Origin of the sequence: Accumulibacter sp. (assembly GCF_023806625.1) — a bacterium.
Classification (GTDB): Bacteria; Pseudomonadota; Gammaproteobacteria; order Burkholderiales; family Rhodocyclaceae; genus Accumulibacter.
The window spans coordinates 1-112,048 of sequence record NZ_JAMTDX010000027.1; the positions used below are offsets into that span (position 1 = coordinate 1).

The window sequence follows — 112,048 nt, forward strand, 5'->3', positions numbered from 1 at the left end:
ACCTCGGCCAGAGCGCGTGATCAGGTTTGCTGAACATTGTGGCTAATCATGTGAGAGTAAAAGCTATGAACAAATGGGCTGCGGCAGCGGGAGTGCTCGCTCTGGCCATCAGCAACCTGGGCGCGGAGGAAGCCGCGTCCGGCAAGGGGCCGGTGGAGCAGCGGATGCAGGTCGGTGGGCCGTCGCCGGTCGGCAGCGCCGAGATGATGCAGACGCTGAATCCCAAGTCGCCACCGATGACCAAGGCTGAGTTCGAGGTCGGCAAGAAGATCTACTTCGAGCGCTGCGCCGGCTGCCACGGCGTGCTGCGCAAGGGTGCGACAGGCAAGCCGCTGACCACGGACATCACCATCGACCGCGGCTCGGAGTACCTGCGGACCTTCATCCACTACGGATCGCCGGCCGGAATGCCGAACTGGGGGACATCCGGAACCCTGTCCGAACAGGAAGTGGACGTGATGACCCGCTACATCCAGCATGAGCCGCCGTTGCCGCCGGAGTTCGGGCTCAAGGAAATGAACGCGACGTGGAAGGTCATCGTTCCGCCCGAGCAGCGTCCGAAGAGCCAGATGAACAAGCTCGACCTCGCCAACTTGTTCTCGGTGACGCTGCGCGACTCCGGCAAGGTGGCACTGATCGACGGCGCGAGCAAGAAGATCGTCGAGGTCCTCGACACCGGTTATGCGGTGCATATCTCGCGCCTCTCGAAGTCCGGCCGCTATCTCTACGTGATCGGCCGTGACGGGAAGATCGTGCTCATCGACCTGTGGATGGCCAAGCCGGCTCCGGTCGCCGAAATCCGCATCGGCCTCGAGGCGCGCTCGGTCGAGACCTCGAAGTACAAGGGCTACGAAGACCGCTACGCGATCGCCGGTAGCTACTGGCCGCCGCAGTACGTGCTGATGGACGGGGACACGCTCAAGCCGCTGAAGATCGTCGCCACCCGCGGCATGACCTCCGACGAAAACGAGTACCACCCCGAGCCGCGCGTCGCGGCGATCGTCGCCTCGCACTACCACCCCGAGTTCCTGGTCAATGCCAAGGAGACCGGTGTCGTGCACATGGTCAACTACAGCGACCTGAACAATCTCAAGGTGACGATGATCAAGACGCCGCGCTTCCTGCACGACGGAGGCTTCGAGTCGACCGGTCGCTACTTCATGGACGCGGCCAACGCCTCGGACAAGATCGCGGTGATCGACACCAAGGAAGACAAGCTCGCCGCGGTCGTCTCGGTCGGCAAGACGCCGCACCCGGGCCGCGGTGCGAACTTCGTCCATCCGAAGTACGGGCCGGTCTGGGCGACCAGCCACCTCGGCGACGACAGCATCACGCTGATCGGCACCGATCCGGTCAAGCACCCGCAATACGCCTGGAAGGTCGTCGAGACGATCGCCCATTCGGGCGGCGGCTCGCTGTTCATCAAGGCGCATCCGAAGTCGAAGAACCTGTGGGTCGACGCGCCGCTGAACCCCGACCCGGCCGTTTCGCAGTCGGTCGCCGTGTTCGACATCAACAACCTCGGGAAGGGCTACGAGCGTCTGCCGATCGGCGAGTGGGCCGGAGTCAAGCCGGGCAGCAAGCGCGTCGTCCAGCCCGAGTACAACCGCGCCGGCGACGAGGTCTGGTTCTCGGTGTGGAGCGGTGCCGGCGAGGAGTCGGCGGTCGTCGTCGTCGATGACAAGACGCGCAAGCTCAAGGCAGTGATCAAGGATCCGCGGCTGATCACGCCGACCGGCAAGTTCAACGTCTATAACACGCAGAACGACGTCTATTGATCCTTCCCCCGCGGGCCCGGTGTCGCCGGGCCCACCCCCCGAGCCCGCTCACTCGGCTCGGGGGACCCTGCCGCTGCGGGCGCGCCGAGCAGTTCGCGTTTGCCGCAGGCACGAGTCTGTCATTGTCAACCAGGGACGGCGGTCAACCCGGGAGGGTCGATTCGCCTCCGGTCAAAGGAGCCATCAAATGAAGCCGCTTTCCGTCTGCCTGCTGGCCGCAGCAGGCCTCGTCTCGACCGGCCTGGCCCACGCCGACGAAGCGCTGGCCAAGTCGAAGAACTGCCTGGCCTGTCACGCCGTCGACAAGAAGCTCGTCGGTCCGGCCTACAAGGACGTGGCCAAGAAGTACACGGCCAAGGACGAGGCGATGCTCGCCGAGAAGGTGATCAAGGGCGGAAAGGGCAACTGGGGACAGGTTCCGATGCCGCCGAACCCCTCGGTGACCCCCGAGGAGGCGAACAAGCTGGTCAAGTGGATCCTCAGCCTGAAGTGATCGGTCGCTCTGCAGGCAGGCCGAAAGGAGGGTGATCAGCGGTTTCGCGGAGCACCGTACCGCCCGGCGGTGCTCCCGGTGGCCAGCCGGGTACCCGGGCAGGGCGTTCGGCGCCGCGCGGCGAGTGCGCCGCCGGGCGGAGACTGGGGAGGCTCGGGCGAGCGATGCACCGGCCTGAAAACCCGATCGACACCGGCGGCCTGCTGGTCAACGTGCCGCTGTTCAACGGCCTCGACCACAGAGAGGTCGCCCGCATCGCCGCCGGTACGCAGCCTGTGGCGGTGGCGCGAGGCGAAGTCATCTACCGCGAGGGAGAGACGCCGACCGGCCTGCATCTGATCGTCTATGGTCAGGTCAAGCTGGCGCTGCACTCGTTGCAGGGGAGCGAGAAGGTCCTCGAGATTCTCGAGGCCGGTGAAACCTTCGGCGAGGCCGAACTGTTCCTCGACGACCATTACACGCTCACCGCCCAGGCGCTGAAGGAGTCGCTGCTCCTGCACATCAGTCGCGCGACGCTGCTCGACGAACTTGACCGGGATCCGCTGCTCGTGCGCAAGATGATCACCGGGCTTTGCCAGCGCGTTCACCAGGTGATCAGCGACGTCGAGGCCTGCTCGCTCTATTCCGGCTGCCGGCGGGTCGTCGACTATCTGCTGCGCAGCCAGCCGGACGGTAGTCGGGCGCTCACCGTGACGCTGCCGGCGACCAAGTACGTCATCGCCTCGCGCCTCAGTCTGACCCAGGAAGCCTTCTCGAGGATCCTCAACGAGCTCTCGGTCAGGGGGCTGATCGCCGTCGAAGCGCGTCGGATCCACATCCCCGACGTCGCCCGCCTGCGCGCCTACGCGGCCTGACGCGCGGCGCCGAGCGCAGCGCGCGGCTCGCTGGCCGGCGTCCCGGTAGCCGGGATCGACACCCGAAAGCGGTGTAGACTCTGCGCTGGCGGCACAGCCGCTGGCCGCCACGTGCCCCGCGGCGGCTGGCCGCAAAGACCGGCCGTTCCGCGTCGCCACCGCCGTGCCCATCCTCGAGGAGTCCATGATGCTTGCCAGCAGACTGCTTACCCCCGTTCGCGTCGGGGCCGTGACCGCACCCAACCGCATCTTCATGGCCCCGCTGACCCGCCAGCGCGCCGGCCAACCGGGCAACGTGCCGACCGCACTGAACGCGACCTACTATGCGCAGCGCGCGTCGGCCGGGCTGATCGTCAGCGAGGCGGCGCAGGTGATGCCCGAAGGGCAGGGCTACGCATGGACGCCGGGAATCCACAGCGATGCCCAGCAGGCCGGCTGGCGACTGGTCAGCGAAGCGGTGCATGCCGCCGGCGGGCGGATCGCTCTGCAGTTGTGGCACGTCGGCCGAATCTCGCATCGCACCCTCCAGCCCGAGGGCAGACAGCCGGTCGCTCCGTCGGCCGTGAAGGCGAAGGCGCAGACCTTCGCCGTCCGTCCCGACGGCAGCATGGGCCTGGTCTCGACCGACCTGCCGCGCGCCCTCGACACGGCCGAGCTGCCCGGGGTCGTCGCCGCCTACCGGGCTGCCGGCCGTCGGGCGATGGCTGCAGGCTTCGATCTCGTCGAGATCCACGCGGCGAACGGCTATCTGCTCGACCAGTTCCAGAGTACCGGGACGAACCAGCGCAGTGACGCCTACGGCGGCAGCGTCGCCAACCGTGCCCGGCTGACGCTCGAGGTCGTCGACGCGCTGATCGCCGAAGTCGGCGCCGAACGCACCGGAATCCGCATTTCGCCGTTCGGCACGTTCAACGACATCAGCGACAGCGAGGCCGAAGCGATGGCCCATCACCTGGCGACGCAGTTCGACGCGCGCGGGCTCGCCTACCTGCACATCGCCGAGCCCGACTGGATCGGCGGCCCGAAGCTGACTGAGGCTTTTCGCGCCGGACTGCGCGAGCGCTATCACGGCGTTCTGGTGTTCGCCGGCGGCTACACCGTCGACCGCGCCGAGGCGCTGCTCGCTGCCGGAATTGCTGATGCAATCGCCTTCGGGCGACCATTCCTGGCCAACCCCGATCTGCCCGAGCGCTTCGCGTGCGGGGCTCCGCTCAACGAGCCGGACGCCAAGACCTTCTACGGCGGCGCCGAAAAGGGCTACACCGACTACCCGACGCTGGCCATGTCGGCGGGTGCGGTCGGCGGAAGCGCGACGACCGGCTGACCGCTTGCCGCTTTTCGAGCGCTCCTACCGGTGGCGCCCGCTTGATCTGCGCGAGGCGGCGCTCGCCGATCGCGCAGCGTCTGGCGGCTTCGGCTATAATTCGTCGCGCTGCCGCTCTGCCCCCGTAGCATGAAGGTCGTGCAGTTGATTTGTAATCATCAGGTCTTGGTTCGATTCCGAGTGGGGGCACCAACACAATCCAGCACCTAGGCCATCGCCAACGGGTGGCCTCGCTGTTTTCCGGGTTCGATGTAGCCCCCATGTAACCTGATTCGATCAGCCCGGATCAACTCCGCCGAGTCAGAGCCCGCTGCGGTGGCAAACGCCAGGCGACTGGCAGCACCGGATCGGCGGCCAGGCCCCGTCGCGCGCCATCAGTGCGGCCCGGAACTGCTCGAGGACCTGCCCGACGCTGAAGGGAAGCGATCGCGACATCGGCGCCCGACGGTCTGATCGACCTGGCGCAACCCCGCGAGCCCCGGGGCGCCGCTCACGCGGCAGGGGCTCGATCGGTGGGCCGACTCGCCACAGCGAGCGCCACCGAGGCCAAGGCCGTGCCGGGCAGGCCAGGAAGCAGGAAGGCGGCACAACAGCGGGAGTGGTGTCCCGCGTCCACGAGGGTTCCCGATTGCTCAGGCAATCGGGACGGACAGAAACACTGATCTGAAGCGAACACACCCCTTGCTCGGTGGCAGCAGGCCGGCGGCCGTGCGACCCGGCCGCCAGTATGGGTGGGTCAAGGCAAGGGCCTCAGCCCGCCGCCCAGTCCCCGGACAGCAGCGCGGCCTGTTCGAGCACGGTCTCGGTCGCCTTCTCCTGCTTGTCCGGCGGGTAGCCGTACTTGCGCAGGATGCGCTTGACCAGCACGCGCAGCTGGGCGCGGACGTTCTCGCGCAGCGTCCAGTCGATGGTCACATTGGCTCTGACGATCCGCACCAACTCCTGCGCGATGGTCCGCAGGGTCTGGTCGCCCAGCACCTTCACGGCACTGTCGCTGGTCTCCAGCGCGTCGTAGAAGGCGAGTTCGTCCTCTGACAGATTCAGCGCGTCGCCGCGTGCCTGCGCCTGGCGCATGTCCTCCGCGAGCGCGATCAGCTCCTCGATCACCTGCGCCGCTTCGATCGCCCGGTTCTGGTAACGGCGGATGGTCTGCTCGAGCATCTCGGCGAAGGACCGGGCCTGCACCACGTTCTTGCGCCGGCGGGTGGCCAGTTCGCCCTTGAGCAGCTTCTCCAGCAACTCCACCGCGAGGTTGCGCTCCGGCATGCGGCGGACCTCGGCGAGAAACTCCTCCGACAGGATCGACATGTCGGGCTTGGCGAGCCCTGCGGCGGCGAAGATGTCGATCACCCCCTCGGGCGCCACGGCGCGGGAGATGATCTGCCGCACCGCATGCTCGATGTCCTCCTCGGGTCGGGCATCGCCCGGCGCGCGCTTGGCGAGCACGGCCTGCACCGCCTGGAAGAAGGCCACGTCGTCGCGGATGCGCAGGGCCTTGCTGTGCGGCACGGCCAGCGCGAAGGCCTGGGACAGCGCGCGCACTGCGGCCACGCAGCGGTCCTTGCCCCGCTCCTGGGCGAGGATGTGCTCCTGGGCGGCGGGCAGCAGGCCGAGCCGCTCCGGGGGTGTGCCGGTGGTCCACTTCGACCAGTCGAAGCCATGGAAGAGGCCGGCGCAGACCTCGTACTTCTCCACCATCACGGCCACCGCCTCGTCCTGGTCGAGCGCCGTCCGGCCGGTGCCCCCGCTGTCGGTGTAGGTGGCAAGCGCCTGCTTGAGCTCCTGAGCCAGACCCAGGTAGTCCACCACCAGCCCGCCCGGCTTGTCCCTGAACACGCGGTTCACACGGGCAATGGCCTGCATCAGGCCGTGGCCGCGCATCGGCTTGTCGAGGTACATGGTGTGCAGGCACGGCGCATCGAACCCGGTGAGCCACATGTCGCGCACGAGCACGAGCCGGAAGGGGTCGTTCGGCTCGCGGAAGCGGTTGGCCAGCGCCTCCCGCCGCGGCTTGTTGCGGATGTGCCGCTGCCAGTCGGCCGGATCCGAGGCCGACCCGGTCATCACCACCTCGAGCGCGCCGTGCTCGTCGTCCTCCGAGCCCCAGTCGGGGCGCAGCGCGACGATGGCTTCGTAGAGGTCCACACAGATCCGCCGGCTCATGCACACGACCATCGCCCTGCCGTCCATCGCCTCGCAGCGCTTCTCGAAGTGTTCGACGATGTCCCGGGCCAGCAGCGCGATGCGTTTCTCGGCGCCGACCACCGCTTCCAGCTGCGCCCACTTGCTCTTGAGCTTCTCCTTGCGCTCGACCTCCTCGCCCTCGGTGGCTTCCTCGAAGCCCGGGTCGATCGACGGCCGCTCGGACTCGTCCAGCGCGAGCCGCGCGAGGCGGCTCTCGTAGTAGATCGGCACCGTGGCGCCGTCCTGCACGGCGCGCTGGATGTCGTAGACGCTGATGTAGTCGCCGAACACCGCGCGCGTGTTGGCGTCCTGCAGCTCGATGGGGGTGCCGGTGAAGCCGATGAACGAGGCGTGTGGCAGCGCGTCGCGCATGTGGCGGGCGTAGCCGTCGATGAAGTCGTACTGGCTGCGGTGGGCCTCGTCGGCGATCACCACGATGTTGCGCCGGTCGGAGAGGGTGGGGTGGCGGTCACCCTTTTCCTCCGGGAAGAACTTGTGGATGGTGGTGAACACCACCCCGCCCGCCGCCCGGCTGAGCAGTTCGCGCAGTTGCGCGCGGCTCTCCGCCTGCACCGGCGGCTGGCGCAGCAGGTCGCGGCAGCGGGCGAAGGTGGCGAAGAGCTGATCGTCGAGATCGTTCCGGTCGGTGAGCACGACCAGCGTCGGGTTCTCCATGGCCGGCTCGCGGATGATGCGGCCGGCATAGAAGGCCATGGTCAGGCTCTTGCCCGACCCTTGCGTGTGCCACACCACCCCCACGCGCCGGTCGCCGGGCTGGCCGCCGGGTTGGCGCCCCGCCTCGTAGCGGCCCTCGGGCTCGGCAACGCCAACGGCCGCGCGTTGCAGCTCCGCGGCGCGTAGTGTCTCGCCCACCGCCACCTGCACCGCATGGAACTGGTGGTAGCCGGCCATCTTCTTGACGATGCGGCTGCCGTCGTCCTCGAAGACGATGAAGTCGCGCAGCAGGTCGAGGAGGCGTCGCGGCGCGCACAGGCCTTCGATCAGCACCTGCAGTTCGGGCATGTGGGCACCCGCCACCGTGTCGCCCGCGACGGTGCGCCAGGGCTTGAACCACTCGCGGCCCGCGCCGAGCGTGCCCACCCGCGCCTCGACGCCGTCGGACACCGCCAGGAGCGCGTTGCACCCGAACAGGGTCGGCACCTCCGCCTGGTAGGTCTGGAGCTGCTGGAAGGCGCTCCAGAGGGTGGCGTTCCCGGTGGCCGCGTTCTTGAGCTCCAGCACGCCCAGCGGCAGACCATTGACGAACAGCACCACATCCGGCCGGCGGGCGTGCTTGTTCTCCACCACGCTGAACTGGTTCACCGCCAGCCAGTCGTTCGCGGCGGGGTCGTCGAAGTCGATCACCCGCGCCTGCGCGCCACGGATGCTGCCGTCGGCGTCGCGGTACTCCACCGTCACGCCGTCCACGATCAGCCGATGCAGGCTGCGATTGCGCGTCAGCAGATCGGCGCCCTCGGGCCGCGTCAGTTTGCGGAAGGCGTCGTCCAGCGCCTCGGCGGGCAGCGTCGGGTTGATGCGCACGAGAGCATCGTGAAGACGCCCGGGCAAGACGGTCTGCGCGTAATCGTCGCGCTCGGCGGCCGGTTCGCCCGGGGCGATCTCGGCGCCGCTTCGGACCTGCCAGCCAGCGCTCGCCAGCTAGGCCAGCCCAGCTCGTTCGACGATGGATTCGTTGGAGCCGCTCACCTGATCACCCGCCAGTGGCCGCCCTTGTCAGGGCCGATGCGCTGCAGGCGGCCGGACTCGCGCAGTTGGCGAATGGCGCGGTTGATCGCGCTCTCGGAGCGGTCCAGCCGCCTCGCCAGCTCGGCCACCGTCAGATGCGGGCCGTCCCGCAGCAACTCCAGAATCGCCGCCTGGGTCGTCCGGGGCGTTTTCTCTGGCGTTTTCTCCGGCGTTTTCTCTGGCGTTTTCACCAGCGCCGGCAGCGCGAACGTGACCACCACCGCCCCCTCGCGCACCGCGACGGTGGGCGGTTCCAGCCCGCGTTCCTGCATCAGCCGGGCGATCTTCAGCGTTCCCCGGCCCCAGGTTTCGATGATGCCGCGCCGGTAGAAGGTGCGGGCGATCATCGGATTCCACGGTTTGGACTCATGCTCCCGGAACAGCGCCTCGGGGGTCAACCCGAAGTGCAGTTCGCCGATGGAGATGATCTCCAGCCGGTCGTCGTACCGCGCCACGCTCACCGAGCCGCCGCCGATCGCGTAGTCGCGGTGGACGAAGGCGTTGGCCAGCGCCTCGCGCGAGGCTCCTAGAGGAAGACCCACCTGCTCGTAGTCGCAGCGATGTGCAACAGATCCCCGGGGTCGTTCTCGGCGCCGTCCCGGGCCTGCCAGCCCGCGCCCTCCATCCAAGTCAGCGTAGCGTCTTCGACGACGGACTCGGAAAAACTGCCCATCGCGGTCATCCGTGTGCCGCCTGCGGCACTAGGACGCCGGTCTTCGGATCGACGACCACCGCGTGGGCTAAACCCCGCGTCACCAAGTGCCCAAAGTCCCTGTCAGTTGAAAGCACCGTCAGTCCGGTCACGCTGGCCGTGGCAGCGATCCAGAGGTCATTCTGGCCCACCGTCACGCCTGCAGCCTGCAACGCCGACTGCATATCCGCCCAGCACTGATGTACCCCAGGATGCGAGATCGGGATGATCAAGGTCGTCCTCAGTTTCCCCATCAGGGCAGCTTTGCGCTTATCCCTCCAGTGGTTGGCGTTGGCGAAGGCCAGCAGTTCTCCGACGGATACTTCGCAGAGCGCCGGACGGAAACTCGACGCGCTCAGCGCGAACTGCGCGTCAATGACCTTGGAAGCATGGCTGTCGCGCGTCGCCAGCAGCACGATCCCGGTATCGAGCAGATACGCAGGTGCCGACACGGGTTCAGCTCATGATCTCGATAGCCGATGCGAAGTCCTCGTCGGATTCCTCGGCTGGAATCGAGCCCATCAAGTCGCGGTAGGCTGACGCCTCGCCGGACTTCAGCAGGATTTGCCGCTTGATATCCCCGACCCTCGGTGCACGCGGCACTACCGCGAAGCCAGCATCGCCCGGCCCGGCAGCCGCCACAGCGTCGGCATCGATGCGAAGCAACGCACCGGAGGGGCGGAACACGCCCATGCCTTCGCAGACGACATCGCGGTTCAGCAGCGAACGCAGCTCAGCAATCGGCTCTTCGCTGTCCCAGAGCGCGGTCACGACAGCACCCCCGGCGACATGGATCTTGATCACCCCTTGGCTCACGCCCATCAGATCCAAGCGACCGTTGACACGAACGCGGCGCGGCAGCGGCGTGGCACTGGAGAGCGCATGGGCCGAATCGACGACTGCCGCATCGAACTGGCTCGGGCGCGGCGCCGCCACGTCCGGCAGTACGATCCTCGACAAACCTTGCCGGAAGATGGCCTTGTAGCGCGCTATCCGGCGAAGCAATGCGGGATCGAAGCGGTTGCTCTCCTCGCGTCGTGTTCCGATGTCGTCGAGTGCCGCGCCCAGCAGCTCGAAGGCCGTTTGGTCGGGGGTGGGCATGTCGTCCCAGAGTCGGGCCTGCATGAACAGGTCGGCCGCCACATCTCCGAACGGCGCGACCTCGAAGCGAAGTAGCGTCGCGTTGTCGTCAGCCTGCGAATGACTTATGTAGCGCACGTCTGCCGCCGCCTTGATGCCGCGCGGGATACGTCCGCGCGGGTGACTGGAGTGCATGAAGCCCATCCGCACGGCGTCTAGGAGAGTGTCATGCAGACGCGTCAAAACGGGCCCGATCAACTCGGGGCGCGGTTTGGCTCCAAGCCCGGACGGGCCTTCAAGACGGAAGCTGCGTTCGACGACGTTCACGGTAGCCTCGATCCGATGTCAGGGGACCAGGGATCTTACCCGCGGCGATTATGCCGCAACGGGGCAAGAAGTGGCGAGTTGCGTATCCAGAGAATCGACTCTCTCGGCAGTGCAGTCGCCGACGCGCAACTCGCCGGAGATGAGCTTGGGCAGCAGGGCGTCGCGCAGGTCAGCGAGGGTGCGGGATTTGCGCTCGTTGTGCGCCATCTCCGCAAGTAGAGGACCCGCAGCAAGCGAGAACCGTCCGAGTACCGCATGATCCGGACGCACAACTGGGGTGGCAGCGACGACCTCCGGGCGGACCGCAGGATAAGCACCGCCGTCGGCAAGATGTGCGAGTGCATCGATGTTCTCGGCTGCCGTAGCTGCGAGGTACACGAACTGCTCGTACTGGGGTTTCTTCGGACGAAGCACGGCAAACCCCGTGCTGCCGGTCAGCCCCGCTTCCGAAATGAAAGCGTACGAGCCGTTTCCTGGGCGCACAGTGCCGACAATCGTATCTCCCGGCCGAAGCACCCGTTGTGCTCGGCTAGGCGCGTCGGCCGCGTCATGCACCGTGACCGCCTCGATCCGTCCCCACTTCGTGCTGGCGAGATCGACGTAGTTGATCTCGGGCGGGCGTGTCTGCTTGGACCACACCTCCGGATTCAGGGCCGACAGATCCGCGAGGGTCACCACCTCCCAGCCCTCCGGAATCTCGCCGAGTTCGGAGTCGACAAGGCGGGCGGGGAAAAGGTCGGCGAGGGGCTTGGGGCATTCCCTTATACACAACTCTGCGCGCCTAAGAGAATCAGACACTTGCACACGTCCGTTTCCACATCTTCGCTCGAACACCCTTACGGAGAATCAAGCACTTAGAAGAGGCTGGACGTCTGGCGGCCGCTGAAACCCAGACTTGTGTATAAGGGTATGGGCTTGGGGAGACCGGGGTCGCGGCCTCCGGCCTTGGCGCGGACGGGGTCGAAGTCCACGAACCACGACTTGAAAAGCGCGCGGGCCATCGCCTCCAAGGTCTCGCTCATCCGCCGGTTCAGCTCGATCTTGTCGTCCAGCGTGCCGAGGATGTGGGCGATGGCGCGTTGTTCTGGGAGCGGCGGGAGGCAGACGTGGAACGCCTTAACCTCGGGGAAGTAGATAGTCTGGTGTGTCGTACCGCTCGCAAACCGGAGAAACGCAGATCGCTCTGCCAAGAGAACGTACTTCAGGAACTGATGATCGATCGCCTCTGAGCAAACCCAATTCACGAAGTCTTGGCTCGTCGCCATCGGTTTGCCCATAACGACGACGTAACCAACTGAGGCCGTGCGAGAAAGGCAGACAGTGTTCGCGGGCAAGATGCGCGCCGACGAGTTCGCGATTCCAAGCTTGTTGGTATGCTGCATTGTGTCGCTTAGTACTCGGCCGTGATTCTCTGTCGCGTCCTTGATGCCGATCCAAGGCACGTCACCGCCCCAGTATTCCGGGTGTCGCCTGCTCGGTGTGTGCCCTGTTTCCAATCGGGCTACATCGGACAGCGCGGTCCACCGCCATCCTGATGGAGTTTCTTTATCGGGTCTGCCGACACTCAACGCGAAGTCGCCGGGAATCACGCCGGTACTCGCCGCGCGTCCCCCAGTTCGCGTTTCAGCTCGACTACCCGCCATACCCAAGCTCCCTCAGGTTGGCGGCAATCGCGGCATCCAGCTTCGCCGGCTCGACCTGCTGCTCGAGCAGCGTCGCAGTCAGCCGCCGCATCTTCTCCTCGAACGGCTCGCCGTCGTCCTCCTGCGCTTCGGCGCCGACATAGCGTCCGGGTGTGAGCACGTGGCCGTGCTTGCGCACCTCGTCCAGCGCGGCGCTCCTGCAGAAACCGGGAACGTCCGAGTACTCCCCCGCCTCCTTCTCGCCGCGCCAGGCGTGATAGGTGTTCGCGATGCGCGCGATGTCCTCGTCGGTCAGTTCGCGGTGCGTGCGATCGGCCATGCGACCGAGCTTGCGGGCATCGATGAACAGCACCCGGCCTCGGCGGTCCCGGGTCTGGACTGGATTCCCGCTTTCGCGGGAATGACGGCCTGAGCGGTCGCGCGCCAGGAACCACAGGCAGACGGGGATCTGCGTCGAGTAGAAAAGCTGGCCCGGCAGCGCCACCATGCAGTCCACCAGATCGCCCTCGACGAGCTGCTTGCGGATCTCGCCCTCGCCCGACTGGTTGGACGACATCGAGCCGTTGGCCAGCACGAAGCCCGCCACGCCCGCGGGCGCGAGGTGGTGCACGATGTGCTGCACCCAGGCGAAGTTGGCGTTGCCGGCGGGCGGCACGCCATAGCGCCAGCGCTTGTCCTCGCGCAGGCGCTCGCCGCCCCAGTCGGAGATGTTGAAGGGCGGGTTGGCGAGGATGAAGTCGGCCTTGAGGTCCGGGTGGCGGTCGTTGTGGAAGGTGTCGCCCTGCGCGATCTGGCCGCCGTCGATGCCGCGGATGGCGAGGTTCATGCGCGCCAGCCGCCAGGTGGTGTAGTTGGATTCCTGCCCGTAGATGGAGATGTCCGCTTTCGCCTTGCCGCCGATGCCGGCATTTCCATTCCCGGTCGCATGCGCGCGGATGAACTCCACCGACGGCACGAACATGCCCGACGAGCCGCAGCACGGGTCGTACACGCGGCCGCGGTAGGGTTCGAGCATTTCCACCAGCAGCTTGACCACGCAACGCGGGGTGTAGAACTCGCCGCCCTTCTTGCCCTCGGCGCTGGCGAACTGCGAGAGGAAGTATTCGTAGACCCGACCGAGGACGTCCTTGGCGCGGCTGGCCTCGTCGCCCACCTTGATGTTGCTGATCATGTCGATCAGCTGACCGAGGCGTTGCTTGTCGAGCGCGGGGCGGGCGTAGTCCTTCGGCAGCACGCCCTTCAACGCCGGGTTGTCGCGCTCGATGCCGACCATCGCGTCGTCGACCAGCTGGCCGATGCTGCTCTGGCGTGCCTGCGCCTTCAGATGCGGCCACCGGGCCTCGGGCGGCACCCAGAAGATGCTTTCGGCCCGGTACTCGTCGGGATCTTCCGGGTCGGCGCCCTGGGCCTGTTCGGTCAGCAGGGCGGCATGCTTCTCTTCGAAGGCATCCGAGATGTACTTCAGGAACAGCAGGCCCAGGCAGACATGCTTGTATTCGGCGGCATCCATGCTGCCGCGCAGGGCGTCGGCCATCTGCCAGAGCTGGGCTTCGTAGCCCACCGTGGCGCCGCTGGTCTTGTCTCCGGTCTTCCTGCCTGCTGTTCTTGGCATCACATTCCCTCGGTTCTCATCCGCGCGCGGATACGTTCGCGCGCGGGGTCGGTACGCGATCGGACAGTGTCGGCAGCTTGCGCAAGGCCGCGCCGAGCTTTCGCTTTGCCAGGCCTGCAGCAGATCGGCGACGCGGTCGCCCCCCCGTGTTGCGGATGCGCTTCATCTCACAGCACGCTCCACCACGGCACCGCGAGCACGTCGGGCGTGAGCCACTCGACCGCGCGACCCGTGTGCGGCAGGAGCCCTGCGCGCGTACTCCTGCCGGGAGGTGCGCAGGTGCGCGCAGTCGGCCAGCCGCGGCTTCGTAGTCGCTTTCACTTCGATCGGCATCAGCTTGCCGCCGGCCTCGATGACGAAGTCCACTTCCTCGCCGATCGTGGTGCGCCAGTAGGCGAGTTCCACGCGGTCTACCCGCGCATCGCGCCAGGCGAGCAGGTCGTGCAACACCAGGTTCTCGAGGTGGGCGCCCGCGGGCGCTGATGCGCCAAGGTGCAGCGCCACACCGGTGTCGCCCCAGAAGATCCTGGGCGGCCTGATGAGCCGCTTGTTGCAGCTCACCGCGTAGGCCGGCAGGCGCACGAGCAGATACGAGGTTTCCAGCAGGTTGAGCCAGCGGTGCAGCGTGGGCTGCGGCAGGCCGACGTCGCGGCCGAGCTCGGTCTGGTTGAGCAACTGCCCCACGCGCAGGCACGCAGCCTGCATCAGGCGGCGGAAGTCGGGCAGCGCGCTGATCGAGGCGAGGTTCTGCAGGTCGCGCTCGAGATAGGTGCGCACGTAGCCGTCGAACCAGATGGCGCGTTCGGCCGGCGTCGCGAGTTCCAGCGCCGGCGTGGGAAATCCCCCGCGCAGCGCGAGCGCCTGCCAGTCTTCCTCGGGGTCGTCGCCGGCCGCGAGCAGATCACGCCACTGATCGTCGGGCGTGGCCAGCAGCTCGTCCCAGCGCCCCGCGCGTCCGAGCCCGAGCTGCTCGCGCCGCATCGCGCACGTCGAAGCCGTCGAGCGAGCGGTCGGCGTTCGCCCGGCAACAGCTTCTCGACCAGGGTGCTCTTGCCGGTCTGGCGTGCACCGGTGAGGACGACGGCCGGCATGACGCGCAGGCGCGCGGCGAGCGCGTCATCGACCAGGCGGGGAACGGTCTTCACCGTATGGATGACATTCATTCACGGCAAGGATTGGCAAGCCTTGCGTGGCGTCGTGGCGAACCGCTGCCACCTGTCGTGCAGTGTGCCTACCTATATGGAGCGAAGCGCGAGCCACCCATCAGGCGGCGGTGGTCTCCCCGGCTTTCCGAGCCGCCGTCTCCCACTCATCCGGCAGATCCGCCCGGCGCTGCATCATCACTGCGCGGTCGGCCAGGTGCTCGGCATGGTTGTCGGTGCGCCGCACCGCGTTGGGCTCCACGTGCGCGAGCCGGCGCTCGATCCAGTCGGGCCGGTAGCCCATCTCGTTGAGCCGGGTGCTGCCGGTGGTGCGGGTGGCGTGCGGGCTGTACTGGCCGCTCCAGCCGAGCACAAGCGCCTGCCGGAACGAGGCGATGGCCATCGGCTTGCCGCGGTCATCACGTCCGGCGAACAGGTGCTCGCAGCGGCCGATCCTGCCGAACACCACCCGCTGCAGCATGTTGAGCCGGCGCGCCTTGGTGATCTGCGGCCAGTCCTTCAAGGCCAGCCACTCGCGGGTCACCGACTCGAAGGCGGTAGCGCCAGGCCTTCACGCCGTTGGGCCTGACCTCCAGCCCCAGGCCGCCGCCGCCGTCGGTGAGTATTCCGACAAGGTCCCGGAAAGACCGCCGAAATCCACCCCGGCCGTCAGACGTTGAACAGGAAGTTCATCACGTCGCCGTCGCGGACGACGTAGTCCTTGCCCTCCGAGCGCATCTTCCCGGCGTCGCGCGCGCCGTGTTCGCCCTTGCAGGCCACGTAGTCGGCGAAGGCGATCGTCTGCGCGCGGATGAAGCCGCGCTCGAAGTCGCTGTGGATCACTCCGGCGGCCTGTGGCGCGGTGTCACCGACGTGGATCGTCCACGCGCGGACTTCCTTGGGTCCGGCGGTGAAGTAGGTGTGCAGGCCGAGCAGTTCGTAGGCCGCGCGGATCAGGCGGTTGAGCCCCGGCTCGGCGAAGCCGAGGTCGGCGAGGAAGATGCGCTTGTCGTCTTCGTCGAGGTCGGCGAGTTCGGCCTCGATCTTTGCGCAGAGCGGAACGACCGGCGATCCTTCGCCGGCCGCCCAGGCGCAGAGGCGGTCGAGGTACGGATTGCCGGTGAAACCGTCTTCGAGGACGTTGCCGACGTACATCGTCGGCTTGATGGTCAGCAGGCAGAGCGGTTTGAGCAGCGCACGCTCTTCGGCGCTCATCGGTAGCGTCCGTGCCGGCTTGCCCTCGTCGAGCTGGGGTTGCACACGCTCGAGCAGCGCGACGATCCGTTGCGCGTCCTTGTCGCCGGCGCGGGCCTTCTTGATCTCGCGGGCGTGGGCGCGCTCGACGGTGACCAGGTCGGCGAGTGCGAGTTCGGTGAGGATCGTCTCGACGTCGGCGAGCGGATCGACTCGGCCGGAGACGTGGACGACGTTCGGGTCGTCGAAGCAGCGGACGACGTTGACGATCGCGTCGGTTTCGCGGATGTTGGCCAGGAACTGGTTGCCGAGCCCTTCACCCTTCGATGCTCCGGCGACGAGGCCGGCGATGTCGACGAACTCGACGATTGCCGGCTGCACGCGCTGCGGCCGGACGAGTTCGGCGAGCTGGGCGAGCCTTGGATCGGGAACCTCGACGATGCCTACGTTCGGCTCGATGGTGCAGAAAGGATAGTTCTCGGCCGAGATGCCGGCGCTGGTCAGCGCGTTGAACAGGGTGGACTTGCCGACGTTGGGCAGGCCGACGATACCGCACTTGAGGCTCATGCTCGGGTTCCTAGGATGGGACGATCTTGACGTGGAGCTGGCGCTGCGCGGCGGCGTAGTCCCCGGCGGCGAGCGCCGGCCAGGCGAGCAGGCAGCGGTCGAGCGCGCGCTCGATCAGTTCGCGCTCGTCGCGCCGCGGCGCCTGCAGGACGTGGCGGATCACCGCTTCGCGGTCGCCCGGGTGGCCGATGCCCAGGCGCAGGCGCCAGAAGTCGGGCGTCGCCAGGCGCGCCTGGATGTCCCTGAGGCCGTTGTGTCCGCCGTTGCCGCCGCCCTGCTTGAGGCGGATGCCTCCCGGCGGCAGGTCGAGGTCGTCGTGGACGACCAGCGTCTCGTCGGGGCCGATCCGGTAGAAGCGGGCGAGCGCAGCGACCGCCTGGCCGGAGAGGTTCATGTACGTCGTCGGCTGCAGCAGCCAGAGGTCGCCGGCGCGCGCGAGGCGACCGAAGAACTTCCCTTGCGCGGTCAGCGTCACGCGGAGCTGCTGGGCGAGCTGGTCGACAAACCAGTAGCCGACGTTGTGCCGGTGGTCTTCGTAGTCGCGGCCGGGATTGCCCAGACCGACGATCAGGCGGGGCGCAGGCATGGCGTCGATCGGCACCGAAAAGCGAAGGCCGCCGTGGGCGGTGCCGCACGGCGGCCTGCGGGATGTTCCGCGGCGGTCAGCTGGCTGACGCTTCGCCCGCGCCTTCCTCGGCCTCGGTGGCTCCCTTCCTGGCCGGGATCGAGGCGACGACCGGATCGTCGTCGCCGTGCAGGACCGGCTTGACGCCGGCGGGGTAGGCGAGTTCGGAGACGTGGATCGCGTGGCCGGCGCTCAGGCCGCCGAGGTCGACCTCGATGTATTCGGGCAGATCCTGCGGGAGACAGGTCACGTCGACCTCGTTGAGCGCGTGCGAGACCTTGCCGCCGGCGAGCTTGACTCCGGGCGCGACGTCCTCGTTGATGAAATGCAGCGGCACCTTCTGGTGGATCGCATGTGCGGTGTCGACGCGCTGGAAGTCGCAGTGCAGGACCAGCGGCTTCCACGGGTGCATCTGCGAATCACGCAAGACGACGCTCTCGGGGCGACCGTCGATCTCCAGCGTCAGGATCGAAGAATGGAAGGCCTCCTTGCGCAGGTTGATGAGCAGATCGTTGTGATCGAGGTCGATCATCTGCGGCTCGGCGGGGCCTCCGTAGACGATCGCCGGCACGCGGTCTTCGCGACGCAGGCGGCGGCTCGCTCCGGACCCCTGGACGCTGCGCTTGCGCGCTTCAAGTTCAAACTTCATGTATGACTCCCGGTGGATACGAATCCCGCCCGCGACCAGGCGGGGAGTTGAAGAAATCCGGAAAGAGGTCCGAAACGCCGTTCGGTCATTCGATGAACAGCGAGGAGACCGAATCCTCGTTGCTGATCCGGCGAATCGTTTCGGCCATCACCTCGGCGACCGACAGTTGGCGGATTCGCGGCGAATTCTGTGCATCTTCGCGCAAGGGGATGGTGTCGGTGACCACCAGTTCGTCGAGGTCCGAGGTGTCGATCCGTGCGACCGCGTTGCCCGAGAGCACCGGGTGCACGCAATACGACAGGACCTGCTTCGCGCCGTGCTGCTTGAGCGCCGTCGCCGCCTTGCACAGCGTGCCGGCGGTGTCGACCATGTCGTCCATGATCACGCAGGTGCGCCCGTCGACTTCGCCGATGATGTTCATCACTTCGGCGACGTTGGCTTTCGGGCGGCGCTTGTCGATGATCGCCAGGTCGCATTCGAGGCGCTTGGCCAGCGCACGCGCGCGGACGACGCCGCCGACGTCGGGCGAGACGACCATCAGGTTTTCGAAGTCTTTCTTCCAGACGTCGCCGAGCATGATCGGCAGCGAATAGATGTTGTCCACCGGGATGTTGAAGAAGCCCTGGATCTGCTCGGTATGCAGATCCATGGTCAGCATCCGGTGGACGCCGGCGGCCGTCAACAGGTCGGCGACCAGTTTTGCGGCGATCGGCACGCGCGCCGAGCGGACCCGTCGGTCCTGGCGCGCATACCCGAAATACGGAATCGCCGCGGTGATTCTCGCCGCCGAGGCCCGCTTCAGCGCATCGACCATGACCAGCAGTTCCATCAGGTTCTCGTTGGCCGGAGCACAGGTCGACTGGAGGATGAACACGTCCATGCCGCGGACGTGCTCCTGGATCTCGACGCTGATCTCGCCGTCGGAGAATCGGCCGACGTGGGCGCGGCCGAGCGAGATGTTCAGGCGTTTGACGACTTCGGCAGCCAGCGCGGGGTTGGCGTTGCCGGTGAATACCATCAGGCTGTCGTAGGCCATGCAGTGCTTCCCGGGGCGCCCGCACCACCGGCGCCGTAAAAGCAAGACGGGCAGGTCAGGCGGCCTGCCCGCGTCGCGGAAATCGGGTGGCTGGGGAAGAAGGATTCGAACCTTCGAATGCCGGAATCAAAATCCGGTGCCTTGACCAGCTTGGCGACTCCCCAGCGCTACAGCTCACGTTGGCCCGAAGACCAGCGAGGCGGGCATTATAGACGGCTTTCGCGCGGAAAAAAAGCGTCCGGCCGGCTGCTGGCCAGGGCCATGAATCAGCGGCACGGCGCTGCCGCTCGCGCCGGCTGTCTGGTAGACTGCGCGCGCTGCGGCCAGGCGCGCGGGGGGTCGGGTTGCCGGCGAAGTCTCGGAAGGGGTGACGATGCGCGAATCGGTGCAGGAAAGCAGGCTGCCGGAGCCGGCGGGGTTGCCGGACGAGGCCGCACGTCTGCTGCGCGTCGTTTCGGAAATGGTCCGCGAAACGAGGCCCGGGCGAGCCGAGCGCGTGAGCCTGGCGAGTCATCTCGAACGCGACCTCGGGCTCGACAGCCTGGCGCGAGTCGAACTGCTGCTGCGCATCGGCAACGAGTTTGGCCGATCGCTTCCCGAAAGCGCGCTCGCTGACGCCGAGACGCCCAACGACCTGTTGCGCCTGATCGGCCGGGCCAGCGCCGAGAGCTTCGTCAGCGGGCCGGCCGACCTCGCCGTCGGCGCCGGGTCGGCCGGTATGCCGGTGCACGCCACGACGCTCGTCGAGGTGCTCGAGTGGTACGCCGGGCGGACGCCCGATCGGGTGCATGTACGCCTCTATGGTGAAGACGAGCACGGCGAGTTCCGCGCCCGGACGCTGACTTGCGGCGAACTGCTCGCCGAGGCCAGACGCGTTGCCAGCGCACTGGTCACGCGCGGCCTGCAACCGCGGCAGGCGGTGGCGCTGATGCTGCCGACCGGGCGTGACTACCTCTCGTCGTTCTTCGGCGTGATGCTGGCCGGCGGCATTCCGGTGCCGATCTATCCGCCGGCGAGGCTCGGGCAGATCGAGGATCACCTCAAGAGGCATGCGCGAATCCTGGCCAACGCCGAAGCCGTGTTCATGATCACCGTGCCGCAGGCCAAGGGCGTCGCCGCGCTATTGCGTGCCGAAGCGCCGGCGCTGAGCGAGATCCTGACTCCCGACGAACTCGACGGCCAGGCGATCGGCCTGCTCTACCGCGCGACCGCCGCCGACATCGCGTTCCTGCAGTACACCTCGGGCAGCACCGGCGATCCCAAGGGGGTCGTGCTCAGCCACGCGAACCTGCTCGCCAATCTGCGGGCGATGGGCGAAGCGGTCGACGTGTCGAGCAACGACGTGTTCGTCTCGTGGCTGCCGCTCTATCACGACATGGGCCTGATCGGCGCCTGGTTCGGCTCGCTCTATTTCGGCATGCCGCTCGTCCTGATGTCGCCGCTGGCCTTTCTCTCGCGACCGGTGCGCTGGCTGCGCGCGATCGCCGAGCATCGCGGCACCGTTTCGGCGGCACCGAATTTCGCCTACGACCTCTGCGCGCGCAAGCTCGCCGACGCCGATCTCGAAGGGCTCGACCTGTCTTCGTGGCGGTTGGCGCTCAACGGTGCGGAACCGGTGAGCCCGGCGACGGTCGCCGCCTTCGCCGACCGCTTCGCTCCCCACGGGCTGCATCGCGAAGCGATCACGCCGGTCTACGGCCTCGCCGAATGCTCGGTCGGTCTGGCCTTTCCAGCGCTTGGACGCGGCCCGCGGATCGACCGGATCGACCGCCAGGCGCTGGTCGCCGACAGGCAGGCGCTGCCCGCGGGCGCGGCCGACCCAGCGCCGATGGAAGTGCCGGCCTGCGGCCGGGTGATCCCCGGGCACGAGATTCGCATCGTCGATGAGCAGGGCAGCGAGCTGCCCGACCGCCACGTCGGGCGATTGCAGTTTCGCGGGCCGTCGGCGACTTCGGGCTACTACCGGAACCCGACGGCGACGCAGGCGCTGTTCCGCAACGGCTGGCTCGATTCGGGCGATTTCGCGTACGTCGTCGATGGCGAGATCTTCCTCACCGGCCGGGTCAAGGACCTGATCATCCGCGGCGGCCGCAACCTCTATCCGTACGAACTCGAGCAGGCCGTCGGCAACCTCGCCGGAATCCGCCGGGGATGCGTCGCAGTGTTCGCGAGCAGCGACCCGGCCAATGCCACCGAGAGGCTGATCGTCCTCGCCGAGACGCGCGAGGACGACCCGGCGCGGCGCGAGGCGCTTCGCCGGCAGATCGACGAGGTGGCCGTCGAGGTCGCCGGCCTGCCGGCCGACGAGGTCGTTCTCGCGCCGCCGAACTCGGTGCTCAAGACTTCGAGCGGGAAAATCCGGCGCGCCGCTTCGCGTGAAGCCTTCGAGCGCGGGCTGATCGGCGTTCCGGGGCCTTCGCCGCGGCGGCAGATGCTGCGCCTGGCCGCGGTGGCGCTGCGTGCGCGCGCCGGCGAACTCGGCCGGCGAGTGGCGCGGCGGGTCTACGGTCTCTGGGCCTGGCTGGTCTTCGTCGTGCTGGCGATTCCCGTCGCGCTGCTGGTCACCGGCCTGCAGGCGCCGGCCGTCGGGCGGCGCGTCGTTCATTTCGCCGGGCGGGTCTTCCTCGCGCTCTGCGGAATCGAGATCAGGGCCGACCAGGCGATCGAGCCGCCGGCCGGGCCGCACCTGCTGCTCGTCAACCACTGCAGTTATCTCGATTCGCTGGTGCTCTTCGCGCTCGTGCCGCCGGGCGCGGACTACCGTTTCGTGGCCAAGCGGGAGTTCGTCAGCCAGCGGCTGATCCACGCCTTCCTGCGCGGTCTCGGAACGCTGTTCGTCGAGCGCTTCGAGGCCGCGAAGAGCGTCGAGGACGTCGACGCGCTGGTCGACGCACTGCGCGATGGCCAGCGGCTGGTGATCTTTCCCGAAGGGACGTTCTCGCGCGAAGCCGGCCTCAAGCCGTTCCGCATGGGCGCCTTCGTCGCCGCCGTGCGTGCCGCGGTGCCGGTGTGGGTCGGCGGGCTGCGCGGGACGCGCGCCGTGCTTCGCGATCGCACGTGGGTACCGCGGCGAGGTTCGGTGGACTTCGCCTGCGGGCCGCTGCTCGCACCGTCCGGTGACGACTGGGCGGCGGCGGTGCGCCTGCGCGACGCGACGCGGCGGGCGATGCTCGAACTCTGCGGCGAGCACGACCTCGACCGCTGACTGCAGCGGGGGAGGGTGAGCCGGATGGCGAACGCGGGGCACGCGCCGCGTCCGACAGGCCGCGGGTCACCGCCGCGGCGGCCGGCTTCCACGCCGGAGCGGGTGTGCGACGGCGGCCGGACGATCGTCGATCAGAGCCGTTCGCGGGTCGAGGGAAGAGATCTAGCGCGTTTCGGCGCCTCGAGATGGGTCTCGGGGAACCGGGCGCGTCAGGCGGACGGCCCGGAAGGCGGTTCATCCTGCTCGCAGGATCTGGGCTTGCCCGGACGGTGTCACGGAATCTCGATCTCGATCAACCTGGATCGTCTGGCGCTCTCGACAGCGGCGACGACCATGTGCTCGCAGGCGCGTATGCGCGACCAGCTCGTGGTGCTCAGGACGATCATTCCGATCGCTCTGGCGCTGAGGTTCTGCTGATGCTGGAGCCGGCGATCCGTGGTGATCAGAAGATTGAACTCTTCTCTGTCCGCCGCCCAGAGCGGTTCGCCGTTGCGCAGCGTTGACCAGCCCTGCTCAAAGGCGGTTACTACGAGGTGATCGGGCAAGGCAAAGGCGGAGTGGCACGGGCGTACCCTGATCGAACAGGAGACGCATCTACGCTGCCGCAAGTGAGCTCCGCGCTGCGTGCTCGATAACGCGCTTCGCCTGGTCAAGGCTGACGCCCGGAAACCATTCAATGAACTCGGCCAGCGTTGCACCCGCCTCGAGATTTTCGAAGAGGGCCGCGACCGGCACACGCGTGCCCCGAAAGACCCAGACCCCGCTCACCAGGTCAGGATGGGACTCTACGGCTGGACAGGGTGACCAATCAATCATCGCTGGATTCTAACACTCTCTCCGAGTTCGATCCGCTCAGATTCCGGGGCAGCGTTGGCATCGTGGGTGCGTAGCCAGAGTGCTCTCCTTCGCTCGATCGACGCTTTGCCAAGGTCATCTTGTCGTGGCAAGGCAGTGCTTCACCAGCCAGCCGATCTGGCACGGTTTACGAACCTGATCCGCTGTTGCTGCCGATCGGGCTGGCTCGAGGTCAATGGCCCGCGTGGCTGGTCGTCCTGGCTTCCTTGATGGCGGTCATGATCTGGTCCAGGTTGTAGCTCGCCGGGGCCTGGAGCGGCGGGAACGCCCTGAACGTTTCCAGCTCCTTCAGCCACAGCATTTGGCCGATCGGCAGCAGGTTCCAGTCATAGATGTAGGCGGTGCTCGGCGCGGCCAGCGCACCGCCGTATCCCAGCAGTGTCTTCTGGTCATCGGCCACCGCCTGCTCGAACGGGTCGCGCCTGATGTTGTTGACCTGCGTCCAGTGATAGTTGACGACCCCGGTCAGGCCGCCCGTCGCCGAAGAAGGCGCCATCGTGTAGTAGAACTTCCAGTTCTTGTAGCGCACCGCCGACGGATGCGTTCCGGTCCAGTAGTACAGCGTGTCGCGTGCGGACGGTCCCTGTCCCTCGAGGTAGGCGCGCTGGTTCACGCCGTCGAGCGTGGTCTTGACGATGCCCGGATAATGGCCCGCCTCGATCTGTTTCTTCAGCGCGTCGCCTTTCGGACCGCCGGCGATGTCCACCAGCGTCGGCATCCAGTCGAGCGCCGACATCATCTCCGTCTTCACAGTCCCGGGCTTGATGTGGCCCGGCCAGCGAACCACCAATGGTACCCTCATCCCGCCTTCCCAGGTCGTCAGCTTGCCGCCGCGGAACGGCGTGACCCCGCCATCCGGATACGTGATGGCCTCGGCGCCGTTGTCGGTGGTGAACACGACGATCGTGTTGTCGAGCTGGCCCATGTCCTCGAGCTTCTTCAGCACGTAGCCGATGTTGTCATCGAGCTGTTTCATCCCGGCCTCGTTGATGCCCCAGTCCTTGCCGCCCTTCTCGCCGAGCATCGCCTCGTACTTGGGCGAGAGCATCGTGGTGATGTGCATGCGGGCCGGGTTGTACCAGACGAAGAACGGCTTGCCCGTCTTCTTCGGGTCGTTGCGGTCGAGGTAATCGATGACCTTGGACGAGATCTCCTCGTCGACGGTCCTCGACCGATCCAGTGTGAGCGGACCTTCGTCCTTGCAGGTCTGGTTCCTGGCGGTGCCGTCGGAGGACGTGCAGGCGATGATCGGGCGCGGAGGCGTCATGCACAGCGTCGTGCGCGGGTCGACAGCGCCCGGCGGGTCCGAGAGTCCGCGAATCGGCGTGTTCCTGCACGGCGGAACGACGGTTTGCTCGAGCGGCGACTTGTTGATGTCCGGGAAGCTCACGCCCTGCATCGCGTCGAGGTGATACAGGTAGCCCCAGAACTCCTGGAAACCGTGTGCCGTCGGCAGCGAGTCGGTCTTGTCGCCGAGGTGATTCTTCCCGAACTCCCCGGTGTTGTAGCCGAGGTCGCGGAGGAACCGTGCGAGCGACGGCGTCCCGGGCAGCAGCGAGCTGGTCGCCCCTGGCAGCTGCGGCATGATCATGCCGGCACGGATTGGATGCATCCCGGTGAAGAAGGCGGTCCGGCCCGCCGTGCAGCTCTGCTCGGCGTAATAGGTCATGAACAGCGCGCCTTCCTGCGCGATGCGGTCGATGTTCGGCGTCTCGCCGACCATCAGTCCCCGGTGATAGACCGACGGCTGCATGATGCCGATGTCGTCGCCCATGATGAAAAGGATGTTCGGCTTGCTCGCCTGCGCGGCGGCCGTTGCGCTGGTCGCCGCGAAGAGCGCTGACCAGAGCAGCTTGTGTGTGGTCTTCATCGATTGCTCCTGTGAATGCCCTGTCCAATCGTCACGACTCTCGGTTCCGCCCGGGCTCGGCGCGGGATGCCGTTCATTCCTGGTGCCAATCCATCCTGGCCAGAGGCCGGCCGGGAGTGGCCTTGATGCCGGCAGCCAACCTATCGGCCGCGGGCCCCGCGTGTGCGAAAAACTTCTTCAGCCCCGGGCACAAGTAGTTGAGGCCGGGCTCGCCATCGGGCGTACGCACTATCCGGTTCTTCGGGCACTCGCCCCAGCAATCGTTGAGGAACGCACAGGCCCGGCAGTACTGCGGGAGCGTCTCGGACTTGGCGTAGCCGAACTTAACCTGCGCCGGATCGAACACCATCTCGCCCAGCGACCGGTCGCGTATGTTGCCGAGTCGGTACTCGGGATAGACGTAGTGGTCACAAGCGTAGACGCTCCCATCGTGCTCGATGGCCACGCCCTTGCCGCAATTTTCGGAATGGATGCAGATCTGCGACGGCCGTCCCATGCGTTGCACGACCAGCGTCTCGCAGAAGTTGACCAGCACCTTGCCGAGGTCGCGGGCCATCCACTCGTCCCAGACCCTGCAGAGAAAATAGCCGTATTCGTCAGGGTCGACTGACCACGGGGTGACGATCGACAGCGGGTGGTCGGGCTTCGCGCGCGGTGTTCCGACTTGCGGGGCCCGCGAGGCATCGCCGTGCCCCGGCGCCGTCGTCTCGAAACCGCGCGGCTCGACAATCGGAATGAACTGCAGGTAGGTCGAGTCGAGCTCGCGCCGCAGGAAGCGGTAGACATCGAGGGGGCGCTTCGCGTTGTAGCGGTGGACGCAGGTCAGCGTGTTGAACGGAACGCCGGACCGCTTGAGCCACTCCCAGCCGCGCATTACGTCGTCGAAGGACGGCTGCCCGCGCTTCGTCGGCCGCATCGCGTCGTGGACATCCCTCGGGCCGTCGACAGACAGCCCGACCAGGAACCGATTGCCCTTCAGGAACTTCGCCCAGTCCTCATCGAGCAGCGTGCCGTTGGTCTGCAGGTCGTTGTCGATCCGTTGACCGGGCTTCGCGTACTTGCGCTGCAGGGCGACGACCTTCTCGAAGAAAGCGAGGCCAAGCAGCGTCGGCTCGCCACCCTGCCATGAGAAGACGATCTCGTTGGCGGTCACGCTGCGGATGTAGTTGCAGATGAACGCCTCGAGGACATCGTCACCCATATGCCCGGGACCTGGTCCGCCCGCGAGATTCTCCTTGCTCAGGTAGAAGCAGTACGAACACCCCAGGTTGCACGCCGACCCGGCGGGCTTGGCCATGACGTGGAAACGGCGCGTCGCGCGGTCGCCCAGCCACTGGGGGGCGTGGTACTTGTCGATGGCAGTGTCCGGCATCGGTGTAGTTGGACGGGGCTCCCAGTGGCCTGCTCACGGGCCCGATGATGCGGGCCAGGGTCGCCTGCCGAGTTGACCTAGCGCAAGAGAGTGCGGGAAATCGAAGCGCACCCTGGCGAGCGCAGCAGTGCCCACCAGGCGGAGTCAGGATCGAGGTCTGCTTCAGCAGTCCCTGAAAAGTGCTCTGAATCCCGGTCGCAGGGACGAGTTCTCGCACGACGGGCCAGGGCAGCTCGTCGGGCTGCGCGCCTGGCGCCTGTGCGCTGGCGCGCTGCGGGCACCTGCCGGGCGATGCGCCGATCGAATTCGTAGTCAGGCGGCGAATGAGCCTGCGGATCGTTCTCGTCCGCTTTGGCGTCGTGCATCTCCCGGAGCGGCGGCGAACGGGCGGGAATGAGGCGTGGCGGCGAGGTCGGTTCGCCCAGATCGGTCAGGCTCTTGCGCGCGGCGCCGGCGTCGGCGATCAAGGCTGTGATTCGCATCTCGCCGCAGCGGCGTCGGTAGACGAGCGACAAGACCTCAGCGAACCGGGCGGGCAGCAGCGCCCAGAGGGCGCGGGCGGCCCGACGGTGGATGGCTTCGCTTCCCCGCGGTGCGTCTGCGCGACACGGCGGGCGATGCTCGATTTCTGCGGCGAGCACGACCTCGACCGCCGATTGCAGCGGGGGAGGGCGCGGCGACCCGGTGAGGGCGAGGGCTGCAGGCCGCGCGCGGCGTCCGGCGGCGGCGAGCCGTCGGTGAAACGACCAGTCGGGCTCCTTGCCAAACACATTTTTTCCAGGAGGCTCGGTCGGCTCCCCGGGCTCGTCCAACAGACGGTTCAGATCGTGGCTTCGCTTCGCTCACACGCTCCAACCTCTTTCGTCAGCGCCATAGAATTCGATCATGCCCGAGATAATGACGCCACGCTGCGAAGGACTGTCCAGCGGATCCGCCCGGAGCAATCATGAGTCCGCGGGACTGCGCGCGAAACGATGCCGTTTGAAATAGGCCTCGTGTCAGATCGCCTTGAGGTCGTTCAGATAGCGTTGCCAGTTGTGCACGTAGTGTTCGGCGCTCAAGCGCAGCCGGGCGACTTCGTCGTCGCCGAGCTGGCGGATGATCTTGCCCGGCGAACCCATGACCAGCGAGTGGTCGGGGATCAGCTTGCCTTCGGGGATCAGCGTGTTCGCGCCGATCAGGCAGCCGCGGCCGATGACCGCCTTGTTGAGTATGACCGAGCCGATGCCGATCAGCGCACCGTCGCCGATCGTGCAGCCGTGGAGCATGACCAGGTGGCCGACGGTGACCTCACGTCCGATGGTCAGCGGCACGCCCTCGTCGGTGTGCAGGACGCAGTGATCCTGGATGTTGCTGCCCTCGCCGATGACGATCGGGTCGTTGTCGCCGCGCACGGTGGTTCCCCACCAGATCGACGCGTGGCGTTCGAGACGCACGTCGCCGATGACGATCGCGTTGGCGGCGACCCAGCTCTGCGGGTCGATCTGCGGGTGGCGGGTGCCGAGGGCGTAAAGGGTCATCGCTGGAGCCTCTTGGGACTGTCGGAAGCCCGATTGTAGCCCTACTGGTGGCGCAACGCCTCGATCGGGTCGAGTGCTGCGGCGCGGTGCGCCGGGTAATAGCCGAAGAAGATGCCGACCCCCGCGGCCACGGCGAAGGCGACGAGCACCGACCCGCCGGAAATGACGATCGCCATGTCGGTCAGCGCGTTGGTCAGCAATGCTCCGCCGACGCCGAGAGCGAGCCCGAGCAGGCTGCCGGCGATCGAGATCATCAGCGCCTCGAGCAGGAATTGCGCGAGGATGTCGCGCTCGCGCGCGCCGATCGCCATGCGGATGCCGATCTCGCGTGTCCTCTCGGTCACCGAGACGAGCATGATGTTCATGATCCCGATTCCGCCGACGAGCAGCGACACCGATGCGATCGCTCCGAGCAGCACGGACATCACGCGTGTCGTCTCGGCCGCCGAGTCGGCCGCGGCGGCCAGATTGCGGATGAAGAAGTCGTTGTCCTGTCCTTCGCGCAGGCGGTGGCGCTGGCGCAACAGCGCGGTCATGTCCCTTTCGACGGCCGGCATCGCCTCGGCGGAAGTGGCCTGGACCATGATCATGCGCACCGAGCCGACGAAGGGCGTGCCGAATACCTTGCGCTGCGCGGTGCTCAGCGGGATGATCACCGTGTCGTCCTGATCGCGGCCGTCGAGGTTCTGTCCCTTCGGCCCGAGCACACCGATGATCACGAACGGGCTCTGGCGGATGCGGATCGTCTGGCCGAGCGGGTCGTCGGTGCCGAAGAGGTTCTCGGCGGCGGTGCGGCCGATCAGCGCGACCCGGGTCGCCGAGCGCACATCGGAATCGCCGAACGGGTAGCCGGCGACGATCGTCCACGCGCGGGCGTCGAGGTAAGGTGGCGTGGTTCCGACGACCGTCGAGCTCCAGTTGTTCGCCCCATGGACGAGCTGCTGGGTGCCCTGATGCACCGGTGCGACGTTAACCACGCCCTCGAGTTCGGCGATCGCCTCGGCGTCGGCGACGGTCAGCGTCGGGCCACCGCCGCCCCCGCTGCGCAGTCCGGCGGCGCTCGTCGATCCCGAGATGACGATGTACAGGTTGCTGCCCATCGTGCTGATCGTCTGCGCGACCGCGTACTGGGCGCCCTGACCGATGGCCATCATCAGGACCACCGAGCCGACGCCGATGACCATGCCGAGCATGGTCAGCGCCGTGCGCAGGCGGTTCGCGCCCATCGCCTGCCAGGCCTCGCCGAGCATCGCCCTCAGCATGTCGCCGGGGCTTTCGGCGTGGGCTGGTCGCTGACCATCCGCCCGTCACGGAAGCGCACCTGCCGTGCCGCGTGCGCGGCGATGTCCGATTCGTGGGTGACCAGCACGAGGGTGATCCCGTCGCGGTTCAGCGCACCGAACAGGGCCATGATTTCCTCGCTCGTCTGGCTGTCGAGGTTGCCGGTCGGTTCGTCGGCGAGGATCAGCGACGGCGAATGGATCAGCGCGCGGGCGATCGCCACGCGTTGCTGCTGGCCGCCGGAGATCCGGCTCGGCAGCGAGCCGGCGTATTCGCCGAGGCCGACGCGGTCGAGTTCGCTCCGCGCGCGCCGGCGTCGCTCTCGACGGTCGATGCCCGCATAGACCAGGGGCAGCGAAACGTTGTCCTCGAGGTTCATCCGCGGGAGCAGGTTGAAGCCCTGGAAAACGAAGCCGAGCGTACGGTTGCGCAGGCGGGCGAGTTCGTCCCGGGACAGATGAGCGACGTTGCGTCCGACGAGAAAGTAGTCGCCGCTGCTCGGCGTGTCGAGACAGCCGAGCAGGTTCATGAACGTCGACTTGCCCGAACCCGAGGGACCCATGATGGCCACGAACTCGCCGGCTTCGATCGTCAGGTCGACGTCGCGCAGCGCCGGGAAGTCGCCGACGGCGGTCGGGTAGGTCTTGCCAAGCGCGACGACGCGAATCACCGGCTCGCTCATCGCCGTTCTCCGGTCCGCTGACGCGGCGTGTCGGCCGGCCGGCGGTCGGCGAGGGCAGTCGGGGTGGCGCGACGGCCGCGCAGTCCGGGAAAGCGGACAGCGGCGAGGATGACTGCGGGGACGGTGCCAGGGGACATTTTTCGCTAGTATAGCGAGCCTCGCGGACTTGCCGTACGCCCGGCTGCCTGCGTCGCACAGGGGAAAGGGCGGAACGGTTTCATGGGAGATGCGGCGTTGCCCTGGATGGAGTTGCTCACTCTCGGCGTCCTGCTCGGCGCTGCGGGCTTCTGGTACGACAGCTTCCAGGCGCGCGCGGCGGGAATGGACGCGGCGCGGGCGGCCTGCCGGGCCGAGCACCTGCTGCTCCTCGACGACACCGTGGCCCTCGTCGCCCTGCGCCTGGCGCGCGACGACGATGGCCGGTTGCGCCTGAAGCGCGTCTATGCCTTCGAATACAGCGATACCGGCGACAACCGGCGGGCAGGGCAGGTGACGTTGCTCGGCCAGGCGTTGCTCAGCGTGCATCTGGCGGCCGAGGCGCGGGCGCGCCCGACGCTGTCGCTCGTCTCGGGCCTGCCCGCGGAAAGTGCTGCGCCGCGGGTAGGCGATGGCGAGGCGGGCGAGTGTCCGGCGAGGCGCCCGAAGCAGTGAATTACCTCGCGCACGCTTTGCTCGCCGGGGCCGACGACGACTGCCGCTTCGGTGGGATCATCGGCGACTTCGTCAAGGGGCCGTTGGCCCCGGCCGGACTCGCCGAGGGCGTGCTGCGCGGCGTCGTGCTGCACCGGAAGATCGACGGCTTTGCCGATGGCCATCCGGCGTTCAGGCGCAGCCGGCAGCGGATCAGCGGCGCGCGCCGGCGCTACGCCGGGGTGATCGTCGACCTCTTCTACGATCACTTCCTCGCGGTGTTCTGGTCGAGGTACTGCGCGACACCGCTCGAAGCCTTTGCCGCCGAGGTCTATGCGCTGCTCGAGCGGCGACCGCTGCCCGGGCGGCTGGCGACGATCTTTCCGCGAATGCGCGAAGAAGACTGGCTGACCGGCTACCGCCGTCCCGAGGCGGTCGCGCTCGCGCTCGAGCGGATCGCCGAACACCGCGCTCGGCCGGGCAATCCGCTCGCCGCGGCGGGAGAGGAACTCGCCCGGGAGTACCAGGGCCTGGCCAGCGACTTCCTCGAGTTCTTCCCCGCCGTCGAAGAGTTCGCCGGGGCTTTCATCGGACAAGCGCCAAAGACTTCGCCGGGCGGCAGCGGCCGGGTCGCCTGCGCCGGTCCATGGCCGGCCGCTGCGTCGCGAGTCACCTAGAAACCGGTGACGAACTTGAAGAAGAACTTGTTGCCCTGGAAGCCGTTGTCGACTCCGGTCTCGTGGTTCCAGCTGGCGACGAAGCTCATTCCCTGGTAGTTGTACTGGAGCGCCGGGCCGTAGGCGAAGACGCGGGTGCGGTTGCCGACGTTCTGGCCGTTCCGCTTGTCGTCGGTGGTCTGCGTCAGGTAGTAGCCGGCGAGGCCGATGCCCCACGGGCCGAAGTGCTGCCCGACGAGGTAGTCCATGTGGAAATCGTCGCCCGACTGATAGTTGGTGTCGCGGTTCTCGGCCTTGATGTTGTACATCAGTTTCGCCGAGACCTCGAAACCGCTCTGGTTCAGGTAGGTGAAGGCGAAGATCGGCTCGAAGCTGAAATAGTTCGCGCCCAGAGTCTCCGTTGGATTGTTGGCGTTGTACTTGCCGGTCGGCAGGTAGATGTCGAGGCCGACGGTCAGGTGCCAGTCGGGCGGGAAGTGCCAGCCGATGATCAGCGGGTCGATGACGATGTCGCCGAAGCCGAAGGTGCTGCCGCTGCCGATTCCCGGGAAAGGCGTCTTCATCCGCTGGTAGGCCAGCGGAACGATCGCATGCACGGCCCAGTCTCCGCCGAGAATCTTGTAGCCGGAGACGTGGATGAAGCGCAGCGCGTCGAAGGTCGCGTTGACCTCGAGGCCGGGGACCTTGTTGCCGGCGTTGTCGCGGTAGTCGCCCTCGTAGTAGCCGAGATAGTTGATGAAGTAGTTGCCGGGTGGCGGCAGCGCCCCAGCCATGAAATTCTCCGAGCCGTTCGGGTACTGCCCGGGGCCTTCGCGGGCCAGCACCGTCGAGTCGGAGAGCAGCGCGGCCAGCGCCAGGGGCAGCAGCCTGTACTTCGCCTTCATGAATCCTCCCTCGTGAGTTCCCTGGGCATCGGCCACCGGACGGTCGTCCGACCTTCAGGTCATCCGCCATCGTACCCGAGCGGGGCGCCGCCGTTGCCGATCGCACTGGCCTTCGAGCAACTGCTGTGGCGAAGAAACCACGCTGGCGGTCCGGGCGCGCTGGCCGGCCGCCGACCGGTCGATCAGGAACGCCCGGCCTTGCCCGGTACCGGCACCATGATCGCCTGTCCCGGCGCCGAACAGCCGGCGTCGCAGCAGCGACCCGGTTGTCGGTTGCGAGTGATCGGTCGCGACTCGTCGTGCAGGACGCCGCGCTCGAGCAGCCTTTCGACGAGTTCGACCTTGTTGCCGACCGGGTAATTGCGCCAGATCTCCTGCTTCATCGCCGCCGGCGACCCGCCGCCGTGCAGGCTGATCACTGAGTACCAGCCGCCCTGGTACGACGCGGTGAGGTCCTCGATGAAGCGCGCGACCTCGATTCGCTTGTCGTAGGGCACGTCGGGGTTTGCGCGCAGGAGTTCGGCCAGCGTCGCTGCAGTTTCCGGATTGTGGTCCTCGTCAGGCCCCGGAAGCGCGACGATCAGCCCGCCCGAGACCTCGTGCGCGAGCCGGTGCATGTCGTAGATCTGCGTGGCGAGGAGCAGCTTGCCGATGTTCGCGAAGACCGGGTCGGGCATGAAGCTGCCGCTGTACTCGTCGCGTGTGGCATAGACGCTGGCCGCGACACCGCAGGCGTAGAATCCCTCGATGATGCTGATCAGTTCGACCATCGGGTCGCGCAGGCTCGCCTTGCGCTGCGGATCGAGCCCGTTGGCCTCGCAGATCAGCGCACCGGCGCCGATCAGCAGGTCGCCGAAACCGGCCCGGGCGGCGATGCAGCTGTGCCGATGGTGGGTTGCGTAGTCGTAGGTCAGAGACGCCGAGTGTTCCCATTCGCCGGCAAAGAAGACGCGTTCCCAGGGCACGAAAACCTCGTCGAAGACGACCACACCGGTCGACTGACCGTAGCGCCGCGAGAACAGCGCCGCGCCGTGTTCGGGCTTCTCGCCGGGGCGCCCCGCGGGGCGCGCGACGATCGTCACCCCGGGAGCGTCGACGGGTACTGCGCAGCAGACTGCGAAATCGGCGTCGGCGGCGCCCATGTTGCGCCCCGGCATGACCAGGAACTCGTGCATGTACGGCGCGCCGGTGACGATCGCCTTGCAGCCCGAAATGACGATCCCGCCGGCTCTTCTGCCGGAAACATGGACGTAGGCGTCGGGGTTGTCCTGTTCGTGCGGACGGCGCGAGCGGTCGCCCCTGGCGTCGGTCATCGCGATGCCCAGCGCCAGATCGCCGGCCTGCACCGCGTCGAGATAGGCAGCAAAGCGCGCGCGGTGCTCGCTGTTGCCGCGCGCGTCGTCGATCCGCGCGCAGACCTGGTGGATCGCGTTCAGCGCGTCGTGCGCCAGATAGCGCTGGGCGCAGCCCGTTTCCTGGCAGAGCAGGCGAACGGCTTCGAGCTTGTCGAGCAGGTCGCCGGCCGATTCGTCGATGTGCAGCATGCGGTTGACGGTCCGGCCGGTCGCCGTTTGCACGGCAGTCATCAGCTTCGACTTCGCTGGATCGAGTGCGAAGTCGTAGGTCAGCGCGAGTGCGTTGATTCCCGGTTGCAGCGCCGGGGAGTCGGCGACCGAGGCGATCGACTGGCCATCGACATAAACCCTCGGCGAGCAGCGGCGCAGCGAGTCGCGGTAATCCGCGCCGCTCATCAGTCTGGACGTGGGTGGGACCGCGGGCGGTGTCGAATTCATGATTGCTCCTGATGGAGATGGCCAAAGTTGGCGAGTGGGTCGAGCACCGCTCGCCGGCCAAAGGCTTCGCCCGAGTATACGCGATCCGGTTGTGCGGCGATCGGCGGACCGATGCGCCTCTGCCCGGGCCTGGCGCAGCGCTTGGGCGTCGGTCGAAATCCGCGGCCAGGCCTTCATTTGCCCGATGCTCAGCCGTAGACTGTCTTCGCCGGGTTGCTTCACTGGCTGAGGACATCAAACGGGGGGGGGGGCGATGAAAGTCTCGTTCAAGGGGAAGATCATCCTCGCGCTGGCAGCCACTTTCGTGGCCATGCTGGTCACCGCTGCGGCGCTGATCTATCTGACCCAGGTCAGGCAGATGAAGGGAGCACTCGAAGCCCGGATGCGCGGCGACGAGCGCGTCTTCCTGACCCAGATGGCCAGCGACGCCGACGGTCTCGGGCGGGCACTGGCGGCGACGACGCGGATCGACGCGCTGCTCGACGCTTTCGAGGCGCGCAACCGCGACGAACTGCAAAGGCGAGCGAAGCCGCTGTTCGACGACCTCAAGGCACAGTTCGGGATCACCCACTTCTATTTCTTCGAGCCGGACGGAACGACGTTCCTGCGCGTGCACAAGCCCGAACAGCACGGCGACCGGAACGCCCGCAACAGCTTCCGGATGGCCGTCGAGCGGGATCAGCTCGCGGCGAGCCTGGATATGGGCAAGAACTTCTTCTCGTTGCGGGCGGTTCGTCCGGTCGTCCGCGACGGGCGGAAGATCGGCTACTGGGAACTCGCCCAGGAGATCGACCACCTGCTGCCGGCGACCAGGGCGATCACCGGCGACGAGGTGGCGGTCCTGCTCGCCGACGGCTATATCCGCAAGAAGGGGACCGAGATCCGGGGCGAGCAGGTCGGCGGGCTGACGCTGCTCGAGGCGACCAACCGCGAACTCGTCGTCAAGCTCGTTCGCGAGTTCGCGCTCCCGGCCGATTCAGCGGAGGCGGTCCTGCATGTCGGCCAAAGCCACGCGCTGATGGGCTTCCCGTTTCGCGACGGCGCCGGCGAGCTTGCCGGAGTACTCGTTTTCGCGCGCGACATCGCGGCCGAACGCGGCGCCGTACGGGCGGCGATTCTGCGCAACCTGCTGTTCATCACGGTGATCCTCGTGTTCGGCGGAGCGCTCATCGTCGGCGTCGTCCATCACGCGGTCGCCCAACTCGGCGGGGATCCCGCCTACGCGGTCCGCGTGGCCCGCGAAATCGCCGCCGGCAACCTCGCCGTCGAGGTGCGCAGCGATACGCAGCATCCGGACACGCTGCTCGCCGCGGTTCGGGAAATGCAGTCGGCGCTGCGCGACATGGTCGGCGCGATCCAGCGCAGTGCGTCGAATCTCGATCAGGATGCGTCGACGCTGGCCAGTCTGGTCGGCGACGCCTCGCGCGCGCTGAGCGGAGAGTCGGATTCGGCGCGCTCGATCGCTGCGACGCTGGCCGAGGTCACCAGCCGGATTGGCCGGCTCAGCGCGAGCGCGGTCGCCGCCCGGACGGCGGCGCTCGAGTCGGGCGAGCTGTCGAGGCAGGGCGGGCAGGTGATCGACGGGTCGGTGACCGAGGTCTCGCGAATCGCCGACACGGTGCAGCGCTCGGCAGCGATGATCGACGAGCTCGTGCGCCAGTCGGACCGCATTTCAGCGGTCACCGCGGTGATCAGGGAAATCGCCGACCAGACGAATCTGCTGGCCCTCAACGCGGCGATCGAGGCGGCGCGTGCGGGCGAGGCCGGGCGCGGCTTTGCGGTCGTCGCCGACGAAGTGCGCAAGCTTGCCGAGCGTACCGGAAAGTCGACGCAGGAGATCAGCGGGATCATCGCGCTGGTTCAGCAGAGCACCCACGCGGCGCTCGAATCGATGCACGGCGAGGTCGAGCAGGTCGGTCAGGGCGTCGAGCTGGCCCACCGGGCGAGCGCTTCGATCCGCCAGATCGAGGCCGGGACCGAGAGGGTCGCGCAGGCGATCGCGGGCATCTCCGATCTGCTCCGCGAACAGGCCGCGGCGAGCGAGCAGATCGCCATCGCGGTCAAGGGTGTCGCCGGAGCGACCGAACGCAACGGAGACGCGCTCCTCCGGGTCAGGGAAGCGGCCACCCAGGTCGAGGCCGTCGCCGGCCGGCTGCAGGAAGCCGTGCGCCGCTTCAGAATCTGACGCGGCTGCACGGGCCGGCGCTGGCCCGTGCGCGTCGACTGGTCGTCTGCCTATGGCGGCGCGGGCGGCTGGGCCTCACGCGCCGCACGGCGCCGTTCGTTGTCGGTGAGCAGGCGCTTGCGGATGCGGATCGTCTTCGGGGTGATCTCGACGAGTTCGTCGTCGGCGATGAACTCGACCGCCGACTCGAGGGTCAGCGTGACCGGCGGCGTCAGGCGCACCGCCTCGTCCGATCCTGAGGCACGGAAGTTGGTCAACTGTTTGCCCTTGACCGGGTTGACCACGAGGTCGTTCTCGCGGCTGTGGATGCCGATGACCATCCCTTCGTAGAGCCGGTCGCCGGGGACCGCGAACATCCGGCCGCGCTCCTGGAGTTTCCATAGCGCGTAGGCCACCGCTTCGCCCTTCTCGCCGGAGATCAGGACGCCGTTTCGTCGGCCGGGGATCTCGCCGCGTAACGGCGCGTACTCGTCGAAGACGTGACTCATCAGGCCGGTGCCGCGGGTCATGTTCATGAACTCGCCCTGGAATCCGATCAGGCCGCGGGCCGGGATGCGGTACTCGAGCCGGACCCGGCCGCGTCCGTCGGACGACATGTCCTGGAGTTCGCCGCGCCGATAACCGAGCGCCTCCATGACCGGTCCCTGGTGTCCGTCCTCGACGTCCAGGGTGAGCAGTTCGTAGGGCTCGCAGAGCTCGCCGTCGATTTCCTTGACGATCACCCGCGGGCGTCCGACGGCGAGCTCGTAGCCCTCGCGGCGCATCGTTTCGAGGAGGATCGTCAGGTGCAGCTCGCCACGACCGGAAACCAGGAAAGTGTCGCTGTCGGACGTCTCCTCGACGCGCAGCGCCATGTTGGTGAGCAGTTCCTTGCGCAGGCGTTCGCCGATCTGACGGCTGGTCACGAAGCGGCCTTCGCTCCCCGCCAGCGGCGAGTTGTTGACCATGAAGCTCATGTTCAGCGTCGGCTCGTCGATCTTGAGCATCGGCAGCGCTTCGGGTTGCTCGACGTCGGTCAGCGTGCAGCCGATCGCCAGGTCGTCGATCCCGGTGACCAGGACGATGTCGCCGGCGACGGCTTCGTTCATCGGCACGCGCTCGAGACCGCGGAACCCGAAGACCTGCGACAGCTTGGCGTTCCTCGGCAAGCCGTGCTCGAAGCGGCCTTCGCCGTCGGGCTGCCCGTACATGACGACGACTTGCTGCCCGGGCCTGATCCGCCCGCGCTGCAGCCGCCCGATGCCGATCCGGCCGACGTAGCTTGAGTAGTCGAGGGCCGAGATCTGCAGTTGCAGTGGCCCGTCGATGTCGCCGGCGTGCGGCGGCGGGACGTGGCTCAAGATCGTCTCGAACATCGGCCGCATGTCCGGCGACGGTCGCGACAGGTCGAGCGTCGCGTAGCCATTGATCGCCGAGGCGTAGACGACCGGGAAGTCGAGTTGTTCGTCGTTCGCACCGAGCTTGTCGAAGAGGTCGAAGGTGTGGTCGACGACCCAGTCGGGTCGGGCGCCGTCGCGGTCGATCTTGTTGACCACGACGATCGGCCGGAGCCCCAGCGCCAGCGCCTTGCGGGTCACGAAGCGCGTCTGCGGCATCGGCCCCTCGACGGCATCGACGAGGAGCAGGACGCCGTCGACCATCGACAGCACCCTTTCGACCTCGCCGCCGAAGTCGGCGTGCCCCGGCGTGTCCACGATGTTGATATGCACGCCCGCGTAATCGACGGCCAGGTTCTTGGCCAGGATGGTGATGCCGCGCTCCTTCTCGAGTTCGTTCGAGTCCATCATCCGCTCGCCGATATGCTGGTGCGCGGCGAAGGTGCCTGCCTGAACCAGCAGCTTGTCGACCAGCGTCGTCTTGCCGTGATCGACGTGGGCGATGATCGCGATGTTGCGGACGGCGCGGGACATTCTTTCTGGGGGGCTCGGCGGAACGGGCGCCCATTCTAGCACAGCAGCAAGCGGCGCCTGCTGCGGCGCAGCAGGCGAGCGCCGATTACCCGGGCCGGTTGCGCATGAAATCGGCGGTGTCGAAGAAGGACTCGAGGAGCCGTTGGCGCAGCGCGGGTTCGATTCCGACCTCTTCCATGGCCAGGAACATGCAGGCCACCCACTCGTCCCTTTCGCGGACGCCGATGGCGAAGGGCAGGTGCCGGCGCCGCAGCATCGGCGGACCGACGTTCTGAACGTAGAGGTCCGGTCCGCCGAGCCAGCCCGAAAGAAACATGAACAGCTTGTCGCGCGACGACTGCAGATCGACCGGGTGCAGCGCGCGCAGCGCGGCGAACTGCGGCACCGTGTCCATCAACTCGTAGAAGCGGTCGCAGAGCGCGCCGAGCGTGGCTTGGCCACCGATCAGCTGATACGCCGTCTGGTCCGCCATGATTCGTCCTGATCAAGATTACCCGGGGGCCATTCTAGCCGCTTGGGAGAAGTCCTGCTGGGGGCGCGTTGCCGTGGTCCGGTCGGCTGGCATGGTGGCTCGCGAGCCTGTTCCGCTTGGGCCATGACCAGGGTCCGGATGTGCCTGGCCAACCCGTTCACCGGATCCTGGACTGTCCGCCACGAACCTCTTCCCGGCTCGTCGGGCAATGCTTGATGCGCCGCAGCAGGGCGGTTGACAGAAGCCCCCGCCGCTATAGAATTCTTCCGCGCTGCAATGCAGCATGATCGGGCCGGAACGGCGTCGGAATCGGGCGGTGGCGTCGCCGTGGAGGCTGGCCGGGGTGGCGCTTTCGCTTGCCGATCGATGCGTTCGGGCGACCCGGGAATTGTCAGAACGCCCGATAGCGGGCAAACTGGGAACCTTTCTCGACTTGGCGGGGAAACTTTGAGGGCAATCAGATGACCGAAGCGATAGTGGCTTTCCTGAGGAGCAATGGTGAGCAGCTCGACGTCGACATGGCCGAAGTGCTCAACATTCCGATCGCCGAGCTGCGAGAGCAAGTCGCCCGGCTGGCCGCCTCGGGAGACGTGATCTGCTGTCGGGTGACGCGTTTCATCGAAGGACGCAAGATCGAAGGAATCAGCTGTCGCCTGTCGTGCGACCCGCCGACGCCGGCGCGCGGGCGGAAGCCGGGCGGGGCCAAGCGCGAAGACGACAGCGAAGCGGGCGTCTTCTGAGCAGCCCGACCGTCACCAGCGGAAGGTGTTCGGCAGGAAGACGACGGCCTGCACAGCGGCTCGACGGCCCGCAGGGCGTTCTCTCGAGATCTGCGCGTCGAAGAAGCATCGGCCCCGGTCGCGCAATGATCGCCGGTTAGCGACCCGATCCGCCGGTCTGACCGCTGTGCAGGGCGACGTGAAGCGGCAGCCGCATTCCTTCCGAGTAGAACCAGGCGGTGAATTTGTCGGCCTGCTTGATGCGGTCGCCGGATGGCGTGACCTTGTCCGACGGGGCGAAGATCCTGGCCATCAGCTTCGCGTCTGTTGCGCTGACGCGCAGCGCCAGGCAATTGGCCATCGCGGGAACAACGACGAGTCGAAATCCTTCGCCCCCTGCGACGCGACGACGAACGACAGGCCGTGCTTGCGGCACTCCTTGGCCATCGTCGGAAGCAGCTTGAGGCGAGCGGCGCGGTGCGCCTCGTCGAAGACCACCGCGTGCGTGATCCGCGCCTGCGTGCCGCGACGAAACATCGACTGGTTCGGGTGACGACTTCGCTGGTCGCCGAGACGAAGTCCGCTTCGTCCTCGGGGTCCGCAGCCCGTCGGGCCGACGAGGATGTGCAGGCGTCGCTGGGCCCCGGGCAATCAAGCGTGGCGAAACCGCCGGAGCGCTCGTGCAGCTGGCGGCAGCGGGCCACTTGCGTGGCGTCAGCCCGAGCGGCAAGACGCCGTTTCACCAGGCGGCGGTGATCTTCTCTGTCGATCCGGCTCTGGCCGGCGCACTGCTGCGCGCGGGCGCGTCGTCTCCTGTCCGTCTGCCAGAGCGCCGCTCAGTTCAGGTCGACGGCGTGGTGCTTGAGGTCGTCGAGGCCGACGATCAGCAGGCAGGCTTCGTTGGTCGCATTGAGCACGACGCGCGGTGCCTTGCCGGCGTGCAGCGCCTCGCGCCAGCGGGCGGCACACAGGCACCAGCGGTCACCCGGTTTGAGCCCGGGAAAGCGGAACTCGGGCCTGGGTGTCGAAAGATCGTTGCCGCGAGCTTTGGAGAAGTCGAGGAATTCCGCGGTGACGACGACGCAGACCGTGTGACTGCCGAGGTCGTCGTCGCTGGTGTTGCAGCAGCCGTCGCGGAAGAAGCCGGTCAGCGGCCGTTCGCTGCAGCTGCCGAGGATGCCGCCGAGGATGTTGCGCTGGCGCCCTCCGGAATCATCGGGTTTCACGAGCGCTCGTCGATCCAGGCCTGCTGGATCGCCTCGAGGATCTTCTCCCCACAGTGCCGCGAGTCCTCTTCGAAGCCCGGCAGGGCGAGCACCCAGTTCATCAGGTCGACGAAGTTCACGCGCAGCGGATCGACGTCCGGGTGCGCTTCCGAGAGTTCGACGGCGATCTCGTCGATCTCGGTCCATCTCATCGCTTGCCCTCCTTGACCATGTTGATCGAGTAGCGGGGAATCTCGACGACCAGCGGCGTGTCGGCGACGAGCGCCTGACACGAGAGGCGCGAATTCGGTTCGAGTCCCCAGGCCTTGTCGAGCATGTCGTCCTCGAGTTCATCCGATGGTTCGAGCGACGCGAAGCCCTCGCGGACGATCACGTGGCAGGTCGTGCACGCGCAGGACATCTCGCAGGCGTGCTCGATGGCGATGCCGTTCTCGAGCAGGTTCTGGCAGATCGACTCGCCCGCACGGGCCTCGAAAACGGCGCCTTCGGGGCAGAGCTCGACGTGCGGCAGGACGACGATCTGGGTCACACGGCTTCTCCGGTCTTCTCGGCAGTCAGCTGGCTGTCGAGTTCGCCGATCTTGCGCCCGGCAAACGCGCGGCGGATCGACTTGTCCATCCGTCGGGAGGCGAAGGCTTTGGTCTCGGCCTCGAGGTCGTCCATGGCCAGCACGATCTGTCGCCGGCTGTCGCTCAGCGAAAGCGCCTGCAGCCGCGTCAGCTCGTTCTGGATCCGGGAGAGTTCGTCGGCCGACAGCAGTTCGGCGTCGGCGTCGATCGCCGAGCGGACGGCTTCGATCAGCCGCTGTGCCTCGACCTGCGCTTCCTTGAGCGCACGACGCTGGGCATCGTCACGGACATGCAGTAGCGAGTCCTTGAGCATGCCGGCGATTTCGTCGTCGGAGAGACCGTACGAGGGCTTGACGACAGTGCTCGCTTCGACCCCCGAGGTCTGCTCGCGGGCGGTGACCGAGAGCAGACCGTCGGCGTCAACCTGGAAGGTCACGCGGATTCGCGCGGCTCCGGCGACCATCGGCGGAATCCCGCGGAGTTCGAAGCGCGCCAGCGAGCGGCAGTCGCTGACCAGTTCGCGCTCGCCCTGCACGACATGAATCGCCAGTGCCGTCTGCCCGTCGCGGAAGGTCGTGAATTCCTGTGCGCGGGCTGCCGGGATCGTCGAGTTGCGCGGGATGATCTTTTCGACGAGGCCGCCCATCGTCTCGATACCCAGCGAGAGCGGGATGACGTCGAGCAGCAGCCAGTCGTCACCGCTGACGCGATTGCCGGCGAGCAGGTTGGCCTGGGTCGCCGCGCCGATCGCCACGACCTTCTCCGGGTCGAGGTTGTTCAGCGGCTGCTGTCGGAAGAACTCGCCGACCGCTCGCTGGATTTGCGGCATTCGCGTGGCGCCGCCGACCATCACCACCCCCTTGACATCGGCGACCGACAACCCGGCGTCGCGCAGCGCCTTCTTGACCGGCTGTATCGTCTTGGCGACCAGGGTCCGGGTGATTTCGGTGAACACTTCGGTGCTCAGCGTCAGGTCCACGGCTTCACCGCTGTCGAGGCGCGCGCAGATCGGCGCCGAGCCATGGAAGGTCAGATACTCCTTGGCCTCGCGAGCCCGGGTGAGCAACATCCGCGCGTCTTCGACCGACAGCGGTTTGAGCCGCGCGGCCTCGATGATCCAGCAGAAGATCCGCTGGTCGAAATCGTCGCCGCCGAGTGCCGAGTCGCCTCCGGTGGCGAGAACCTCGAAGATGCCGCGGGAGAGCCGCAGGATCGAAATGTCGAAAGTGCCGCCGCCGAGGTCGTAAACCGCGTAGACGCCTTCGGCGGCGTTATCGAGCCCATAGGCAATCGCCGCCGCAGTCGGCTCGTTGAGCAGGCGCAGGACCGGCAGCCCGGCGAGACGGGCGGCGTCCTTGGTCGCCTGCCGCTGCGCATCGTCGAAATACGCCGGGACGGTGATCACCGCCCCGAGCAGTGGCCCTGCCAGCGCAGCTTCGGCGCGCAGGCGAAGCACGCGGAGGATTTCGGCGGACACTTCGACCGGGCTCTTCCTGCCCGCGGCGGTCAGCAGACGGACCATTCCCGGAGCGTCGTCGAAATGGTAGGGGAGGCTTTCGCGATGGGCGATGTCTCCGAGGCCCCGGCCCATGAAGCGCTTGACCGAGACGATCGTGTTGCGCGGGTCGAGCGCTTGCCTGGCCTGCGCTTCGTAGCCGACCTCCGCAGACCCGTCGGTCAGATAGCGGACCACCGAGGGAAGCAGCGGACGCCCGAGTTCGTCACTGAGCACGACGGCCAGACCGCTGCGCACCGTGGCGACCAGCGAGTTGGTCGTCCCGAGATCGATGCCGACGGCGAGACGGTGCTCGTGCGGGGCTGATGACTCGCCGGGCTCGGCGATCTGGAGCAGGGCCATGGAGAACGCGTTCGTCGATCTTGCTGTGGTTGATGGGGACCCGTCGCCGGCTGCTTCATCCGCTCGCCTGCTCTTCGCTGACGACGATCGCCTCGTCGATCTCGAAGAGCAGCTTTTCGAGGAACATCAGTCGCCGGACACGGTCGGCTGCCTCTGCGAAGTCGTGCCGGTCGTCGAGCAGCGCTGCGACTTCGCCGTAACGCTCCTGCAGGTCGTGGTGCAACCGGTGATGCAGATGTTCGAGACCATGATGATCCGCCGCCGCACGCGCCTCGGCAATGGCCTCGCGCCACTCCATCTGTTCGACGAGGAAGTCCGTGGGCATGGCCAGGTTGCTCTCGCTGGCGATGTCGTGCTGCGCGAGTTGCAGCAGGTACTTCGCCCGGGACAGGGGTCTGCGCAGTGTCTGATAGGCTTCGTTGATCCTCGTTGCCCACTGCAGAGAAAGACGGCGCTCCGTGTCGCCAGCACTCGCGAAACGGTCCGGGTGGACCTGAGCCTGCCGCTCGTGGTAGCGACGCTCGAGTTCGGACGGATCGATCCGGAAGGCTCGGGGCATCTCGAACAGCGCGAAGAAGTCGTCCGTCAGTTGCATGGTCTCGCCCAGGATCCGTCGGGATGGCTCAGGGGACATCGCGGTAGACATCGTCGCTCGCTCGCCAAGCTTGCGTCACGGCCTCAGACGCTGAAGCTTTCGCCGCAGCCGCAGGCGTCCTTGACGTTCGGATTATTGAAACGAAACCCTTCGTTGAGACCCTCGCGCGCGTAGTCGAGTTCGGTTCCGTCGAGATACGGCAGGCTCTTCGCGTCGATCAGCACCTTCACGCCGTGCGACTCGAACTCGACGTCGTCCGGGTGTGCGACGTCGGCGAATTCGAGGCGGTAGGCCATTCCCGAGCAGCCGCTCGTGCGCACGCCGAGCCGCAACCCGATCCCTTTGCCGCGCTTGACCATGTAGCTGGCGACGTGTTTCGCCGCACGTTCGGAAAGCGTTACTGCCATTTCCAGAATCCCTTTGCCGTAACCGTTCTCTGTGAAGTGGTTGTAGATGGATGGCCGTGGCGACCTGTCGCCGTGGTCGTCCCTTCGCTGCCGCCTTTCTTCGCGACAGATTCGCCGTCTGGCGGCACTCGGACAGCCTGACCGGCCGTGCGTTCCCGGACGCGTCAGCCGGGGTCGCCGTGCTTCTTCCGGTAGTCGGCAACCGCGGCTTTGATCGCGTCCTCGGCGAGGATCGAGCAGTGGATCTTGACGGGCGGCAGGGCCAGCTCCTCGGCGATCTGCGTATTGCGAATCTCCAGCGCCTGATCGACCGTCTTGCCCTTGACCCACTCGGTGACCAGCGACGAGGAAGCGATCGCCGATCCGCAGCCGTAAGTCTTGAACTTGGCGTCTTCGATGATCCCCCCCTTGCCGACCTTGATCTGCAGCTTCATCACGTCGCCGCAGGCCGGGGCACCGACCATCCCGGTGGCCACCCCTTCTTCGTCCTTGGCGAACGAACCGACGTTGCGCGGGTGTTCATAATGATCGAGAACCTTCACACTGTATGTCATCGTCTTTCTCCCGGGGCTCTTGCCGCTTGTCGGTCAGTGGGCCGCCCACTGGACCGTGTTGAGATCAATCCCTTCCTGGACCATTTCCCAGAGAGGCGACAGTTCGCGCAGCCTGCCGATCTTTTCGTGGAGCAGCCGGATCGCGAAATCGATTTCCTCTTCGGTCGTGAAGCGGCCGAGCGTGAAGCGGATCGAACTGTGCGCCAGTTCATCGTCGCGCCCCAGCGCGCGCAGCACGTACGACGGCTCGAGCGACGCCGACGTGCAGGCCGAACCCGACGACACGGCAAGGTCCTTGACGGCCATCAGCAGCGATTCGCCTTCGATGTACGCAAAACTCACGTTCAGGTTGTGCGGCACGCGGTGTTCGAGGTCACCATTGACGTACAGGTGTTCGATGTCCGACAGCCCTTTCAGCAGGCGGTCGCGGAGCATCCGGATGCGCTCGTTGTCCGAACCCATCTCCATGCGCGCCAGACGGAAGGCTTCACCCATGCCGACGATCTGATGGGTCGCCAGCGTGCCCGAGCGAAAGCCGCGCTCGTGCCCGCCGCCGTGCATCTGCGCGTTGAGGCGGACCCGTGGCTTGCGCCGGACGTACAGCGCGCCAATACCCTTGGGGCCGTAGGTCTTGTGCGCCGAAAAGCTCATCAGATCGACCTTCAGTGTCGCCAGATCGATGGCCACCTTGCCCGTTGCCTGGGCCGCATCGACGTGGAAGATGATTCCCTTTTCGCGGCAGATCTCGCCGAGCTCGGCGATCGGCTGGATCACGCCGATTTCATTGTTGACCATCATCACCGAGACGAGGATCGTCTCCGGGCGTAGCGCCGCCCTGAAGCTGTCGATATCGAGCAGCCCGTTGGGCAGCACGTCGAGATAGGTCACCGCAAAGCCCTGCCGTTCGAGCTCGCGGCAGGTGTCCAGGACCGCCTTGTGCTCGGTCTTCACGGTGACGACGTGCTTGCCCTTGCTGGCGTAGAACTGGGCGGCCCCCTTGAGCGCCAGGTTGTTCGACTCGGTGGCTCCCGAGGTCCAGACGATTTCCTTCGCGTCGGCGTTGACCAGTCGGGCGACCTCCTCACGAGCCTCCTCGCAGGCTGCTTCCGCCTCCCAGCCAAAGGAGTGCGAGCGCGACGCCGGATTGCCGAATTTCTCGACCAGGAAGGGGATCATCTTCTCGGCGACACGCGGATCGACCGGGGTCGTCGCCGAATAGTCGAGGTAGATGGGCAGCTTCAGCATCCTTGTGGCTCCGGGTTGTTGAACAGTTTCAGTTGCATCCTGCGCTCTCTTCTGGCGCGTGACTCAGACGGCGACCGCAGCCAGCCCCTTGAGCCTGGCTACCGTTCGCCATACGGCAGCGAGCAGGCCATCGACGTCTCCGGGCCGGCTCTCGGGACCGAGGCTCGCGCGCACCGCTCCCCGTGCCAGCTCGGCCGGGACGCCCATCGCCCTGAGGACATGCGAAGGCTCGGGGTTGGCGCTCGAGCAGGCCGCTCCGCTGGCAACCGCGTAACCGGCACGGTCGAGTTGTCCGACCAGCGTCTCGCCGTCGATCTCCGGGAAAGCGAAGAAGACCGTGTTCGGCAGGCGCTCGGCACCCTGACCGAAGAGCACGGCGCCGAGGCTCCGCAGACCGGTCTCGATCCTCGAACGCAATTCGAGAAGCTTTCGAGACGCTTCGACACGCCGCTGCACGGCAAGTTCGCAGGCGACACCGAAGCCGACGATCGCGGCGACGTTCTCGGTTCCCGAGCGCAGACCGCGCTCATGACCACCTCCCGCGATCAGCGGCTCGAGGTCGACGCGTTTGTCGAGGATCAGCGCTGCCGCACCCTTGGGTCCGCCGATCTTGTGGGCTGAAAGCGTCATCGCATGCACGCCTGCGGCATTCAGACGGCGAAAGTCGACGGCGATCTTGCCGACCGCCTGGACCGCATCGGTGTGGAACCACGCGCCCGACCTGCGCGCGGCTCCGGCGAGCCATTCGACGTCCTGGACGACCCCGGTCTCGTTGTTGGCCATCATCACCGAGACGATTTTCGGCTTGCGGGCGATGATCTCCTGAAAAGCGCCGACCTCGACGCGCCCGAGCGCGTCGACGGCGATTTGCTCGACGGTCCAGCCTCTTCTGGCGAGCTGCTCGGCCGGCCTGAGCACGCACGGATGCTCGATCGCGCTGATCGCGATCAGGCCGGGTCTGAGGCACGCAGCAGCGCCCTTGATCAGCAGGTTGTTGGCTTCCGAACCACCACTGGTGAACACGACCTCGGTCGGGTGCGCGCCCAGCGCAGCGGCGACCTGGCGGCGTGCTTCATCGATCGCCTGGCGCGCTGTGCGCCCGTACTCGTGGCGGCTCGACGGATTTCCGAACCGGGCAGTGAGGTAAGGCAGCATCGCCTCGACGACGAGCGGATCTGCCGGTGTCGTCGCGTTGTGGTCGAGATAGACGGGCGAGTGCATGGCCGTCGAGTCTCCTCCGAGGCCGTTCACCGGTCCGCTGCTCGGCCCGTCGGTGGTCCTGCTAACCAGCTCGGTTCCCCCCTCTCTCTCGTCTATCTGTCGCGTCGCGATTCTGCCCGCAGCGCACATCCCGGGCTGGCGGGAACCGCTTCATACCGGCCGGTCGCTCAGCCTCCGAGCGCAGCCGCCTTGCTGCGCTGCCGAGCGCGGCTGCGCCGCGTATCGTGGAGGATGGCAACCTGTCCACCGCTGCGCCGAATCTGCTGGTCGACGAGTTGGGCGAGGGTGACCGAACTCAGGTACTCGTACATCTTGTCGTTGAGCGTGGCCCAGAGCTCGTGGGTCATGCAGCGCTCGTCGTCGCGGCAGTTCTCGAGGCCGCCGCACTGCGTTGCGTCGAGCGGTTCGTCGACCGCCCGGATGATGTCGGTGACCGTCATCTCGCCCGTCGGACGCGCGAGGCAGTAGCCCCCACCAGGACCGCGCACGCTGTCGACGAGGCCGTAGCGGCGCAGCTTGCCGAAAAGTTGCTCGAGGTAGGAAAGGGAAATCCTCTGGCGCTCGCTGATGCCGGCCAGTGATACCGGGCCCTCGCTGCAGCGCAGGGCGAGGTCGATCATCGCGGTGACCGCAAAGCGGCCCTTGGTCGTGAGTCTCATGCGTCCTCCTTCTTCTTGATGGGTGAAAAACCTGATAAAGGATAAGCCGTCGCTGGCTATTAGTCAACAATTTTACTCAAGTATTGCGGATCGAAGCAATCGGCGGCCTGCAGGTCCGCATCGACCTCGACGCCGGCCGACTGGAGCTTGCCGAGCAGGCGGGAAAGACGCCGGTCGACCTCGACCGCGTGGTCGAGCAGGCCATGGATCGCCTTGGCCAGCGGATCATCGTGATCGCTACCCAGCGCATAGGCCGAAAAGCCGAGTTGCCCGGCTTTCTCCTCGCGTTTCTGGGCCTGCTCGCCGTCGATGATCCGCGCGGGATTGCCCACCGCAGTCGCTCCGCGGGGCACGTCCTTGACGACCACGGCGTTCGATCCGACCTTCGCAGACGCGCCGACGGTGATCGGCCCGAGCACCTTGGCTCCCGCCCCGATGACCACTCCATTCTCGACGGTCGGATGGCGTCTGCCCTTGTTCCACGAGGTGCCGCCGAGGGTCACGCCGTGGTACAGGGTCACGTCATCGCCGATGACCGCTGTCTCACCGATGACCACCCCCATGCCGTGGTCGATGAACAGACGTCGCCCGATGCACGCTCCGGGATGAATCTCGATGCCCGTGAAGAATCGCCCGAGGTGCGAGACGAGGCGTCCCAGCCAGCGCAGGCGATGCGTCCACAGCCAGTGGGCGAGGCGATGCGAGACCATCGCATGGACTCCCGGGTAGCAGGTCAGCACTTCCCAGAAGGTGCGGGCAGCAGGGTCACGATCGAATACCGACTGGATGTCTTCGCGCAGGCGAGCGAACATGAATCGAGCGTTCCTTGGAACAGGGGCGGCAATTATACGATGCGCGGTCGCTCTGCCTGGCTGTCGACCGGTTGCCGGTCACTCTCGTCGTCGGTCGCCGGCGACGGTGTTGTCCGTCGCTCGACCGCGTCGAATACACCGCGCAGGATGTTGACCTCGTCTCGTTCGAGACCGGCCCGCGCGAACAGGCGGCGCAGCTTGGGCAGCAACTGTCCGGGGCGCCGCGGATCGAGGAAACCGCTGCCGATCATCACGCGCTCGAGATGCTCATGGAAACCCTCGACTTCCTGGGCGGTCGCCCGCGGCGAAGCGAACGGAACGGTGCGCTCGGCCCGTGGCGGGTGACCGGCGAAGGCGGCCAGGCGTAGCTCGTAGCACAGCAACTGCACCGCCGACGCCAGGTTCAGCGAGCTGTATTCGGGGTTGGCCGGAATGAATGCCATCCTGGCGCAACGCTGCACTTCGACGTTCGACAGCCCGGAGGTCTCGTTGCCGAAGAGCAGGGCAACTTCCCCGTCGCCGGTCATCTCCAGGATCTCGCTGGCTGCGGCACGGGCATCGATCGCTGGCGGCCCGAGATGGCGGATCCTCGCCGAGACGGCGCAGGCGAATACGGTGTTTGCAAGGGCGTCGTCGAGGGTCTGGCAGACCCGGGCGCTGGCCAGGATATCGTCGGCTCCTGCTGCGCGGGCGGTCGCTTCGTCGTCGGGGAAGCTTCGCGGGTCGACCAGCACGAGGCGTGAAAGCCCCATCGTCTTCATCGCCCGTGCCGCTGCCCCGATGTTTCCCGGGTGGCTCGTCCGCGAGAGAACGATGCGCACCCGGGAGTGCAGAAGGTCTGCGCCGTCGGCCGCCAATCGGCGCTTCATATTAGAATGGCGAATCCAGCCAACGACGCGGGTGGCGATTGCTGCCCGGCCAATTTCCCGAGGCCATGCATCCAGCTCTCAACATCATCGTCAAGGCGGCGCGGCGCGCCAGCCAGATCATCAACCGCGCTTCGCTGGATCTCGAACACCTGCAGATCACCACCAAGCGGCAGAGCGATTTCGTGACCGAAGTCGACAAGGCAGCCGAGGCGGCGATCATCGAAGTGCTGCGCGAGGCCTACCCGGAGTACGGGATTCTAGCAGAGGAGTCGGGGCAAAGGGCCGGTCGCGCGGGCGGCAGCGATTACCAGTGGATCATCGACCCGCTCGACGGGACGACCAACTTCATCCACGGTTTTCCGCAGTACGCGATCTCGATCGCCCTGGCCTGTCGCGGCCAGATCACTCAGGCAGTGGTCTACGACACCGTGCGCAACGAGATGTTCACCGCCAGCAAGGGCGGCGGAGCGTTCCTCAACGAGCGGCGGATTCGCGTCAGTCGCTGCCTGAGGCTCGAGGACGCGCTGATCGGCACCGGTTTTCCCTATCGTGTGTATGAGCACATCGACGCGTATCTGGCGATTTTCAGGGAACTGGCGCGCAAGACTGCCGGCATCCGCCGGCCGGGCGCCGCGTCGCTCGATCTGGCGTACGTGGCTTGCGGGCGTTTCGACGGCTTCTGGGAGTTGGGATTGTCGCCCTGGGACATCGCCGGTGGCGCGCTGCTGATCTCGGAAGCCGGTGGGTTGATCGGCGATCTGGCCGGCAACGACGGCTATCTGCAGAGCGGGAACGTCGTCGCCGGTACGCCGAAGGTCTTCGCGCAGTTGCTGCAGGTGATCGACAGCCACCGTACTCCCGGCCTGCAGAGCTGAGCGGCCGTGTTGCAGGACTCGGCTGCAGCGGCCCGACGCCCCCCGCGCTGGCGCGTACAGCGATTGTCGTCGCACCCCTGCCGCACTTATAATGAAAAGCTTTTTCCACCTTGCTCCACCGTTCGCATGGCGGGGGGCTCAACCCACAAGGAGTGTTCATGCGTCATTACGAAATCGTGCTCATCGTCCATCCGGACCAGAGCGAGCAGGTTCCGGCGATGGTCGAACGATACCGTTCGCTGATCGCCTCGCGCGCCGGCCAGGTTCACCGCCTCGAAGACTGGGGACGTCGGCAGCTGGCCTATCCGATCCAGAAGCTGCACAAGGCGCACTATCTGTTGATGAACATCGAGTGCGACGGCGCGACGCTCGCCGAACTCGAACACGGCTTCAAGTTCAACGATGCGATCCTTCGTCACCTGACGATCCGGGCCAAACGCGCGGTGACGACGCCGTCGCCAATGATGAAGGACGAGAAATCGAAGTCCCTACTCGAGGCTCGTGAGCAGCCACCGGCGCAGGCGGTCGCGCCGCCGGCAGCCTGACTGCCGGCGCACTGCTGAACCGGGTCGAACTCCATGGGGTGCTGGTCGAGCGCAAGGCCCTGCGGTTCACGCCGGCCGGCCTGCCGGTGACCGAATGCGTGATCCGGCACGAATCGGAGCAGATCGAAGCCGATCGTCCGAGGCGCGTCGAGTTCGAGATCCAGGCGATTGCCCTCGGCCCGCTGGCGCAGTGGCTTCAGGCTGCTGCTCCGGGCGCGGAACTCCAGCTTGCCGGCTTTCTCGCCGCGCGCAGCCGGAACGGCAGGCAGCCCAGATTGCATCTCACCATGATCGAATTTGTCGAAGGAAACCAGGATGGCACGATTTTTCAAGAAGAAGGATGACAAGGGCGTCAAGAAGCGCGGCAGCGGGCTGTTCAAGCGGCGGAAGTTCTGTCGCTTCACTGCCGAGAAGATGGAGGAGATCGACTACAAGGACGTCGATCTCTTCAAGGAGTACATTGCCGAGAACGCGAAGATCATGCCGGCTCGTCTGACCGGGACGAAGGCAGGCTACCAGCGGATGCTCTCGGTGGCCATCAAGCGCGCGCGTTTTCTGGCTTTGCTGCCATACACCGACAACCATCGCTGAACGGGGACAGGACGATGCAGATCATTCTGATGGAAAAGGTTGCCCATCTCGGGAATCTCGGCGACCTCCTCAAGGTGAAGGATGGCTACGCCCGTAACTATCTGATCCCGAAAGGCAAGGCCAAGCGGGCGACGCCGGCTGCGCTGCAGGAGTTCGAGGCCAGGCGGGCGGATCTCGAGCGCGCCGCGGCCGACAGGCTGACGGCCGCCCAGGAGTACGCCGAGAAACTCGGTGGCGTGGTGGTCACCATTGCCCGGAAGGCGGGGGTCGATGGCCGGCTGTTCGGATCGGTGACCAACCAGGACATCGCCGAAGGGCTCCGCGCTCAGGGTTTCGAGGTCGAGAAGGCGGCCGTGCGCATGCCGGGCGGTCCGCTGAAGACGATCGGCGAGGCGCAGGTCGACGTCTCGCTGCACAGCGACGTCGTCGCGACGATCACCGTCAGCGTGGTTGTCGAGCAGCCGAAACTGTAGCCAGACCGCCTCGGCGCAGTGATCCTGCGCCGGCTGGAGGAGCGCGGCCTGCCGGGCCGGGCTCCTGCCTCCAGGGCGGGGGCGACTCGCGTCGGCGCGACGCACCAGGGGGCGTGTTGGCCAGATCTTTCGAACCACCCGATTCCGGGAAGACCTTGCGTCCGGCGGGCGGCTCGGTCCGCCAGGAGAGGGGCCGGGCAGCCGATCCCGCGCTCGCGGCGTTGCGCGTCCCGCCGCATTCAATCGAGGCCGAGCAGTCGCTGCTCGGCGGTCTGCTGCTCGACAACGCGGCTTTCGACCGGATCGCCGATCTGATTGCCGAGGCCGACTTCTATCGCGACGAGCACAAGCGCATCTATCGCCAGATCTCGCGGCTCCTCGAACGGGGCAAGCCTGCCGACGCCGTGACCGTTGCCGAAAGTCTTGACGTCGCCGGCGAAAGCCAGGCAACCGGTGGACTCGCGTATCTCGGCGAGTTGGCTGCGAATACGCCTTCGGCGGCCAATATCCGGCGCTACGCCGAGATCGTCCGCGAGCGCGCGATTCTGCGGCAACTGGTCGCTGCCGGTGACCAGATCGCCGACAGCGCACTGAATCCTCTCGGTCGCGACGCCAAGGCGCTGCTCGACGAGGCCGAGGCGAGGGTTTTCGCGATTGCCGAAGGGGGACTTCGCCACCAGACGGGCTTCGTGCACATCAACCCCTTGCTCACCCAGGTGGTCGAGAGAATCCAGGAACTGCACGACCGTGACAATCCATCGGACATCACCGGTGTGCCGAGCGGCTATCACGATCTCGACGCGAAGACTTCGGGTCTGCAGGGCGGCGACCTGGTGATCGTCGCCGGCCGCCCATCGATGGGCAAGACCTCGTTTGCGCTGAACATCGCCGAGCACGTGGCGATCGACGTCGGTCTGCCGGTGGCGATCTTCTCGATGGAAATGGGCGGCAGTCAGCTGGCCATGCGCATGCTCTCCTCGGTCGGCCGGCTCGACGCGCATCGCGTGCGCACCGGCCGGCTGACCGACGACGAGTGGTCGCGCCTGTCCTACGCCCTGGGCAAGATGCACGAAGCGCCGATCTACATCGACGAGACGCCGGCGCTCAACCCGATCGACCTGCGCGCCCGGGCGCGCCGCCTGCATCGCCAGTGCGGGCGTCTCGGGCTGGTGGTCATCGACTACATTCAGCTGATGAGCGCGACTTCCCAGGGCGAGAACCGGGCCACCGAGATCTCCGAGATCTCGCGCTCGCTGAAGGGTCTGGCCAAGGAACTCGGGGTGCCGCTGATGGCTCTCTCGCAGCTCAACCGGTCGCTCGAACAGCGGCCGAACAAGCGCCCGGTGATGTCGGATCTGCGCGAATCGGGAGCCATCGAGCAGGACGCGGATGTGATCATGTTCATCTATCGCGACGAGGTTTACAACCCGGACACGCCGGACAAGGGGATCGCCGAAATCATCATCGGAAAGCAGCGCAACGGGCCGATCGGCACGGTCAGGCTGACCTTTCTCGGCGAATTCACGCGTTTCGAGAGCTTCGCCAGCGCTGGACCGTACTGAGCGCAGTTCGTCCGGGAAGGCCGCATTCCTTGGGCGCAGCGGGGAAGCGCAAGGGTCGCTGGCCGATCGGCGACGGTGCTGCTCCGGGTCAGATCTCGACGCGGCTCGCGGAAACCGTGTAGCTGAAGCGCTGCACGTCGGAGCTGTCGAAGCGTTGTCCTCCCGCCTCGGCCTGCGGCTGGACGAAGAAGGGCAGGGTGCCACCCGTTGCCCCGAAGAGGCGGACGTCCTGGGCGCTGTTGTAGGCGATCCAGTTCATCTCCCAGAAGCCGAAGAGCAGCTTGCGCAGGACGACCAGCTTGGGGTCGCCGGGGCTCAGGCGCTCGTCATGGATCGCCTTGCGCACGTCTCCGGGGTCGACTGGAATCCAGCCGTAGCCTGGCGTGTAGAATTCCGCGCGACAATGCTGCACGGCGCGCAGGTTGCCGGTCGCGCCGAGTCCGGCAAAAAGACGCGAAGAATCGATGCGCAGCCCGAAGACCGGACGTGCCGGGATACCGATCGAGCGGCAGAGGGCGACGAAGAGCAGGGCGATGTCGGCGCTCTTCCCGCTCAACTGGCCGCTGTCGAGCATCGCCTCGATGTCGCCCCGACCGATGCCGCTCTGTGTCGGATCATAGGTCGTGTTGTCCACCACCCAGTCGTAGATCGCCTTGCCCTGGGCAACCGGATCCTTGATCCGGCCGATCGCCCGTTCGGCGGTCCGCCGGACGAGCCCGTCGGTCGGCACGAGGTTGCTCGACTGCAGGCAGCGCCGCAAAACCTCGCCCTTCTCGGCGGCTGCGTTGCGGCGGGTGATGTCGAAATGCCGGTCGTGCTTGGCCACCTGGCTGAGCAACTGCAGTCGCGGAGTCTGCGAGCCGTCCTTCCAGTCCGCATAGAACACTTCGAGGTCGGCGGTCGGGTCGCGGTAGATGCCGGCGCTGTCGAAATTTCCCTGCCAGCTGTGGCCCAGCGAGCGCTGCCCGACGGCATCCCTCGGCTGGGCGAGAGGCAGCCAGAGACGCACCTTGCCGCGGACGTCGTGCAGCGTGATCAGCGAACTGACATCGTAGTTGCGCCATTGCGGCAACGGCTCGTCGGGCAGGCTGATGGCGTTGCGCTGCTCGACCGAGGGGGTGATCGCTTCGGCGGGAGCCCCGCTCGCCGGCGCCTGGACGGGCCTGTAGCTGCGTGCCCCGCGGCCCTTCCGGGTACCTGATGAGGAACTACCTCCTCGAGAGCCGGATCGGCCACCGCTCCTCTCGCCGCTGCGGCCGCCCGACCGGGCGTCTCCCCTGCCGCTCGTCGCGCCAGCTTTCTTTCTGTTTGCGGCCAGCGTTGCCGAGGATGGCGCGAGCAGCGAGAGCAGTGCAGAAACGGCAAGAAAATCACGTCGTTTCAATCGATTCTCCGGAAGGCACCGGGTCCGTTGCGGGTCCGGCGCAGAGCACGAATCGGGGGCCCAAAAAAACTGAGCCGTGTCAGCAGACACGGCCCCCTCATGGAGCTGGATTATAGCACTGCGGCGGCATGCTCGGCGAGGCGGGAGCGCTCGCCGCGCTGCAGCGTGACATGGCCGGCATGCGGCCAGCCCTTGAAGCGGTCGACGACGTAGGTCAGGCCGGAACTGCCTTCGGTGAGGTACGGCGTGTCGATCTGGGCGATGTTGCCGAGGCAGACGACCTTCGTACCTGGTCCGGCGCGCGTGATCAGCGTCCTCATCTGCTTGGGCGTCAGGTTCTGGGCCTCGTCGATGATCAGGAACTTGTTGAGGAAGGTGCGGCCGCGCATGAAATTGAGCGACTTGATCCGGATCCGGTTGCGCACCAGGTCACGCGTCGCTGCCCGACCCCAGTCTCCAGCATCGTCGTCGCCTCTCGTCAGCACCTCGAGATTGTCCTCGAGGGCGCCCATCCACGGGCTCATCTTTTCCTCTTCGGTTCCCGGCAGGAAGCCGATGTCCTCGCCGACCGGGACGGTCACCCGGGTGACGATGATCTCGCCGTAGCGCTTGCTGTCGAGCACCTGAGTCAGGCCGGACGCCAGGGTCAGCAGCGTCTTGCCCGTGCCGGCCTGGCCGAGCAGGGTGACGAAATCGACGTCCGGATTCATCAGCAGGTTGAGCGCGAAGTTCTGCTCGCGGTTGCGTGCAGTGATGCCCCAGACCCCGTTCTTGGGATGTGTGTAATCGACCAGCGTCTCGATCTCTGCCGTTCTGCCGGTCGTCTGCCGGACGATCGCCTGCAGCGCACCTTCTTCCTGCTGGAAGACGAACTGATTGACCAGCAGGTCGGCGCAGAACGGTCCGCTGATCCGGTAGAGCGTGCGTCCGTCCTTTTTCCTCGCCTCGACGTCCTGACCACAACGGTCCCAGAAGTCGCTCGGCAGTTCGCGCATGCCGGTATACAGCAGGTCGCTGTCCTCGAGAACCTTGTCGTTGTAGTAATCCTGTGCCAGGAGCCCGAGTGCGCGTGCCTTGATGCGCATGTTGATGTCCTTGGACACGAGGATCACCGGGCGCTCCGGATGGCGTCGCTGGAGGTGGATGATCACCGCCAGGATCTGGTTGTCGGCCCTCGCCGTCGGCAGGCCGGCCGGGAGGTCGCCGGGGATGGCCTCGGTCTGCAGGAAGAGGCGACCGCTGGCCAGCCCGTGCGACGGGCCGTGGAGAGGGATTCCCGGGTCGATGGGTCCGGGGACGCTGCTGACGATTTCGTCGAGCGTGCGCGTCACCTGGCGCGCGTTGCGAGCGATCTCCGACAGGCCCTTCTTGTGGTTGTCGAGTTCCTCGAGGGTCATGATCGGCAGAAAGACGTCGTGTTCCTCGAAGCGGTAGACGCTGGTCGGATCGTGCATCAGCACGTTGGTGTCGAGGACGAAGAGCTTGCCAGGCCGCTCGTCGGCCTGCTCGGTTTCGCTCCGGATGGGTGGGGTGTGCGGCATGTGGGGAAGCTGCAGAAGGGATCGGTCCGGGACGATCAGAGGCTGGTCACGAAGTCGAGAAAGAACTTCCTGCGCGTGGCCGGAGACCTTCACGCCGCGCCATTCGCGGCGCAGGACGCCGTTGCCGTCGATGACGAAAGTGCTGCGTTCGATGCCCCGGACCTGTTTGCCGTACATCGACTTCATCCGGATGACCGAGAATCGCGTACACAGCGATTCGTCGCTGTCCGAGAGCAGCACGAACGGCAGCGCTTCCTTGGTCCGGAAGTTCTCGTGAGCCCGGAGGCTGTCGCGCGAGACGCCAGCGATGATCGCGCCGGCCTCGACGAACTGCGGATGAAGGTCGCGGAATTCTTTAGCCTCGCTGGTGCAACCGGGCGTACTGTCCTTGGGGTAAAAATAGAGGACGACGATGCTGCCCCGGCAGGCCGAGAGGCTGAAGGTCTGACCGCCGGTTGCGGGAAGGCTGAAATCATCTACGGGCTGATCGATCATGGCGGGCTTTCGCACGGGAGAGGGAAGATTGTTGTAACAAACGCCGGTGCTGGTCAAGCCGGTCGAGCCCGGATTCCGCTCGCGGGATCCGGGTGGGGTGCGCTCTCCCGTTCGCCCGGGACACTTGCTTTTTTCCGGTGACTGTACAAAAATACAGTATCTGAAAAAGGGAACCGGCCGATGCTCAGGATCACGCCGCGACAACAGGAAATACTCGACTTCATCCGCAACGCGCTGGAAACGTTTGGCGCACCGCCGACGCGGGCCGAGATTGCCAGTGCCTTCGGTTTCGCCTCGCACAATGCCGCAGAAGAGCACCTCAAGGCGCTGGCCAGGAAGGGCTTCATCATTCTCGAACCGGGCTCGGCGCGCGGCATCAGGCTGGCCGAACAGATCGGCCTGCCGTTGATCGGCAGCGTCGCTGCCGGCAGCCCCATCCTGGCGACGGAGAACATTCTGCGGCGCTACGCGCTCGATGCAAACCTGTTCACTCCGCGCGCCGATTTCCTGTTGCGCGTGCGCGGCCTGTCGATGATCGATGCCGGCATTCTCGACGGCGACCTGCTCGCCGTCCACCGGAGCAGCGATGCGCGCAATGGCCAGATCGTCGTCGCCCGCCTCGACGACGAAGTGACGGTCAAGCGTTTCCGTCAGCGGGGCGGTGTGGTCGAACTGATCGCCGAGAATCCCGATTTCCAGCCGATCGTCGTCGATACGCGCAGGCGCGCCCTGTTCATCGAGGGGCTTGCCGTCGGGCTGATTCGCGGCAGCGAGGCGATGTGAACGCGTCCGGTTCCGTCAGATGTCCTTGCCACCGACCTTGGCGAAGATTCTCGAGCGTTCCGATGTCTGGCGTGGGAACACGCTGGCCAGCGCACTGTTGCCGGGGGTACCAACGGGGTTCTCCGGACTCGACCGGGAGTTGCCCGGTGGCGGCTGGCCGCGTGGTGCACTGACCGAACTGCTGCCGGCGCGGCGTGGCGTGGGTGAATTGAGCCTGCTCCTGCCGGCTCTGGTGCGTCTTTCGAAGGATGAACTGGCCTGGATCGTCTGCGTTGCTCCCCCCTATCCGCTCTACGCTCCCGCACTCGACGAGAGCGGGGTCGATCTGTCCCGTCTGCTGATCGCCAGCGCTCCCGGTCGTGATGCGGCCTGGGCCTGTGAGCGTTCGCTGCGCGCCGAGGGTGTCGGGGCGGTGATTGCCTGGTTGCCCGAAGTTTCAGCAGACTCGCTCCGCCGTCTGCAGCTGGCCGCTGAAGCGAGTGCTTCGCTGCTCTTCGTCTTCCGCCCGCCGACTTGTGCGCTCCAGCCCTCACCGGCGCCGCTGCGCCTGGCGCTTGAAGGAGGGGGCGGGGGGCTGATCGTCCATCTGCTCAAACGCCGTGGTGGCACGCAGCCGCTGCCTTTGCCGATTGTCATCCCGCGTCCGGCAGTGCTGAAGTCCTCTGCGGAGACGGTCGCCAACAGGGCAGCATTTCCGGCCTGACCGCGTAGCGAGCAGGCCGAGATTCCGGTCGCCCTCGGCTCCGGCGAGCCGACCTCCTTCACGGAGGGCGCTGCGAACTGGTGGCGGCCCCGTGCTTTGCCTGACAGTCATGCTCTGGCTCGTTCTCTATCTGCCACGTCTGCCACTCGAAGTCTTCCCCCGCCTGTCTTCGCCTGGAGCGATCATCAGCCGCGAGCGGGTCGTGGTTGCCGATGAGGCCGCGACATCGGCTGGTGTCGTGCCGGGTTTGCGGTTGGCCGAGGCGTGGGCCTTTGTGCCGCACCTGGCCGTTCAGGAACGCGATCCGGTACGCGAGCAACTGGCTCTCGATCGGCTCGCCTGCTGGGCTGGCAGCTTCACTTCCGAAGTCTGCTGTCGGCCGCCAGCAACGCTGCTCCTCGAGGTGGCCGGATCGCTGAACCTCTTTGGCGGTGCCGAAGCCCTGTTCAGGCGCGTCGTTTTCGGCTGTTCCGGACAGGGTTTCACACCGCAGGCAGCGCTGGCGCCTACTCCTCTCGCCGCCCAGTGGCTGGCCCTTGCCGGAGACGATCGGCCATGTCTCGACAAAGGTGAACTGGCGGGTCGCCTCGGCTGCCTGCCATTGACCGTGCTGGGTCTGTCGGTTCAGGATCACCTGCGTCTCGGCCGTTTCGGGGTGCGTTCGCTGGCCGGTCTGTTCGAGTTGCCACGAGCCGGACTGGCACGCCGGCTCGGTTCCGTTCTGGCCGCCGATCTGGGGCGGGCACTGGGCGACCTGCCTGACCCACGGCCACGTTTTGCTTTCCCGGAGCGTTTCGTCGAGCGGCTCGAACTGCCTGCACGGGTGGACAGCGCGCCCGCTCTCGGCTTCACCGGCCGTCGCCTGGTGGCGAGCCTGTGCGGCTGGCTGGCTGCGCGTGGGGCGGCAATCCGCGAATGCTCTTTTGTCCTCGACCACCCGCGAGGAGCAGGGCAGTGGCCAGTAACGACGCTGAAGCTCGGTTTCTCGGGTGCGACCCGCGATGCCGAGCGGATCGGTCGCGTGTTCATCGAGCGACTGCAGCGCCTCGAACTGGTGGCTCCTGTCGAGCAGATCGGTTTGCAGGCCGGAGAGATCGAAGCTCTTTCGGGTCATACGGCAGGACTGTTTGGCGACCGGGGCGAGGAGGCGGGTGGCGAGTCGCTGGCCGTACTCGTCGAGCGCCTGCAGGCGCGGCTTGGGCAGGACAGAGTGCATGCGTTATCGGTGGCCACCGAGCACCGCCCCGAGAATGCCTCGAGGCAGGTTGCGCCGCAGATCGTCGCCGGCCGAGCGAGCGGATTGCGCGCGTCAGGCATGCGGCGGACTCCTTGCGGCCCGCGTCCGTTATGGCTCTTGGCCAGGCCGCAGCCCTTGTCCGAAGCGGCTGGAAGACCTGTGTGCGGCGGCCCGTTGCAGCTCCTGGCCGGGCCGGAACGGATCGAGAGCGGCTGGTGGGACGCTGCCGAGCCGGCAGCCATCGGCGACGTGCGTCGCGACTATTTTGTGGCTGTCTCGGTACGTTCGGAATGGCTATGGATCTTTCGCAGTCGTGCCGGATGGTTCCTGCACGGCGTATTCGCCTGAGCGACCGTCGGCAGTCGCCGTGACCGGGTGACGACGTCGGGCGTCAGCGAACGACAAGGGAACCACGTGCGACACTGGAGAAAGACGCGGCCGACTGCGCACGCGCCCCTCGAGGCCACCCAGGCCGTTGTCTTCCCTGATTTTGCTGGAATTATCCGGGTCCTGTTCCTATACTGTGACCGTGTCAACCAGAAAAGTCAGCCGTTTCGTGGAGAGTCGCGCAATGGAGATCAACCTGCTCGGTGTGTTGCCGGAGGCCCTGCTGATCGATCTGCCGGAGATCGATGTGCAGCACGAAGAGATCTTCCGACGCATCGAGCAGCTCAAGGCCGACTGTTACGGCAGTGGTCCGGTCTCCTTCGACGAGTTCGACGGCCTGCTCGATTACCTGAAGTATCACTTCTCGACCGAAGAGAGCGTCGCTGCCGAGGCCGGCGCCAGTTTTGGCGAGCACGCCAAGATTCACCGCCAGAATTTGCGCAAGCTGAGAAAGGCTTTCGATGAAGTCCGCCAGGGCACACGCGACGTGCATTCCTTCCTGCGCTACGTGGAGTACTGGTTCGAGCGTCACATCAACGAGGAAGACAAGCCTTTCGCCAGCAGTGTCCGGGAATGTCGGCTGAAGTCGCCGGTCGCGATCTTGCCTGAAAGCGGTCCCTGAACGCGCGCGCAAGGAGACCCGCCATCCCGTGAATTCACTCGTGCCGACCGCCGGCACGTCGCGCGGCCGAATCGCTTCCGTTTGCCTCCCTTGTCGATCGAAGACCTTCCTGTTCAGCGCCCGGATCCGGCCCCCCACCTGGCTGCCGCCGATTCTTTTTTTGCGTTCTTTCGAGCATTCTGGCAAGCTGACAGGCACAGCTGCCAGAGGTCCCGCACTCGCCAGTACACCCCTCCTCAGGAGCCGTCAGCCGACGGTTCGACCATCCATCCATGAGCATCGACCGAACATGAACATCACCGCCTCCGCTCCCTGGAAGGCTGTTGAAGCGCACCGGCAGTCGCTCTCGTCCGTGCACCTCCGACAGCTTTTTTCTCGCGATCCCGATCGTGCTGCTGCCCTCTCGCTTGCTTTCGACGGCATCCTCTTCGACTTCTCGAAGCAGCGCGTCGATCCCTCGACGATCTCGCTGCTTTCCGCGCTCGCCCGCGAGGCGCGCCTCGACGAGTGGACCGAACGGATGTTCAGCGGCGAGCCGATCAACGCCAGCGAGGACCGTTCGGTACTCCACGTCGCCTTGCGCCGATCGGCCGGTCCGTTCCCCAGTGCCGAGTTCGACGTCATGGGTGACGTTCTGGCGACGCGGCGCCGGATGATCGCCTTTGCCGACAGTCTTCGTTCGGGTACGGCGCTCGGTTTCACCGGGATGCCGATCCGCAACGTCGTGAACATCGGCATTGGGGGCTCCGACCTCGGTCCGAAGATGCTCGGCTGTGCGTTGCGCTCGATCGCCCATCCGGCGCTCGCCGTGCACTATGTGTCCAATCTCGATGGCGCCCAGCTGGCGCCGTTGCTGCAGACGCTCGACCCGCGCACCACGCTGTTCCTGCTCGCCAGCAAGACCTTCACCACGCAGGAAACGATGCTCAATGCGCAGACGGCGCGCGAGTGGCTGGTCGCCAACCTCGGTGATGCGCATGCCGTTTCGCGGCACTTCGCCGCCCTGACCGCGAAACCCGAAAGGGCGATCCAGTTCGGCATCCGCGAAGAAGCGATTTTCCCGCTTTGGGACTGGGTTGGCGGTCGCTTCTCGCTGTGGTCGGCCGTCGGACTGGCGCTGATGATCGCCATCGGGCCCCAGGCCTTCGCCGAGCTTCTCGAAGGCGCCGAGCGGATGGACGAGCATTTCCGCAGCGCGCCCTACGAGCAGAACCTGCCGGTGGTCATGGCGCTGATCGGGATCTGGAACACGAATTTCCTCGGCGCAACCAGCTATGCGGTGCTGCCGTACAACGAGTCGCTGAAGTACTTCCCTTCATTCCTGCAGCAACTCGAGATGGAGAGCAACGGCAAGTCGGTGGGTATCGATGGCAAGCCGCTGGCCTGTGTCGCGAACCCGATCGTCTGGGGCGAACTCGGCAACAACGGGCAGCACGCCTTCTTCCAGCTGCTGCATCAGGGGGGCCGGCTCGTGCCCTGCGATTTCATCGCTGCCGTGCGTTCGGATTACCCGCTGCCCGGCCACCAGGAGGCGCTGCTGGCCAACTGCTTCGCGCAGAGCGCCGCGCTGGCCTTCGGCAAGACCGTCGATGAGGCACTCCTCGAACTCCAGGGCACGATGCCCGAAGAGCAGATCGAGGCGCTGCTTCCGCACAAGGTCTTCCCCGGGAATCAGCCGTCGTCGACGCTGTTGCTCTCGAGGCTCGACCCCCGGACGCTGGGGTCGCTGGTCGCGCTCTATGAGCACAAGGTGTTCGTCCAGGGAATCATCTGGGGCCTCAATTCGTTCGACCAGTGGGGAGTGGAACTGGGCAAGGCCGTGGCCAGCAGCATCCTGCCGGCAATCGGCGATCCGCGGCTGGCCGGCAAGTTCGATCCCTCGACACGCGGCCTGCTGGCGTTCACCAGGCAGTATCTGGCGTAAGTCCGTATTCCCCCTGGCGGGACGGCTCAGGGGCGTTGAATTCGTAGCGTAACGAGGCCGAACATGAGCATGCAAGTGATCCGCGTTCCAACCGAACCCTTTGCCGGCCAGAAGCCTGGTACATCCGGGCTGCGCAAGAAGGTCAGGGTGTTTCGCCAGGAGCGCTATCTCGAGAATTTCGTCCAGGCGATTTTCGACACCGTTTCCGGGCAGCAGGGGCAGACGCTCGTCCTTGGCGGTGACGGTCGGTACTACAACGACGTGGCCATCCAGACGATCCTGCGCATGGCCGCTGCGGCGGGATTTGCTCGCGTACTCGTCGGGCGGGACGGCATCCTGTCCACCCCGGCGGCCAGCGCCGTGATTCGCAAATGGCGGGCCTTCGGAGGAATCATCCTGTCCGCAAGCCACAACGAAGGCGGGCCCGAAGGCGACTTCGGGATCAAGTACAATCTGGCCAACGGCGGTCCGGCCACCGAGACCTTCACCGACGCCGTGTACCGGCGCACGCAGGAAATCAGCGAGTACTGCCTCGTCGATGCGCCGGACGTCGATCTCGCTCGTGACGGCGAGACGGTGATCGGCGACATGGTCGTCCAGGTCATCGATCCGGTTGCCGACTATGCCGGCCTTCTCGAATCGCTGTTCGACTTCGATCGCATCGCCAGCCTGCTCGCCCGTCCTGATTTCCGCATGCGTTTCGATGCCATGCACGCGGTGACCGGGCCCTATGCGCGAGCCATCCTCGAGCATCGTCTCGGCGCCCCGGTGGGAACGGTGATCCATGGCATCCCGCTTCCCGACTTCAACGGCGGCCACCCGGATCCGAACCCGGTGCATGCGGCGGGTCTCGTCCAGGCGCTCGCCGATCCGGGTTCGGGCCTGTCTTTCGGCGCGGCTTCCGACGGTGACGGTGACCGCAACATGATCGTCGGCCCCAATTTCGTCGTCAGCCCGAGCGACAGCCTGGCGGTCCTGGCCGCCAACCACGCGCTGATCCCGGCGTACGCGGGTGGCCTGGCCGGCGTCGCCCGCTCGATGCCGACGAGTTGCGCCGTCGACCGCGTCGCGGCAGCGCTTGGTATCCCCTGCTATGAAACGCCGACCGGCTGGAAGTATTTCGGTTCACTGCTCGATGCGGGGATGGCCACGCTCTGCGGCGAAGAGAGTTCCGGGACCGGGTCGAATCACGTGCGCGAGAAGGACGGCCTCTGGGCGGTGTTGTACTGGCTGAACATCCTGGCCGTCCGCAATACGCCTGCGGACGAGATCGTCCGCGAGCACTGGCAACGTTTCGGGCGAAACGTTTACTCTCGCCATGACTACGAAGGGATCGACAGCGCGCTGGCCGACCGTCTGATCGAGGGACTGCGCACTCGTCTGGCCGGGTTGCCCGGGTCGGAGGTTTGCGGCCAGCGAATCGCCGGCGCCGACGATTTTGCATACACCGATCCGGTCGATGGATCGCGCTCGGAGCGCCAGGGAATCCGTATCCTCCTCGACGACGGCTCGCGGGTCGTCTTTCGCCTGTCCGGAACCGGTACCGAAGGGGCCACGCTGCGCGTGTACCTCGAGCGCTTCGTGGCCGATCCGGGCCGGCACGCCGTCCCCACTCAGGAGGCACTCGCGCCGCTGATCGGCTTGGCCGACGCGGTTGCCGGCATCGGTTCGATTACCGGCAGACTGCGTCCGGACGTGATCACCTAGCCGGAGCGGGCAGAAGCAGCCGGCGCTGGCCGAGGCGATGAATCAGACTCACTAGGGGGTACGAAGATGGTTGATAGAAAGACATTCCAGTTGCCGCGCCGGGCGATTGCCCTGGTGCTGGCCGGGGGCCGGGGCAGTCGGCTTCATGAACTGACCGATCGTCGCGCCAAGCCGGCGGTGCATTTCGGCGGCAAGTTCCGGATCATCGATTTCGCCCTGTCCAACTGCGTCAATTCGCAGCTCCGGCGGATCGGCGTGGTCACCCAGTACAAGTCGCACAGCCTGCTCCGCCACCTGCAGCGCGGCTGGAACTTCCTTCACGGCGAGGTCAACGAATTCGTCGATCTGCTGCCGGCCCAGCAGAGGGTCGATGAGGAATCCTGGTATCGAGGGACGGCCGACGCCGTCTATCAGAACATCGACATTCTAGAGACCTATCGTCCAGCGCCCGAGTTCGTCGTGATCCTCGCCGGCGACCATGTCTACAAGATGAACTACGCCATGATGCTCGTCGACCACGTCGAGAGCAACGCCGAATGCACCGTGGCGTGCATCGAGGTGCCGCGCCGGGACGCCACCGGTTTCGGAGTCATGGCCGTCGACGAGAACTCGAGGATCACCGACTTCGTCGAAAAGCCCGCTGACCCGCCGGCCATGCCGGGTAACCCGGATGCCTCGCTGTGCAGCATGGGGGTCTATGTCTTCAACGCCAGGTATCTCTATTCCGAACTCGAGCGCGACATCGAGGATCCAGCGTCGAACCACGACTTCGGCAAGGACATCATCCCTCGCGCCGTGGCCAACGGCGTCGCCGTGGCGCACCCCTTTTCGCGTAGCTGCATCGTTGCCCCCGACGAGCATTTTCGCGGCCACTACTGGCGGGATGTCGGGACGATCGACGCCTACTGGGATGCAAACATCGACCTGACCGCGACGGTGCCCGCGCTGAACCTCTACGACCGCAACTGGCCGGTGTGGACCTATCAGCAGCAGTTGCCGCCGGCGAAGTTCGTGCATAACCACATGGACCGTCGCGGCACGGCCATCGAGTCGATGGTCTCGAGCGGCTCGATCGTCTCGGGCGAGGTCAACCGCTCGGTGCTGTTTACGGGTTGCCGGGTTCACTCGTACGCGAGGGTCAACCTGTCGGTGCTGCTCCCGGAAACCAGCGTCGGTCCGCGGGCCCGTCTGAGCAATTGCGTGGTTGACGCCGGCTGCCAGATTCCTGCGGAAATGGTCATCGGCGAGGATCCGGTCGAGGACGCGCGGCGCTTCCGCCGTACGGATAACGGGGTGACCCTGGTGACCCGCAAGATGCTCGAACGGCTTGGCTGAGCGGTGCCTGGGCAACGCTTCCGGGGGCGGCGAATTGGCGCCGGCTCGGGGTCATTCAATCCGCTCCGGCTCGTTTCCGGCATGGCAGAGGTGACCGCCCTCACCGATCGACACGGGGAAAGATGAGCTTGCGTATCCTCCACGTCGCGGCCGAGATCTACCCGCTGGTCAAGACCGGCGGCCTCGCCGATGTCGTTGCCGCCCTTCCCCCAGCACTCGCCGCGCGCGGGCTGGACGTTCGCGTCCTGCTTCCCGGGATGCCGGGCATCCTCAGCGGGGTCATCGAGCAGAAGCGGATCATCCGTTTCGGTCCGGTGTTCGGCGCGGCGATCGTCACCCTGCGTCTGGGTCGCCTTCCCGACAGTGGCCTCCCGGCGTACGTGATCGACGCGCCGTTTCTCTATCGTCGTGACGGGAATCCGTATCTCGGTCCCGATGGCCGAGACTGGCGGGACAACCACCGCCGTTTCGCGTTGCTCGGCTGGATTGCCACGCACCTTGCAGGTGGTGAACTCGACCGCAGCTGGTCGCCCGAAGTCGTCCACGCACACGACTGGCACGCTGGTCTCGCTCCCGCGTATATCGCCCAGAATCCGGCGCTGAATACGGCGACGGTGTTCACGATACACAACCTCGCCTTCCGTGGTCTGTTCCCGCTCGACCACCACGGTGATCTGGGCTTGCTGATTTCGGGACCCGACCAGAGCGCGCTCGAGTTTCACGGGCAGCTGTCGTTCATGAAGGCGGCGCTGGTCCATTCGAAGCGCATCAATGCGGTCAGCCCGACCTATGCACGCGAAATCTGCACCCCGGAGTTCGGCTGGGGCCTGGACGGGCTGCTGCGCGATCGCGGTGGACATCTGTCGGGCATTCTCAACGGTGTAGACTATTCGGTGTGGAACCCGGCGACCGATCCGGCATTGCCGAGGAACTACTCGGCGAGCAACCTGCGCGCGAAGAAGGTCTGCAAGCTCAGGCTGCAGGCCGACCTGGGATTTGCCGGGCGGAGCAAGGCGCCGCTGTTTGCCGTCGTCAGCCGCCTGACTTCGCAGAAAGGCATGGATCTGATCCTCGCCGCGCTACCCGAACTGCTCGCCGAAGGCGGCCAGCTGGTGGTCATCGGGAGCGGCGACGCGGACATCGAGGCCGGATTCAGGGTCGCCGCGGCGGCTCATCCCGAATCGATCTCGGTTCATCTCGGCTACGACGACGCGCTGGCTCACCGGATGATCGCCGCCGCGGACATTCTCTTCGTCCCCTCGCGCTTCGAGCCCTGCGGACTGACCCAGCTCTACGCGCTGCGCTATGGCACCCTGCCGCTGGTGCGCCGTGTCGGCGGGCTCGCCGACACGGTGATCGACGCGACCCCCGACAACCTCAGGGCGGGAACGGCCAACGGTTTCGTCTTCGATGACGCCAGCAGTCGCGCGTTGGCCGCGCGGATGGCCGACGCCTGCGCGCTCTTCCGTGACGGTCCGGCGTGGCGGCAGCTGCAACGGCGGGGAATGGCCCAGGATTTCTCCTGGGCCGATTCCGCCGTACGCTACGAGGCGCTCTACCGGAGCATCTGAAGCGTTGTCGAACGACCATCCTCCACTGATCAGGGCGTTCGCCGGTCTGCGCCCGCGAGGCGAGCACGCGGCTGCCGTCGCCGCTCCCCCGTATGACGTGCTGTCCAGCGAAGAAGCCCGACAGTCGGTCGCCGGCAGGCCACTGTCTTTCTTGCATGTGTCAAAAGCCGAGATAGACCTCCCCCGCGGTATCGACCCGTTTTCGCCCGAAGTCTATGCCCGGTCGGCCGAGAACTTCCAGCGAATGCTCGACGGGGGAGTCCTCGTCCGTGATCCCTGCCCATGCTACTACGCTTACCGTCTGGTGATCGACGGGCACGTGCAGACCGGACTCGTCGCGGCTGCTTCTGTCGCCGCGTACGACAGCAACCGCATTCGCAAGCACGAGTTCACGCGGCCCGACAAGGAGGACGACCGCGTGCGTCAGATCGAGGCGCTGAACGCCCAGACCGGTCCCGTTCTGCTTGCGCACCCCGATAGTCCGGAAGTCGAGGCGCTGCTCGCTGAAGCGACGAAGGCTTCCCCGGTCGCTGACCTGATCGCCGAGACCGGCGTTCGCCACAGTGTCTGGCTCATCGACGAGCCGGCGGCGATCGCGCGTCTGGGCAGCCTCTTCGACGCCATGCCGGCGCTGTACATCGCCGATGGCCATCATCGATCAGCCGCCGCATCGCGTGTCGCCGCCAGCCGACGTCAGCGGCAAGGCGGTGCGGACAGCGCGGAGTTCTTCCTGGCGGTGATCTTTCCCGCGTCGCAGATGCGCATTCTCCCTTACAACCGCGTGCTGCGTGACCTCAACGGCCTCAGCGAGGCGGCCTTTGTCGCGGCACTCGCCGATTGTTGCCAGGTGGATCGGGTGCGTTCACCCGTCGAGCCCGAACGCAGTGGCGTCTGCGGGATGTATCTCGCCGGCTCCTGGTATCGGCTGGAAATCCGCCCGGAGTCGATCCCGTCGTCCGACCCGGTGCGCAGACTCGACGTTTCGCTGCTGGCCGAACGGATCCTCGCCCCGTTGCTGGGGATCAGCGATCTTCGTCGCGACCCCCGGATCGACTTCGTTGGCGGCATCCGCGGCTTTGGCGAACTCGAGCGTCGTGTGGACAGCGGCGAAATGGCCGTCGCCTTCGCCATGTATCCGACGCAGATGAATGACCTGATGGCTGTCGCCGACGCTGGACAGGTCATGCCGCCGAAGTCGACCTGGTTCGAGCCGAAGCTTGCCGACGGTCTCGTTTCGCACGTTCTCGACTGACCGGCGGCGAAGCCTGCGAATTGCCACCGGCGTGCCCTTCCGGAGGCCACCGACGCTCGCGAGGCGCAGCAGTCGGCTCTTCCGGATCAGCGCGGGCGAGGCGCTGATGCCGCTTGCCGGCGCACGGATTCAGTGGCTGCGCACGACGGTCACTTCGGGCTTGCCTTCGCCCACTTCGCCGATCACCGTCGCATGGTCGAAACCGTCCTGAAGGAAGGTCGCGAGGACCTCGGTGACCACCTCGGGTGCGCACGAAATCAGCAGTCCGCCGCTCGTCTGCGGGTCGGTCAACAGTGCCCGATCGAGTTCACCGAAGTGTTTGTTCGGGAGGTTCACGCTCTCCCCGTAGCTCGTCCAGTTGCGTGCGGAGGCGCCGGTCACGCAGCCCTTCGCGCCGTAGTCGAGCGCGCCAGGCAGGATCGGCAGCGCTGCGTAGTCGATCACTGCCGACACTCGCGACGCCTTGCAGATCTCGACGAGGTGGCCGAGCAGACCGAAGCCGGTGACGTCGGTCATCGCGTGCACGCCGGCGAGGCAGGCGAGTGCGCGCCCCGGCGTGTTGAGTTGCGTCGTCGAGGAGACGAGCACTTCGTAGGCGTGCGTCGATAGCATCCCCTTCTTCAGTGCCGCGCTCAGGAAGCCGACACCAAGCCCCTTGCCGAGGACGAGCTTGTCACCGGGTCGGGCGCCGGAATTGCGTTTCAGGTGATCGGGATGAACGACGCCGATCGCGACGAGACCGTAGATCGGCTCGAGCGAATCGATGCTGTGCCCGCCGGCGATCGGGATGCCGGCTCGCCGACAGACGGACTCGCCGCCTTCGAGAATCCGCCGGATCGTCTCCAGAGGCAGCTTGTCGATCGGCATCCCGACCACCGCCAGCGCGAGCAGCGGCACGCCGCCCATCGCATAGACGTCGGACAGGGCGTTGGTCGCGGCGATCGCTCCGAAATCGAAGGCGTCGTCGACGATCGGCATGAAAAAGTCGGTGGTGGCCACCAGCGCCTGGTCGCCGTTGAGCTGGTAGACGGCGGCATCGTCACTGGTTTCGGTACCGACCAGGAGCTGCCTCGGCACCAGCGCCGCGGGAGTGCTGGTGAGGATCTGCTGGAGCATCGCCGGAGCGATCTTGCACCCGCATCCACCCCCGTGGGAGAACTGGGTCAACTTGACCGGTCCGCCTGATGTGGCCGCGGAGGCAGGCGGTTCGGTTCGGGTCTTTCTTCTGGGCATCTGTTCGTCTTCTTTGCCTCGGGCAGCGCGCCATGGGTCAGCAGACGGCACGCCGGGATGTCTTCAGCGGCTGTCGAATCCGGCTTCGGCGATGGCCTGGCGGAGGTCGTCGCTGGATGCCCGGGTCGGGTCGAATGTCACGCTGGCCCGTCCTTCGGCCAGCGATACGGTGACGGTCTCGACGCCGGGGAGCGCGGTCAGCGCTGCGGTCACGCTGCGCACGCAGCCCTGGCAACTCATTCCTTCCACTTCCAGCACGATCGTGTCCATCAGCGTCATTCCAGTGGTTGGCGCCGGCCCGGCCCTGCCGGACGCTTCCCGGCCGAATCCGGATGTTGCGCTCACCGCTTGTCGTGCGGGCGCCAGCGCCGCAGAAGCAACGAGTTCGAGACCACGGAAAGCGAACTCATCGCCATGGCTGCCCCGGCGATGACCGGGTTGAGCATTCCCAGAGCCGCCAGAGGAATGCCGAGCACATTGTAGACGAACGCACAGAACAGATTCTGCCTGATTTTGCGCAGTGTCGCACGCGACAGGACGATCGCCTCGGGGATTCCGTTGAGGTCGCTGCGCACGAGCGTGATGTCGGCAACCTCGATCGCGACGTCGGTACCCGCGCCGATGGCGAAACTGACGTCGGCGGCAGCCAGCGCCGGTGCATCGTTGATGCCGTCGCCAGCCATCGCGACGACCGTCGCGCCACTCTTCAGTTCGTTGATGGCCGCCGCCTTCTCGCCCGGCAGGATGCGAGCGCGGAACTCGGCAATCCCCGCTGCACGGGCAACTGCTGCTGCAGTGGCGGGGTGATCGCCGGTCAGCATGACGACGCGGATGCCGAGTCCGCGGAGCCGGTCGAGCGCGGCAGGGGAACTTTCGCGCAGCGGATCGGCGACGGCGAACAGGCCGAGGGGCACGACTTTGGGGCGATCGGTCACAGCGTCATCGCTGGCGAGGAACTCGGCGAGCGCGACGACCGTCCTGCCCGAGCGCCGCCACTCGTCGACGATATCGATCGGCCAGTTGGCTCCGGGCAGTGCGTCGGGCGCGGCGAGACGCAGCGATCGTCCAGCGATACAGCCCTCGACGCCCCAACCAGGGAGCGCGCGAAAGTGCTCGACTTCGGGCACGGCGAGGTCTGCTGCTCGCATCTGATCGAGGATCGCGCGGGCCAGCGGATGCTCCGAAGCCTGTTCGAGTCCTGCCGCCAGAGCCAGCGCTTCGTCCACCTGCGCAGCCAGCGGCAGCCGGTCGGTGAGCACGGCTTCCCCGCGGGTCAGCGTGCCGGTCTTGTCGATCGCCAGGATGCCGACCCGGGCCGCGCGTTCGAGCGCCTCAGCGTTGCGGATGAGGATCCCGGCGCGCGCCGCCTGTCCCGTGGCGACCATGATCGCCGTCGGTGTGGCGAGCCCGAGCGCGCACGGACAGGCGATGACCAGCACCGCCACGGCGTTGATCAGTGCCGTGCTGAATACGCCCGAGAAGGCCCACCACCCGGCGAAGGTGAGCAACGCGATGGCGCAGACGATGGGTACGAAGATCGCCGAGAGGCGATCGGCGAGGCGCTGGACCGGCGCTTTCGAAGCCTGGGCCTCGGCGACGAGGCGAACGATCGCGGCGAGCAGGGTGTGTTCGCCGACTCCGGTGGCTCGGCAACGCAGCATGCCGCGCTCATTGATCGTGGCCGCGAAGACACGGTCGCCGCGCTGCTTGACCAGCGGCAGGCTCTCGCCGGTGAGCATCGCCTCGTTCACGCTCGACGTGCCGTCGATGACCTCGCCGTCGACGGGTACGCTTTCGCCGGGGCGGACGATGAAGACATCCCCCGGAATCAGCGCGGCAGCGTCGAGTTCGATCAACGCACCGTCGCGTTCGACGCGCGCCGTGCGCGGCTGCAGGCGGATCAGCGCTTCGATCGCCTCGCCGGTTCGCGCACGCGCGCGGGCCTCGAGAAGCTTGCCGAGCAGAACCAGGGTGATCACCGCAGCCGACGCCTCGAAGTAAACGTGCAGGTGGTCGGCGCCACTGAGCGTCACGACGACGCTGAACGCGTACGCCATGGTCGTGCCGAGTGTGATCAGCACATCCATGTTCGCACCGCCTGCGCGCAGGGCCTTCCAGGCGCCCCGATGGAAAGCCAACCCGATCCACCACTGCACCGGGGTGGCCAGCAGAAGCTGGATCCACCGCGGGATCAGGTCGTGCTCGCCCGGGCCGGTGCCGGGCATGGCCAGCATCTGGCCGATCAACGGCAGCGTCAGCGCAGCGGCGATCCAGAAGCGGCGTGTTTCGGTGCGCTGATCGGCGAGCCTTCTGGCCGCCTCCTGTTCACGCGAGCCGACGTCCGAGGGCCGGGCGGTGAAACCGGCGCGCTCGATCGTCTCGACGAGTTCGCCGGGGGTCGTCAGTCCCGGCACGTAGCGCACCGTTGCCCGGCCGTTTGCCAGGTTGACCGAAGCTTCGACGCCTGGCAGACGCCTGAGCACTTTCTCGATGCGCGCCGAGCAGGCGGCACAGCTCATCCCCTCGATGGCCAGTTCGAGCGAGCGGGGAGGAACCGCGAAGCCGGCCCGTTCGATCGCCGCGACGACCTCGGCCGGTGTGCTGGCCTCCGGCGAGTAGCGGACCTGCGCGCGCCCGCTCGCCAGATTGACGTTCGCGCTGACTCCAGGCAGTTGTCCGAGCACCTTCTCGATGCGCGTCGCGCAGGCGGCACAACTCATCCCGCTGATCGGCAGGTCGAGGACGCGCACTCGGTCGGCTTTGCCAGTCATCGCCGGACTGTCGCCTGAACGACTGGCCAGCCGACGGGCGCGCGTCCGGTCGTCTTCCGGCTCATGCGGGAAGCGGGCTCAAGCCGACTACGCCGATCAGGCCCCAGACGCCGAATCCGAGAATGACCAGACCGCAACCAAGGCGAACGACTGGGTCGCTCAGCCGCGCCTGGAGGCGGGTGGCGAGCAAGCCCGCGAGCAGCAGATTGGGCAGGGTGCCGACCCCGAACGCGAGCATGAGTCCGGCGCCGTGCCACGCCGAGCCGCTGGTCAGCGCCGTGGCCAGCGCGCTATACACCAGGCCGCAGGGCAGCCAGCCCCACAGCACGCCGAGCCTGAATGCCTGAGACAGGCTGCGCGCCGGCAGATAACGGCGGGTCAGCGGCTGTAGATGGTGCCAGAGCCTCGCCCCGGCGCGCTCGATCAGGACGATTGCCTGGCTTCGTCCCATCAGATGGAGGCCAAGGGCGATGAGCATCAGGTTCGCCGCCAGGTAGAGCAGCGTACGCACCGGCCACTGGCCGGCCATGGCCATGCTCGCTTCGCCGAGCCCGCCGGCGAGCGCCCCTGCACAGGCGTAACTGAGCAACCGCCCGGCGCTGTAAGCCAGATGGATGGCGATCGAGGCAGGCGCGCCCATCGACAGGGCACCGACGATGCCTCCGCACATGCCGATGCAGTGCACTCCACCGAGAAAGCCGACGAGCAGCAGTGCGGAATAGGCGGGCAGCGGCATCGGTGGGGAGCAGAGAGCGACGGGGCTCCGATTCTACCTCTTACGGTTCTCCGCGGCCTCGGAGGTCGTGAGCGAATCTGCTGCGCGACCGATCTTCACGATCTCTCAGATGACTTTCGAGTAGCGGCTGCGCTGCCGGTCGGCGCGCAGGTAGCGGTCGAAAACCATCGAGATTGCCCGGACGAGCATCCTGCCTTTAGGCAGAACGGTGATCCATCCGTCGTCCACGCGGACGAGGCCGGCGGCGACCATTTCACGAAGGTCGTCGAGCTCGGTCGCGAAATAGTTGCGGAAGTCAATCAGGTGGGCGATCTCGATCGATTCGATCGACAGCTCGAAATGGCACATCAGCGACTGGATGATCGAACGGCGCAGGATGTCGTCGGCGTTGAGCTCGATCCCCCGGTACACCGGCAGCGTTCCCGAGTCGAGCAGGTCGTAGTACTCGTCGAGAGTCTTGACGTTCTGGCTGTAGGTCGGGCCGACCTTGCTGATCGCAGAAATCCCGAAGCCGAGCAGGTCGCAGTCGGAATGCGTCGAGTATCCCTGGAAGTTCCGGTGCAGGCGGCCCTGGCGCTGGGCGACGGCCAACTCGTCGTCGGGCTTGGCGAAGTGATCCATGCCGATGTAGATGTATCCGGCTTCACTCATCCGCCGGATGGCCAGCGCGAGAATCTGCAGGCGCTGTTCCGCCGACGGCATGTCCGACTCGAGGATCCGCCGCTGCGGCTTGAACAGGCTCGGCAGGTGCGCATAGTTGTAAATCGACAGGCGATCCGGGCTGGCCTCGATGACCCGGTCGAGCGTGCGGTTGAAGCCGATCACCGTCTGCCTCGGAAGGCCGTAGATGAGGTCCACGCTCACCGAGCGGAAGCCCGTCGCCCTCGCCGCGTCGATCACTGCACGCGTTTCCTCCTCACTCTGAATCCGGTTTACCGCGCGCTGGACCTGCTCGTCGAAATCCTGTACGCCGACGCTCATCCGGTTGAAACCCAGCTCGGCGAGGAGTTCGACGGTCGCCCGGTCGACCTTTCGCGGATCGACCTCGATCGAGTACTCTCCGCCGTCGATCAGCGTGAAGTGCCGGCGTGTCGCAGCCATCAGCTGGCGCATCTCGTCGTGCGAGAGGAAGGTCGGCGTTCCACCTCCCCAGTGCAACTGAGCCACTTCCTGGTCGCCACCTTCGAGGTAGCTGCTCTGCAGGGCGAGTTCCCGGGCCAGGTACCTGAGGTACTTCGCCGATCGCCCGTGATCCTTGGTGATGATCTTGTTGCAGGCGCAGTAGTAGCAGATGGTGTTGCAGAAGGGAATGTGGAAGTACAATGACAGCTGCCGGCTGATCCCGCCGATGTTCCGTTTGCCCAGCCAGAGCCGGGCGGCGTCCGAGCCGAACGCTTCGACGAAGCGGTCCGCCGTCGGGTACGAGGTGTAGCGGGGTCCGTTTATGTCGAAGCGGCGGATGATTTGCGGGTCGAAAACCAGGTTGCTCGTGACGGAATCCATTTTCCCAGCGCTCTTGTCGCAGCCATTATCGGATGGCACGGTTGCCGGCGGGTTGACGTGGATCAAACGCAAGGTCCGGTGAACCGGCTGGTGTTGACCAGTGCGCGTGCCACCAAAGTGATGCCTGCGCTCGAGGTCGTGAAAGCCGCTTGCTCCAACTGCAGCCTCCGCGAACTGTGTCTGCCGATCGGTCTTCAGCCCGAAGAGCTGAAGAGGCTCGATGAACTCGTCTCGACACGCAGGCGTCTGCGCCGCGGGGACCACCTGTATCGGGCGGGGCAGCCTTTCGAATTCATCTACGCGATCCGCAGCGGTTTCTTCAAGACCGACGTGCTGATCGAGGACGGCCGCGACCAGGTCACCGGTTTCCAGATGACTGGCGAACTGCTCGGTCTCGACGGGATCAGCAGCGAAGTGCACAGCTGCAACGCGATCGCCCTCGAAGACAGCGAAGTCTGCGCGATCCCGTTCTCGCACCTCGAGGGACTGTCGAGGCAGATCCATACCCTGCAGCATCATTTCCACAAGGTGATGAGCCGCGAGATCGTTCGCGATCATGGGGTGATGATGCTGCTCGGCACGATGCGCGCCGAGGAACGCCTGGCCGCCTTCCTGCTCAACCTGTCGCAACGCTTCAAGGCGCGCGGCTACTCACCTGCCGAGTTCAACCTGCGCATGTCGAGGGACGAGATCGGCAGCTATCTCGGCCTCAAGCTCGAGACCGTCAGTCGTGCGTTCTCGCGTTTCCAGGAAGATGGCCTGCTGGCCGTCCATCAGCGCAAGATCCGGATCCTGAACACGACTGGCCTGAAGAAGCTGATGACCCACCAGCGCGGTTAGGCGCCGGAGCTGTGCGGGGTCGCTGCCGGTGACCGGTGGTGACCGGTAGCCGCTGCGCAGCGCGGAACCAGCCGGATCTCGCCGGCGATCCTTCATCCACGCCGTCGGCTGGTCAGCGCAGCCAGACGACCAGACCCCACGGGTTGCGCAGGACGGCGACCGAGACGATGTAGGCAAAGGCGAGCAGCGCCCCGACGAAGTAGCCGAGGCGCTGCTCGCGGGTCCGGCCCCGTTTCAGGGCCATCGTGCCGAGCCCGATGTAGATCAGCAGGCCGACGAGCTTGGCGGTCAGCCAGCCGTCGACCAGCGGATATTGCCCGCTGAGCACGACCATCGCGATCGCGCTGCCGAGAAGCACGGTGTCGACGAGGTGCGGGATGACCCTGACCGGGCGCTCGTGCAGCCATGGGGACCCGGTCAGCATCCACAGGCCGCGCAGCGCAAAGCCACAACCGCTGAGCACGACGCAGGCGATGTGCAACTGGCGCAACAGGACATAGCTCATCACTGGCCCACTGGCCGCTCTACGCAGCGGAGTTCGCGACGAGCGCCTGAATCCGCCGGACGTGCTGCCGGTGGAAGCCCGTCGCGCGCAGCAGGGTGAGCATCAGCCAGCCGCTGGCGACGAGTACGGCGAGCCCGGCCGGGCGGGCGAGCCACTCGGGCGACACGCTGGCGGCAAGCAGGAGGGCGAGGGCCGCGAAATGGGCGATCGTCTGCTGGTTTACCGACTTCGCGGTGATTACCCTGTTCATGGTCGGCGCCAGGATCCGGCCCTGACCGAGGTTCTGCAGATTGAGCCAGATGAGGAATGGGACGATCTTGTAAAGCATGCCGGTCATCACCGCGACGAAGCCGCCGAAGAGGACCAGCGTTCCGCAGATCAGCGGCCATTCGCGACGTTCACCGATCGTCGGCACGACGTTCGCCGCCAGGACGAGCGCACTGGCTGCGAGTGCGCAGATCATCGCCCACCGCCAGTAATGCTGTGTCGCATCCATCCTGGCGCGCTGGCTGCGTTGCTGGAGATCGAGGGTCAGTGCGGCGAAGACGGCGACTCCGCCGACCGGAAAAGCAGAAAGCGCGGTGGCCAGCGCGCCGCCCGACAAGCTTTCGGCCAGGCTCCAGACGGCGAGCATGCCGAGCAGTGCCAGCGGGAAAAAGCGGGCGAAGGACTCGGGGTAGGGCGGGGTCATCTGGAACATCGGCACGACGACCAAAGCGACCACGGCGAGCAGAACGACGCCCCAACCGATCAGACCCCAGGCGACGTGCAGCGGAGTGGCCTGCGGCAGCGGCAGCGAACCGGCCCGTGCGCCGGCGAGCAGCACCCCGAGTGCGACGCTGATCGCGAGCCCGGGCAGGGCGAGCCGGAGACCTCTGCTCGTCGGACTGGTCGTCGGTACGGCATACAGCGCGCAGCCTGCGGCCAGCAGGAACACGCCGACACCGGCCGCAAGCAGCAGCGCGGCCACTTCGAAGGTCAGCCGATCGGAGAGAAGGAATGCCGCACAAAGGAGCAGCGCGCCGGGGGTGATCGTCCCATGAACGAGCGAAGCGACGAGCAGCGGGTGTTTCAGGTTGGCACCGGCGACGACCGGCAGGATCTGGATCAGCGCGCCGAGCATCACCTGGAGCATGAAGCCGGCGGTGATCAGGTGCGTCAGCGCCAGCGCTCCGGGCGTCCAGCGCGAGACCAGGACTTGGGGACCCGCGAGCAGCAGGAGCAGTCCGGCGAGTGCCGAAAAAAGCGGAGCGGTCAGAAAGAAGCGGAGTGGTGCGGCGAGAGGAGGCGCCTGGTCGAACGACAGCAGCGCCCGCATCAGGGCTCTCGGTGGCCGATCAGTACGGCGACCGTGCCATCGGACCTGCATTCGGTCTGCCAGGAAAAACCGTTGAGCTCGAGCGTGCGATACAGCGGATAGGGTTCCCGCGGGAGCAGCACGAGGAGCTTCTCATGCGCGCCGAGCCGCTCCAGGGCCTCAAGCGTGCGGACCAGTGGCTCGGGCGGTTCCAGTTCTCGCGCATCGAGCAGAACGTCGGGGTCGCCGAGGCTCATCGAAGATCTTTCTGTCCGCCACCGGTCCGCCTCTGCAGTTCGGGCAGCAGCGATCCGGTCTCGTCGCCGAGACGGTCGTCGCACATCGGATAAAGGATGTGTTCTTCCTTGATATTGTGCTGCTGCATCATGATCAGCAGCGTCTCGGCGTGGCCCGCGTAGTCTTCGGCGTCCTGCGCGGCGAGAGCGGATTCGGCAGCAGCGAGCAGTTGCCGCATCTGCCCGTGCTCGCCGCGCATCACTTGCGTCGGTCCACGGTAGATTCCCGTTCGTTGCTCGAAGAGCGGGAACAGGGCGTCCTCTTCGGCGGCGAAGTGACGCGCCATCGCTTCCGCGAAGCGGCGGAAATCGTTCGTTGCGCAGTGCCAGTCGCCGCGCGCGACGGCTCGCTCGACCGCGGCGAACAGGCCGTCGCAGGCGCGATGGTCGCCAGCCATTAAATCAGTGATCGGATGCATCGGCAATCCCACGGAAGAACACGGCCATTGTCGGGCGGCCCGTCGCCGGGTACGTTGATCAGCATCAAACAAATGGCGCGACCGAGCGCTGCCGGTCCGTTCCAGTGTGCCGACGGGTGAGCAACAGTTTGACGCCGATCAAGATTGGTCCACGTGTCCGGGCCTATAGTTGGTTGATCAAACCACGGAGGAAGCGCCATGTTCAAGCATATCCTTGTCCCCACCGACGGTTCGGAGCTGTCGAAGGAAACCGCACGCCGGGCAGTGTCGTTCGCACGGGAGACCGGCGCGCGGATCACCGCGTTCTATGCCAAGCCGGAGTATCCGGTGAGCTATTACGGTGAAGGTGCACTGATCGACCCGACGACGCCGGAAAAGTTTGCCAAGCTCGCCGAGCAGCAGGCCCGGCAGACTCTCGATTTCGTGGTCGACCTGTGCCGCGAAGCGGGAGTCGAGGGTAGCAGCCTGTCTCTGACCAGTGATGTTCCCTATCAGGCGATCATCGACGCTGCCAGCCAGGCCGGCTGTGACCTGATCTTCATGGCTTCGCATGGGCGTCGTGGCTTCAGCGCGCTGCTGCTCGGCAGCGAAACCAGCAAGGTGCTCACGCACTCGAAGATTCCGGTGCTCGTCTATCGCTGAGCTCGGGTGGCAACGTCTCCCGGGAGGCGTTGCCCGGCGTCGGCTCAGGTCCGGGCGCCCCAATGTGGCAAAATGCCTTGTCGCTTTGTGCAGGCAATGGCTCAATGCGCATGCCGGAAGGAGGTGGCGGAATGATCGTGGCGATGGATGCTCGGGCTGACCGGGGCGCGCGAAGAGGAAGGGTCTGCCGCCTCGCGGCGCTCTGCCTGCTGGGCGTCGGCGGTTTGCCAGTGTGGGCAGTCGATGTCGGTCTGGCGGGCGTGTTTCCCGGCAAGGCCTTGCTGGTCATCGACGGCGGTTCGCCGAGAACCGTCGCTGTCGGAACGACGACTCGCGAAGGAGTCACCGTCGTGTCGATCGATGGCGAGACGGCGACGATCGACGTGGATGGCAAGAGGCGGGCGCTGCGTGTCGGTCAGAACGTTGCTTCGCCGGCGACGCCAGCCGGGGGCGCGACGGCGACGCTGACCGCCGACGGCAGCGGTCATTTCCTGACCACCGGCAGCATCAACGGGACGACCGTACGCTTTCTCGTCGATACCGGTGCGACGTTCGTCGCCCTCGGTGCGAACGAGGCGCGGCGGCTCGGGATAGACCCGGGGAGGGGCGAGACGATCGTGGTCAACACGGCCAATGGCCAGGCGATGGCCGCGCGCCTCAAGCTCGATACCGTGAGGGTCGGCGAGATCGTCGTGAACAACGTCGATGCCGTGCTTCATCAGCAGGACATGCCGTTCGTCCTGCTCGGGATGAGCTTCCTGAACCGGATGGAAATGAAGCGCGACGGCGAGTCGATGACCCTGAGGAAACGTTACTAGGAGCAGTCGGGAATGCTGCAGCGCAAGAAAAGACGGGCCCTGCTCGGCCACGAGATCGAACTGCTGATCGGCGAGCGGCAGACGCTGCTCCAGGTCGTCGGCGCGTCGGCTGCGCTGATCGCCTGCCTCGACTGCCGGCTTCTGCCGCCGGGAGCGATCAAGCCTGCCGATCTCGTGGCCAGCACGATCAATGCACTGCCCGACGAGACGCTCTGCGACGCACTGGTTGCCGTCTCTGCCGGGATCGACGAGGAGGCAAGTGGCGTCGGCGAATGAGTCATCGCCCGTTGGTGCAGCGCAGCGGGAAGGCGTGGATCTCGATCTGATCCGGAGAGTTCTCCACCCCGAGCCCGGGCCAACGCCCTTCGTACTCGAGGACGGCGCCGGCGACGAGGAACTCCTGCCGGCGGCGGTGCTTTTCCCGATCGTTCGCCGGGCCGGGGCGCTGACCGTTCTGTTCACGCAGCGCACGGCCCACCTCAAGGATCATCCCGGGCAGATCAGTTTTCCCGGTGGACGCCGCGAAGCGACCGACCCGACTCCGGCACACACGGCACTGCGTGAGGCGGCGGAAGAAATCGGCCTTTCGCCGGCGATCGTCGAGGTGGTCGGGTATCTGCCGGAGTACCGGACGAGCACCGGCTTCCGTGTGACACCGGTCGTCGGCGTGGTCGAGCCGCCGCTCGACCTGCAACTCGACAGCTTCGAGGTCGCCGAGGCCTTCGAGGTGCCCCTGGCTTTCCTGCTCGATCCGGCCAATCATCAGCGGCACTCGCTCCATTACCGGGGCAAGCTGCGCCACTACTACGCGATGCCCTACGGGCGCTACTTCATCTGGGGCGCGACGGCGGGGATGATCATGTCCCTCTACCAGGCGTTGAGGCGTACCGCGGTCTAGTCCAGCGCGAGGGTCAGCTTCTCGAGGAACTGTCTGACCTTGTGCTGATCGGGTGCATGGCGCAATGCGGCGCGGATCCGGCCGACGTGCTGGCGCAGGTCCTGTGAAGTCCTGGCCTTCTCGAGGTCGGCGACCAGGCCACCCGCGTGGGCGCCGAGCAGTTCCCAGAGCGTGTGCACCGCATAGCTTCTGGCCAGGCTGATGTCTTCATCAGGAAGATCGCGAGGTTCTTCGGCAAGCCCCGGCGCCGGACCTTCGTGGTGCCCGGGTACGATTTCCACGAAGCCTCCGTCGAGCAAGGTGGCCAGCTGCCGCCGGCCCTCTTCGGCGGAATGGCTCAGAGCCAGCAGTTCGTTGCCGTTGCGGTGGCCATCGACCAGGATGAGCATTGCCCGTACCCGCGAGGGCAGGCGATGCGCGCGAGTCGAGATCTCCTCGACGCCCTTTCGCGTCTTGTTGAATACTGAGGACAGTTCCATGCGTCAAGACTTCTCGGGAAGAGCAGGGCAGGCGCATCGCGTCGAGGTCCTGGCCTCCTGCTGGTCGCGATGCCGGCAGGCATGCCGGGTGATTCCGGGAATCCGCCTGCCGCCTGCCCGTCGCGCTCGGCGGTGATGACCAACGGAAACTCGGTCATCGTCGCCAGAGGGGCGATTATACCGGTAAACGGGCCGCTCTTCGCGCGGCGAACCTTTGCTATCATGCACCGACCTGCCGTCGACCGGTCTGAGCGGGGCGGGTGCTTCAGTTTCTGCTGTTGATGGGGCTTGCCAATGCGGTAGGCGGTTGATCGATTTGTGAGAGGAGTTTCTTGATGAGCAGAGAAGTCGTCGTACTGAGCGCCGTCCGTTCGGCCATAGGCACCTTTGGTGGGGCGCTGTCCGGCATGGAGCCGCACGAGCTTGCCGGACTGGTGATGAAGGAATCGATCGCCCGTTCCGGCGTCGACCCCCAACAGATCACTTACGTGACCGTCGGTAACTGCATTCCGACCGACGCCCGCTTCGCCTATGTCGCTCGTGTGGCCTCGATTCAGGCAGGGCTGGCGATGGAGTCGGTGGCCATGGCCGTCAACCGCCTGTGCGCATCGGGTCTGCAAGGGGTCGTGACGACGGCGCAGAACATCATGCTCGGTGACGCGGATTACGGCGTCGGCGGTGGTGTGGAGGTGATGTCGCGCGGCTCGTACATGCTTCCGGCGATGCGCTCGGGTGCGCGGATGGGCGATACGCAGGCACTCGACATGATGGTCTCGACGCTGACCGATCCGTTCGGCGTCGGTCACATGGGGGTGACCGCCGAGAACCTCGCCAGGAAGTGGAACATCAGCCGCGAAGAGCAGGACGCCTTCGCCGTCGAGTCGCAACGACGTGCTGCGGCGGCGATTGCCGAGGGGCGTTTCAAGTCCCAGATCGTGCCGATCGTCATGAAGACGCGCAAGGGGGAAGTCGTCTTCGACACCGACGAGCACGTCAAGCCCGGAACGACGATCGAAACCCTCGCCAAGATGAAGCCGGCCTTCCAGCGTGACGGCACGGTGACCGCCGGCAATGCCTCGGGAATCAACGACGGCGCGGCATTCCTGGTGCTCGCCGCGGCCGACGTGGCGCAGAGCGCGGGTCAGAACCCGGTCGCCCGGCTGGTGTCGTACGCGGTGGCGGGTGTGCCGAACGACGTGATGGGTGAAGGTCCGATTCCGGCAACCCGGCTGGCGTTGCGCAAGGCCGGCCTGTCGCTCGATCAGATGGATGTCATCGAAGCCAACGAGGCGTTTGCCGCGCAGGCGATCGCGGTCAACAAGGGGCTCGGGCTCGACCCGGTGAAGACCAACCCGAACGGCGGGGCGATCGCTCTCGGACACCCGGTCGGCTGCTCGGGTGCGTTCATCGCCACCAAGGCCATCCACGAGCTGCAGCGCATCGCTGGTCGGTACGCGTTGGTGACCATGTGCATCGGCGGTGGCCAGGGAATCGCGGTGATCTTCGAACGCGCCTGATCGGCGGGCGCATCGTTCCAGCCGCGGTCGGGCGGGCGGGAGCCCGTTTCCGGCCGTCGCGGGGTTTGCCGCGGCCGCCACAGGCCGCGCAAGCGCTGCGCCCGAGGAGCCTTCCGGGTTCTCAGGCCCGCGCGTGGCCGGCGGGATCGGGAACGCGCAGTCCTCGAGCAGCCCGTTCGGGCGTCGTGCCGTATTCGACGACGCCGAGCAGCGGCGCGGCGAGTCGCGTTTCGAGTGCGCGCAGATTTTCGCTGAACCGTGACATCGCCGGATCGATCCGGTTGGCCACCCAGCCGGCGAGCTGGAGCCGTCTCGCGGCGATTGCCTGGCGGGTGAGCAGCGCATGGTTGATGCAGCCGAGGCGCATGCCGACGACGAGGATCACCGGCAGCGCGAGTAGTTCGGCGAGGTCGGCCGTGTCGCTCGTCGGGCCGAGCGGTACGCAGAAGCCACCGACTCCTTCGACGAGGACCGCGTCGGCCATCGCCGCCAACGCATCGAACGCGCCGACGATCCGCGGCAGTTCGATGATCGTGCCAGCTTCCTCGGCGGCGATGTGCGGCGCGATCGCTGGCCGGAAGACGTAGGGGTTGACGAGTTCGTGCGCGGGCTCGAGCGATGACGCGCCGAGCAGGCGTTCGACGTCTTCGTTTCGGCCGTCCTCGTCGCAGCCCGCGGCAACGGGTTTCATCGCCACGGCACTCAGGCCGGTGCTGCGCAACGCATGGAGCAGCGCGCAGGCGACAAAGGTCTTGCCGATCTCGGTGTCGGTGCCGGTGATGAACCAGCCGTGGCCTTCTTTCATGTTCGGGCGTAAGCGAGGATCACGTCGTAACGGGCCGGTAGTCCCTCAGGCGTGCGGTGTCGTTCGTAGGCGACCTGCACGCGCTGCCACGCACTCCGACCGAGCAGGCCGACGCGCGCATCGTCGCCGACCGTGTGGGCGCCGATGTCCTTGACCGCGCGGAGCAGTGCCTTGAGGTCCGGGTAGTGCAGCCTGATCGTCTGGCGATGCAGGCGGATCGTCGAAAAGCCGGCGTTGCCGAGCGCCGTGGCGATGACCTCGGGTTCGCTGAACGACAGCGTGTGCCGGTGGCGGTCGATGCCGCTGAAAGCCTCGCGCAACTCCGCGAAGGTCTCCGGGCCGAGCGTACTCAGCGCCAGGCTTCCGCCGGCGCGCAGCACACGCCTGGCCTCGCCGAACGCGTGCGGCGCGGAGCACCACTGCACGGTCAGGTTGGACCACCAGGTCGTAAAACTCGCCTGGGCGAACGGCAGCGCTTCGATGTCTGCAGCGACGCAGCTTGCCGGCTCGCGGCGAGCAAAGGCGAGCATCGCTGGAGCGAAATCGACGGCGGTGATTCGCGCAGCGGGCCAGCGCTCGCTCAGCAGACGGATCCCGTGGCCGGTGCCGCAACCGGCATCGAGGATTTCCGTCGGGGGCGCTGGCGGGGTGAACCCGGCGAGAAGCCGTTCGCAGACCTGTCGCTGAACGACGGCGGCCTGGTCGTACGACACTGCGGCGCGCTCGAACGACTCGCGGACGCGCTGTTTCGCGGAGTCAGCGTTCATCGCGGAAGGCGCCGACAAGCCGGACGAAGCGTGCGGGGTCGGCGAGGAACGGCGCATGTCCGGCGCCGCTGAAGACCTCGAGCCTTGCCCGGGGGATCCTCGCCAGGACATGCCTCGCCGCTGCCAGCGGAGTCAGGCGATCGTTCTGGCCATGGATCAGCAGCGTGGGTGCGGTGACCCGGGTCAGCAGCGAGCGCAGATCGACGTCGCGCAGCCAGTCGAGTCCCCGGTGCAGACATGCGCTCGCCGGCAACGGCGCGGCGCGCAGGGCGGCGAGCAGCTGGCGCCCGACTGGCCGCGCCTGCGCGTCGTCCTCGCAGATGAGGCTGACGAATCTCTGCAGCGTCCTCGCCGGATGACCTTCGACGGTCTCAGCGAAAGCGTCCACGACTGCACGCGGTTGGGCTGCCGACCAGTCAGCGCGCTGGGTGAAGCTCGGCGTCGTCGCGACGAGGAGCAGAGCGGCGACCCGCTCGGGCGCGAGCACCGCGGCGCGCAGGGCGAGCATTCCTCCGAGCGACCAGCCACAGAGACTGGCTCGAGTGGGGATCGAGTCGAGGAGCATTTTCACCGCCGTGTCGAAGTCGACCGGAGCGCTCGCTTCCGACCCAGGGTAGCCCGGGAGATCGACGAGCTGCAACCGGCCGCCTTCCGCCAGCGGTCCGACGAGCGACTGCCATACCGCGTTGCCCAGACCCCAGCCGTGGACCAGTACGAGCTCGGGCCGTGCTTCGCGAGGATCGCTCATGCCAGATCCCGGAGTGCGTCGACGAGCCGGGCGACGTGCTCGGCCTGGTGCGCCGCGCTCAGCGAGACCCGCAGGCGCGCAGTCCCGCGCGGCACGGTCGGCGGACGGATCGCCGGGACCCATAACCCACGCTCGAAGAGCGCGTCGGCGATGCGAAGCGTCTCGTGGTTGTCGCCGATGATCACCGGCTGGATGGCCGTCGGTGAGGGTTGCAGCCGCCAGCGGGTGTCGCCGAGCCCTTCGCGCAGCTCGCTGACGAGCCGCTGCAGATGCTCGCGGCGCGCGTCTGCCCCGGCGATCAGATCGAGGCTCGCGGTCAGCGCGCAGGCGAGGATCGGGCTGCTGGCGGTGGTGAAGATATACGTCCGTGCGTGCTGGACGAGCCATTCGATGACCGTCGCGTCGCCGGCGACGAAGGCCCCGGCGACGCCCGCGGCCTTGCCCAGCGTGCCCATGTACACCAGGCGCCGGGTCGCCGGCAGAGCGAAGTGCGCGACGCTGCCGCGTCCTTGCGGGCCGAGCACGCCAAAACCGTGGGCGTCATCGACGACCAGCCAGGCGTCGAAGCGCTCGGCGAGTTCGAGCAGTTCGGGCAGCGGAGCGAGATCCCCGTCCATGCTGAAAACCGCGTCGGTGAGGATCAGCTTGCGCCGCGCGCGGCTCGCCGCGAGCAGCCCCTCGAGAGCGGCAAGGTCGGCGTGCGGGTAGCGCTGGTTCTCGGCGCGCGCGAGCAGGACCGAGTCGATCAGCGAAGCATGATTCAATCGATCGGAGAACACCGCATCGTTGCGCCCGACGAGAGACGGGACGACCCCGAGGTTGGCCATGTAACCCGTCGAGAAGAGCAGGGCGCGCGCAAACCCGGTAAAGGTGGCGAGCTTCGCTTCGAGTTCGGCGTGTGCGCCAAGGTGCCCGCTGACCAGGTGCGACGCACCACTGCCGACGCCCCAGGCGCGCGCGCCGGCGCAGGCAGCTTCGATCAGGCGCGGATCGCTGGCCAGGCCGAGATAGTCGTTGCTGCAGAAGCTGATCAGCCGACGGCCACCGCTCTGCGCTTCAGGGCCGCAGGGTCGCTCGAGCGTGCGCCGAGTCCGCCGGAGACCGGCGTGCTCGAGTGCTCCGAGCTCGCTGTCCAGCTCGTCCCAGATCATCAGGCGAGCGCTTCGTCGAGCGCGATGCCGGCCCGGTCGACGAGGAATGCGCACTCGTCTTCGCTGATCACGTACGGGGGCATGAAATAGATGGTGTTGCCGATCGGCCGGAGCAGGACTTCGTGGGCCAGCGCGCTGCGGTAGAAGCGCCGCGAGAAGTGCGGGTCGTCGCCGAGGACGTCGAAAGCCGCGATCATCCCGCGCTGGCGCAGGTGACGGACTCGCGGATGCCGGCCCAGCGGCCTGAGGCACTCGGCGAGCCACCCGGCGAGCCGGCGGTTCGTCTCGATGACCGCATCGTTGACGAAGATGTCGAGGGTCGCGAGCGCGGCTCGGCAGGCCAGCGCATTGCCGGTGTACGAGTGCGAGTGAAGGAATCCGCGGGCCGTCGCGTCGTCGTAGAAGGCCGAATACACCGCATCGGTGGTCATGACGATCGACAGCGGCAGATAACCTCCCGAGATGCCCTTCGACAGGCACAGGAAATCCGGAGCGATCCCGGCCTGCTGGTGGGCGAAGAAGGTTCCGGTACGGCCACAGCCGACGGCAATCTCGTCGCAGATCAGATGGACGTCGAAGCGGTCGCAGATCTGCCGGGCCAGACGCAGGTATTCGGGGTCGTACATCGCCATGCCGCTGGCGCACTGGATCAGCGGTTCGACGATCAGCGCGGCGGTCGTGCGATGGCATTGCTCGAGATGGGCTTCGAGTTCTCCGGCGGCACGGCGAGCGACATCGACTGCCGTCTCGCCGTCTCTCGCCTGTCGCGCATCGGGCGAAGCGACGATCGCTGCCGGGCGAATCAGCGGCGCGTAGGCGTCCCTGAACAGCGCGACGTCGGTGACCGCCAGAGCTCCGACGGTCTCGCCGTGATAGCTGTTGGCCAGGCAGACGAAGTCCTGCTTGTCGGACAGGCCACGGTTCTGCCACGAGTGGAAGGACATCTTGAGCGCGATCTCGGTTGCCGACGCGCCGTCGGAGGCATAGAAGCAGTGGCCCAGGCGGTCCCCGGTGAGCGCCGCAAGACGCTCGGACAACTCGACCACCGGCCGATGCGTGAAACCGGCGAGGATGACGTGCTCGAGCTCGTCGAGCTGCTCGCGGAGCGCCGCGTTGATGCGCGGATTGGCGTGGCCGAAGAGATTCACCCACCACGAGCTGATCCCGTCCAGATAGCGACGGCCATCGAAATCGTATAGCCAGACACCTTTGCCGCTGGCCACCGGAACGAGCGGTAGCGATTCGGTCGCTGTGGCGTGCTGCTTCATCTGCGTGCACGGGTGCCAGACGGCGGCGAGACTGCGCCGCAGCAGGTCGTCGTTGCGGGTCATCGGCTGGATCGCTGATCAGTGGAGCGTCGGCGACGAACTGCTGTTTTCCTCCGGCATCTCGGCGTGGACGGTTTCGCCTTCGACGTTCGGATAGAGCGGCGCACCGCAGTCGTCGCAGAACTCGTACGGGAAGCGCTGGTCGAGGACGACGATCTCCTTGACGCCGGCCTTGCGCAGCGCCGTCTCGATCTCGCCGCTGATCTCGCTGTTTTCGTCCTCCGCTCCGAGCAACGGCCAGACGACCCCGTGATGAATCGCCTCGCCGTCGCGAGGGCCGAAGCCGATCCGGTATTCCTCGAGGCGCTGATCATGGAAACCGCCGACCACCGCGCGCAGCTTCTCGGGTGTCAGGCCGAGTGCGTCCTGCAGGAAAGCGACCGAGGCACTGACCGAATAGGGCCTCGACGCGCTGTCGGCCGATCGGCAGGCAGCATGATAGGCGTCGGCGAGCAGCGGCTGGTACGAGCAGCCGGTGAGCAGCGATTCGAGAGCCGGACCGCCCTGACGCACCCACTCCCTGAGCACGCTTTCGCGCGTGCAACGGTCGGCCTCGTTCCAGCGGAACAGCGCCTTGCCGCGCGGAACCACCAGTGCTCCCAGCAGATAGCGGGTGTCGGAAAGGAAGCGGTTGGTCTCGGGCATCGTCGACGCGTCGGTCACCAGGTCGGTGCCCGAGAGCGCGGCGCTCCCGAGCCGGCGCATCAGCTGCCAGGTCTCGACGAAGCTGTGCGGCAGCTGGTCCGGGCTGTACAGGTAGTCGGCGAGCGACAGACGCGCGCCGGCCGAGCAGACATGCGCCCCCAGATGTACCTTCAGCGTGTGCAGCGTGCTCTTCGGGATCGTCGCCGCCGGAATCGAGAAGCGCGACCAGGCGAGTACCGGCGTGGCGATCAGCAACACATCGAACTCCTGGCCATTGCTGGCCACGACCCCGGATTCGGCATGCGCCTCGATCAGGTCGGCGAGCCCGTCGTGCGCTGCCGGATTGGCGTCGAACAGGCGGTCCAGCGAGCCCGTGAAGTCCTCTTCGGTTCCGTCCTGAAAGACCCGGTCGATCAATTCGCCGAGGCGTTCCTGCCAGAACAGGTCCTCGAGCCTGCTGCCCGAGTCGGCGAGACCGATGGCCAGACGGCTCAGCTCGGTCGCGTCAGCCGAAATGCGCTTGCGGGAAGAGAGGCGGTTGCGTTTCATGGTCACGGGTCTGCAGGATGGTCAATCTGTCATTGTACCAAGGCGGCGCCTGTGACGCTGGCACCAGATTCCCCGCTTGCCGTCGCGCTACCGCTCTTGCCGCCTCGCTGGCCGGGGTGTCCCGCCCCCGGGTCGCGATCAGCGTTTCCCGGGGTGCACGTTGCCGAGGATCAGAACACGAAAAGGTCGACAGTGCACAGCTCGGCAAGCGACTTTGCGGCCGGCCCCAACGGCTGTCCAGGCCCAGTGTCACCAGTCGGGGTGGAGGCAGCGGAATCATCGGTCTCGCGCGGTACGCCGGCCGTCGGGGGGATGCCCGGGAAGCCATGCGAACGGCCTTCGGAGAGAAGTGGCTCGACGCAGCCGCCAGCTTCGCCCTGCATGGTGGTCAGCGACATCGGGTCGCTTCCCGACGGATCGTTGCTCCAGATCAGGGCAAGCAGTCCGTCGACCGAAACGATCTCCCGCTCACTCACCGTGGCCGACGGCGCGCTCGATGCCTCGCGGACGCTTTGGGCAGGGACCGTCGCCGCTGTGTCGTCCCGGCCGGAGATTCCGTTGCCTGCTGGCTCAGCGTACACGGTTTCGCAGGTCGCCAAGGGCAGTGGCTGACGGGCGCACTCGCCGACCGAGTCGGTGAGTTCACTGATCTCTACCCCGGCCGGCATGCGGTCGCCGATGTCCAGCACACGCGGGGCGGCCAGAGCGGTGACCTGGGTCACGACCAACTCCACGTCGTTGCCGTCGCCCGCGGCGTACGAGATCGAGAAGCGGTAGGTGTTGTCGCCGAAGGTCTCCTCGAAACTGCTGACTTCAACGAAGGCAGAGAAGGTGCCCGTCACGGCGTCGCTGCCGTCGTTGTCGATTATCAGGAAACGGTCGTCGATCGCCGGGGAAAAGTCGAGGTCGACGTCGAGTTCGCCACCGCTCTGGCCCCCTGCCGCGAGATCGACCTGGCCATTGACGACCAACCGGTCGTGGGAGCCGGCGAGCACGATTCCGGCAAGCGTGATTTCGAGCCTGCCGGGGTTCGCCAGCCGGTAGTCGCCGTCGATCGTCGTGGTGCCGACGGCCGTGTCACCCGGCGAAAGCGTTCCCCCAGCCTCTTCGAGCGTGCCGCTGAAGCTCTCCACGTCGAGCCGACCTCCCGTGAAGCGGAAGTCGCTACCGGCATTCACGATTATGGCGTCGCCGGCCAGTAGGCCTCCGGAGAGGCTGAACGTCTGCACTTCGATCGGGCCGCCGCCACCGATGTTCAGGGTATTGGCTCCGAAAGCGAACAGGCCGGAGGCGAGGTTGACCGTCAGTGCGGCGAAAAAGAGCCGCTGAACTGGTCTGTGAAGTACAGGGTGGGTGCCGCTGGCACCCGATCCGAGGCCGACGTTGAGGGTGGCCGGTGTGCTGGTCGAGCCGAGGTCGATCGAGCTTCCCGTGCCGAGGATTACGGGTCCATCGGCGGTGGCCTGCCAGCCGACGTTGGCGACGCGGCCGACCGAGAGCTCGTCGGTGACGCGGGCCGTGAACAGGTCGTCGGTCAGGTCGCTTCCCCCCGGTGCGCTTGCTGGTCGCCTCGAACACGCAGCCGGGGACCAGACCGACGGGGCGAACGGGCCCGTCGGAGCGCCGCGCGGCAGGGACGACAGACGCTGCGTCGGGATGCGATTTCAGCGAGGGGGCACGCGTCCGGGTGGCGTGCGGCGCCGGCGGGCAGGACCGCCGCGGTGACGGCGGCGGCAAGGCAGGAACGTCGCCGGAGTCGGCGCTTCAGCCAAACTGGCTTTTCAGGCGACGCGCAGCTGGGCGAGCGAAGCGACTGCCCCGCCACCCGCGATATCGGGGGTGATGATCAGTTCGAGGACGTCGACGGCTGCGAGGTCGAGGCGATGTGTCTCGGTTTCGCTGGTCGATCCCTGCGGGTTGAAGTTCCACTGCTGGCGAACGATCTCGCGGTACGAGCGCCCGCCGTCGGACGACCAGCGGAGGAGGTACTCCTGGGTTCGCGCGACGCCCGTTTCGACGAAAACGAGGCGCACGCGCTCGAGTCTGCGTGCCGGCTCGAAACGCAGGCGGATCGTCTGCCTTCCCGAGCTGGCGGCTCTCCAGCCGGGGCCCTGGTCGTCGACCAGCGCCGATTCGATCGGCTGCGCCGGATCCTCGGAGCTGACTTCCACTTCGGCCACGTGCTCCGGCCCGAGCCAATCAGTGGCTTCACTGACGCCCGCTGGAGGGGTCTCGCCGATCACTCGCTTGCGCATCACCTGACCTCGTAGTCCATTGCCGGCCCTCGCACGGGCCGCAGAAACGAAACCCGGTTCAGGCTTCGGCTTCGCCGAGCTGGATGGCGATCTGCTGCTCGGCGAGGCTCCAGTAGTGCGTGGCACAACCCTGGAAGCCATCCTTTTCGGCGATGAAATAGGCGGCCGACTCGATCATCCGGTAGCGTTCTTCAGCGCCCGGTGCGGCCGACGCTGAGTGGGCGGGAGCCTCTGAAGCGGTCAGCGCAGGTTCTTCGATGGCCTCAGCCACCGGTGCCGCGGCGGCAACGACCGGCTCCTGCGCTACGGGCGCCTCGATGGCCGGTTCGGCCGGACGGCGCCTTGCCCTGCTGACCGGGAGTGGCACCTCGCCTTCCGGGGTCGCGGCGACAGCCGTCTTTTTCGCAGCGGGCTTCTTCTCTGCGCTCGTCGGCGCTGCCTTGGTCGTCGCAGCGGTCTTGGCCGGCGCGTCGACCGCCGAGACGGCGTCGGCTGGGGCCGCGCTGGTCCTCGTCTTCCTGGCGGCCGGGGCTTTCTTGGTGGTAGTCTTCTCTTCGGTCATCATCATTCCTTTGCCTGGGGTGTCCGCGGGGTGTTCGCCAGCAGGCACTGCGCGCGACGCGTCCTTTTCTGCCTACGGGTGGAGCATAGGAAAATCATCTGTTCCGGTCAAGGTTAATCGACGGTTCGCCGGGCGGCCGACTCTTCGCGGTGCTCTGCTGGCAGTTCCGAACCAGGGAATCATGAGGCCCGGGTCTCTTCGGGCCCAGGCGGAGGCGGCGTCGCCGGTGTGCGGCGTGGCGGCAGCAGGAAATCCCTGGGGTGCCGTTGCAGATGCCCGAGCACCGCTCGCGCCAGCGGCTTCCACTGGGAGTCGGCGACCTGGCGTGAGCGCAGCGCGACGTCGAGCGCGAGCGCGAAGCTGACGCTCAGGTTCATCACGCCGATCGCTGTGTCGCCGAGCACTGCCCAGACGAACAGCCAGGGGTCGGGGGCAAAATCGAGGCCAACACCCGCCACCCCGACGAAGGCCGACGAGAAGGCGACGTGGCGGATGTCGATTGGCAGGCCGGTGAGCAGCCCGAAGAACGTCGTGCCCCCGAGCAGGAAACCGAAGAGCAGGTTGCCGGCGAGCGCGCCGAGGTTGTCACCGACGTAGGCCGCGACTCGTCGCATTCGCGCATCCCCGAGCAGACGTCTTGGCCAGCGGAGCTGGAGAATGCGCTCGGGTATGCGGTTGTACGCCGCGTAATTGTCGTAGTAGCCGCTGATCAGGCCGGCGATGAACAGGCAGACCCCGGCAATCGCTGCGTAGAAGACCGCTCCGCTATGCACGAGGCTCTGTTCGTCGAGCAGATGCTGCGACTTGTCGGCGCTGGTGAAGTGCTCGCCAGTGATCCCGTACACGGCCAGCGCGATCAGCGCCGCCACCGGTATGGCGACACAGACGTTGCCGAGAATCGCCACGATCTGGCTGCGGCAGGTCCGCGCGATCAGGTCGGCGAGCCGTTCGAGTTCGCGAAGTTTGCCGCCGCCTTCGCTGACACTCGCGGCGATCGCGTTGGCGGTCATTGCCGGCTGCTTGGTGGCCACGGTTCCGCCAAGGATGTGGATCAGGCAGAAGCCGATTCCGTAGTTCAGGCAGAAGGCGATCGCTCCGGTCAGCGGCGGCATGTTGGCCTTGGCGAGCAGGATCTTGAAGCAGGCCATGAAGGCGATCACCAGACCGCCGACCATCGCCGAGCGGGCCATCGCCCAGTATTCTTCGCGAGTTTCCGTGATGTAGTGCTCGCCGTGGCGGCTGGCGTTGTCGGTCACGCGCAGCGCGATCAGCTCGGTATTCTGCCGCCAGTGGCGCCAGAGGTTGTCGCGCAGGCATTCGTCGCGGACGAGCTGGGTGAACAGGCTGACGATCGGCGGATACACCGATCCGCCCTGTGCGTCGTTCTGCAGTGCGGCAAGAATGTCGAGCAGCTGTTCGCTGCGCCTGAGCAGTTGGCGCAGGCGCAGCAGCTCGTAGGTCAGGCGGATGCTCGTCCCGTTGCGCGCGGCGTTGCGACGTACGCGTTCGATGACCGCCGCGCACTGCGCAAGGAGCACACGCAGTTGGCGGTCGTCGCTCTCGGGCGGCGCCGGCTGGCCCCAGTTCTTCAGGTAGGCGTCGACGTAGGCGAGGATTTCCCGGTTTTGCGCGACGAACGGCGACTCGTAGGTCTCCAGCGCCGGCTCGAGGCGCAGCAGCTCGGGCTCCATGCCGCAGGCGGCGATCCAGTAGGAGAGCATGCGCAGCGCGCGCAGCAGGTCGGCCAGTGCCTGCGGCGGCGTTTCGCTCGGCGGCGTTTCGGCGAAGCGCAGGGCGTCGATGAACTGAATCCAGACGTCCTCGCCGACACCGAGAACCCAGTGACGGTCGCTGGATCGGTTGAAGGCCTTGCGCAGGACGCTGCGCAGCAATCCGGGATCGAGGACTTCGGGAAGCAGCGCATGACCGATACGCCGCAGACTCTCCGAGACGAATCCGGTACTCGGCAGGATACCGGTCGAGGTATAGAGATCGGCGTGCCGGTAGTTCTGCGCGAGGCTGCCGAACGCGGCGCGCACGGCCGCGCGCAGTGCCGGCTGGTTGCCCAGGATGTAGCAGACTGCCTGCAGGTTTCGTCGCGCCGACGCGAAGTCGCCGGCTTTGGCCGGCCGGATTTCTGCGACCAGCCGGATCAGCAGGTCTTCCGGGTCGGCCTTCGGATCGGCGAAACGGCGGAGGAGTTCTTCCATGGTCTCTCGAGTCACTGGCGTACCCGCCGGATGCGGCGGGAGCGCTGGCTGCACGCCGGGCGCGCGGCGTCGATTACAATCGGGCATGTTAGCAAACAATCCCAGGCGAGCCGTTCTCGCCGCCTCGCCGACCGATGATCATCGTCCTTTCCCCGGCCAAGACCCTCGACTACCTGACGCCGCCGACGATCGCCGACTGCACAGAGCCGGTGTTCCTCGATGACGCCGAGGAACTGATCGGCATCCTGCGCAGGCTGTCACCGGCCGAAGTGGCCAGCCTGATGCAGATCAGTGACCCGCTCGCCACGCTCAACGCGGCGCGCTACGCCGACTGGCGCCGGCCTTTCACTCCGGAGAACGCGAAACAGGCGGTACTGGCGTTCAACGGCGACGTCTACGAGGGCCTCGACGCCGTTTCGCTGCCGCCGGCTGATCTGCGCTTTGCCCAGGACCGCCTGCGCATCCTTTCCGGCCTCTACGGGCTGCTGCGGCCGCTCGACCTGATCCAGCCCTACCGGCTCGAGATGGGCACGCGTCTGGCCAACGCGCGCGGTCGGGACCTCTACGCGTTCTGGGGCCGGCGGATCGGCGATGCGCTGGCTTCTGCGTTGCGCGATGGTGGTGGGCGAGTGCTCATCAACCTCGCGTCGGAGGAGTACTTCCGGGCGATCAGACCACAGGATCTGCCGACGCCGCTGATCCAGCCGGTTTTCGAAGACTGGAGCGGCGGCAGGTTCCGGGTGGTCAGCTTTCACGCCAAGCGGGCACGCGGTCTGATGGCCCGCTTCGCTGTGCTCAGCCGCCTCGCCGACGAGCATGGACTCAAGGACTTCGCGGGTGGCGGCTATGCGTACAGCAGCGAGTCGTCGACGCCTCTGCGCTGGGTCTTCCGCCGGCGCCAGAAGACCTGAGCGGGCCGCACCGGGAGCGGCGCCAGGTTTGGCGCGGGCCGGCGAATCGCTTAGAATCGCAGCCCTGCTTCGGGAGGATTGCCCATGTACGGAGGACTCGTCGACTGGCCCTGGTGGGGTTATGTTGTGGCGACGCTGGTGATGACCCACCTGACCATTGCCTCGGTGACGATCTTTCTCCACCGGCATCAGGCACATCGCGCGCTCGATCTGCACCCGCTGATGGCCCATCTCTTCCGCCTCTGGCTGTGGCTGAGTACCGGCATGGTCACCCGCGAGTGGGCAGCCGTGCACCGCAAACACCACGCGCGCTGCGAGACTCGCGAGGATCCGCACAGCCCGCAGATCTACGGCATCCACCGGGTGCTCTGGCTGGGCGTCTTTCTCTACGTTCGGGAAGCCTTGAACCCGGAGACGATCGAACGCTACGGCCGCGGCACTCCCGACGACTGGATCGAGAGGCACCTGTATACGCCCTGGCACAAGCTGGGAATCGTCATCATGCTGGCCATCGACGTGCTCGTCTTCGGTGTCGTCGCCGGGCCGACGATCTGGGTCGTGCAGATCGCCTGGATCCCGTTCTGGGCGGCCGGGGTGATCAACGGTCTTGGCCATTACTGGGGCTACCGGAACTTCAATTCGCCCGACGCGAGCACGAACCTCTGCCCCTGGGGCATCCTGATCGGCGGCGAGGAACTGCACAACAATCACCACAGTTTCGCCACTTCGGCGCGTCTGTCGAACCGCTGGTACGAGTTCGACATCGGCTGGCTGTACATCCGTCTCCTCGCCGGAGTCGGGTTGGCGCGGGTCAAGAAGGTCGCGCCTCGCCCCCGCGTAGGGCAGCCGAGACCGGTCGTCGATTTCGATACCGTGCAGGCGGTGATCATCAACCGCTACGATGTGCTCGCCCGTTACGCCCGTTCGTTGCGCCAGATGTATCGTGACGAAGTCGGCCGGCTGCAGGACGGAAAGCGTTTCCGGGGGCTCAAGCGGTGGCTCGCTGCCGATGCGGCGTCTGTGCCGCAGGAACTGCGCGAGCGGCTGCAGGGCCTGCTCGGCGAGAGCCGTGCGCTGGCCACGGCCTACGCGATGCGCCAGGAACTGGTCGCCGTCTGGGAGCGGTCGACGGCTTCACGCGAGCAGGTGCTTCACGCACTGCAGGACTGGTGTGAGCGCGCCGAGAGTTCGGGCGTCCGGCAGTTGCAGGATCTCTCGCGGCGCCTGCGCAGCTACGTCCTGGCCTGAGCGGCGGTGCTGACGCAGTCCCTGGCGCGCGCCGCCTTTGCCCTGCTCGCGGTGATCACGCTCGCGCTGAACGCGGCCGGGTTGCTGATCGGCGAGTGGTTCCGCGTGCAGCCGTGCCCGTTGTGCATCTTCCAGCGCCTGCTCTACCTGCTGATTACCGTGCTCGCGCTGGCCGGCGCGCTGCTTCCCGGATGGCGACGGCTGTGGGCTCTGCTGCTCGGCCTCGTCGCGGCCGGTGGTCTGGCGACCGCCGCCTACCAGAGCTGGCTGCAGTTCTTCCCCGATCCGGCGCTCGACTGTGGATTCGGCGAACCGACACGGATCGAGCAGATCGTCGACTGGTTCGGCGTCCGCTGGCCGGCGCTGTTCATGGCCACGGGATTCTGTTCGAGCCAGGACTGGGTGTTCCTCGGCCTGACCATCGCCAACTGGTCATTCTTCAGTTTCCTTTTCCTGCTTGCCACGGCCGTGTGGCTACTGGCCGCACGCCCGGTGCCGCGCCGTCCAGCCTGACGGCTTCGCCAGCGCGGCAGGAGCGCCCGGGCTCAGCCGTGGCCGGTGCTGCCGAAGCCCGAGTCGCCGCGCGAGGTAGCGGCGAATTCCTCGACGACGTTGAACGAAACCTGGAGGACGGGGACGACGACCAGCTGCGCGAGGCGGTCGAGCGGCTGGAGAACGAACGCTTCGCTGCCGCGGTTCCAGGTCGAGACGATGATCTCGCCCTGATAGTCCGAGTCGATCAGACCGACGAGGTTGCCGAGGACGATCCCGTGCCGGTGGCCAAGCCCGGAGCGCGGCAGGATCAGCGCGGCTAGTCCGGGGTCGGACAGGTGGATGGCGATGCCGGTCGGGACCAGTCGCGTGTCGCCAGGCTCGAGGCGCAGCGGCCCGTCGATGCACGCGCGCAGGTCGAGGCCCGCCGAGCCCGGCGTGGCGTACTGCGGCGGGTTGTCGCGCAGACGCGGGTCGAGCAGACGGACGTCGATTCGGCGACGCATCGCGTTCATCGGCGCCGCTCGAGCAGCTGGCCGATCCGTTCGACGAGCTGCCGGGCGAGCTGCAGTTTCGATGCGGGTGGCAGCGGATGCTGGCCTTCGTCGTCGAAGAGGATCAGCCGGTTGCTGTCCCCGGCGAAGCCGTCCTGGATCAGGTTGCCGGCGATCAGCGGGATCTTCTTGCTGCGCCGCTTGCTCTCGGCGTACTCGGCGAGCCGTTCGCTCTCCGCGGCGAAACCGACGCAGAGCGGCGGGTCGGGCAGTGCCGCGACCTCGGCGAGGATGTCCGGATTGAGCACGAGGTCGATCGTCGGCGCCTGCGCTTGCCCACCCTTCTTGATCTTTTCGGTGAGCGGCCGGGCTGGCCGGTAATCGGCGACCGCGGCCACGGCGACGAAGACGTCGGCGTCGCGGACATGGCGATGAACCGCTGCGTGCATCTCGAGCGCGCTGGTCACCGGGACACGCGTGACTCCGGGCGGGCAGGCGAGGCTGACCGGTCCGGAGACGAGAGTGACCTCGGCGCCGGCTTCGCGCGCCGCGCGGGCGATCGCGTAGCCCATCCTGCCGGACGACAGGTTGGTGATCCCGCGCACCGGGTCGATCGCCTCGAAAGTCGGCCCCGCGGTGAGCAGCACGCGCCTGCCGGCGAGCCGCTTCGGCTGGAAGTGGGCGACGAGTTCGGCGACGATCTCCGCGGGTTCGAGCATTCGTCCCGGTCCCGATTCGCCACAGGCCTGGTCGCCCGACGCCGGTCCGAGGATCACGACGCCGTCGCCACGCAGCGTCGCGACGTTGCGGCGGGTCGCCGGGTTTTCCCACATCTGGCGGTTCATCGCCGGCGCGACGAGCAGCGGACAGTCGCGGGCCAGCGCGAGCGTGCTGAGCAGGTCGTCGGCGAGTCCGTGGGCCAGTTTGGCGAGGAAGTCCGCCGAGGCGGGGGCGACGAGCAGCGTGTGCGCCTCGCGCGAGAGATCGATGTGGGCCATGTTGCTGGCCACCCGCGGATCCCACTGATCGCTGAACACGGGCTTTCCCGAGAGCGCCTGGAAGGTGACCGGGGTCACGAAATGCGTCGCCGCATCGCTCATCACCACCTGCACCGACGCCCCTTCTGCGCGCAACAGGCGGACGAGCTCGGCAGCCTTGTAGGCGGCGATGCCTCCGGTCACGCCGAGGACGATTCGTTTGCCAGCGAGTTCCATCTTCAGGCTCCGTGCGCCCGATCCGCGAATGCCAGAGCGCATTCTACCCGACCGCGCACGGGCAGCGGGTGGTGCCCAGTCTCGACGGCGCGCTGCGCAGACCGCCGCTCCGCGCTGTCGGGGCGGGACGATTTCGGTGGTCATCGGCGACGCGGTGTGGCGGCACACTCTGCCTGTACGGACGCGAGCGTGCAAGTTCGCTAGAATGGCCGGCCTGGGGTGTGGGGTATCGATCGGGAGGAATTGCCGATGGCGATCAGCGACTGGCCGGAGGACGAGCGACCGCGCGAAAGACTGCTCGCTCACGGGTCGGCGGCCCTGTCGGACGCCGAGTTGCTGGCCATCTTCCTGCGTGTCGGCAGCAAGGGCAGGACGGCCGTCGACCTGGGCCGCGAGCTCATCACCCGCTTTGGCGGCGTGAGCCGCCTGCTCTCGGCGAGCGCGAGCGAACTCGCCGCGGTGCACGGAATCGGTCCGGCCAAGTACGCGCAGTTGCAGGCGGTCCTCGAGATGGCGCGGCGTGCCCTCGGCGAAGAGATGCGTCGCGGGATCGCCTTCGCCTCGCCGGGGTCGGTGCGCGACTACCTGCGTCTCCACCTCGCGGGGCTGGAGCACGAAGTGTTCTTCGCGCTCTGGCTCGACGCCCAGAACAGGCTGATCGTCGCCGAGGAACTCTTCCGTGGCAGTCTCACGCAGACCAGCGTCTATCCGCGCGAGGTGGTCAAGAGGGCGCTGCATCACAACGCCGCGGCGGTCGTCCTCGCGCACAACCATCCCTCGGGGGTCGCCGAACCCTCCCGGGCCGACGAACTGCTGACCAGCGAACTCAAGCAGGTGCTCGCGCTCGTCGAAGTCCGCGTACTCGACCACTTCATCGTCGCAGCGCAGTCGCCGCCCCTGTCATTCGCCGAGCGCGGGCTGCTCTGACTGGCGAAGGCACCGCACGGCTCGGGTAAAGCGCTGTCGGCAGCCGGTGCGGTAGCGATCGGACGACCGAAAGCGCTTGAAACGACCCGCTTCGATCGGCTAGAATCGCGCGCTTCACATCGCCGCAACAGGAGTAGCCGTCATGGCGCGTGTTTGTCAGGTCACGGGCAAGGGCCCGATGGTGGGGAAGAACGTTTCCCACGCCAACAACAGAACGAAGCGCCGCTTCCTTCCGAACCTCCAGTCGCGCCGCTTCTGGGTCGAAAGCGAGAAGCGCTGGGTGCGGCTGCGCGTTTCCAGCGCTGCGCTGCGCACGATCGACCGCAACGGAATCGATGTGGTGCTCGCCGAACTGCGCGCACGCGGCGAGATCTGAGAGGAGGGTCAGCCATGCGTGACAAGATCAAGCTCGAGTCGACCGCCGGTACCGGCCACTTCTACACGACGACCAAGAACAAGAAGACGATGCCCGGCAAGATGGAGATCAAGAAGTACGATCCCAAAGCTCGCAAGCACGTCATCTACAAGGAAATCAAGCTCCGCTGACGGTCTTCGTCAGCGTCACTCCACGCGGGTCGCCGAGGCGCAGCTTCCGACGCACGTGCATGCCCTCTGCGTCTTGGCTTCCTCTCCCACGAGGTGAGGCTACTGCGCAGCCTCGACCAGACGACGGGCCCTGACGCCCCTGGCGAGGGTGTCCAGGACAGCCACTGAATCCTCCCAGCCGAGGCAGGCGTCGGTGATGCTCTTGCCGTACTCGAGCGGCTGGCCCGGCACGAGATCCTGCCGTCCTTCGGCGAGGTGCGACTCGATCATCATCCCGATGACCCGTTTCTCTCCCGCGGCGAGCTGATCCGCCGTGTCCTCGACGACCGCGATCTGTTGCTTGAAACGCTTGTTGCTGTTGGCGTGCGAGGCATCGATCATCAGGCGGGCGGCCAGACCGGCGCTGGCAATCTCCCGGCATGCCGATTCGACGTGCGCCGCGTCGAAATTCGGTTCCCGGCCGCCGCGAAGAATCACGTGACAGTCCTCGTTGCCGCCTGTTGACACGATCGCCGAATGTCCGGCCTTGGTCACCGAGAGGAAGTGGTGCGGCGATTGCGCCGCACGGATCGCGTCGATGGCGATGCGGATGTTGCCGTCAGTCCCGTTCTTGAAGCCGACCGGGCAGGACAGGCCCGAAGCGAGTTCGCGGTGCACCTGCGATTCGGTCGTCCGGGCGCCGATCGCTCCCCAGGCGATCAGGTCGGCGGTGTACTGGGGCGTGATCGTGTCGAGGAATTCGGTCGCGCAGGGCAGGCCCATGTCGTTGATTTCGAGCAGCAGACCCCTGGCGAGGCGCAGACCTTCGTTGATCCGGAAGCTGTTGTCGAGGCGGGGATCGTTGATCAGGCCTTTCCAGCCGACTGTCGTGCGGGGTTTTTCGAAATAGACGCGCATCACGACCAGCAGGTCCTGCTCGAGGCGCCGGGCTTCCTTGTGCAGCCTGGTCGCGTATTCGACGGCCGAATCCACGTCGTGAATCGAACAGGGCCCGATGACCACCAGCAGGCGGTCGTCGGCACCGTGGAGGATTCGGTGAATGGCTTGCCGCGTGTTGTAGGTCGTCAGTGCCGCACGGACGCCGACCGGGAACTCACGGAACACGTGCGCCGGCGGGACGAGTTCCTTGATCTCCCTGATCCGTACGTCGTCGGTGTTCGGTTTGCTCTGCAAGGACATGCTCCGCTCTCCGGAGTTGCGGCCCGATTCGGCCAGAGGCGAGATTCTAATGGAAATGCCGGCCGGCAGCGCGGCGCCGGCAGTGGCCGCAGCCTGCGTGTACCCTTGTCCGACGGTCTTGCTTCAGACGACAGGGAATGCGCTCGAACGATCTCCGTCATGCTGGCAGGATGCCCAGCAGATCTCTTGCTGTGAGCGGCGGAAAGTCCGCGACATGAACCTCGTCAGCTGTGCTGACACACCGCTTCGCCTTCTGGCTGGCTTCCCGCCGTCGTGCCTGCCTGACAAGGCTGCTCTGGAGATCCTCACGCGGCGGAAATCGGGCCGGGCAAAAGTCGATCGCGGAATATGGGCCTTGACCGAGTATTGACGAAGAGCCGTGGAATTACTAAACTGCGCAGCCTCGCGTTCCTCGATAGCTCAGTCGGTAGAGCGACGGACTGTTAATCCGCAGGTCCCTGGTTCGAGCCCAGGTCGGGGAGCCAAAGAATCAGATACTTAGCCTCCGTCACAGGCCGGGCTTTTTTTCTGGGCTAGCACCGGGCTAGCACGCCGAGGAAAAAACAGCCCTCGTGGTCTGGCAGAACGCCCGCCAGGTAGGAGCGCTGACGCCATCCTTTCGGCCATCGGAATCATCAGGACGAGCACGGCCTTTCCATCCTGAGCGCTGGCCACAATCGCCGCCGGTCACCATCACCGTGTTGGCGTAGGTCTCGCCGCCGTTGGCCGCGAGCGCCACTGCGGTCCGGTCGCTGTCAGACTCAGGCGCCAAGGCCCGGCAGTACCACGCGGTCAAGGAGGCGCACTTGGCGCACCTCATCAAGATCGACCTCGAGAGCGAGCTTTTCAGCTTCAGCATCGACGAGCAGCGCCAACGTCACCTGGAGCGGCTGGACGGCAAGCTGCTGCTGGTAACCAACACCGACGCGCCGGCTGCCGAGGTGATCAGCCGCTACAAGAGCCTGGCTGACATCGAGCGCGGGTTCAGGACGCTCAACAGCGATATCGAGATCGGGCCGATGTACCACCGGCTGCCGCGGCGCATCCGAGCGCACGCGCTGATCAGCTTCATGGCGCTGATCCTGCACCGGGTGCTGCGCATGCGGCTGAAGAACCCCCAACCGCGAGGAGTCCCCCGCACGGCTGCTGGAAGCCCTCAAGCGCGTCCAGCAGCAGGCCGCCACCACCGCCGACGGCCAAGTGGTGCGCGGTGTGACCAAACTCGCCCAGCAGCAAAAGGGACTGCCTATCCCTCGTTGCGCGCCACCGGCCGGAACACGTTGCCAGGCAAGCTCTTCATCACGTCGTCCAACGCGCTCTTGTTGCCGAGTTTGGAAGGCAGCATCGACGCCTTCAGCGCCAGCGCGTCCAGTTCCGTGCCGCAGTAGGTCACACCGTTCTCGGTTCGCGGCCTCTCGGTCGGCTTCATCGGCACCAGCAGGATGAGGAAGTCACCGCGCGCTTTCGCTTCGTCAACCTGCCGCCGGTATTCCGCCCATTCCTCTGCCGGGGCAGCGCTCGCCGGCTCACGTAGCATGCAGATGGGTTGCCGTGACTTGGGCAGCAGCACGTCTTCCAGTCGTGCCAGGCGACGTTGGAGGGCGGCACTCACTTGCTGGCCTCCAGGGCAGAGATGCGTTGCTCCAGTTCCTGCGTCTCCAGCGCCTTGCGCCGCGCCTCGACGATCCCCGACAGCGTCGCCGCCTCTCCGGGCAGAAGGTCGCCGGCAGCAACGGCCTGCAGGATGGCAGCCTGAGCCTGAGCGACGCCTTCCGCAGACCCCGTGTCGGGCAGACACAGGAAGATCGGGCGCTCCTTCGCCACCGGAACCAGACGCTCGATGACCAGCCGTGCGGCGCTGATGTCACCTTCTTTCGCGAGATCCACCACCTTTCTGGCGATCGCATCGGCGCCTTCCTCCATCGCCGCCAGAGCGACCAGTGTCACCCGATTCCGGCTTCCTCTGGGTCGGCCCTTGGGATTACCGGACTGGCCCGGCTTCCAGCCGGGACGCAGGTTTGCAGTTGGCGTCGTCTCGCTCATTCCTTGTACCTCGACGGTGTTTCTTCAATGCTCGGTTCTTCCGTGACGCTCACGAAACCGTACCTCCGTCCAATCTCAGACCAGGCACGTTGCGCCGCATGCCGGGCGGGCTCGGACGCTTCGACGCGCCCCAGTATCGTCAGCAGTGCCCGCAGCGGCGCGTTCTCCTCATCGCCGATGGCGTCGATCGCGGCGCAGCTGTCCCGTTGGCGCTGCGCGCGCTTACGCTCGGCGGCGGTCATCGGATGGTCACCTTTGAGCGGTCGGCCTCTCTGCTTCGTGATAGTCACCATTTGCTCCGATTTTACTCTTTTTCGTGACCATCACTTTATAGTCAAGTGAAGCCCCATCCAGAACGTGTGTCCTCGCTCGGCAGTCCTTACACCAAGGGCGATCCTCGCCTCAAAATCGAGCCCGCAGGGCAACGAACTGGTCGCCCGAACCTTCCGCTCGAACCTCCAGTGTCGGGCTGATGGACATCAGATAGGCGAGCGGCTGACCGAGCAGAAACGGATAGAGCACGGCCGTCGATTGCAGCGTGGCAAGCGCCATGGCCTTGCCCTGGTAACGCAACGCCGCCTCGATGAGCCACGCGACGCTCCGCTGATCAGTCAGCTCCCTGGCCGCCAATCGCACCAGCCGCTTGCCCTTCTCGACGCGCGCAACGGCGCCCCAGTTCGCCTGAGTCTGGAGCACAGCCTGCGTGGCTCGCTTCGTGACTTCACGGTCGCCATAGACCTCACTCATGCGGCGGTGAACTTCGGCAACCGAGCAATCGCCCTGGATCGATGTGAGTCGGCCGGTGAACTCGGCGACCCTACCGAAGTAGGGATAGGCGGCAAGCGCCGCGCCCCAAGCAAATGGGGCGACGTCGGCGGGGGCTTTGGCGCCGGCGAAAAGCCTCACGCCGCGGCCGATGAAGTCAACGAGGTCAGCCCTGGGTTCCAGCACGAGCGCATTCAGCTTCGTTTGGGTCTTGGCCAGCGCTTCCTTGCCCAGACCTGCGGCCTTCAGCTGCGCACTGAGCTCTTCCAGGCTGCCCTTCTCCGCGCGCACCCCGACTGCGGCCGCCACCCAGTCGATCCGGATGAACCGGTCGAAGCCAATCTGAGGGGCTTTCGCGATCATGCGATTCAGCTCACATTGCTCACTTTGACGAACGGCACCATCAGCTCTTCGATCGAGATGCCGCCATGCACGACCGCCTGCTCGCCATGCGGCATGAAGGCAGTTCGTTGGCCGGCGAACAGGGTCAAGAAGTTCGCGGGCAGCCCAGCGATTTCCAGGCGGTAGCTATTGGGGTTCGACGCGGCCGACTCCGCCGCCAGCGCTTCGCTGCGGTACGTCCGCACGCGCTCGCCACGCATCTCTGCAGCCACGCCCTGCTTGGGGCGCCCCTGTCCTACTGCCTCGACGTTGCCGTGGTCGGCAGTCAGGTAGACGTGAAAGCCTTTGCTGGTTAGCCGGTCAAGCAGGCGCTCGACGAAGCCCGTCTCACACCAGCTCTCGATCTGAGCAGCGATTCCGCGCTTCCCAAGCGCCGCGCCGTGCACGATCTCGTCGACCGTATCGACCACGATCCCCGCCACCTTCAGCACGGAGTTGCTCAACGCAGCGTCCAGATCATCCAACTGGTCATTGCGCTTGATGCCCTTGCGGTACAGGACCTCGTTCGCCCGCAGCCCCTGGTCTTGCCAGAACCGCGCCCACTGATTCGGCTCGGGTGCGGTCGACTCGATCGTGTCCGCAAATTCCCGCGGCTTGAGCCCCGAGAAAATCGCTTGTCGAGAAACCGATGTCAGCGTCGGCAACCAGGCAAAGCACGCCGCTTCATCGAAAGCGATCTTCGGCGCACGCTTGGCCAGGGCCTCTCGAATCTGCACCCACTGATCGATCGCCAACCCATCGAACACGAGCAATGCGATCTTGTCTTCACCGGCGCCGCGCCGCATGGAGAGGAAGCGCGGGATGTGGTGGACCATGATCGGTCCTTTCGCCACGGGCAGCGACGGCAGATCGGCGTAGTGCTTGCCAGTCCACTGCCGTAGGCTTTCATCGGCCGAGGTCTGCAGGTCGACGATGGCGGCCCGCAGGCCCTCGGCACGGACCGAATCCAGCGCATGGAAGCGGGCCAGCACCTCGCCAAATTTCCGCGCCGTGCTGGTCCAGTCGCGGAACGACGACGTGACGGTGGGCAGCGTCTGATGGAGACTCTTGATGCCATCCTCCACCAAGTTCCGCAGTGCCAGCGGATCTTGAATGATGCCGACTTTGGCCCATTCCGGAATCGTCGGCAGCGCGCCCCGGACGGCCAACGGATGCAGCAGACCATCCAGGAACATGGAATCGACGATCACACGCACGTCCGGGTGCTCGAAGGGCAGCTCCACCTTCCCGGCAAACTCAGGAGCCGGCGGTTCCCCGGCGCGCGTGCCATCAACGCCCCGATCCGACAGATACCGGTACCAGGCATCCTGAACTACCCGCAACAGCGTCGCCTTTGAGCAGAACAGCTCGCTCAGGGGCAAGGCTTTGAATGCCGGGATGTCGCCAAGCACCTGTGCAACGTGATCGCCCAGCATTGACGGGAGCGCCTCCTCCCGGTAATGCAAACGCAGCAGCTCTCGCCAGAGATCCTCGGGGCGCGAGATCAGGTGGGGACTGATCCTGAAGATGTGGGTCAGGATGAACTCTTTGGTCGCCGACTCCCCAAGGGACTGCGCTGCGTGCCGAGCCTGCGCGGCATAGAGCGCCTCGTGATGCTCCGGCCCGATCTGCCGAACGACCGTGTAGCTGAGCTTCGGAAACAGATTGGCCAGACTCACGCTGACCCGCCGCGCCCGACTCAGGTAGTCCCACGGCAGATCGCTGACGCTGGTGCCGCGCAGATGCAGGATCAGCGCCTTTGACGGTCCGTCTTGACCGAGATCCCACGCGGCTCTGTAACGCTCCTCGTACTCAGCGCGGAACACGACCGAGTCTTCGAAGGGCAGCAGTTCAAAGCCGCGCTCGCGCAGCCCCGACAGGACGCGCTCGTCCAGCAGCACGTTGTCCGGGTCAGCGGCGATCCACAGTCGGGCGAGGTCCGCCGTGAACTCCTTCAGGATGCGGTCGATCCACGCACTCATGCGCGATGGCCCTCGGCTGCGAAGCCATTGGCCAGCCCCGCCTTGCCCGCCTCCGGCCCGATCCTGAGCATCAGCACCGCGTTGAGGTCCGGCACGCTGGCCTCGGCATCGTCCAACGCGGCCATTCGCGCCTGATGTTCGGCATCCAGGCGCTTGCGCCGATGCTCGCGCACCTGCGGCAACCCGATCCGGCCGATCGCCTGGTATCGCGCGTCGTACGCGTAGCGGGCACGCTCGCGCTCGTCCTTCAGCCGAGCACGATGTTCCTCCAGCAGACTGGAGAACAGGCGCTCTCCCTGGGCCCTGGCCGCCGTTGTCGAGGTGTCGAACCACGCGGCCGATTCCGTGGTGGTGCTCTTGCCGTGGATGTCGATGGCCTCGGTGAGCAGCAGATCCCAGATGCGCTTGGCGGTCGGCACAAAGGTGCGCCCGTCGTCCGTGGCGAACACCGGCAGAAAGCGCTTGCGGCTGAACCCCGGCGCCGACAGGCTGATCTCCCACAAGGACCACACGCCCGCAATTCCGTCCGGTAGCCCACTCACCTTGACGCACGGCAGCGGTTGCCCGGCCACCCATCGGGGCAGTTCACTGATGACAGCCCGCGCGCGGGGATCTTCCAGCGTCACCCATTCCAACTCCGGGTTCTGCTCGGCCGTGCGCGCGTCGAAGCACACCCTGGGCGACTCGCTGCCATCCGCCCACCGCACGCGCCAAGCCTCACCGCTCTTGACTGCCGCGCCACCCCGGGCCGGCAAACCGGTCGTGATCGCGCGCTCCAGCCAGAACTGCGCCGGGTGGTCGCGCCACTTGCGGGCGTCGTCCGGCTCCAGGGCGTGAGTGTCGGCGAGCAAGCCGCTGTTCTTGCGCGCTTCCGCTAGCTTGTCGCGCACCTGGTTGATCGCCGCGTCGCACTCCTTCTCGATGGATGCCGGGTCCTGAAGTCCGTGCACGAACAGCTCGTCGAAGATCGGCTCCGCTTCCACCGAGTCCATCACGTCGGAGGCCTTGTCGACCCCGAACTCCTCGGCGATGACCGCGAGCTTCTCTTCGAGCACCTGGCGGACGCGGTGCTCGACGGTGTCTTCGAGCACGAAGTTGATGGCCCGGACCACGTGCTGCTGGCCGATCCGGTCCACGCGCCCGATGCGCTGCTCCAGCCGCATCGGGTTCCACGGCATGTCGAAGTTGACGATGACGTGACAGAACTGCAGGTTCAGGCCCTCGCCCCCGGCGTCGGTGGAGATCAGTACCCGCTTGTCGCCAGCGAACGCCTGCTGCGCCTTGGCGCGGGCATCGAGATCCATGCCGCCATTGAGCAGCGCAATCGAGAAACCCCGGCTTTCGAGGAAGCCCGCCAGCATCGCCTGTGTCGGCACGAACTCGGTGAAGACCAGCACCTTGAGCGCCGGGTCGTTCTCCTCCTGCTGCAGCTTGTAGATCAGCTCCAGCAGGGCCTCGGCCTTGGCATCGGTGCCTTGTGCTTCGGTTTCGCGCGCCAGGTTCAGCAGCAGGTCGACTTCCGCCTTCTCCTGTGCCCACCCGGCTGCCTGAACAGCGATGTCCACCTGACTCTGCCCATCCAACTCGGCCCATTCGTCTATCTCCGCGGCATCAAAAAGGTTGGCCTGCGGCTGCGGGGAGTCGAGCAGTGCCTGCCGCTTCTCCAGCGTCGTGCGGATCGCCGCCGTGCTCGAGGTCACCAGTCGCTGCATCAGGATCATCAAGAACCCGATGTGGCGCTGCTTGGCCGCGAGCGCCTGGTTGTACCCGTGGCGCACGTAGTCGGTGACGGCCTCGTACAGGCGCTGTTGCGCTCCATGGCGGTCCTGCCAGGCGACCGCGTGCAGCCGTGTCACACGAGGCTTGAAGAGCGGCCGGCCCTCCGCGTCAATCGCGACGCGCTTCTCGGTGCGGATGACAAAGGGCCGCACCCGGTCCTGCGTGACGCTGCCTTCGTCGGGGAACGAGTCCCGGTCGACCAGCTGCATCAGACGCAGGAACTGGTCCGTTTTCCCCTGGTGCGGCGTCGCAGACAGCAGCAACAGGTACGGTGCCGCTTCTGCCAGTGCAGCCCCCAGCTTGTACCGGGCCACCTGATCGGTGCTGCCGCCCATGCGGTGAGACTCGTCAATGATGACCAGGTCCCACGACGCCGAGACCAGGTCTTCGAAGCGCTCGCGGTTGTAGTTGTTGAGTTGCTCCAGGCTCCATCCCCGCCGCCCCTCGATCGGCTTGACCGAGTCCAGCGAGCAAATCACCTGATCGTGCAGCCGCCAGAGGTTTTCCTCGTCATTGCGCCACTGCCGGAAGGCGGCCAACTCGGCCGGGTCGATGTGCTGCAGCTTCTCGCCGAAGTGCAAGCGCATCTCGGCCTGCCACTGACGTACCAGGCCCTTAGGCGCCACCACCAGGATGCGACGTGCCATTCCGCGCAGCTTCAGTTCGCGCAGGATCAGCCCGGCCTCGATCGTCTTGCCCAGACCCACTTCGTCGGCCAGCAGGTAGCGGATCCGGTGCTGGCTCATCGCGCGGTTGAGCGCGTAGAGCTGGTGCGGCAGGGGAACGACCGAAGACTGAATCGGCGCGAGGAGCAGGTTGTCCTCCAGCGCGTCGAGCAGCTTGGCCGCGGCCGCGGTATGAAGGATGTGATTGACCGATGGCTGGACGCTCTCCAGCGCGCTCAGTTCGTTCGAGCGGGCTCGCACGACCGCATCCTTGGCCGGCAGCCAGACGCGGTAGATCTCCTCGCCCCATACGTCCTGACGATCGACTATCCGGCAGGGTGATGCCAGTCGTGTGTGCCAGCACCACGCACCAATGACCAAATAACTCATGCGCTGAGTCGGTTGACGGGATACTGGGGCAACGCCTTGTTCCACGCCTCGATATTCATGACTGCACAGCCCGCTACAAACGGCCTTTTCCATGGTTTGTCACCAGGACCCAGAACAGGGATTTGCCGCCTTAGTGCGTCCGTCCTGGCCAATAACTCCGCTTCCGTCAAAACACCCGCACCAATCAGTACGAGGTAGTAGATCGGCTTGGAAACACGACCGGATCCAAACTCATAGAGAAACGAGTCGCGATACTTTGCTTTGAGCTTGTTATCCAAGACGCCACTGCGATATTCCTCCATGAAGAGCTGCTGTCTCTCAGGTGCGGCAGCCGGATCATCGGGATCTTTGAATTCGATGAACAGAATCCGGTCATCCAATTCAACAATGAAATCCACAGCCTTCATGCAATGGCTCAGGCCGTGGGTCGATCCGTCATCGAACTTGCGGCCTGTTACGCCTGCGGGCAGCGTAATCTGCAAATCTCTCTCAGAGAGCACATTCATTCGACCAACCCTCCGAGGCTACGCTTCAGTTCACGGTCGTACAGATCACTGAATGTCCCGGCGATTGCATTGGGATCAATGCCGGTGTAGCTGTCGCTGGCGTTGGCCACGACCGCCTTCTGTTCATCCCGATAGAGCGAGATGTAGCGGATGGCGTCGCCCTTTCTCTGGCGCAGATCGAACTCCTTGAGCAGCACGTAATTGTGGGTGGTCAGGAAAACCTGCACCCCAAGCCGATGCAGGGCCAGAATGATTTCGACTACCTCGCCCATGAGCGAAGGGTTCAGGTTGGCCTCCGGCTCGTCCCAAAAGAGGACTGAGCCAGACAGCAGCGTTCCGTTCTGGATCAGCAACCAGACCAGGGCCAGCTTGCGCATCCCCTCGGCGAGCAGGGTGAACTCCAATTCGCCCTGGCTGTTTCGCAGAAAGAAGTACTCGCCTTTGGCCACCACCTTGCCCTCTATGGCCTTTTGAATGGTCGTCAGCAGCTGTTGACGGTTTGCTGCGATTGGGCCTTTTAGAGTAGGAAGGAATGCCTTCTTGATGATGTCGACATAGACATCTTCGAAAGCAATCTCCCGTTTCGATGCCGTAGCCAGAAAACCGGGAGCGTGGGCAAGCATCTCCTTGACCGGAATGTAGGCGGATTCAAGCCCGGCTCCCTGCCATTTCGTTTCTCCCGTGACGCGCACATCCTTGACGTCTGCTTTCTGGTTATCAATGACCGCCTTGAGCTTGGCGCCATCATCTCGCGTGACCGTAATCTCGGCAGCGGGCAAACCCTGTTGACGGCGTATCAAACGCGTCATACGTGCCTGATAGGGGTTAAAGACGCCTAGCAACTTGCGGGCAAAACCCTTTTCTTGATCCTCGCCGGTGGTTATCGCCGTTGCAGCATAGAGGACCTTGAGCAGATGGGTCTTGCCCGTACCGTTGGCACCAATGACGACATTGACGCCTGGCGATAGCGCCTGGTCCAGCTTGGCGAATGCCGTGAAGTTCTCCAGCTTGATATGATTGATTTTGCTCATGTTCCGCTCTCCGCTCTTGTCAGCGCCTGGTCGTACCACAGAAGCAGTTTCTCGTCTTCCTGCAACGCGTCTTCGGGAATCTTCTGGGCTACCTTGATGATGGTCGTGTAGTCCTTGCGGCCCCACGCGACCTTGAACCCCGCACGCAGCACCTCCAGCCGGAACTCCTTGAGCTTGCGACCTGTCGCACCGACGTAGACATCGAACTCCTTCAGCAGCGCCTTCTCGCGCTTCTTCTCCAAGTCCTGCGCCTTGTTCGGGTCGGGCACATACCAGCGGTCTTGCGCTTTGGCGACGAGGCGCGGGTCGTTTTTCTCCAGCCCGCGCAGGTCGTGGTAGTTGGTGGAGAGGTAGCGGTGAATCTGGCTGGGCACTTCCCCGGCGCCCTCGAAGCGCAGGAAGTTGGCTTCCAGCAGCGCCGAGAGTTCCGGGCGGGTTTCGTGCTTCTTCCAGCCCGCGCCCAGTTGCTTGATGAACTCCGGGTGGATGTCCTGATAGGTGGAAGGCCGCGCCTTCAGGTAGTCCGCCGCCCAGTCGATGGCGCTGCGCTCGTCGGAGACGAACAATTCCATCTGCGGCGCTTGCGCGGTCTGCGCGCGCTTCTTGTCGTATTCGGTGACTTGCTCCGGAAGGAAGACCATGCCGTCGCGGTCGGGGAAGCGGCTGCGGATGCTGATCTGGAACTCGTCGTTCGAGAGCGGCACGGGCGAATCATGACGCACGAACCACGCGACCATGCGGTCATAGATGCGGCGCGGGTCGCGCTCGATGATGAACTCCAGTTCGCCGTTCTTGACCTTGGTGACGGACAGTTGCCGCAAGTGCGTCTGCACGAAGTCCCACGCCGATTCGACCGTCGCACCACTCTTTGTAAAACGTTCTTCCAGCCCGCCGTTGGGCTTGTAAACGGAGATGACCAAATCCTGCTTGACGGTGTTGGGCGACATCACCTGCTGGAAGCTGCCTTGCACCTTGTCCAGCGCCGTGACTTCGGCAACCACGAAGCCGGTCTGCTGCAAGGCCACTTGAATGGCGTTCCACACCGCCGCCTTGCTGTTGGAGAACACCACCGTCATCCAACGACCCGGCTTGAGCACGCGGAAATACTCCGCGAAGCAGCTATACATCAGGTGCTGATACTCAGGGACTCCCTTTTGTCGAACACGATCAATGATTGCTTCAGGTTTTGGATCGGTCTTGACGCCATGCCACGACTCAACCAAGAAGTTCAGGTCTGCGTAATAGATATTTTCACCGAATGGCGGATCGGTGAAGATGTAATCAACCGACTCATCTGGTGACGGGAGTCGCGCTGCCGTTCCGCAAGTAATGACGCTGAAGTTATTGGTTGTTTTGTATGTCGCGAAGACTTTAGCCAAGCGTCCAAGTCTGTTTGAAAGGTTGTACCAAGGAGAAACCTCAGACGTATGCGACGGAACATAGTAAACGCCGGACAGATACTGGTTCACATTGGAACTCTCAGTTCGCCCGTGCATTAGGGTCTTATACCGATTTAGGACAGACATCCCCCATATCGCCTGCTCTACGAGAAATAAGAGCATGTTCCTTGTCCGAGGCTCTGGGTGGGACTTTGCCTTTCTCCAAAGCAACGCCATCGCCTGCGCCGCGCGCGGGAGAAATAGATAATGGATGGCCGCGGTATTGGTCGTTTTCATGCGACCAACCCTAGACATCTGGCTGTCTGGAAAGCGATCCGTGGGCACGTCTGGCGGCAGTGGTAGTGCTGCGATCTTAGCCACTCTATCCAGATCAGCCTTATCCGGCTTTTTGGTATATGCCGTCTTGCCAACCTTGTAAGAAATCAAAGCAGGCACGCGCTTCGGACGCTTATCGGGCTGCCCGGTCGCCGGATCAATGAACGTCTCGAATTGCAGATCCATCTGCTCTTTCTTGGCCTGCGCACCGCAATGGGGGCACGTCAGCACATCTGCGATTTCCTTCGTTTCCTCATCCAGCGCCGCATCGGTGAACACGATTTCGCCCGCACACGACGGGCACGCCAGAACTTCGCTCCATACCGTGTAGTCAATTCGAGCAATCGTCTTGCCATCGCTGTGCAGCGTTTCGTACATCCAGCCGATGTCCTGCTCCACGGCCTTGAGCAGTTGTTTGCCCGCCTGGGCGAAGGCATCCACATCGAAGGGAATGTTGTAGTTCGCGCCGATGAAGGTGGCGGCGGGCGACAGGTCGTTCAGCACCGCGCGGCGTGCGCCCCACTGGGGCGCGGCGCGGCCTTCTTTCTTCCACGCCTGTTCCAGCTCGAACCGGTAGCTGTTTGGTGCCGTGCCGCACCACTGCGCCGCCACGCCGGTCATGCCCGAACCGGCAAAGCCGTCCAGCACCACGTCGCCCGGCTGGGTGTAGTGCAGGATGGACGGCACGATGGCCAGGTGCGGCACCTTGGTGTGGTAGCTGTGCGCCTTGTAGATGGCATCGGTCTTGCCCACGCTGACATCAATCGCCAGCGGCTCGCGGCTGTATTTCACCGCCGGGTCGTA

General features: G+C 66.2%; 109 protein-coding genes, 3 tRNA genes and 3 pseudogenes (1 of these 115 cut by a window edge). 39 read left to right on the top strand and 76 right to left on the bottom strand.

Annotated elements, in window-relative coordinates; genetic code table 11:
* The first annotated feature begins 65 nt into the window (after positions 1–65).
* From NFW05_RS05310 to NFW05_RS05330, 5 genes are all read left to right on the top strand, one after another.
* Positions 66–1,778: a nitrite reductase gene (locus NFW05_RS05310; RefSeq protein ID WP_295303286.1), complete on the top strand. Its 1,713-nt coding sequence runs from the start codon at positions 66–68 to the stop codon at positions 1,776–1,778.
* Between the two features lie 187 nt (positions 1,779–1,965).
* Entirely contained in the window at positions 1,966–2,271 is a 306-nt protein-coding gene (locus NFW05_RS05315; protein WP_295303288.1) for a c-type cytochrome, read from the top strand.
* A gap of 164 nt (positions 2,272–2,435) precedes the next feature.
* Complete coding sequence (locus NFW05_RS05320) at positions 2,436–3,125, top strand: Crp/Fnr family transcriptional regulator (protein WP_295303290.1); 690 nt, start codon at positions 2,436–2,438, stop codon at positions 3,123–3,125.
* Positions 3,126–3,312: 187 nt separating this feature from the next.
* Positions 3,313–4,449 (top strand): alkene reductase, encoded by a 1,137-nt coding sequence (locus NFW05_RS05325; protein WP_295303671.1) that lies wholly within the window; start codon positions 3,313–3,315, stop codon positions 4,447–4,449.
* A 118-nt stretch (positions 4,450–4,567) separates the two neighbouring features.
* Positions 4,568–4,641, top strand: a tRNA-Thr gene (locus tag NFW05_RS05330).
* 558 nt (positions 4,642–5,199) lie between these two features.
* Here NFW05_RS05330 and NFW05_RS05335 read toward each other — a convergent pair.
* The 15 genes and pseudogenes from NFW05_RS05335 to NFW05_RS05405 form a co-directional block, all read right to left on the bottom strand.
* On the bottom strand, positions 5,200–8,292 hold the full coding sequence (locus NFW05_RS05335) for a type I restriction endonuclease subunit R (RefSeq protein ID WP_295303674.1): 3,093 nt from the start codon (positions 8,290–8,292) through the stop codon (positions 5,200–5,202).
* A gap of 44 nt (positions 8,293–8,336) precedes the next feature.
* Positions 8,337–8,921, bottom strand: coding sequence for an ATP-binding protein (locus NFW05_RS05340; RefSeq protein WP_295303293.1), 585 nt, complete (start codon positions 8,919–8,921; stop codon positions 8,337–8,339).
* A complete protein-coding gene (locus NFW05_RS05345) occupies positions 8,906–9,052 on the bottom strand; it encodes a hypothetical protein (protein ID WP_295303295.1) in 147 nt (48 codons plus the stop codon). The genes NFW05_RS05340 and NFW05_RS05345 overlap by 16 nt, the downstream gene beginning before the upstream one ends.
* A gap of 5 nt (positions 9,053–9,057) precedes the next feature.
* A complete protein-coding gene (locus tag NFW05_RS05350) occupies positions 9,058–9,522 on the bottom strand; it encodes a PIN domain-containing protein (RefSeq protein WP_295303297.1) in 465 nt (154 codons plus the stop codon).
* 4 nt (positions 9,523–9,526) lie between these two features.
* The gene (locus tag NFW05_RS05355; protein WP_295303299.1) at positions 9,527–10,477 is read right to left on the bottom strand and encodes a hypothetical protein; all 951 of its coding nucleotides are present in this window, start codon (positions 10,475–10,477) and stop codon (positions 9,527–9,529) included.
* A gap of 48 nt (positions 10,478–10,525) precedes the next feature.
* Complete coding sequence (locus NFW05_RS05360; RefSeq protein WP_295303301.1) at positions 10,526–11,281, bottom strand: hypothetical protein; 756 nt, start codon at positions 11,279–11,281, stop codon at positions 10,526–10,528.
* 50 nt (positions 11,282–11,331) lie between these two features.
* The gene (locus tag NFW05_RS05365; RefSeq protein ID WP_295303303.1) at positions 11,332–12,066 is read right to left on the bottom strand and encodes a restriction endonuclease subunit S; all 735 of its coding nucleotides are present in this window, start codon (positions 12,064–12,066) and stop codon (positions 11,332–11,334) included.
* 43 nt (positions 12,067–12,109) lie between these two features.
* Positions 12,110–13,732 (bottom strand): class I SAM-dependent DNA methyltransferase, encoded by a 1,623-nt coding sequence (locus NFW05_RS05370; RefSeq protein ID WP_295303305.1) that lies wholly within the window; start codon positions 13,730–13,732, stop codon positions 12,110–12,112.
* Positions 13,733–13,894: 162 nt separating this feature from the next.
* The gene (locus NFW05_RS05375; RefSeq protein WP_295303307.1) at positions 13,895–14,713 is read right to left on the bottom strand and encodes a DUF4143 domain-containing protein; all 819 of its coding nucleotides are present in this window, start codon (positions 14,711–14,713) and stop codon (positions 13,895–13,897) included.
* A 282-nt stretch (positions 14,714–14,995) separates the two neighbouring features.
* Positions 14,996–15,316: pseudogene (locus NFW05_RS05380) on the bottom strand (integrase); the annotation flags it as partial.
* A gap of 227 nt (positions 15,317–15,543) precedes the next feature.
* A complete protein-coding gene (gene ychF, locus NFW05_RS05385) occupies positions 15,544–16,635 on the bottom strand; it encodes a redox-regulated ATPase YchF (RefSeq protein ID WP_295303309.1) in 1,092 nt (363 codons plus the stop codon).
* A gap of 10 nt (positions 16,636–16,645) precedes the next feature.
* On the bottom strand, positions 16,646–17,221 hold the full coding sequence (gene pth, locus NFW05_RS05390) for an aminoacyl-tRNA hydrolase (protein ID WP_295303311.1): 576 nt from the start codon (positions 17,219–17,221) through the stop codon (positions 16,646–16,648).
* 76 nt (positions 17,222–17,297) lie between these two features.
* A complete protein-coding gene (locus tag NFW05_RS05395) occupies positions 17,298–17,909 on the bottom strand; it encodes a 50S ribosomal protein L25/general stress protein Ctc (protein WP_295303313.1) in 612 nt (203 codons plus the stop codon).
* Between the two features lie 85 nt (positions 17,910–17,994).
* Positions 17,995–18,945 carry a ribose-phosphate pyrophosphokinase gene (locus NFW05_RS05400; RefSeq protein ID WP_295303315.1) on the bottom strand — a complete coding sequence of 317 codons (951 nt, stop codon included), beginning with the start codon at positions 18,943–18,945 and terminating at the stop codon, positions 17,995–17,997.
* Positions 18,946–19,032: 87 nt separating this feature from the next.
* Positions 19,033–19,109 (bottom strand) — tRNA-Gln (locus NFW05_RS05405).
* Between the two features lie 209 nt (positions 19,110–19,318).
* Here NFW05_RS05405 and NFW05_RS05410 point away from each other — a divergent pair.
* The gene (locus NFW05_RS05410) at positions 19,319–22,150 is read left to right on the top strand and encodes an AMP-binding protein (protein WP_295303317.1); all 2,832 of its coding nucleotides are present in this window, start codon (positions 19,319–19,321) and stop codon (positions 22,148–22,150) included.
* Between the two features lie 272 nt (positions 22,151–22,422).
* Here NFW05_RS05410 and NFW05_RS05415 read toward each other — a convergent pair whose 3' ends face one another.
* The 8 genes from NFW05_RS05415 to NFW05_RS05450 all read right to left on the bottom strand — a co-directional run bounded on the left by NFW05_RS05415 (position 22,423) and on the right by NFW05_RS05450 (position 29,730).
* Positions 22,423–22,758: a hypothetical protein gene (locus tag NFW05_RS05415; RefSeq protein ID WP_295303319.1), complete on the bottom strand. Its 336-nt coding sequence runs from the start codon at positions 22,756–22,758 to the stop codon at positions 22,423–22,425.
* Positions 22,745–22,966 (bottom strand): DUF433 domain-containing protein, encoded by a 222-nt coding sequence (locus NFW05_RS05420; protein ID WP_295303321.1) that lies wholly within the window; start codon positions 22,964–22,966, stop codon positions 22,745–22,747. Before NFW05_RS05420 ends, NFW05_RS05415 begins: the two co-directional genes overlap by 14 nt.
* Positions 22,967–23,177: 211 nt before the next feature.
* On the bottom strand, positions 23,178–24,875 hold the full coding sequence (locus NFW05_RS05425) for an arylsulfatase (RefSeq protein ID WP_295303323.1): 1,698 nt from the start codon (positions 24,873–24,875) through the stop codon (positions 23,178–23,180).
* 73 nt (positions 24,876–24,948) lie between these two features.
* Positions 24,949–26,247, bottom strand: a complete 1,299-nt coding sequence (locus NFW05_RS05430) for an anaerobic sulfatase maturase (RefSeq protein ID WP_295303325.1) — start codon at positions 26,245–26,247, stop codon at positions 24,949–24,951.
* 77 nt (positions 26,248–26,324) lie between these two features.
* Positions 26,325–27,059 (bottom strand): hypothetical protein, encoded by a 735-nt coding sequence (locus NFW05_RS05435; protein WP_295303327.1) that lies wholly within the window; start codon positions 27,057–27,059, stop codon positions 26,325–26,327.
* Between the two features lie 186 nt (positions 27,060–27,245).
* Positions 27,246–27,767 carry a gamma carbonic anhydrase family protein gene (locus tag NFW05_RS05440; RefSeq protein WP_295303329.1) on the bottom strand — a complete coding sequence of 174 codons (522 nt, stop codon included), beginning with the start codon at positions 27,765–27,767 and terminating at the stop codon, positions 27,246–27,248.
* Between the two features lie 41 nt (positions 27,768–27,808).
* The gene (locus NFW05_RS05445; protein ID WP_295303330.1) at positions 27,809–29,029 is read right to left on the bottom strand and encodes an ABC transporter permease; all 1,221 of its coding nucleotides are present in this window, start codon (positions 29,027–29,029) and stop codon (positions 27,809–27,811) included.
* Positions 29,023–29,730 carry an ABC transporter ATP-binding protein gene (locus tag NFW05_RS05450; protein WP_295303331.1) on the bottom strand — a complete coding sequence of 236 codons (708 nt, stop codon included), beginning with the start codon at positions 29,728–29,730 and terminating at the stop codon, positions 29,023–29,025. The genes NFW05_RS05445 and NFW05_RS05450 overlap by 7 nt, the downstream gene beginning before the upstream one ends.
* A gap of 219 nt (positions 29,731–29,949) precedes the next feature.
* Between NFW05_RS05450 and NFW05_RS05455 the strand changes: the two genes are divergently transcribed.
* Together NFW05_RS05455 and NFW05_RS05460 are read left to right on the top strand one after the other, a co-directional pair.
* Entirely contained in the window at positions 29,950–30,381 is a 432-nt protein-coding gene (locus NFW05_RS05455) for a DUF3301 domain-containing protein (protein WP_295303333.1), read from the top strand.
* Complete coding sequence (locus NFW05_RS05460) at positions 30,354–31,037, top strand: acyl carrier protein phosphodiesterase (RefSeq protein ID WP_295303335.1); 684 nt, start codon at positions 30,354–30,356, stop codon at positions 31,035–31,037. Before NFW05_RS05455 ends, NFW05_RS05460 begins: the two co-directional genes overlap by 28 nt.
* Here the strand turns inward: NFW05_RS05460 and NFW05_RS05465 are convergent.
* A complete protein-coding gene (locus NFW05_RS05465; protein ID WP_295303337.1) occupies positions 31,034–31,921 on the bottom strand; it encodes a transporter in 888 nt (295 codons plus the stop codon). The genes NFW05_RS05460 and NFW05_RS05465 overlap by 4 nt on opposite strands.
* Positions 31,922–32,103: 182 nt before the next feature.
* Positions 32,104–33,714, bottom strand: a complete 1,611-nt coding sequence (locus NFW05_RS05470) for a 4-hydroxyphenylacetate 3-hydroxylase N-terminal domain-containing protein (RefSeq protein ID WP_295303339.1) — start codon at positions 33,712–33,714, stop codon at positions 32,104–32,106.
* 253 nt (positions 33,715–33,967) lie between these two features.
* On the opposite strand from NFW05_RS05470, the gene NFW05_RS05475 reads away from it, so the two are divergent.
* Positions 33,968–35,899: a methyl-accepting chemotaxis protein gene (locus NFW05_RS05475; protein ID WP_295303341.1), complete on the top strand. Its 1,932-nt coding sequence runs from the start codon at positions 33,968–33,970 to the stop codon at positions 35,897–35,899.
* Between the two features lie 50 nt (positions 35,900–35,949).
* Here the strand turns inward: NFW05_RS05475 and typA are convergent, their stop codons facing one another.
* Positions 35,950–37,809, bottom strand: a complete 1,860-nt coding sequence (typA, locus tag NFW05_RS05480; protein WP_295303343.1) for a translational GTPase TypA — start codon at positions 37,807–37,809, stop codon at positions 35,950–35,952.
* An 85-nt stretch (positions 37,810–37,894) separates the two neighbouring features.
* The gene (locus NFW05_RS05485; RefSeq protein ID WP_295303345.1) at positions 37,895–38,281 is read right to left on the bottom strand and encodes a group II truncated hemoglobin; all 387 of its coding nucleotides are present in this window, start codon (positions 38,279–38,281) and stop codon (positions 37,895–37,897) included.
* 461 nt (positions 38,282–38,742) lie between these two features.
* On the opposite strand from NFW05_RS05485, the gene NFW05_RS05490 reads away from it, so the two are divergent.
* Positions 38,743–39,021, top strand: coding sequence for an ArsR family transcriptional regulator (locus tag NFW05_RS05490; protein ID WP_295303347.1), 279 nt, complete (start codon positions 38,743–38,745; stop codon positions 39,019–39,021).
* Between the two features lie 136 nt (positions 39,022–39,157).
* Here the strand turns inward: NFW05_RS05490 and NFW05_RS05495 are convergent, their stop codons facing one another.
* The 14 genes from NFW05_RS05495 to NFW05_RS05560 all read right to left on the bottom strand — a co-directional run bounded on the left by NFW05_RS05495 (position 39,158) and on the right by NFW05_RS05560 (position 49,015).
* Positions 39,158–39,313, bottom strand: a complete 156-nt coding sequence (locus tag NFW05_RS05495; protein WP_295303349.1) for a hypothetical protein — start codon at positions 39,311–39,313, stop codon at positions 39,158–39,160.
* Positions 39,313–39,537 carry a hypothetical protein gene (locus tag NFW05_RS05500; protein WP_295303351.1) on the bottom strand — a complete coding sequence of 75 codons (225 nt, stop codon included), beginning with the start codon at positions 39,535–39,537 and terminating at the stop codon, positions 39,313–39,315. The genes NFW05_RS05495 and NFW05_RS05500 overlap by 1 nt, the downstream gene beginning before the upstream one ends.
* A gap of 299 nt (positions 39,538–39,836) precedes the next feature.
* Positions 39,837–40,226, bottom strand: coding sequence for a DUF2237 domain-containing protein (locus NFW05_RS05505; RefSeq protein ID WP_295303353.1), 390 nt, complete (start codon positions 40,224–40,226; stop codon positions 39,837–39,839).
* A complete protein-coding gene (gene iscX, locus NFW05_RS05510) occupies positions 40,223–40,417 on the bottom strand; it encodes a Fe-S cluster assembly protein IscX (RefSeq protein WP_295303355.1) in 195 nt (64 codons plus the stop codon). Before iscX ends, NFW05_RS05505 begins: the two co-directional genes overlap by 4 nt.
* Positions 40,414–40,755: an ISC system 2Fe-2S type ferredoxin gene (fdx, locus tag NFW05_RS05515; protein WP_295303357.1), complete on the bottom strand. Its 342-nt coding sequence runs from the start codon at positions 40,753–40,755 to the stop codon at positions 40,414–40,416. Before fdx ends, iscX begins: the two co-directional genes overlap by 4 nt.
* Positions 40,752–42,653: a Fe-S protein assembly chaperone HscA gene (hscA, locus tag NFW05_RS05520; protein WP_295303360.1), complete on the bottom strand. Its 1,902-nt coding sequence runs from the start codon at positions 42,651–42,653 to the stop codon at positions 40,752–40,754. The genes fdx and hscA overlap by 4 nt, the downstream gene beginning before the upstream one ends.
* 55 nt (positions 42,654–42,708) lie before the next feature.
* On the bottom strand, positions 42,709–43,248 hold the full coding sequence (hscB, locus tag NFW05_RS05525) for a Fe-S protein assembly co-chaperone HscB (RefSeq protein ID WP_295303363.1): 540 nt from the start codon (positions 43,246–43,248) through the stop codon (positions 42,709–42,711).
* Between the two features lie 83 nt (positions 43,249–43,331).
* The gene (gene iscA / locus NFW05_RS05530; protein WP_295303366.1) at positions 43,332–43,655 is read right to left on the bottom strand and encodes an iron-sulfur cluster assembly protein IscA; all 324 of its coding nucleotides are present in this window, start codon (positions 43,653–43,655) and stop codon (positions 43,332–43,334) included.
* Positions 43,656–43,819: 164 nt separating this feature from the next.
* Positions 43,820–44,209 (bottom strand): Fe-S cluster assembly scaffold IscU, encoded by a 390-nt coding sequence (gene iscU / locus NFW05_RS05535; RefSeq protein WP_295303368.1) that lies wholly within the window; start codon positions 44,207–44,209, stop codon positions 43,820–43,822.
* A 33-nt stretch (positions 44,210–44,242) separates the two neighbouring features.
* A complete protein-coding gene (locus NFW05_RS05540) occupies positions 44,243–45,454 on the bottom strand; it encodes an IscS subfamily cysteine desulfurase (protein ID WP_295303371.1) in 1,212 nt (403 codons plus the stop codon).
* A 63-nt stretch (positions 45,455–45,517) separates the two neighbouring features.
* A complete protein-coding gene (locus tag NFW05_RS05545) occupies positions 45,518–46,675 on the bottom strand; it encodes a cysteine desulfurase family protein (RefSeq protein WP_295303373.1) in 1,158 nt (385 codons plus the stop codon).
* Between the two features lie 167 nt (positions 46,676–46,842).
* Positions 46,843–47,334, bottom strand: a complete 492-nt coding sequence (gene iscR, locus NFW05_RS05550) for a Fe-S cluster assembly transcriptional regulator IscR (RefSeq protein ID WP_295303375.1) — start codon at positions 47,332–47,334, stop codon at positions 46,843–46,845.
* 59 nt (positions 47,335–47,393) lie between these two features.
* Positions 47,394–48,146: a serine O-acetyltransferase gene (cysE, locus tag NFW05_RS05555; protein WP_295303378.1), complete on the bottom strand. Its 753-nt coding sequence runs from the start codon at positions 48,144–48,146 to the stop codon at positions 47,394–47,396.
* 32 nt (positions 48,147–48,178) lie between these two features.
* Positions 48,179–49,015 (bottom strand): RNA methyltransferase, encoded by an 837-nt coding sequence (locus NFW05_RS05560; protein ID WP_295303381.1) that lies wholly within the window; start codon positions 49,013–49,015, stop codon positions 48,179–48,181.
* A 65-nt stretch (positions 49,016–49,080) separates the two neighbouring features.
* Here NFW05_RS05560 and NFW05_RS05565 point away from each other — a divergent pair, with 65 nt between their 5' ends.
* From NFW05_RS05565 to dnaB, 6 genes are all read left to right on the top strand, one after another.
* Positions 49,081–49,890, top strand: coding sequence for an inositol monophosphatase family protein (locus NFW05_RS05565; protein ID WP_295303384.1), 810 nt, complete (start codon positions 49,081–49,083; stop codon positions 49,888–49,890).
* 158 nt (positions 49,891–50,048) lie between these two features.
* Positions 50,049–50,435 carry a 30S ribosomal protein S6 gene (rpsF, locus tag NFW05_RS05570; RefSeq protein WP_295303387.1) on the top strand — a complete coding sequence of 129 codons (387 nt, stop codon included), beginning with the start codon at positions 50,049–50,051 and terminating at the stop codon, positions 50,433–50,435.
* Between the two features lie 14 nt (positions 50,436–50,449).
* Positions 50,450–50,779, top strand: a complete 330-nt coding sequence (priB, locus tag NFW05_RS05575) for a primosomal replication protein N (protein WP_295303677.1) — start codon at positions 50,450–50,452, stop codon at positions 50,777–50,779.
* On the top strand, positions 50,751–51,026 hold the full coding sequence (rpsR, locus tag NFW05_RS05580) for a 30S ribosomal protein S18 (protein WP_295303390.1): 276 nt from the start codon (positions 50,751–50,753) through the stop codon (positions 51,024–51,026). Before priB ends, rpsR begins: the two co-directional genes overlap by 29 nt.
* A 14-nt stretch (positions 51,027–51,040) precedes the next feature.
* A complete protein-coding gene (rplI, locus tag NFW05_RS05585; RefSeq protein WP_295303392.1) occupies positions 51,041–51,499 on the top strand; it encodes a 50S ribosomal protein L9 in 459 nt (152 codons plus the stop codon).
* Between the two features lie 155 nt (positions 51,500–51,654).
* Positions 51,655–53,061, top strand: coding sequence for a replicative DNA helicase (gene dnaB, locus NFW05_RS05590; protein WP_295303679.1), 1,407 nt, complete (start codon positions 51,655–51,657; stop codon positions 53,059–53,061).
* A gap of 88 nt (positions 53,062–53,149) precedes the next feature.
* Here dnaB and NFW05_RS05595 read toward each other — a convergent pair whose 3' ends face one another.
* From NFW05_RS05595 to NFW05_RS05605, 3 genes and pseudogenes are all read right to left on the bottom strand, one after another.
* Positions 53,150–54,445: a transglutaminase family protein gene (locus NFW05_RS05595; protein WP_295303395.1), complete on the bottom strand. Its 1,296-nt coding sequence runs from the start codon at positions 54,443–54,445 to the stop codon at positions 53,150–53,152.
* Positions 54,446–54,555: 110 nt separating this feature from the next.
* Positions 54,556–55,986, bottom strand: coding sequence for a PhoH family protein (locus NFW05_RS05600; RefSeq protein ID WP_295303680.1), 1,431 nt, complete (start codon positions 55,984–55,986; stop codon positions 54,556–54,558).
* A gap of 114 nt (positions 55,987–56,100) precedes the next feature.
* A pseudogene (locus NFW05_RS05605) lies at positions 56,101–56,481 on the bottom strand (peroxiredoxin); the annotation flags it as partial.
* Between the two features lie 180 nt (positions 56,482–56,661).
* On the opposite strand from NFW05_RS05605, the gene lexA reads away from it, so the two are divergent.
* From lexA to NFW05_RS05650, 9 genes are all read left to right on the top strand, one after another.
* Positions 56,662–57,264: a transcriptional repressor LexA gene (gene lexA, locus NFW05_RS05610; protein WP_295303398.1), complete on the top strand. Its 603-nt coding sequence runs from the start codon at positions 56,662–56,664 to the stop codon at positions 57,262–57,264.
* Positions 57,265–57,283: 19 nt separating this feature from the next.
* Positions 57,284–57,967 (top strand): translesion DNA synthesis-associated protein ImuA, encoded by a 684-nt coding sequence (gene imuA / locus NFW05_RS05615; RefSeq protein ID WP_295303401.1) that lies wholly within the window; start codon positions 57,284–57,286, stop codon positions 57,965–57,967.
* Between the two features lie 91 nt (positions 57,968–58,058).
* Positions 58,059–59,552: a DNA polymerase Y family protein gene (locus NFW05_RS05620; RefSeq protein WP_295303404.1), complete on the top strand. Its 1,494-nt coding sequence runs from the start codon at positions 58,059–58,061 to the stop codon at positions 59,550–59,552.
* Between the two features lie 223 nt (positions 59,553–59,775).
* Complete coding sequence (locus tag NFW05_RS05625; protein WP_295303407.1) at positions 59,776–60,213, top strand: hemerythrin family protein; 438 nt, start codon at positions 59,776–59,778, stop codon at positions 60,211–60,213.
* A 289-nt stretch (positions 60,214–60,502) separates the two neighbouring features.
* Complete coding sequence (pgi, locus tag NFW05_RS05630) at positions 60,503–62,137, top strand: glucose-6-phosphate isomerase (protein ID WP_295303410.1); 1,635 nt, start codon at positions 60,503–60,505, stop codon at positions 62,135–62,137.
* A 69-nt stretch (positions 62,138–62,206) separates the two neighbouring features.
* Positions 62,207–63,844, top strand: coding sequence for an alpha-D-glucose phosphate-specific phosphoglucomutase (locus NFW05_RS05635; protein ID WP_295303683.1), 1,638 nt, complete (start codon positions 62,207–62,209; stop codon positions 63,842–63,844).
* A gap of 66 nt (positions 63,845–63,910) precedes the next feature.
* The gene (gene glgC, locus NFW05_RS05640; RefSeq protein WP_295303413.1) at positions 63,911–65,179 is read left to right on the top strand and encodes a glucose-1-phosphate adenylyltransferase; all 1,269 of its coding nucleotides are present in this window, start codon (positions 63,911–63,913) and stop codon (positions 65,177–65,179) included.
* Positions 65,180–65,301: 122 nt separating this feature from the next.
* A complete protein-coding gene (gene glgA, locus NFW05_RS05645; protein ID WP_295303416.1) occupies positions 65,302–66,750 on the top strand; it encodes a glycogen synthase GlgA in 1,449 nt (482 codons plus the stop codon).
* 4 nt (positions 66,751–66,754) lie between these two features.
* Complete coding sequence (locus NFW05_RS05650; protein ID WP_295303419.1) at positions 66,755–68,002, top strand: DUF1015 family protein; 1,248 nt, start codon at positions 66,755–66,757, stop codon at positions 68,000–68,002.
* Positions 68,003–68,131: 129 nt separating this feature from the next.
* Here NFW05_RS05650 and selD read toward each other — a convergent pair whose 3' ends face one another.
* The 5 genes from selD to hemN all read right to left on the bottom strand — a co-directional run bounded on the left by selD (position 68,132) and on the right by hemN (position 74,245).
* Complete coding sequence (gene selD / locus NFW05_RS05655) at positions 68,132–69,235, bottom strand: selenide, water dikinase SelD (protein WP_295303422.1); 1,104 nt, start codon at positions 69,233–69,235, stop codon at positions 68,132–68,134.
* Between the two features lie 63 nt (positions 69,236–69,298).
* A complete protein-coding gene (locus tag NFW05_RS05660; RefSeq protein ID WP_366918262.1) occupies positions 69,299–69,514 on the bottom strand; it encodes a heavy-metal-associated domain-containing protein in 216 nt (71 codons plus the stop codon).
* 62 nt (positions 69,515–69,576) lie between these two features.
* On the bottom strand, positions 69,577–72,006 hold the full coding sequence (locus NFW05_RS05665; protein ID WP_295303425.1) for a heavy metal translocating P-type ATPase: 2,430 nt from the start codon (positions 72,004–72,006) through the stop codon (positions 69,577–69,579).
* Positions 72,007–72,067: 61 nt separating this feature from the next.
* Complete coding sequence (locus NFW05_RS05670) at positions 72,068–72,742, bottom strand: sulfite exporter TauE/SafE family protein (protein WP_295303428.1); 675 nt, start codon at positions 72,740–72,742, stop codon at positions 72,068–72,070.
* Positions 72,743–72,847: 105 nt separating this feature from the next.
* Entirely contained in the window at positions 72,848–74,245 is a 1,398-nt protein-coding gene (gene hemN / locus NFW05_RS05675) for an oxygen-independent coproporphyrinogen III oxidase (protein ID WP_295303431.1), read from the bottom strand.
* 120 nt (positions 74,246–74,365) lie between these two features.
* On the opposite strand from hemN, the gene fnr reads away from it, so the two are divergent.
* Positions 74,366–75,085, top strand: a complete 720-nt coding sequence (gene fnr, locus NFW05_RS05680) for a fumarate/nitrate reduction transcriptional regulator Fnr (RefSeq protein WP_295303689.1) — start codon at positions 74,366–74,368, stop codon at positions 75,083–75,085.
* Between the two features lie 112 nt (positions 75,086–75,197).
* Here fnr and NFW05_RS05685 read toward each other — a convergent pair whose 3' ends face one another.
* From NFW05_RS05685 to NFW05_RS05700, 4 genes are read right to left on the bottom strand one after another with little or no spacing between them, the layout of a single operon-like run.
* On the bottom strand, positions 75,198–75,590 hold the full coding sequence (locus NFW05_RS05685) for a SirB2 family protein (protein WP_295303434.1): 393 nt from the start codon (positions 75,588–75,590) through the stop codon (positions 75,198–75,200).
* Positions 75,591–75,609: 19 nt separating this feature from the next.
* The gene (locus NFW05_RS05690; RefSeq protein ID WP_295303438.1) at positions 75,610–76,908 is read right to left on the bottom strand and encodes a hypothetical protein; all 1,299 of its coding nucleotides are present in this window, start codon (positions 76,906–76,908) and stop codon (positions 75,610–75,612) included.
* Complete coding sequence (locus NFW05_RS05695; RefSeq protein WP_295303441.1) at positions 76,908–77,144, bottom strand: DUF2249 domain-containing protein; 237 nt, start codon at positions 77,142–77,144, stop codon at positions 76,908–76,910. Before NFW05_RS05695 ends, NFW05_RS05690 begins: the two co-directional genes overlap by 1 nt.
* Positions 77,141–77,602 carry a hemerythrin domain-containing protein gene (locus NFW05_RS05700; protein ID WP_295303444.1) on the bottom strand — a complete coding sequence of 154 codons (462 nt, stop codon included), beginning with the start codon at positions 77,600–77,602 and terminating at the stop codon, positions 77,141–77,143. The genes NFW05_RS05695 and NFW05_RS05700 overlap by 4 nt, the downstream gene beginning before the upstream one ends.
* A gap of 198 nt (positions 77,603–77,800) precedes the next feature.
* Here NFW05_RS05700 and NFW05_RS05705 point away from each other — a divergent pair, with 198 nt between their 5' ends.
* The 4 genes from NFW05_RS05705 (at position 77,801) to NFW05_RS05720 (ending at position 79,960) form a co-directional block, all read left to right on the top strand.
* Positions 77,801–78,244, top strand: coding sequence for a universal stress protein (locus tag NFW05_RS05705; RefSeq protein WP_295303446.1), 444 nt, complete (start codon positions 77,801–77,803; stop codon positions 78,242–78,244).
* A 131-nt stretch (positions 78,245–78,375) separates the two neighbouring features.
* Positions 78,376–79,062 carry a TIGR02281 family clan AA aspartic protease gene (locus NFW05_RS05710; protein WP_295303450.1) on the top strand — a complete coding sequence of 229 codons (687 nt, stop codon included), beginning with the start codon at positions 78,376–78,378 and terminating at the stop codon, positions 79,060–79,062.
* A 12-nt stretch (positions 79,063–79,074) separates the two neighbouring features.
* Positions 79,075–79,338: a hypothetical protein gene (locus NFW05_RS05715; RefSeq protein ID WP_295303453.1), complete on the top strand. Its 264-nt coding sequence runs from the start codon at positions 79,075–79,077 to the stop codon at positions 79,336–79,338.
* Positions 79,339–79,372: 34 nt separating this feature from the next.
* A complete protein-coding gene (locus NFW05_RS05720; protein WP_295303456.1) occupies positions 79,373–79,960 on the top strand; it encodes a CoA pyrophosphatase in 588 nt (195 codons plus the stop codon).
* On the opposite strand, the gene NFW05_RS05725 is transcribed toward NFW05_RS05720, so the two are convergent.
* Positions 79,957–80,439 (bottom strand): hypothetical protein, encoded by a 483-nt coding sequence (locus tag NFW05_RS05725; protein ID WP_295303459.1) that lies wholly within the window; start codon positions 80,437–80,439, stop codon positions 79,957–79,959. The genes NFW05_RS05720 and NFW05_RS05725 overlap by 4 nt on opposite strands.
* A gap of 335 nt (positions 80,440–80,774) precedes the next feature.
* Here NFW05_RS05725 and NFW05_RS05730 point away from each other — a divergent pair, with 335 nt between their 5' ends.
* Positions 80,775–81,956, top strand: a complete 1,182-nt coding sequence (locus NFW05_RS05730) for an acetyl-CoA C-acyltransferase family protein (protein ID WP_295303463.1) — start codon at positions 80,775–80,777, stop codon at positions 81,954–81,956.
* Between the two features lie 121 nt (positions 81,957–82,077).
* On the opposite strand, the gene bioD is transcribed toward NFW05_RS05730, so the two are convergent.
* From bioD to NFW05_RS05780, 10 genes are all read right to left on the bottom strand, one after another.
* Positions 82,078–82,761 (bottom strand): dethiobiotin synthase, encoded by a 684-nt coding sequence (gene bioD, locus NFW05_RS05735; RefSeq protein WP_295303465.1) that lies wholly within the window; start codon positions 82,759–82,761, stop codon positions 82,078–82,080.
* Positions 82,758–83,528 carry a malonyl-ACP O-methyltransferase BioC gene (bioC, locus tag NFW05_RS05740; RefSeq protein WP_295303468.1) on the bottom strand — a complete coding sequence of 257 codons (771 nt, stop codon included), beginning with the start codon at positions 83,526–83,528 and terminating at the stop codon, positions 82,758–82,760. Before bioC ends, bioD begins: the two co-directional genes overlap by 4 nt.
* Positions 83,518–84,276: an alpha/beta fold hydrolase gene (locus tag NFW05_RS05745; protein WP_295303472.1), complete on the bottom strand. Its 759-nt coding sequence runs from the start codon at positions 84,274–84,276 to the stop codon at positions 83,518–83,520. The genes bioC and NFW05_RS05745 overlap by 11 nt, the downstream gene beginning before the upstream one ends.
* On the bottom strand, positions 84,273–85,427 hold the full coding sequence (gene bioF / locus NFW05_RS05750; RefSeq protein ID WP_295303475.1) for an 8-amino-7-oxononanoate synthase: 1,155 nt from the start codon (positions 85,425–85,427) through the stop codon (positions 84,273–84,275). Before bioF ends, NFW05_RS05745 begins: the two co-directional genes overlap by 4 nt.
* Entirely contained in the window at positions 85,427–86,758 is a 1,332-nt protein-coding gene (locus NFW05_RS05755; RefSeq protein ID WP_295303478.1) for an adenosylmethionine--8-amino-7-oxononanoate transaminase, read from the bottom strand. The genes bioF and NFW05_RS05755 overlap by 1 nt, the downstream gene beginning before the upstream one ends.
* Positions 86,759–86,773: 15 nt before the next feature.
* Positions 86,774–87,949, bottom strand: coding sequence for a DUF2863 family protein (locus NFW05_RS05760; RefSeq protein ID WP_295303481.1), 1,176 nt, complete (start codon positions 87,947–87,949; stop codon positions 86,774–86,776).
* Between the two features lie 170 nt (positions 87,950–88,119).
* Positions 88,120–89,127: a hypothetical protein gene (locus NFW05_RS05765; RefSeq protein WP_295303484.1), complete on the bottom strand. Its 1,008-nt coding sequence runs from the start codon at positions 89,125–89,127 to the stop codon at positions 88,120–88,122.
* A 603-nt stretch (positions 89,128–89,730) separates the two neighbouring features.
* Positions 89,731–90,204, bottom strand: a complete 474-nt coding sequence (locus tag NFW05_RS05770) for a discoidin domain-containing protein (protein WP_295303487.1) — start codon at positions 90,202–90,204, stop codon at positions 89,731–89,733.
* A gap of 58 nt (positions 90,205–90,262) precedes the next feature.
* Positions 90,263–90,772, bottom strand: a complete 510-nt coding sequence (locus tag NFW05_RS05775; protein ID WP_295303490.1) for a DUF2934 domain-containing protein — start codon at positions 90,770–90,772, stop codon at positions 90,263–90,265.
* A gap of 173 nt (positions 90,773–90,945) precedes the next feature.
* On the bottom strand, positions 90,946–92,976 hold the full coding sequence (locus NFW05_RS05780; protein ID WP_295303493.1) for a site-specific recombinase: 2,031 nt from the start codon (positions 92,974–92,976) through the stop codon (positions 90,946–90,948).
* Positions 92,977–93,110: 134 nt separating this feature from the next.
* Here NFW05_RS05780 and yaaA point away from each other — a divergent pair, with 134 nt between their 5' ends.
* The 3 genes from yaaA (at position 93,111) to NFW05_RS05795 (ending at position 95,648) form a co-directional block, all read left to right on the top strand.
* Positions 93,111–93,887 (top strand): peroxide stress protein YaaA, encoded by a 777-nt coding sequence (yaaA, locus tag NFW05_RS05785; protein WP_295303496.1) that lies wholly within the window; start codon positions 93,111–93,113, stop codon positions 93,885–93,887.
* 84 nt (positions 93,888–93,971) lie between these two features.
* Positions 93,972–95,135 carry a fatty acid desaturase gene (locus tag NFW05_RS05790; RefSeq protein WP_295303499.1) on the top strand — a complete coding sequence of 388 codons (1,164 nt, stop codon included), beginning with the start codon at positions 93,972–93,974 and terminating at the stop codon, positions 95,133–95,135.
* A gap of 6 nt (positions 95,136–95,141) precedes the next feature.
* Complete coding sequence (locus NFW05_RS05795) at positions 95,142–95,648, top strand: disulfide bond formation protein B (RefSeq protein ID WP_295303502.1); 507 nt, start codon at positions 95,142–95,144, stop codon at positions 95,646–95,648.
* Positions 95,649–95,680: 32 nt separating this feature from the next.
* Here NFW05_RS05795 and dut read toward each other — a convergent pair whose 3' ends face one another.
* On the bottom strand, positions 95,681–96,133 hold the full coding sequence (dut, locus tag NFW05_RS05800; protein WP_295303692.1) for a dUTP diphosphatase: 453 nt from the start codon (positions 96,131–96,133) through the stop codon (positions 95,681–95,683).
* 5 nt (positions 96,134–96,138) lie between these two features.
* On the bottom strand, positions 96,139–97,335 hold the full coding sequence (gene coaBC / locus NFW05_RS05805) for a bifunctional phosphopantothenoylcysteine decarboxylase/phosphopantothenate--cysteine ligase CoaBC (protein ID WP_295303504.1): 1,197 nt from the start codon (positions 97,333–97,335) through the stop codon (positions 96,139–96,141).
* A gap of 249 nt (positions 97,336–97,584) precedes the next feature.
* Here coaBC and radC point away from each other — a divergent pair, with 249 nt between their 5' ends.
* The 3 genes from radC to rpmG all read left to right on the top strand — a co-directional run bounded on the left by radC (position 97,585) and on the right by rpmG (position 98,808).
* A complete protein-coding gene (radC, locus tag NFW05_RS05810; RefSeq protein WP_295303507.1) occupies positions 97,585–98,262 on the top strand; it encodes a DNA repair protein RadC in 678 nt (225 codons plus the stop codon).
* Between the two features lie 142 nt (positions 98,263–98,404).
* Positions 98,405–98,638 carry a 50S ribosomal protein L28 gene (gene rpmB, locus NFW05_RS05815; RefSeq protein ID WP_295303510.1) on the top strand — a complete coding sequence of 78 codons (234 nt, stop codon included), beginning with the start codon at positions 98,405–98,407 and terminating at the stop codon, positions 98,636–98,638.
* A 14-nt stretch (positions 98,639–98,652) separates the two neighbouring features.
* A complete protein-coding gene (gene rpmG / locus NFW05_RS05820; RefSeq protein ID WP_015767232.1) occupies positions 98,653–98,808 on the top strand; it encodes a 50S ribosomal protein L33 in 156 nt (51 codons plus the stop codon).
* A gap of 99 nt (positions 98,809–98,907) precedes the next feature.
* Here the strand turns inward: rpmG and aroG are convergent, their stop codons facing one another.
* Entirely contained in the window at positions 98,908–99,987 is a 1,080-nt protein-coding gene (aroG, locus tag NFW05_RS05825; protein ID WP_295303515.1) for a 3-deoxy-7-phosphoheptulonate synthase AroG, read from the bottom strand.
* 409 nt (positions 99,988–100,396) lie between these two features.
* On the opposite strand from aroG, the gene NFW05_RS05830 reads away from it, so the two are divergent.
* A tRNA-Asn gene (locus tag NFW05_RS05830) sits at positions 100,397–100,472 on the top strand.
* Between the two features lie 261 nt (positions 100,473–100,733).
* A pseudogene (locus tag NFW05_RS05835) lies at positions 100,734–101,157 on the top strand (IS1634 family transposase); the annotation flags it as partial.
* Positions 101,158–101,233: 76 nt separating this feature from the next.
* Here the strand turns inward: NFW05_RS05835 and NFW05_RS05840 are convergent.
* The 9 genes from NFW05_RS05840 to NFW05_RS05880 all read right to left on the bottom strand — a co-directional run.
* Positions 101,234–101,599 carry a hypothetical protein gene (locus NFW05_RS05840; RefSeq protein ID WP_295303700.1) on the bottom strand — a complete coding sequence of 122 codons (366 nt, stop codon included), beginning with the start codon at positions 101,597–101,599 and terminating at the stop codon, positions 101,234–101,236.
* On the bottom strand, positions 101,596–102,030 hold the full coding sequence (locus tag NFW05_RS05845; protein WP_295303518.1) for a DUF5681 domain-containing protein: 435 nt from the start codon (positions 102,028–102,030) through the stop codon (positions 101,596–101,598). Before NFW05_RS05845 ends, NFW05_RS05840 begins: the two co-directional genes overlap by 4 nt.
* Complete coding sequence (locus NFW05_RS05850) at positions 102,027–102,272, bottom strand: hypothetical protein (RefSeq protein WP_287463501.1); 246 nt, start codon at positions 102,270–102,272, stop codon at positions 102,027–102,029. Before NFW05_RS05850 ends, NFW05_RS05845 begins: the two co-directional genes overlap by 4 nt.
* Before the next feature lie 160 nt (positions 102,273–102,432).
* Positions 102,433–103,158, bottom strand: a complete 726-nt coding sequence (locus NFW05_RS05855) for a hypothetical protein (RefSeq protein WP_295303521.1) — start codon at positions 103,156–103,158, stop codon at positions 102,433–102,435.
* Between the two features lie 5 nt (positions 103,159–103,163).
* Complete coding sequence (gene pglZ, locus NFW05_RS05860; RefSeq protein ID WP_295303524.1) at positions 103,164–105,158, bottom strand: BREX-3 system phosphatase PglZ; 1,995 nt, start codon at positions 105,156–105,158, stop codon at positions 103,164–103,166.
* Positions 105,155–107,992 carry a helicase-related protein gene (locus tag NFW05_RS05865; protein WP_295303527.1) on the bottom strand — a complete coding sequence of 946 codons (2,838 nt, stop codon included), beginning with the start codon at positions 107,990–107,992 and terminating at the stop codon, positions 105,155–105,157. Before NFW05_RS05865 ends, pglZ begins: the two co-directional genes overlap by 4 nt.
* Entirely contained in the window at positions 107,989–108,498 is a 510-nt protein-coding gene (locus tag NFW05_RS05870) for a hypothetical protein (RefSeq protein ID WP_295303530.1), read from the bottom strand. Before NFW05_RS05870 ends, NFW05_RS05865 begins: the two co-directional genes overlap by 4 nt.
* Entirely contained in the window at positions 108,495–109,529 is a 1,035-nt protein-coding gene (locus NFW05_RS05875; RefSeq protein WP_295303533.1) for an ATP/GTP-binding protein, read from the bottom strand. The genes NFW05_RS05870 and NFW05_RS05875 overlap by 4 nt, the downstream gene beginning before the upstream one ends.
* Positions 109,526–112,048, bottom strand: partial view of a DNA methyltransferase gene (locus tag NFW05_RS05880; protein WP_295303536.1) — the 3' portion only. Its footprint extends 264 nt past the window's final position; only the last 2,523 of its 2,787 coding nucleotides appear in the window; the start codon falls outside the window, past its right edge — the gene reads right to left on this strand; its stop codon occupies positions 109,526–109,528. The genes NFW05_RS05875 and NFW05_RS05880 overlap by 4 nt, the downstream gene beginning before the upstream one ends.

Coding starts and splice junctions, on each gene's coding strand:
- NFW05_RS05310 (WP_295303286.1), top strand. CDS start 66: ATGAACAAATGGGCTGCGGCAGCGGGAGTGCTCGCTCTGGCCATCAGC.
- NFW05_RS05315 (WP_295303288.1), top strand. CDS start 1,966: ATGAAGCCGCTTTCCGTCTGCCTGCTGGCCGCAGCAGGCCTCGTCTCG.
- NFW05_RS05320 (WP_295303290.1), top strand. CDS start 2,436: ATGCACCGGCCTGAAAACCCGATCGACACCGGCGGCCTGCTGGTCAAC.
- NFW05_RS05325 (WP_295303671.1), top strand. CDS start 3,313: ATGCTTGCCAGCAGACTGCTTACCCCCGTTCGCGTCGGGGCCGTGACC.
- NFW05_RS05345 (WP_295303295.1), bottom strand. CDS start 9,052: ATGGGCAGTTTTTCCGAGTCCGTCGTCGAAGACGCTACGCTGACTTGG.
- NFW05_RS05370 (WP_295303305.1), bottom strand. CDS start 13,732: ATGCCAAGAACAGCAGGCAGGAAGACCGGAGACAAGACCAGCGGCGCC.
- NFW05_RS05375 (WP_295303307.1), bottom strand. CDS start 14,713: ATGCGGCGCGAGCAGCTCGGGCTCGGACGCGCGGGGCGCTGGGACGAG.
- ychF (WP_295303309.1), bottom strand. CDS start 16,635: ATGAGCCTCAAGTGCGGTATCGTCGGCCTGCCCAACGTCGGCAAGTCC.
- pth (WP_295303311.1), bottom strand. CDS start 17,221: ATGCCTGCGCCCCGCCTGATCGTCGGTCTGGGCAATCCCGGCCGCGAC.
- NFW05_RS05395 (WP_295303313.1), bottom strand. CDS start 17,909: ATGAAGTTTGAACTTGAAGCGCGCAAGCGCAGCGTCCAGGGGTCCGGA.
- NFW05_RS05400 (WP_295303315.1), bottom strand. CDS start 18,945: ATGGCCTACGACAGCCTGATGGTATTCACCGGCAACGCCAACCCCGCG.
- NFW05_RS05410 (WP_295303317.1), top strand. CDS start 19,319: ATGCGCGAATCGGTGCAGGAAAGCAGGCTGCCGGAGCCGGCGGGGTTG.
- NFW05_RS05420 (WP_295303321.1), bottom strand. CDS start 22,966: ATGATTGATTGGTCACCCTGTCCAGCCGTAGAGTCCCATCCTGACCTG.
- NFW05_RS05425 (WP_295303323.1), bottom strand. CDS start 24,875: ATGAAGACCACACACAAGCTGCTCTGGTCAGCGCTCTTCGCGGCGACC.
- NFW05_RS05430 (WP_295303325.1), bottom strand. CDS start 26,247: ATGCCGGACACTGCCATCGACAAGTACCACGCCCCCCAGTGGCTGGGC.
- NFW05_RS05440 (WP_295303329.1), bottom strand. CDS start 27,767: ATGACCCTTTACGCCCTCGGCACCCGCCACCCGCAGATCGACCCGCAG.
- NFW05_RS05445 (WP_295303330.1), bottom strand. CDS start 29,029: ATGCTGAGGGCGATGCTCGGCGAGGCCTGGCAGGCGATGGGCGCGAAC.
- NFW05_RS05450 (WP_295303331.1), bottom strand. CDS start 29,730: ATGAGCGAGCCGGTGATTCGCGTCGTCGCGCTTGGCAAGACCTACCCG.
- NFW05_RS05455 (WP_295303333.1), top strand. CDS start 29,950: ATGGGAGATGCGGCGTTGCCCTGGATGGAGTTGCTCACTCTCGGCGTC.
- NFW05_RS05465 (WP_295303337.1), bottom strand. CDS start 31,921: ATGAAGGCGAAGTACAGGCTGCTGCCCCTGGCGCTGGCCGCGCTGCTC.
- NFW05_RS05470 (WP_295303339.1), bottom strand. CDS start 33,714: ATGAATTCGACACCGCCCGCGGTCCCACCCACGTCCAGACTGATGAGC.
- NFW05_RS05475 (WP_295303341.1), top strand. CDS start 33,968: ATGAAAGTCTCGTTCAAGGGGAAGATCATCCTCGCGCTGGCAGCCACT.
- typA (WP_295303343.1), bottom strand. CDS start 37,809: ATGTCCCGCGCCGTCCGCAACATCGCGATCATCGCCCACGTCGATCAC.
- NFW05_RS05485 (WP_295303345.1), bottom strand. CDS start 38,281: ATGGCGGACCAGACGGCGTATCAGCTGATCGGTGGCCAAGCCACGCTC.
- NFW05_RS05490 (WP_295303347.1), top strand. CDS start 38,743: ATGACCGAAGCGATAGTGGCTTTCCTGAGGAGCAATGGTGAGCAGCTC.
- NFW05_RS05495 (WP_295303349.1), bottom strand. CDS start 39,313: ATGGCCAGGATCTTCGCCCCGTCGGACAAGGTCACGCCATCCGGCGAC.
- NFW05_RS05500 (WP_295303351.1), bottom strand. CDS start 39,537: ATGTTTCGTCGCGGCACGCAGGCGCGGATCACGCACGCGGTGGTCTTC.
- iscX (WP_295303355.1), bottom strand. CDS start 40,417: ATGAGATGGACCGAGATCGACGAGATCGCCGTCGAACTCTCGGAAGCG.
- hscA (WP_295303360.1), bottom strand. CDS start 42,653: ATGGCCCTGCTCCAGATCGCCGAGCCCGGCGAGTCATCAGCCCCGCAC.
- hscB (WP_295303363.1), bottom strand. CDS start 43,248: ATGCAACTGACGGACGACTTCTTCGCGCTGTTCGAGATGCCCCGAGCC.
- iscA (WP_295303366.1), bottom strand. CDS start 43,655: ATGGCAGTAACGCTTTCCGAACGTGCGGCGAAACACGTCGCCAGCTAC.
- iscU (WP_295303368.1), bottom strand. CDS start 44,209: ATGACATACAGTGTGAAGGTTCTCGATCATTATGAACACCCGCGCAAC.
- NFW05_RS05540 (WP_295303371.1), bottom strand. CDS start 45,454: ATGCTGAAGCTGCCCATCTACCTCGACTATTCGGCGACGACCCCGGTC.
- NFW05_RS05545 (WP_295303373.1), bottom strand. CDS start 46,675: ATGCACTCGCCCGTCTATCTCGACCACAACGCGACGACACCGGCAGAT.
- iscR (WP_295303375.1), bottom strand. CDS start 47,334: ATGAGACTCACGACCAAGGGCCGCTTTGCGGTCACCGCGATGATCGAC.
- cysE (WP_295303378.1), bottom strand. CDS start 48,146: ATGTTCGCTCGCCTGCGCGAAGACATCCAGTCGGTATTCGATCGTGAC.
- NFW05_RS05560 (WP_295303381.1), bottom strand. CDS start 49,015: ATGAAGCGCCGATTGGCGGCCGACGGCGCAGACCTTCTGCACTCCCGG.
- NFW05_RS05565 (WP_295303384.1), top strand. CDS start 49,081: ATGCATCCAGCTCTCAACATCATCGTCAAGGCGGCGCGGCGCGCCAGC.
- rpsF (WP_295303387.1), top strand. CDS start 50,049: ATGCGTCATTACGAAATCGTGCTCATCGTCCATCCGGACCAGAGCGAG.
- rpsR (WP_295303390.1), top strand. CDS start 50,751: ATGGCACGATTTTTCAAGAAGAAGGATGACAAGGGCGTCAAGAAGCGC.
- rplI (WP_295303392.1), top strand. CDS start 51,041: ATGCAGATCATTCTGATGGAAAAGGTTGCCCATCTCGGGAATCTCGGC.
- NFW05_RS05600 (WP_295303680.1), bottom strand. CDS start 55,986: ATGCCGCACACCCCACCCATCCGGAGCGAAACCGAGCAGGCCGACGAG.
- lexA (WP_295303398.1), top strand. CDS start 56,662: ATGCTCAGGATCACGCCGCGACAACAGGAAATACTCGACTTCATCCGC.
- imuA (WP_295303401.1), top strand. CDS start 57,284: ATGTCCTTGCCACCGACCTTGGCGAAGATTCTCGAGCGTTCCGATGTC.
- NFW05_RS05625 (WP_295303407.1), top strand. CDS start 59,776: ATGGAGATCAACCTGCTCGGTGTGTTGCCGGAGGCCCTGCTGATCGAT.
- pgi (WP_295303410.1), top strand. CDS start 60,503: ATGAACATCACCGCCTCCGCTCCCTGGAAGGCTGTTGAAGCGCACCGG.
- NFW05_RS05635 (WP_295303683.1), top strand. CDS start 62,207: ATGCAAGTGATCCGCGTTCCAACCGAACCCTTTGCCGGCCAGAAGCCT.
- glgC (WP_295303413.1), top strand. CDS start 63,911: ATGGTTGATAGAAAGACATTCCAGTTGCCGCGCCGGGCGATTGCCCTG.
- glgA (WP_295303416.1), top strand. CDS start 65,302: ATGAGCTTGCGTATCCTCCACGTCGCGGCCGAGATCTACCCGCTGGTC.
- selD (WP_295303422.1), bottom strand. CDS start 69,235: ATGCCCAGAAGAAAGACCCGAACCGAACCGCCTGCCTCCGCGGCCACA.
- NFW05_RS05660 (WP_366918262.1), bottom strand. CDS start 69,514: ATGACGCTGATGGACACGATCGTGCTGGAAGTGGAAGGAATGAGTTGC.
- NFW05_RS05665 (WP_295303425.1), bottom strand. CDS start 72,006: ATGACTGGCAAAGCCGACCGAGTGCGCGTCCTCGACCTGCCGATCAGC.
- NFW05_RS05670 (WP_295303428.1), bottom strand. CDS start 72,742: ATGCCGCTGCCCGCCTATTCCGCACTGCTGCTCGTCGGCTTTCTCGGT.
- hemN (WP_295303431.1), bottom strand. CDS start 74,245: ATGGATTCCGTCACGAGCAACCTGGTTTTCGACCCGCAAATCATCCGC.
- fnr (WP_295303689.1), top strand. CDS start 74,366: ATGCCTGCGCTCGAGGTCGTGAAAGCCGCTTGCTCCAACTGCAGCCTC.
- NFW05_RS05685 (WP_295303434.1), bottom strand. CDS start 75,590: ATGAGCTATGTCCTGTTGCGCCAGTTGCACATCGCCTGCGTCGTGCTC.
- NFW05_RS05690 (WP_295303438.1), bottom strand. CDS start 76,908: ATGCGGGCGCTGCTGTCGTTCGACCAGGCGCCTCCTCTCGCCGCACCA.
- NFW05_RS05695 (WP_295303441.1), bottom strand. CDS start 77,144: ATGAGCCTCGGCGACCCCGACGTTCTGCTCGATGCGCGAGAACTGGAA.
- NFW05_RS05700 (WP_295303444.1), bottom strand. CDS start 77,602: ATGCATCCGATCACTGATTTAATGGCTGGCGACCATCGCGCCTGCGAC.
- NFW05_RS05705 (WP_295303446.1), top strand. CDS start 77,801: ATGTTCAAGCATATCCTTGTCCCCACCGACGGTTCGGAGCTGTCGAAG.
- NFW05_RS05710 (WP_295303450.1), top strand. CDS start 78,376: ATGATCGTGGCGATGGATGCTCGGGCTGACCGGGGCGCGCGAAGAGGA.
- NFW05_RS05715 (WP_295303453.1), top strand. CDS start 79,075: ATGCTGCAGCGCAAGAAAAGACGGGCCCTGCTCGGCCACGAGATCGAA.
- NFW05_RS05725 (WP_295303459.1), bottom strand. CDS start 80,439: ATGGAACTGTCCTCAGTATTCAACAAGACGCGAAAGGGCGTCGAGGAG.
- NFW05_RS05730 (WP_295303463.1), top strand. CDS start 80,775: ATGAGCAGAGAAGTCGTCGTACTGAGCGCCGTCCGTTCGGCCATAGGC.
- bioD (WP_295303465.1), bottom strand. CDS start 82,761: ATGAAAGAAGGCCACGGCTGGTTCATCACCGGCACCGACACCGAGATC.
- bioC (WP_295303468.1), bottom strand. CDS start 83,528: ATGAACGCTGACTCCGCGAAACAGCGCGTCCGCGAGTCGTTCGAGCGC.
- NFW05_RS05745 (WP_295303472.1), bottom strand. CDS start 84,276: ATGAGCGATCCTCGCGAAGCACGGCCCGAGCTCGTACTGGTCCACGGC.
- bioF (WP_295303475.1), bottom strand. CDS start 85,427: ATGATCTGGGACGAGCTGGACAGCGAGCTCGGAGCACTCGAGCACGCC.
- NFW05_RS05755 (WP_295303478.1), bottom strand. CDS start 86,758: ATGACCCGCAACGACGACCTGCTGCGGCGCAGTCTCGCCGCCGTCTGG.
- NFW05_RS05760 (WP_295303481.1), bottom strand. CDS start 87,949: ATGAAACGCAACCGCCTCTCTTCCCGCAAGCGCATTTCGGCTGACGCG.
- NFW05_RS05770 (WP_295303487.1), bottom strand. CDS start 90,204: ATGCGCAAGCGAGTGATCGGCGAGACCCCTCCAGCGGGCGTCAGTGAA.
- NFW05_RS05775 (WP_295303490.1), bottom strand. CDS start 90,772: ATGATGATGACCGAAGAGAAGACTACCACCAAGAAAGCCCCGGCCGCC.
- NFW05_RS05780 (WP_295303493.1), bottom strand. CDS start 92,976: ATGGAAGAACTCCTCCGCCGTTTCGCCGATCCGAAGGCCGACCCGGAA.
- yaaA (WP_295303496.1), top strand. CDS start 93,111: ATGATCATCGTCCTTTCCCCGGCCAAGACCCTCGACTACCTGACGCCG.
- NFW05_RS05790 (WP_295303499.1), top strand. CDS start 93,972: ATGTACGGAGGACTCGTCGACTGGCCCTGGTGGGGTTATGTTGTGGCG.
- dut (WP_295303692.1), bottom strand. CDS start 96,133: ATGCGTCGCCGAATCGACGTCCGTCTGCTCGACCCGCGTCTGCGCGAC.
- coaBC (WP_295303504.1), bottom strand. CDS start 97,335: ATGGAACTCGCTGGCAAACGAATCGTCCTCGGCGTGACCGGAGGCATC.
- radC (WP_295303507.1), top strand. CDS start 97,585: ATGGCGATCAGCGACTGGCCGGAGGACGAGCGACCGCGCGAAAGACTG.
- rpmB (WP_295303510.1), top strand. CDS start 98,405: ATGGCGCGTGTTTGTCAGGTCACGGGCAAGGGCCCGATGGTGGGGAAG.
- rpmG (WP_015767232.1), top strand. CDS start 98,653: ATGCGTGACAAGATCAAGCTCGAGTCGACCGCCGGTACCGGCCACTTC.
- aroG (WP_295303515.1), bottom strand. CDS start 99,987: ATGTCCTTGCAGAGCAAACCGAACACCGACGACGTACGGATCAGGGAG.
- NFW05_RS05845 (WP_295303518.1), bottom strand. CDS start 102,030: ATGAGCGAGACGACGCCAACTGCAAACCTGCGTCCCGGCTGGAAGCCG.
- NFW05_RS05850 (WP_287463501.1), bottom strand. CDS start 102,272: ATGACCGCCGCCGAGCGTAAGCGCGCGCAGCGCCAACGGGACAGCTGC.
- NFW05_RS05855 (WP_295303521.1), bottom strand. CDS start 103,158: ATGATCGCGAAAGCCCCTCAGATTGGCTTCGACCGGTTCATCCGGATC.
- pglZ (WP_295303524.1), bottom strand. CDS start 105,158: ATGAGTGCGTGGATCGACCGCATCCTGAAGGAGTTCACGGCGGACCTC.
- NFW05_RS05865 (WP_295303527.1), bottom strand. CDS start 107,992: ATGAGTTATTTGGTCATTGGTGCGTGGTGCTGGCACACACGACTGGCA.
- NFW05_RS05870 (WP_295303530.1), bottom strand. CDS start 108,498: ATGAATGTGCTCTCTGAGAGAGATTTGCAGATTACGCTGCCCGCAGGC.
- NFW05_RS05875 (WP_295303533.1), bottom strand. CDS start 109,529: ATGAGCAAAATCAATCATATCAAGCTGGAGAACTTCACGGCATTCGCC.